At 38.2% G+C, this 115,343-nt stretch carries 119 protein-coding genes and 1 pseudogene (1 of these 120 running past the window's edge); 45 read left to right on the top strand and 75 right to left on the bottom strand.

What is annotated here, in order from left to right; genetic code table 11:
* Positions 1–38, top strand: partial view of a pyridoxamine 5'-phosphate oxidase family protein gene (locus CCAL9328_RS03105; RefSeq protein ID WP_169937573.1) — the 3' end only. It extends 370 nt beyond the left edge of the window; 38 of the gene's 408 nt are visible here — the last part of the coding sequence; its start codon lies beyond the left edge, outside the window; its stop codon occupies positions 36–38.
* 25 nt (positions 39–63) lie between these two features.
* Here CCAL9328_RS03105 and luxS read toward each other — a convergent pair whose 3' ends face one another.
* Complete coding sequence (gene luxS / locus CCAL9328_RS03100; protein ID WP_169937575.1) at positions 64–579, bottom strand: S-ribosylhomocysteine lyase; 516 nt, start codon at positions 577–579, stop codon at positions 64–66.
* 177 nt (positions 580–756) lie between these two features.
* On the opposite strand from luxS, the gene petA reads away from it, so the two are divergent.
* The 3 genes from petA to CCAL9328_RS03085 are packed head-to-tail and all read left to right on the top strand — an operon-like array spanning position 757 to position 3,563.
* A complete protein-coding gene (gene petA / locus CCAL9328_RS03095; protein ID WP_169937576.1) occupies positions 757–1,260 on the top strand; it encodes a ubiquinol-cytochrome c reductase iron-sulfur subunit in 504 nt (167 codons plus the stop codon).
* 9 nt (positions 1,261–1,269) lie between these two features.
* The gene (locus tag CCAL9328_RS03090; protein ID WP_169999964.1) at positions 1,270–2,514 is read left to right on the top strand and encodes a cytochrome b; all 1,245 of its coding nucleotides are present in this window, start codon (positions 1,270–1,272) and stop codon (positions 2,512–2,514) included.
* A gap of 2 nt (positions 2,515–2,516) precedes the next feature.
* Positions 2,517–3,563 (top strand): c-type cytochrome, encoded by a 1,047-nt coding sequence (locus CCAL9328_RS03085; protein WP_169999963.1) that lies wholly within the window; start codon positions 2,517–2,519, stop codon positions 3,561–3,563.
* Positions 3,564–3,670: 107 nt separating this feature from the next.
* Here the strand turns inward: CCAL9328_RS03085 and fldA are convergent, their stop codons facing one another.
* The 29 genes from fldA to CCAL9328_RS02940 all read right to left on the bottom strand — a co-directional run bounded on the left by fldA (position 3,671) and on the right by CCAL9328_RS02940 (position 32,483).
* Complete coding sequence (gene fldA, locus CCAL9328_RS03080) at positions 3,671–4,162, bottom strand: flavodoxin FldA (protein WP_169971918.1); 492 nt, start codon at positions 4,160–4,162, stop codon at positions 3,671–3,673.
* 179 nt (positions 4,163–4,341) lie between these two features.
* Positions 4,342–5,412 carry a PTS sugar transporter subunit IIC gene (locus CCAL9328_RS03075; RefSeq protein ID WP_169937584.1) on the bottom strand — a complete coding sequence of 357 codons (1,071 nt, stop codon included), beginning with the start codon at positions 5,410–5,412 and terminating at the stop codon, positions 4,342–4,344.
* Between the two features lie 115 nt (positions 5,413–5,527).
* The gene (locus CCAL9328_RS03070) at positions 5,528–6,250 is read right to left on the bottom strand and encodes a hypothetical protein (protein WP_169937586.1); all 723 of its coding nucleotides are present in this window, start codon (positions 6,248–6,250) and stop codon (positions 5,528–5,530) included.
* A 3-nt stretch (positions 6,251–6,253) separates the two neighbouring features.
* Complete coding sequence (locus CCAL9328_RS03065; RefSeq protein ID WP_169937588.1) at positions 6,254–6,568, bottom strand: DUF2325 domain-containing protein; 315 nt, start codon at positions 6,566–6,568, stop codon at positions 6,254–6,256.
* A gap of 136 nt (positions 6,569–6,704) precedes the next feature.
* Positions 6,705–7,394 (bottom strand): aspartate/glutamate racemase family protein, encoded by a 690-nt coding sequence (locus CCAL9328_RS03060; RefSeq protein ID WP_169971921.1) that lies wholly within the window; start codon positions 7,392–7,394, stop codon positions 6,705–6,707.
* 166 nt (positions 7,395–7,560) lie between these two features.
* A complete protein-coding gene (gene nifJ / locus CCAL9328_RS03055) occupies positions 7,561–11,127 on the bottom strand; it encodes a pyruvate:ferredoxin (flavodoxin) oxidoreductase (RefSeq protein WP_169971922.1) in 3,567 nt (1,188 codons plus the stop codon).
* Positions 11,128–11,276: 149 nt separating this feature from the next.
* Positions 11,277–11,927, bottom strand: coding sequence for an HAD family hydrolase (locus CCAL9328_RS03050; protein WP_169971923.1), 651 nt, complete (start codon positions 11,925–11,927; stop codon positions 11,277–11,279).
* Between the two features lie 55 nt (positions 11,928–11,982).
* Positions 11,983–13,002, bottom strand: a complete 1,020-nt coding sequence (locus CCAL9328_RS03045) for an OmpA family protein (protein ID WP_169971924.1) — start codon at positions 13,000–13,002, stop codon at positions 11,983–11,985.
* Positions 13,003–13,250: 248 nt separating this feature from the next.
* Positions 13,251–13,640: a 30S ribosomal protein S9 gene (rpsI, locus tag CCAL9328_RS03040; RefSeq protein ID WP_169937598.1), complete on the bottom strand. Its 390-nt coding sequence runs from the start codon at positions 13,638–13,640 to the stop codon at positions 13,251–13,253.
* A 2-nt stretch (positions 13,641–13,642) separates the two neighbouring features.
* Positions 13,643–14,068, bottom strand: a complete 426-nt coding sequence (rplM, locus tag CCAL9328_RS03035) for a 50S ribosomal protein L13 (protein WP_169937600.1) — start codon at positions 14,066–14,068, stop codon at positions 13,643–13,645.
* A gap of 76 nt (positions 14,069–14,144) precedes the next feature.
* Positions 14,145–16,934, bottom strand: coding sequence for a RecB-like helicase (locus CCAL9328_RS03030; protein ID WP_169999962.1), 2,790 nt, complete (start codon positions 16,932–16,934; stop codon positions 14,145–14,147).
* On the bottom strand, positions 16,886–19,237 hold the full coding sequence (locus tag CCAL9328_RS03025) for a RecB family exonuclease (RefSeq protein WP_169937604.1): 2,352 nt from the start codon (positions 19,235–19,237) through the stop codon (positions 16,886–16,888). Before CCAL9328_RS03025 ends, CCAL9328_RS03030 begins: the two co-directional genes overlap by 49 nt.
* Positions 19,234–19,755 (bottom strand): FixH family protein, encoded by a 522-nt coding sequence (locus CCAL9328_RS03020; RefSeq protein ID WP_169971928.1) that lies wholly within the window; start codon positions 19,753–19,755, stop codon positions 19,234–19,236. Before CCAL9328_RS03020 ends, CCAL9328_RS03025 begins: the two co-directional genes overlap by 4 nt.
* A complete protein-coding gene (locus tag CCAL9328_RS03015) occupies positions 19,712–20,257 on the bottom strand; it encodes a hypothetical protein (RefSeq protein WP_169937608.1) in 546 nt (181 codons plus the stop codon). The genes CCAL9328_RS03020 and CCAL9328_RS03015 overlap by 44 nt, the downstream gene beginning before the upstream one ends.
* Before the next feature lie 145 nt (positions 20,258–20,402).
* Positions 20,403–20,615: a DUF4006 family protein gene (locus CCAL9328_RS03010; protein WP_169971930.1), complete on the bottom strand. Its 213-nt coding sequence runs from the start codon at positions 20,613–20,615 to the stop codon at positions 20,403–20,405.
* Positions 20,615–21,481, bottom strand: a complete 867-nt coding sequence (locus CCAL9328_RS03005) for a cbb3-type cytochrome c oxidase N-terminal domain-containing protein (RefSeq protein ID WP_169937611.1) — start codon at positions 21,479–21,481, stop codon at positions 20,615–20,617. The genes CCAL9328_RS03010 and CCAL9328_RS03005 overlap by 1 nt, the downstream gene beginning before the upstream one ends.
* Before the next feature lie 12 nt (positions 21,482–21,493).
* Positions 21,494–21,691, bottom strand: coding sequence for a cytochrome c oxidase, cbb3-type, CcoQ subunit (locus CCAL9328_RS03000; protein WP_169937613.1), 198 nt, complete (start codon positions 21,689–21,691; stop codon positions 21,494–21,496).
* A gap of 13 nt (positions 21,692–21,704) precedes the next feature.
* Positions 21,705–22,370 carry a cytochrome-c oxidase, cbb3-type subunit II gene (ccoO, locus tag CCAL9328_RS02995; RefSeq protein ID WP_169971932.1) on the bottom strand — a complete coding sequence of 222 codons (666 nt, stop codon included), beginning with the start codon at positions 22,368–22,370 and terminating at the stop codon, positions 21,705–21,707.
* Entirely contained in the window at positions 22,363–23,853 is a 1,491-nt protein-coding gene (gene ccoN / locus CCAL9328_RS02990; protein WP_169937617.1) for a cytochrome-c oxidase, cbb3-type subunit I, read from the bottom strand. The genes ccoO and ccoN overlap by 8 nt, the downstream gene beginning before the upstream one ends.
* 113 nt (positions 23,854–23,966) lie before the next feature.
* Positions 23,967–24,647, bottom strand: coding sequence for a response regulator transcription factor (locus CCAL9328_RS02985; protein ID WP_169937619.1), 681 nt, complete (start codon positions 24,645–24,647; stop codon positions 23,967–23,969).
* Positions 24,640–25,869 (bottom strand): PAS domain-containing sensor histidine kinase, encoded by a 1,230-nt coding sequence (locus tag CCAL9328_RS02980; protein WP_169937621.1) that lies wholly within the window; start codon positions 25,867–25,869, stop codon positions 24,640–24,642. The genes CCAL9328_RS02985 and CCAL9328_RS02980 overlap by 8 nt, the downstream gene beginning before the upstream one ends.
* On the bottom strand, positions 25,862–26,530 hold the full coding sequence (locus CCAL9328_RS02975; protein ID WP_169937623.1) for a sulfite exporter TauE/SafE family protein: 669 nt from the start codon (positions 26,528–26,530) through the stop codon (positions 25,862–25,864). Before CCAL9328_RS02975 ends, CCAL9328_RS02980 begins: the two co-directional genes overlap by 8 nt.
* A 6-nt stretch (positions 26,531–26,536) precedes the next feature.
* A complete protein-coding gene (gene carA / locus CCAL9328_RS02970) occupies positions 26,537–27,655 on the bottom strand; it encodes a glutamine-hydrolyzing carbamoyl-phosphate synthase small subunit (protein ID WP_169937625.1) in 1,119 nt (372 codons plus the stop codon).
* A complete protein-coding gene (locus CCAL9328_RS02965; protein ID WP_169937627.1) occupies positions 27,655–28,206 on the bottom strand; it encodes a DUF507 family protein in 552 nt (183 codons plus the stop codon). The genes carA and CCAL9328_RS02965 overlap by 1 nt, the downstream gene beginning before the upstream one ends.
* Positions 28,207–28,325: 119 nt before the next feature.
* Positions 28,326–28,772, bottom strand: a complete 447-nt coding sequence (locus CCAL9328_RS02960) for an isoleucyl-tRNA synthetase (RefSeq protein WP_169999961.1) — start codon at positions 28,770–28,772, stop codon at positions 28,326–28,328.
* Positions 28,773–28,840: 68 nt separating this feature from the next.
* Positions 28,841–30,199, bottom strand: a complete 1,359-nt coding sequence (gdhA, locus tag CCAL9328_RS02955) for an NADP-specific glutamate dehydrogenase (protein WP_169937631.1) — start codon at positions 30,197–30,199, stop codon at positions 28,841–28,843.
* Between the two features lie 256 nt (positions 30,200–30,455).
* A complete protein-coding gene (locus CCAL9328_RS02950) occupies positions 30,456–30,878 on the bottom strand; it encodes a Sua5 YciO YrdC YwlC family protein (protein WP_169971935.1) in 423 nt (140 codons plus the stop codon).
* Between the two features lie 10 nt (positions 30,879–30,888).
* On the bottom strand, positions 30,889–31,518 hold the full coding sequence (locus CCAL9328_RS02945; RefSeq protein WP_349304189.1) for an FMN-dependent NADH-azoreductase: 630 nt from the start codon (positions 31,516–31,518) through the stop codon (positions 30,889–30,891).
* Between the two features lie 62 nt (positions 31,519–31,580).
* Positions 31,581–32,483, bottom strand: a complete 903-nt coding sequence (locus CCAL9328_RS02940) for a DMT family transporter (protein ID WP_169999960.1) — start codon at positions 32,481–32,483, stop codon at positions 31,581–31,583.
* Between the two features lie 283 nt (positions 32,484–32,766).
* Between CCAL9328_RS02940 and CCAL9328_RS02935 the strand changes: the two genes are divergently transcribed.
* Both CCAL9328_RS02935 and CCAL9328_RS02930 read left to right on the top strand, forming a co-directional pair.
* Complete coding sequence (locus tag CCAL9328_RS02935; protein WP_169999959.1) at positions 32,767–33,342, top strand: hypothetical protein; 576 nt, start codon at positions 32,767–32,769, stop codon at positions 33,340–33,342.
* A gap of 17 nt (positions 33,343–33,359) precedes the next feature.
* Positions 33,360–35,810 carry a molybdopterin-dependent oxidoreductase gene (locus tag CCAL9328_RS02930; protein WP_169999958.1) on the top strand — a complete coding sequence of 817 codons (2,451 nt, stop codon included), beginning with the start codon at positions 33,360–33,362 and terminating at the stop codon, positions 35,808–35,810.
* Positions 35,811–35,851: 41 nt separating this feature from the next.
* Here the strand turns inward: CCAL9328_RS02930 and CCAL9328_RS02925 are convergent, their stop codons facing one another.
* From CCAL9328_RS02925 to CCAL9328_RS02865, 13 genes are all read right to left on the bottom strand, one after another.
* Positions 35,852–36,541, bottom strand: coding sequence for a response regulator transcription factor (locus CCAL9328_RS02925; protein WP_169937641.1), 690 nt, complete (start codon positions 36,539–36,541; stop codon positions 35,852–35,854).
* Complete coding sequence (locus CCAL9328_RS02920) at positions 36,538–38,514, bottom strand: PDC sensor domain-containing protein (RefSeq protein ID WP_169999957.1); 1,977 nt, start codon at positions 38,512–38,514, stop codon at positions 36,538–36,540. Before CCAL9328_RS02920 ends, CCAL9328_RS02925 begins: the two co-directional genes overlap by 4 nt.
* Before the next feature lie 97 nt (positions 38,515–38,611).
* Positions 38,612–39,214: a LysE/ArgO family amino acid transporter gene (locus tag CCAL9328_RS02915; RefSeq protein ID WP_169937645.1), complete on the bottom strand. Its 603-nt coding sequence runs from the start codon at positions 39,212–39,214 to the stop codon at positions 38,612–38,614.
* 105 nt (positions 39,215–39,319) lie between these two features.
* Entirely contained in the window at positions 39,320–42,577 is a 3,258-nt protein-coding gene (carB, locus tag CCAL9328_RS02910; RefSeq protein ID WP_169999956.1) for a carbamoyl-phosphate synthase large subunit, read from the bottom strand.
* Entirely contained in the window at positions 42,577–43,332 is a 756-nt protein-coding gene (gene mreC / locus CCAL9328_RS02905) for a rod shape-determining protein MreC (RefSeq protein ID WP_169937649.1), read from the bottom strand. The genes carB and mreC overlap by 1 nt, the downstream gene beginning before the upstream one ends.
* A complete protein-coding gene (locus CCAL9328_RS02900; RefSeq protein WP_169937650.1) occupies positions 43,322–44,359 on the bottom strand; it encodes a rod shape-determining protein in 1,038 nt (345 codons plus the stop codon). Before CCAL9328_RS02900 ends, mreC begins: the two co-directional genes overlap by 11 nt.
* Before the next feature lie 9 nt (positions 44,360–44,368).
* Positions 44,369–45,601, bottom strand: a complete 1,233-nt coding sequence (gene clpX, locus CCAL9328_RS02895) for an ATP-dependent Clp protease ATP-binding subunit ClpX (RefSeq protein WP_169999955.1) — start codon at positions 45,599–45,601, stop codon at positions 44,369–44,371.
* On the bottom strand, positions 45,601–46,389 hold the full coding sequence (gene lpxA, locus CCAL9328_RS02890) for an acyl-ACP--UDP-N-acetylglucosamine O-acyltransferase (protein WP_169999954.1): 789 nt from the start codon (positions 46,387–46,389) through the stop codon (positions 45,601–45,603). Before lpxA ends, clpX begins: the two co-directional genes overlap by 1 nt.
* A 19-nt stretch (positions 46,390–46,408) precedes the next feature.
* Positions 46,409–46,855, bottom strand: a complete 447-nt coding sequence (gene fabZ / locus CCAL9328_RS02885; protein ID WP_169972539.1) for a 3-hydroxyacyl-ACP dehydratase FabZ — start codon at positions 46,853–46,855, stop codon at positions 46,409–46,411.
* A gap of 128 nt (positions 46,856–46,983) precedes the next feature.
* On the bottom strand, positions 46,984–48,057 hold the full coding sequence (locus CCAL9328_RS02880) for an epoxyqueuosine reductase QueH (RefSeq protein ID WP_169999953.1): 1,074 nt from the start codon (positions 48,055–48,057) through the stop codon (positions 46,984–46,986).
* Positions 48,058–48,195: 138 nt separating this feature from the next.
* The gene (locus tag CCAL9328_RS02875; protein ID WP_169972541.1) at positions 48,196–48,753 is read right to left on the bottom strand and encodes a hypothetical protein; all 558 of its coding nucleotides are present in this window, start codon (positions 48,751–48,753) and stop codon (positions 48,196–48,198) included.
* A gap of 2 nt (positions 48,754–48,755) precedes the next feature.
* Positions 48,756–51,257 (bottom strand): molybdopterin-dependent oxidoreductase, encoded by a 2,502-nt coding sequence (locus tag CCAL9328_RS02870; protein WP_169999952.1) that lies wholly within the window; start codon positions 51,255–51,257, stop codon positions 48,756–48,758.
* Between the two features lie 215 nt (positions 51,258–51,472).
* Entirely contained in the window at positions 51,473–51,838 is a 366-nt protein-coding gene (locus tag CCAL9328_RS02865) for a hypothetical protein (protein WP_169938798.1), read from the bottom strand.
* A 148-nt stretch (positions 51,839–51,986) separates the two neighbouring features.
* Between CCAL9328_RS02865 and CCAL9328_RS10965 the strand changes: the two genes are divergently transcribed.
* The 13 genes from CCAL9328_RS10965 to CCAL9328_RS02810 all read left to right on the top strand — a co-directional run bounded on the left by CCAL9328_RS10965 (position 51,987) and on the right by CCAL9328_RS02810 (position 59,389).
* Positions 51,987–52,286 (top strand): chorismate-binding protein, encoded by a 300-nt coding sequence (locus CCAL9328_RS10965; RefSeq protein WP_249317992.1) that lies wholly within the window; start codon positions 51,987–51,989, stop codon positions 52,284–52,286.
* Positions 52,287–52,302: 16 nt separating this feature from the next.
* Positions 52,303–52,428: a chorismate-binding protein gene (locus CCAL9328_RS10960; protein WP_228026654.1), complete on the top strand. Its 126-nt coding sequence runs from the start codon at positions 52,303–52,305 to the stop codon at positions 52,426–52,428.
* A 47-nt stretch (positions 52,429–52,475) separates the two neighbouring features.
* A complete protein-coding gene (locus CCAL9328_RS11260; protein WP_349304187.1) occupies positions 52,476–52,691 on the top strand; it encodes a chorismate-binding protein in 216 nt (71 codons plus the stop codon).
* Positions 52,692–52,748: 57 nt separating this feature from the next.
* Positions 52,749–52,877 (top strand): hypothetical protein, encoded by a 129-nt coding sequence (locus CCAL9328_RS11140; protein ID WP_265575158.1) that lies wholly within the window; start codon positions 52,749–52,751, stop codon positions 52,875–52,877.
* A 405-nt stretch (positions 52,878–53,282) separates the two neighbouring features.
* On the top strand, positions 53,283–53,486 hold the full coding sequence (locus tag CCAL9328_RS02850; RefSeq protein WP_169938802.1) for a tautomerase family protein: 204 nt from the start codon (positions 53,283–53,285) through the stop codon (positions 53,484–53,486).
* On the top strand, positions 53,483–53,980 hold the full coding sequence (gene bcp / locus CCAL9328_RS02845) for a thioredoxin-dependent thiol peroxidase (protein ID WP_169972543.1): 498 nt from the start codon (positions 53,483–53,485) through the stop codon (positions 53,978–53,980). Before CCAL9328_RS02850 ends, bcp begins: the two co-directional genes overlap by 4 nt.
* The gene (msrB, locus tag CCAL9328_RS02840; protein ID WP_169938806.1) at positions 53,980–54,987 is read left to right on the top strand and encodes a peptide-methionine (R)-S-oxide reductase MsrB; all 1,008 of its coding nucleotides are present in this window, start codon (positions 53,980–53,982) and stop codon (positions 54,985–54,987) included. The genes bcp and msrB overlap by 1 nt, the downstream gene beginning before the upstream one ends.
* A 111-nt stretch (positions 54,988–55,098) precedes the next feature.
* The gene (locus CCAL9328_RS02835; RefSeq protein ID WP_169938808.1) at positions 55,099–56,013 is read left to right on the top strand and encodes a branched-chain amino acid transaminase; all 915 of its coding nucleotides are present in this window, start codon (positions 55,099–55,101) and stop codon (positions 56,011–56,013) included.
* Between the two features lie 16 nt (positions 56,014–56,029).
* Positions 56,030–57,133 (top strand): prohibitin family protein, encoded by a 1,104-nt coding sequence (locus CCAL9328_RS02830; RefSeq protein WP_169999951.1) that lies wholly within the window; start codon positions 56,030–56,032, stop codon positions 57,131–57,133.
* A 9-nt stretch (positions 57,134–57,142) separates the two neighbouring features.
* Positions 57,143–57,862 carry a bifunctional phosphoribosyl-AMP cyclohydrolase/phosphoribosyl-ATP diphosphatase HisIE gene (hisIE, locus tag CCAL9328_RS02825; protein ID WP_169972545.1) on the top strand — a complete coding sequence of 240 codons (720 nt, stop codon included), beginning with the start codon at positions 57,143–57,145 and terminating at the stop codon, positions 57,860–57,862.
* The gene (locus tag CCAL9328_RS02820; protein ID WP_169938814.1) at positions 57,852–58,382 is read left to right on the top strand and encodes a DUF2393 family protein; all 531 of its coding nucleotides are present in this window, start codon (positions 57,852–57,854) and stop codon (positions 58,380–58,382) included. The genes hisIE and CCAL9328_RS02820 overlap by 11 nt, the downstream gene beginning before the upstream one ends.
* Positions 58,382–58,933: a DUF2393 family protein gene (locus tag CCAL9328_RS02815; protein ID WP_169938816.1), complete on the top strand. Its 552-nt coding sequence runs from the start codon at positions 58,382–58,384 to the stop codon at positions 58,931–58,933. The genes CCAL9328_RS02820 and CCAL9328_RS02815 overlap by 1 nt, the downstream gene beginning before the upstream one ends.
* 9 nt (positions 58,934–58,942) lie before the next feature.
* A complete protein-coding gene (locus tag CCAL9328_RS02810; protein ID WP_169938818.1) occupies positions 58,943–59,389 on the top strand; it encodes a type II secretion system protein in 447 nt (148 codons plus the stop codon).
* 3 nt (positions 59,390–59,392) lie between these two features.
* On the opposite strand, the gene CCAL9328_RS02805 is transcribed toward CCAL9328_RS02810, so the two are convergent.
* From CCAL9328_RS02805 to rpmE, 19 genes and pseudogenes are all read right to left on the bottom strand, one after another.
* Positions 59,393–60,091, bottom strand: a complete 699-nt coding sequence (locus tag CCAL9328_RS02805; protein ID WP_169999950.1) for a DUF8095 domain-containing protein — start codon at positions 60,089–60,091, stop codon at positions 59,393–59,395.
* Positions 60,092–61,429 (bottom strand): amidophosphoribosyltransferase, encoded by a 1,338-nt coding sequence (gene purF, locus CCAL9328_RS02800; RefSeq protein ID WP_169999949.1) that lies wholly within the window; start codon positions 61,427–61,429, stop codon positions 60,092–60,094.
* 9 nt (positions 61,430–61,438) lie between these two features.
* Complete coding sequence (gene dapB, locus CCAL9328_RS02795; protein ID WP_169999948.1) at positions 61,439–62,206, bottom strand: 4-hydroxy-tetrahydrodipicolinate reductase; 768 nt, start codon at positions 62,204–62,206, stop codon at positions 61,439–61,441.
* Between the two features lie 128 nt (positions 62,207–62,334).
* Positions 62,335–63,273 carry an NAD(P)/FAD-dependent oxidoreductase gene (locus CCAL9328_RS02790; RefSeq protein ID WP_169938826.1) on the bottom strand — a complete coding sequence of 313 codons (939 nt, stop codon included), beginning with the start codon at positions 63,271–63,273 and terminating at the stop codon, positions 62,335–62,337.
* 10 nt (positions 63,274–63,283) lie between these two features.
* The gene (locus tag CCAL9328_RS02785; RefSeq protein ID WP_169972551.1) at positions 63,284–63,736 is read right to left on the bottom strand and encodes a hypothetical protein; all 453 of its coding nucleotides are present in this window, start codon (positions 63,734–63,736) and stop codon (positions 63,284–63,286) included.
* A complete protein-coding gene (gene trxA / locus CCAL9328_RS02780; protein WP_169938830.1) occupies positions 63,736–64,050 on the bottom strand; it encodes a thioredoxin in 315 nt (104 codons plus the stop codon). The genes CCAL9328_RS02785 and trxA overlap by 1 nt, the downstream gene beginning before the upstream one ends.
* A 70-nt stretch (positions 64,051–64,120) precedes the next feature.
* Positions 64,121–64,477 carry a YraN family protein gene (locus CCAL9328_RS02775; protein ID WP_169938832.1) on the bottom strand — a complete coding sequence of 119 codons (357 nt, stop codon included), beginning with the start codon at positions 64,475–64,477 and terminating at the stop codon, positions 64,121–64,123.
* A 74-nt stretch (positions 64,478–64,551) separates the two neighbouring features.
* Positions 64,552–64,992, bottom strand: a pseudogene (locus tag CCAL9328_RS02770) (enolase C-terminal domain-like protein); the annotation flags it as partial.
* A 20-nt stretch (positions 64,993–65,012) separates the two neighbouring features.
* Complete coding sequence (locus CCAL9328_RS02765; protein ID WP_169999947.1) at positions 65,013–65,840, bottom strand: radical SAM protein; 828 nt, start codon at positions 65,838–65,840, stop codon at positions 65,013–65,015.
* Positions 65,840–66,550, bottom strand: a complete 711-nt coding sequence (locus CCAL9328_RS02760) for a 4Fe-4S binding protein (protein ID WP_349304186.1) — start codon at positions 66,548–66,550, stop codon at positions 65,840–65,842. The genes CCAL9328_RS02765 and CCAL9328_RS02760 overlap by 1 nt, the downstream gene beginning before the upstream one ends.
* 59 nt (positions 66,551–66,609) lie before the next feature.
* Positions 66,610–67,470, bottom strand: coding sequence for a substrate-binding domain-containing protein (locus tag CCAL9328_RS02755; RefSeq protein ID WP_169999946.1), 861 nt, complete (start codon positions 67,468–67,470; stop codon positions 66,610–66,612).
* A 61-nt stretch (positions 67,471–67,531) separates the two neighbouring features.
* Positions 67,532–67,681: a hypothetical protein gene (locus tag CCAL9328_RS02750; RefSeq protein ID WP_169999945.1), complete on the bottom strand. Its 150-nt coding sequence runs from the start codon at positions 67,679–67,681 to the stop codon at positions 67,532–67,534.
* A 135-nt stretch (positions 67,682–67,816) separates the two neighbouring features.
* Entirely contained in the window at positions 67,817–69,085 is a 1,269-nt protein-coding gene (locus tag CCAL9328_RS02745; protein WP_169972554.1) for a homoserine dehydrogenase, read from the bottom strand.
* A 19-nt stretch (positions 69,086–69,104) separates the two neighbouring features.
* Positions 69,105–70,313: an LL-diaminopimelate aminotransferase gene (locus tag CCAL9328_RS02740; RefSeq protein ID WP_169999944.1), complete on the bottom strand. Its 1,209-nt coding sequence runs from the start codon at positions 70,311–70,313 to the stop codon at positions 69,105–69,107.
* Positions 70,314–70,322: 9 nt separating this feature from the next.
* Entirely contained in the window at positions 70,323–71,114 is a 792-nt protein-coding gene (locus CCAL9328_RS02735) for a hypothetical protein (protein WP_169999943.1), read from the bottom strand.
* Positions 71,111–72,094 (bottom strand): phosphatidylglycerophosphate synthase, encoded by a 984-nt coding sequence (locus tag CCAL9328_RS02730; RefSeq protein ID WP_169972269.1) that lies wholly within the window; start codon positions 72,092–72,094, stop codon positions 71,111–71,113. Before CCAL9328_RS02730 ends, CCAL9328_RS02735 begins: the two co-directional genes overlap by 4 nt.
* Positions 72,087–72,767: a 23S rRNA (guanosine(2251)-2'-O)-methyltransferase RlmB gene (gene rlmB, locus CCAL9328_RS02725; RefSeq protein WP_169972270.1), complete on the bottom strand. Its 681-nt coding sequence runs from the start codon at positions 72,765–72,767 to the stop codon at positions 72,087–72,089. Before rlmB ends, CCAL9328_RS02730 begins: the two co-directional genes overlap by 8 nt.
* 36 nt (positions 72,768–72,803) lie before the next feature.
* Entirely contained in the window at positions 72,804–73,616 is an 813-nt protein-coding gene (gene rsmI, locus CCAL9328_RS02720) for a 16S rRNA (cytidine(1402)-2'-O)-methyltransferase (protein ID WP_169999942.1), read from the bottom strand.
* Positions 73,617–73,619: 3 nt separating this feature from the next.
* Positions 73,620–73,820: a 50S ribosomal protein L31 gene (gene rpmE, locus CCAL9328_RS02715; protein WP_169938026.1), complete on the bottom strand. Its 201-nt coding sequence runs from the start codon at positions 73,818–73,820 to the stop codon at positions 73,620–73,622.
* Positions 73,821–74,213: 393 nt separating this feature from the next.
* Here rpmE and CCAL9328_RS02710 point away from each other — a divergent pair, with 393 nt between their 5' ends.
* The 5 genes from CCAL9328_RS02710 to CCAL9328_RS02690 all read left to right on the top strand — a co-directional run bounded on the left by CCAL9328_RS02710 (position 74,214) and on the right by CCAL9328_RS02690 (position 81,804).
* Positions 74,214–75,404 (top strand): NifS family cysteine desulfurase, encoded by a 1,191-nt coding sequence (locus tag CCAL9328_RS02710; RefSeq protein ID WP_169999941.1) that lies wholly within the window; start codon positions 74,214–74,216, stop codon positions 75,402–75,404.
* Between the two features lie 51 nt (positions 75,405–75,455).
* The gene (locus CCAL9328_RS02705) at positions 75,456–76,442 is read left to right on the top strand and encodes an iron-sulfur cluster assembly scaffold protein (RefSeq protein WP_169972273.1); all 987 of its coding nucleotides are present in this window, start codon (positions 75,456–75,458) and stop codon (positions 76,440–76,442) included.
* Between the two features lie 186 nt (positions 76,443–76,628).
* Positions 76,629–79,001, top strand: coding sequence for a ribonucleoside-diphosphate reductase subunit alpha (locus CCAL9328_RS02700; RefSeq protein ID WP_169938020.1), 2,373 nt, complete (start codon positions 76,629–76,631; stop codon positions 78,999–79,001).
* Positions 78,992–80,182 carry a replication-associated recombination protein A gene (locus CCAL9328_RS02695; protein WP_502707294.1) on the top strand — a complete coding sequence of 397 codons (1,191 nt, stop codon included), beginning with the start codon at positions 78,992–78,994 and terminating at the stop codon, positions 80,180–80,182. Before CCAL9328_RS02700 ends, CCAL9328_RS02695 begins: the two co-directional genes overlap by 10 nt.
* Before the next feature lie 212 nt (positions 80,183–80,394).
* Positions 80,395–81,804 (top strand): alanine/glycine:cation symporter family protein, encoded by a 1,410-nt coding sequence (locus tag CCAL9328_RS02690; protein ID WP_169999940.1) that lies wholly within the window; start codon positions 80,395–80,397, stop codon positions 81,802–81,804.
* Positions 81,805–81,849: 45 nt separating this feature from the next.
* On the opposite strand, the gene purM is transcribed toward CCAL9328_RS02690, so the two are convergent.
* Positions 81,850–82,833 carry a phosphoribosylformylglycinamidine cyclo-ligase gene (gene purM / locus CCAL9328_RS02685; protein ID WP_169999939.1) on the bottom strand — a complete coding sequence of 328 codons (984 nt, stop codon included), beginning with the start codon at positions 82,831–82,833 and terminating at the stop codon, positions 81,850–81,852.
* Positions 82,834–82,903: 70 nt separating this feature from the next.
* Here purM and coaE point away from each other — a divergent pair, with 70 nt between their 5' ends.
* Together coaE and dapF are read left to right on the top strand one after the other, a co-directional pair.
* Positions 82,904–83,509, top strand: coding sequence for a dephospho-CoA kinase (gene coaE / locus CCAL9328_RS02680; RefSeq protein ID WP_169938013.1), 606 nt, complete (start codon positions 82,904–82,906; stop codon positions 83,507–83,509).
* A complete protein-coding gene (dapF, locus tag CCAL9328_RS02675; RefSeq protein WP_169999938.1) occupies positions 83,499–84,242 on the top strand; it encodes a diaminopimelate epimerase in 744 nt (247 codons plus the stop codon). Before coaE ends, dapF begins: the two co-directional genes overlap by 11 nt.
* Positions 84,243–84,266: 24 nt before the next feature.
* On the opposite strand, the gene rplT is transcribed toward dapF, so the two are convergent.
* The 10 genes from rplT to ccoG all read right to left on the bottom strand — a co-directional run bounded on the left by rplT (position 84,267) and on the right by ccoG (position 96,754).
* A complete protein-coding gene (gene rplT / locus CCAL9328_RS02670) occupies positions 84,267–84,623 on the bottom strand; it encodes a 50S ribosomal protein L20 (RefSeq protein WP_169938009.1) in 357 nt (118 codons plus the stop codon).
* Between the two features lie 106 nt (positions 84,624–84,729).
* On the bottom strand, positions 84,730–84,921 hold the full coding sequence (rpmI, locus tag CCAL9328_RS02665) for a 50S ribosomal protein L35 (protein ID WP_169938007.1): 192 nt from the start codon (positions 84,919–84,921) through the stop codon (positions 84,730–84,732).
* A gap of 177 nt (positions 84,922–85,098) precedes the next feature.
* Positions 85,099–86,241, bottom strand: a complete 1,143-nt coding sequence (locus CCAL9328_RS02660) for a trans-sulfuration enzyme family protein (RefSeq protein WP_169999937.1) — start codon at positions 86,239–86,241, stop codon at positions 85,099–85,101.
* A 159-nt stretch (positions 86,242–86,400) separates the two neighbouring features.
* Entirely contained in the window at positions 86,401–88,416 is a 2,016-nt protein-coding gene (locus CCAL9328_RS02655) for a TonB-dependent receptor domain-containing protein (RefSeq protein ID WP_169999936.1), read from the bottom strand.
* 255 nt (positions 88,417–88,671) lie between these two features.
* Complete coding sequence (locus CCAL9328_RS02650) at positions 88,672–88,905, bottom strand: hypothetical protein (protein ID WP_169938001.1); 234 nt, start codon at positions 88,903–88,905, stop codon at positions 88,672–88,674.
* A 93-nt stretch (positions 88,906–88,998) separates the two neighbouring features.
* Positions 88,999–90,384, bottom strand: a complete 1,386-nt coding sequence (locus CCAL9328_RS02645; protein WP_169999935.1) for an efflux transporter outer membrane subunit — start codon at positions 90,382–90,384, stop codon at positions 88,999–89,001.
* Positions 90,377–93,532 carry an efflux RND transporter permease subunit gene (locus tag CCAL9328_RS02640; protein WP_169999934.1) on the bottom strand — a complete coding sequence of 1,052 codons (3,156 nt, stop codon included), beginning with the start codon at positions 93,530–93,532 and terminating at the stop codon, positions 90,377–90,379. Before CCAL9328_RS02640 ends, CCAL9328_RS02645 begins: the two co-directional genes overlap by 8 nt.
* Complete coding sequence (locus tag CCAL9328_RS02635; RefSeq protein WP_169999933.1) at positions 93,532–94,677, bottom strand: efflux RND transporter periplasmic adaptor subunit; 1,146 nt, start codon at positions 94,675–94,677, stop codon at positions 93,532–93,534. The genes CCAL9328_RS02640 and CCAL9328_RS02635 overlap by 1 nt, the downstream gene beginning before the upstream one ends.
* A 106-nt stretch (positions 94,678–94,783) precedes the next feature.
* Entirely contained in the window at positions 94,784–95,404 is a 621-nt protein-coding gene (locus CCAL9328_RS02630) for a TetR/AcrR family transcriptional regulator (protein ID WP_169937993.1), read from the bottom strand.
* A 9-nt stretch (positions 95,405–95,413) separates the two neighbouring features.
* Entirely contained in the window at positions 95,414–96,754 is a 1,341-nt protein-coding gene (gene ccoG / locus CCAL9328_RS02625) for a cytochrome c oxidase accessory protein CcoG (protein WP_169999932.1), read from the bottom strand.
* Between the two features lie 151 nt (positions 96,755–96,905).
* Between ccoG and rpsU the strand changes: the two genes are divergently transcribed.
* From rpsU to CCAL9328_RS02590, 7 genes are all read left to right on the top strand, one after another.
* Positions 96,906–97,118 (top strand): 30S ribosomal protein S21, encoded by a 213-nt coding sequence (rpsU, locus tag CCAL9328_RS02620; protein ID WP_169937989.1) that lies wholly within the window; start codon positions 96,906–96,908, stop codon positions 97,116–97,118.
* A 105-nt stretch (positions 97,119–97,223) separates the two neighbouring features.
* Positions 97,224–97,862 carry a DNA-binding protein gene (locus CCAL9328_RS02615; protein ID WP_169937987.1) on the top strand — a complete coding sequence of 213 codons (639 nt, stop codon included), beginning with the start codon at positions 97,224–97,226 and terminating at the stop codon, positions 97,860–97,862.
* Complete coding sequence (locus CCAL9328_RS02610; RefSeq protein WP_169937985.1) at positions 97,859–98,476, top strand: UPF0323 family lipoprotein; 618 nt, start codon at positions 97,859–97,861, stop codon at positions 98,474–98,476. Before CCAL9328_RS02615 ends, CCAL9328_RS02610 begins: the two co-directional genes overlap by 4 nt.
* A gap of 1 nt (position 98,477) precedes the next feature.
* Positions 98,478–99,659 carry a glutathionylspermidine synthase family protein gene (locus tag CCAL9328_RS02605; protein ID WP_169999931.1) on the top strand — a complete coding sequence of 394 codons (1,182 nt, stop codon included), beginning with the start codon at positions 98,478–98,480 and terminating at the stop codon, positions 99,657–99,659.
* A 2-nt stretch (positions 99,660–99,661) separates the two neighbouring features.
* Positions 99,662–100,603: a D-2-hydroxyacid dehydrogenase gene (locus CCAL9328_RS02600; protein ID WP_169999930.1), complete on the top strand. Its 942-nt coding sequence runs from the start codon at positions 99,662–99,664 to the stop codon at positions 100,601–100,603.
* Positions 100,593–101,090, top strand: a complete 498-nt coding sequence (locus tag CCAL9328_RS02595; RefSeq protein ID WP_169972285.1) for a YajQ family cyclic di-GMP-binding protein — start codon at positions 100,593–100,595, stop codon at positions 101,088–101,090. Before CCAL9328_RS02600 ends, CCAL9328_RS02595 begins: the two co-directional genes overlap by 11 nt.
* A gap of 209 nt (positions 101,091–101,299) precedes the next feature.
* On the top strand, positions 101,300–102,670 hold the full coding sequence (locus CCAL9328_RS02590; protein WP_169937977.1) for a coproporphyrinogen III oxidase family protein: 1,371 nt from the start codon (positions 101,300–101,302) through the stop codon (positions 102,668–102,670).
* On the opposite strand, the gene CCAL9328_RS02585 is transcribed toward CCAL9328_RS02590, so the two are convergent.
* Positions 102,671–103,672, bottom strand: a complete 1,002-nt coding sequence (locus CCAL9328_RS02585; RefSeq protein ID WP_194239582.1) for an AI-2E family transporter — start codon at positions 103,670–103,672, stop codon at positions 102,671–102,673.
* 126 nt (positions 103,673–103,798) lie between these two features.
* Between CCAL9328_RS02585 and CCAL9328_RS02580 the strand changes: the two genes are divergently transcribed.
* The 3 genes from CCAL9328_RS02580 to CCAL9328_RS02570 are packed head-to-tail and all read left to right on the top strand — an operon-like array spanning position 103,799 to position 108,618.
* Positions 103,799–105,445 (top strand): multidrug ABC transporter permease/ATP-binding protein, encoded by a 1,647-nt coding sequence (locus CCAL9328_RS02580; RefSeq protein WP_169999929.1) that lies wholly within the window; start codon positions 103,799–103,801, stop codon positions 105,443–105,445.
* Positions 105,446–105,504: 59 nt separating this feature from the next.
* Entirely contained in the window at positions 105,505–106,221 is a 717-nt protein-coding gene (locus CCAL9328_RS02575; RefSeq protein ID WP_169937973.1) for a hypothetical protein, read from the top strand.
* A gap of 24 nt (positions 106,222–106,245) precedes the next feature.
* Positions 106,246–108,618 carry a tetratricopeptide repeat protein gene (locus CCAL9328_RS02570; protein WP_169972289.1) on the top strand — a complete coding sequence of 791 codons (2,373 nt, stop codon included), beginning with the start codon at positions 106,246–106,248 and terminating at the stop codon, positions 108,616–108,618.
* On the opposite strand, the gene miaA is transcribed toward CCAL9328_RS02570, so the two are convergent.
* Positions 108,610–109,491 carry a tRNA (adenosine(37)-N6)-dimethylallyltransferase MiaA gene (miaA, locus tag CCAL9328_RS02565; RefSeq protein ID WP_169999928.1) on the bottom strand — a complete coding sequence of 294 codons (882 nt, stop codon included), beginning with the start codon at positions 109,489–109,491 and terminating at the stop codon, positions 108,610–108,612. The two genes, CCAL9328_RS02570 and miaA, sit on opposite strands and share 9 nt — an antisense overlap.
* Positions 109,492–109,590: 99 nt before the next feature.
* Here miaA and mqnP point away from each other — a divergent pair, with 99 nt between their 5' ends.
* The 9 genes from mqnP to CCAL9328_RS02520 all read left to right on the top strand — a co-directional run bounded on the left by mqnP (position 109,591) and on the right by CCAL9328_RS02520 (position 115,229).
* On the top strand, positions 109,591–110,460 hold the full coding sequence (gene mqnP, locus CCAL9328_RS02560; RefSeq protein WP_169937968.1) for a menaquinone biosynthesis prenyltransferase MqnP: 870 nt from the start codon (positions 109,591–109,593) through the stop codon (positions 110,458–110,460).
* Positions 110,457–110,978, top strand: coding sequence for a hypothetical protein (locus CCAL9328_RS02555; protein ID WP_169937966.1), 522 nt, complete (start codon positions 110,457–110,459; stop codon positions 110,976–110,978). The genes mqnP and CCAL9328_RS02555 overlap by 4 nt, the downstream gene beginning before the upstream one ends.
* Positions 110,979–110,987: 9 nt before the next feature.
* Positions 110,988–111,494: a DUF6115 domain-containing protein gene (locus tag CCAL9328_RS02550; protein ID WP_169937964.1), complete on the top strand. Its 507-nt coding sequence runs from the start codon at positions 110,988–110,990 to the stop codon at positions 111,492–111,494.
* Between the two features lie 149 nt (positions 111,495–111,643).
* Positions 111,644–112,612 (top strand): GTP 3',8-cyclase MoaA, encoded by a 969-nt coding sequence (gene moaA / locus CCAL9328_RS02545; protein WP_169999927.1) that lies wholly within the window; start codon positions 111,644–111,646, stop codon positions 112,610–112,612.
* Positions 112,612–113,373, top strand: coding sequence for a 7-carboxy-7-deazaguanine synthase QueE (locus CCAL9328_RS02540; RefSeq protein WP_169972293.1), 762 nt, complete (start codon positions 112,612–112,614; stop codon positions 113,371–113,373). The genes moaA and CCAL9328_RS02540 overlap by 1 nt, the downstream gene beginning before the upstream one ends.
* Positions 113,373–113,954, top strand: a complete 582-nt coding sequence (locus CCAL9328_RS02535; RefSeq protein WP_169999926.1) for a 6-pyruvoyl trahydropterin synthase family protein — start codon at positions 113,373–113,375, stop codon at positions 113,952–113,954. The genes CCAL9328_RS02540 and CCAL9328_RS02535 overlap by 1 nt, the downstream gene beginning before the upstream one ends.
* Positions 113,954–114,163: a hypothetical protein gene (locus CCAL9328_RS02530; RefSeq protein WP_169937956.1), complete on the top strand. Its 210-nt coding sequence runs from the start codon at positions 113,954–113,956 to the stop codon at positions 114,161–114,163. The genes CCAL9328_RS02535 and CCAL9328_RS02530 overlap by 1 nt, the downstream gene beginning before the upstream one ends.
* A 10-nt stretch (positions 114,164–114,173) precedes the next feature.
* Positions 114,174–114,575, top strand: coding sequence for a hypothetical protein (locus CCAL9328_RS02525; protein ID WP_169937954.1), 402 nt, complete (start codon positions 114,174–114,176; stop codon positions 114,573–114,575).
* Complete coding sequence (locus CCAL9328_RS02520; RefSeq protein ID WP_169937952.1) at positions 114,576–115,229, top strand: 16S rRNA (uracil(1498)-N(3))-methyltransferase; 654 nt, start codon at positions 114,576–114,578, stop codon at positions 115,227–115,229.
* Positions 115,230–115,343 lie beyond the last annotated feature (114 nt).

Genomic DNA, 115,343 nt, shown 5'->3' with positions numbered 1-115,343 from the left:
CACTCGGCTTTGGCAAAAAGCTAATTTGGAACAAATAAATTTAACCGCGGTTGCGGCTAAATTTTAATGTTTTTTAAGCCCTTTTGCATCAAGGTTAAGCCTTATAGCTTCATTGTCGATTATCCCGATACCTGATTTTAAAATACCGTTTGCTATCTCGTGAGCCTCTTTTAACGAGTGTAGTTTATAGCTACCGCATTGATATTCGTTTAACTCCGGGATATCACTCTGGCTTAAAACATTTGTGATATCTTTCATAGAAGCTTCCCAAGCGTCAATAACCTCTTGAGAGCTTGGCGAACCGATAAGGCTCATGTAAAACCCGGTCCTACATCCCATCGGCGAGATATCTATGATCTCTACTCCGTCGCGGTTTAAGTGTTCGCGCATAAAACCTGCAAAAAGATGTTCTAAAGTGTGGATCCCACGTTCAGGGAGCATGCTTTCATTTGGCTTACAAAAACGTAAGTCAAAAACTGAAATTTCATCGCCTTTTGGTGTTTTCATCGTCTTTGCAAGACGAACTCCTGGCGCATTCATAATGGTATGATCAACGCAAAAACTATCAAGAAGTGGCATTTTTTCTCCTTATTTTAAAAAAGCATTGAGTGTATCATAAAAATTTGAATTTTTGGCTAAAATCCTTATAGTTACATTTAACATAAAATAAAAAAGTAATATCGAATTTATTATAAATTTTTAATACTTTTTCGTTATAATCCAAACAAATTTTAAACTAGCGAAGAAAGGAAATAAATGTCTGTAAAACAAGAAAGACGTGATTTTATCGGTCTTGCGTTTGGTGCGGTAGCCGCTGTTGGCGGTGCATTTTCGCTTGTTGCCGTTAAGAAAACGTGGGATCCGCTCCCAAGCGTTAAAGCGGCCGGTTTTACGACTGTCGATCTTAGCCCAATGAAAGACGGTGAGATGAGGCAGGTTGAGTGGCGTAAAAAGCCTATTTTCATACTTAAAAAAGATGCGAGTATGAGCGCAAACGATGCTCGTGATGTCGTTGTGGGAGATAGCAGATATACCGTTGTTATAGGACTTTGCACACATCTTGGATGTATCCCTGAGTATAAAATGAGCAAACAAACATTTGTTTGTGCCTGTCATAGCGGTGAATTTAATGTTGACGGCATAAACACTTTTGGACCTCCTCCGCGCCCACTTGATATACCTCCATTTAAGATAGACGGCACCAAGCTAGTTCTTGGAGAAACAAGCCCTGAGTATGAAAAACTCGTAGGCAAAGCGTAAGGAGAGAATATGGCACAAATTCATAAATCAACAGGTGTTTTAGACTGGTTTGAACAACGTCTGGCTGTTACCAAACTCATGAAGGTATTAGTTAGCGAGTATTGGATACCAAAAAACATCAACTTTCTTTGGGCGATGGGTGTTATCCTAACAACGCTTTTTGCACTTTTACTTATAACCGGCTTTTTACTATTAATGTATTACAAGCCTGATGTAAATTTAGCATTTGACAGTGTTAACTACACTATCATGCAAGAGGTTGAATACGGCTGGTTGTGGCGTCATATACACGCTGTTTCGGCTTCAGTTATCTTTCTTATCATGTATATCCACCTACTTACCGGACTTTACTACGGCTCATATAAAAAGGGCAGAGAGTTAATTTGGATAAGTGGCATGATACTATTTATCTGCTTTTCAGCAGAAGCCTTTAGCGGATACATGCTACCTTGGGGACAAATGAGCTACTGGGCAGCAACCGTTATTACACAGCTTTTCGGCGCCATTCCTGTTATCGGAGATGCTTTAGTTGAGTGGATACGTGGTGACTATGCGGTAGGCGATGCGACACTTACTAGATTTTTCATGCTACACGTTTGTTTGTTGCCTTTGGTTACGATTTTAGTATTAGTAATCCACTTTTACTCATTAAGAATTCCTCACGTAAATAACAAAACTAGCGAAGAAATTGACTTTAACATAGAAGCAGAAGTTTACCTAAAAGGTGATAAAGCTAAGTCAAAAGTTATACCTTTTTGGCCAGGATTTTTAGCTAAGGACTTTATGTATGTGGCATTTTTCATGATATTTTTTATATATCTTGTTTGTTTCCATTATGGTTTTGCTATGGATCCGATCAACTTTGAGCCCGCAAACCCGCTAAAAACTCCTCCGCACATCTATCCTGAGTGGTATTTCTTGTGGCAATACGAAATTTTACGCGGTTTCTTCTTTGATATGTTTGGCATAACAGCTTCAAACATCGGACTTATATCATTTGCATTTGCAGGTGTTGCATTTATGCTTATACCTCTACTTGATAGAAGCGATGTTGTGGCTCCTGCTCATAAAAGACCGCTTTTCTTTGTATGGTTTTGGGTGCTTGTTATAGACCTTATAGCACTTTCTATCTTAGGTAAAGTCCCAACAGGTGGAATTATGGATTGGTTAGGATTTGGCTCATCCGCACTTTTCTTATTTTTATTTATCGTTGCGCTTCCTGCGATTACGATACTTGAAAGAAAAAGGGGGTAATTATGAAAGAGCTTAAAATTTTTGCCATAGTTGTTTTTCTATCTGGCGTTTTATACTGGGGTATTGAGCCTTATGCTCACTCAAAACTTCACCCTCATACGGCTGCGGCTGAATTTGACTACTCAAAAGAGGATGAGCTTCACGCCAAGAATGTCCTAGAGGCCAAAAAAGCTGCACTACAAAGCGCGAAAGAACTTAAAGATGAAGCTAAGATAAATGCCGCACAAGCAGATGTAGACAGTGCTCAAGCTTCGCTGGACGAGTATGTTGCATTTTGGAACGAGATAAAAGCTATCGACTTTAGTAAAGGTGACGCAACAAAAGGAGCTGATACGTTTTTGGCAGCAGGTTGTACCGGTTGCCACGGTATAGAGGCTGCGGGCATGCCTTCTGCTATGGATAATGCTACTGCAAGCGCTAGCTTTGGCGTTGTTCCGCCTGATCTTAGCACGGCAGGTTTTATATATGATGATATGTTCTTGGCTGCGGTTATAAAAAACCCTACACTAGCTGTAAAACTAGGTCATAAATTTAACGACGAAAATCTGTTTCCTATGTTACCTTTCTTTGGCGCAGGTGGCGACATGAATGAAGAGCTAGCCGATATGGTTGCTTACTTAAAATCAATAGCCAACAAATATGCCCAAGAGCACAATGGCATAAGCGATGAAAAGTTATTTGAGGACGCGTGCCAGCGTTGTCACGACAACAAATACGACAACAAATACACTCTATCAAATCGTATAGATCTAGCAACTTACATGGGTTCAAATCCGCCTGATCTATCTATGATGATAAGAGCTAAAAATTCAGACAACTACCTAACAAAGCTTATCAATGATCCGCAAAAAATGCTTGCTGGAACATCTATGCCACGTGTTGGCTTAAATGAAAAAGCAACCGAGCAGATCGTAAGCTATATGGAAAAAGTAGGCGATAGTAAAAAAGATGAGCGCTCAAGTGTGGGAATTTATACGATGGTATATTTCTTGATACTTGGTATATTTGCTTGGCTTTGGAAACGTAAAGTTTGGAGCGATCTTCATTAATATTAAAGGGTCATTACGACCCTTTAAATTTTAAAATTCTTTTATACACATAGATTTTTATTATCTTGCTAAAGTATGAGGATTTTACGGCATGAAGCCGTAAAATTTTATGCAAATAGAGGTTTTATCTCATTAATCCAAGCAAGAATTCTCTCTTCGGTTTTCTCGCTTTCATTGTCCGCATCAAGTGCAAGACCGACAAATTTACCATTTCTCACGGCATCAGAGCCATCGAATGTGTATCCATCTGTACTTACTTCGCCAACAGCCTTAGCGCCTTTTTCCATGATGGCATCATAAAGTTTTGCCATACCGTTGCAATACTCATCAGAATAGCTCTCGCTATCACCCATGCCAAAAAATGCAACAGTTTTACCCTCTAAATTTAATCCACCAAAATCAAACGAATCCCAGTCGTCTTGCAAATCGCCACTACCCCATGTAGAAGTGCCTAGGATCAATTTATCATATCCGTTTAACTTCTGGGCGCTAGCATCGCAAACATTTAAAACTTCGTTGTCAAGACCCAAATTTTCACTTAAAAATTGAGCTGCCTCTTCAGTATTTCCCATACTGCTACCGTAAATTATACCTATCATTTTATTCCTTTGAAAAATTTTTATTGTTGACTTATACTACCACAAATTTGCAAATACTAATTATATATAAAATTTATAATTAGTATTTTGAGAAACAATATCTTTATCATGATAAAAATCTTGTGATTCTAACATAACTAACCTAAAAAAATATATTATTATAAAATAAATTTCAATCCTTAAGATTTTTGCCTACTTAAACTCAAGTCTTCGTCGTTAAAAAGCCCATATCTTTTAAAAATTCCTCCAAATGCTACCGCCAAAAAGGCAGGGATTATAAAAGAAATTCCAAGCAAAACAGCCCAGTCAAAGCCTGATATGCCGACTTTTGTGCCATTTGCCACATCGGCTAGCCAACCAGTATATACTCCCATCTGTCCCACAAAAGCGCATGTTCCCATTCCTGAAGCGATGGCTGCCCCGTTCATTTGAAACCCTAATATCGCAGCGATCGCACCATTTATGGCTGAAACTATAATGATAGGTATCCAAATGATAGGCTTTTTAGCGATATTGCCCATTTGTAGCATACTTGTTCCTATGCTTTGAGCGATAAAGCCGCCAAAACCGTTTGCCTTATAACTCATCACTGCAAATCCAACCATCTGTGCGCAACAACCGGCAAGTGCCGCACCTCCGGCAAGCCCTGTAAGCCCAAACCCAGCACAAATAGCAGCCGAACTAATCGGCAAGGTAAGCGCCATTCCAATCACAGCCGCCACGATAGCGCCCATTAGTACCGGATAAAGTTCGGTCGATACCATTACGGCCTTACCGACAGACATGGCCACAGCACCTATAAACGGAGCTATCCACATAGCTAACACACAACCAAAAACAACCGTAACAACTGGAGTTAGTATGATATTTATACTATTTTTTATGCTTACTATCTTACCTACTTCACAAGCCGCTAGTGCCACTACATATACGGCAAGCGGTCCACCTGCGCCACCTAGTGTGTCGCTTGCGTATCCAACCGCACACAAAGAAAACATCACAAGAGCCGGTGCATTTAATGCGTATCCGATAGCAACCGCCATCGCAGCACCTTTTGAAGCTATGGCAAAATTTGCGATTTGAGTTAAAATTTCCACTCCAGCTTGCTTGCCGATAGTAGATAATATCGTACCGATAAGAAGTGAAGCAAATAAACCCTGTGCCATTGCCGACAGTGCGTCTATAGCGTATCTACGCCCAGAGATTACCACGTCTTTTTTAAGTAAAAATTCCTTAAATTTATCTTGCATTATATACCCCCAGAGTGTAATTTCTCCGTTTTACAAGAAAGTTGGTTAAAGAAAGGTTAAATAAATCACAAAAGATTAAATTTGCTTCTTACCTTGTAAATTTTTCTCATAAAATTTAAAACAACTTATGACTTATCGTATATGGAACAAGTTTGAGCTTGCCGCTACATCTACAAGACTCGTGTCTAACCTCAACATGTTTTAAAAATTTACCATTTCTTGGAAATACTATAAACATCGCCTCAAGGTCGCTCTCGTTTAAAATGCGTGTTGCACGTAGAATTTCACTTTTTGCAGTATGAAAACTATCTTTTGAGATCTCTTTAAAACTAGGCATAACACCAAATATCTTCTTGCCCGAACACTCCGCGAAGATAACACCGTCTTTTAGATAAATTTGTTTATCGGGATGTTTTTTGCTGATCTTATCATAGACAAAGCCTGCAAACATATCATTTGCCTCAAAGCACAGTTCAAATTTACCGGAACTATACAACATCTTTATAAGCTTGGCTACATGACACACCGGCTCTTTTGCCATAAATTTCAACCTACTAAAATCCCTTTGCAAATAAGCATGTATCAGGGCATTTGAAACCAGGCAGAAATTTTTTACCTTGCAAATTTTTAAAGAATTTATCTTTAAAAGATCATCTATGTAGGCTCTAAAGATATCTTCTATCTTTAAAAATTTAGCGTATTTTAAAGGGATTTTTAGCTCATTTTTGACATTAGCATTATAAAGTGTTAAAAAGATTTTAGCCTTTTGAAATTTACTAAGCTTTGAAAAAATACTTGGAGTTATTTCTCCAATATCTAATAAATGCCCGAATTTCATCGATTATTCCGCTTTGCATCCAAATTCCTTATCTAGTCCAAAGACTTTACAATACTCGCAAAAGACGCAGCTAACACTTCTTTTGGCACAAACTATCGGGATGTTGCGCTTTTTGGCTTGAGTTTTTATGGTTTTCATCGTGTTGTGGTTTAAAAAGCTTGTTAGCATAACTACACACTCGGTATCTTGCGGGATCGGCTTGCGGTTCACACGATTTTCATTTCTTGCGTCCCAATGCTCAATCCTTTGCGCACCCAAATCCTTCAAAACAGCCTTTATCGGGGTGATTTCATCTGCTCCTATTACCAAAACCGACATATTAGACTCCTAAGATTTTATTTTTGATAGTGATTATTATAAACTATCTTTGCTAAATTCTTTCTTAGTTATGAGAGCTATTATCATTATGTCTAAATTTATAACTTATGTGGAGAAAAAGGGCGGAAATTTTTGCCTAATTAATCGCCAAATTTACCGCCTCATCTATATGTATAAATGTAGTATCAAAAAGTTTAATATCCGTGCTGTTTTGGTCAACCAAAAGCCCTATCTCAGTGCAACCAAGTATCACGCCTTTTGCACCTTGACTAGCCAAATTTGAGATGATATTTAAAAATTTATCACGCGATGTGGCTGAAATTTTACCAAAACAAAGCTCTTTAAATATAACTTCGTTTATAAATTTCATTTCATCCTCACTTGGAAGCAAAACTTCTACTCCGCCATCGCTCAACCTATCTTTATAAAACGCCTCTTTCATTGTATATATCGTGCCAAGAAGTCCTGCTTTATCCACGCCATGCTCTTTTAAGGCCTTTAACGTAGCGTCAGCTATATGAACAACAGGTATTTTAACGCTAGATTGCACTCTCTCATAAACTTTATGCATGGTGTTTGTGCAAATGAGTATGAAATCAGCACCGCCAAGCTCTAAAACCCTAGCGTGACGAGAGAGAATTTCACCCGCATCATCCCATCTATTTTCATGCTGGCACAGCTCTATCTCTTCAAAATTTACACTACTTAACAGAATTTCGGCACTATTGAGCCCGCCAAGTCTTTCATTTACTTTGCGGTTTATTTCATTGTAATAGGTTATGGTTGATTCATAACTCATACCGCCAATCAGTCCGACCTTTTTCATAAAATTTCTCCTACTTAATACAGTATCTTTTAAATAAATCTTAAAATGCTGTATTATATTTTGGACGTAAATTTAACATAAAAAGTTTAAAATATAGTAATTAAATTTTATAAGAGAGAAATTTAGCCGCCAAATGACGGCTAAATTTGAAGTTTTATTCGTTAGTTTAAGACTCTTCGCTAGTCTCGATCTCGTCGCTAAAGTCGGCTAGCGATAGACGTTTTAGCTGGCGGTAACGGCGCTTTGCATCTTCTTTATTTTTTGTTAGAAGCGCATCTGCGTGTTCTGGATTAGTTTTTTTAAGCGCGCTATATCTAACCTCATTTAACAAGAACTCTTCATAAAGTGACCAGTCAGGCTCTTTTGAGTTTAGTTTGAGCGGGTTTTTACCCTCTTTTGTTAGGCGCGGATCATAAACATATGTCGGCCAGTAACCACACTTAGTGGCTAGCTCAGCTTGGTTACCCGATAGCGACAAGCCGCCTTTTATGCCGTGAGCAATACAAGGCGAGTATGCGATAACAAGACTTGGACCATCATACGCCTCAGCTGCAAGGATAGCTTTTATTGTATTTGCTTGGCTTGCATTTGAGTTGATTTGAGCTACGAAGATATTTCCATAAGTCATCGCAATATAGCCAAGATCCTTTTTCTGCGCCGGTTTGCCTGAAGCCGTAAATTGCGCGATAGAGCCTGCGCGGCTTGATTTCGAGCTTTGACCACCTGTGTTTGAATAGACCTCAGTATCAAGTACAAGCACGTTTACATTCTCACCGCTTGCTAGCACGTGATCTAATCCGCCAAAGCCGATATCATACGCCCAACCGTCTCCACCGATGATCCATTGAGATTTTTTGGTTAGATATTTTTTAAGGCTTAAAATTTCTTTCACACCTTCACTATCTGAATTTTGCTCTAAAATCGGCACTAAAATTTTAGTTATCTCAGCCGTTTTTGCGCTATCAGCTTTAAACTCAATCCAATCATTATAAAGTGCACTAAGTGCGTTAGGCACGTTATCTTTCGTACGAAGCATGATATCTTCTATGCGGTGGCGGATAGTTTCGACAGCCACATTCATACCCATACCAAACTCGGCGTTATCCTCAAATAGCGAGTTCGCCCACGCTACACCGTGGCCATCTTTATTTTTAGTATATGGAGTTGAAGGTGCACTACCGCCATAAATCGAGCTGCATCCGGTTGCATTTGCTACTATCATATGGTCACCAAATAATCTTGTAACAAGCCCGATATATGGAGTCTCGCCACATCCAGGACACGCTCCGTGGAACTCAAGTAGAGGCTGCGCGAAGCTTGAGCCTTTCACACTCTCTTTGCTCATCAAATCATCTTTATAGGTAACTTGCTTAAATAGATAGTCGGCATTTACCTGCTCATTCTTATCCATTTCCTCTTCAAGCGGCACCATTACAAGTGACTTCTCCTTGCTTGGACAGTTTTGCGCACAAAGCTCACAACCGGTACAGTCAAGCGGGCTAACTTGGATTTTGTATTTTAGTCCTTTAACCTCTTTACCTTTTGCATCTAGGACGTGATCTTTTAGACTTTGTGGAGCATTTGCTAATTCGTTATCGTCTATGAGAAACGGTCGGATAACAGCGTGTGGGCAGACAAAGGCGCATTGGTTACATTGGATACAGTTTTCCTCTATCCATTTTGGCACCATCACACCCACACCACGCTTCTCATAAGCTGTCGTGCCAGACTCAAAGTGTCCGTCTTCGTAACCCAAAAACGCCGATACAGGCAGGCTATCACCACGCGCCGCATTGATAGGTTTAACAACCTTTTCGATAAAGTCATTACCAACGTAAGCGTCGGTATTTTTGCTCTCATCTTTTAAATTTGACCAGCTTGGATCGATTTCAACCTTCACAAGCCCGTCCGCACCAACGTCGATAGCCTTGTAGTTCATCTCGACTATCGCTTCGCCTTTTTTGATATAGGCTTTGTAGGCGTACTCTTTCATATATTTTTGCGCCTGATCAAACGGAATAATCTCGGCAAGTTTGAAGAAAGCTGACTGCATAATGGTATTCGTGCGGTTTTTAAGCCCGATGTCATGAGCCAATTTAGTTGCGTTTATGATGTAAAAATTTACCTTTTTATCGGCTAGGATTTTTTTCACTCTATTTGGTATCTTTGCAACAGTTTCTTTTGAGTCCCAGATCGAGTTTAGTAAGAATGTGCCATTCTCACGAATACCATCTATCACATCGTAAATTTCAAGATACGCTGCAACAGAACATGCCACGAAGTGTGGGTTAGATACAAGATAGGTTGAGCGGATAGGTTTTTTGCCAAATCTTAAATGGCTTCTAGTGTAGCCACCTGATTTCTTGCTGTCATAGGCAAAATACGCCTGTGCGTAAAGATCGGTTTTATCGCCGATAATTTTAATCGAGTTTTTATTCGCGCCTACTGTGCCGTCTGCGCCAAGTCCGTAGAATAGACACTCTTTAACACTATCGTCGCTTAGTGAAATTTTCTCTCCAACTTCAAGCGAAGTAAATGTAACATCATCAACGATACCCACAGTAAAGCCATTTTTAGGCTCGCTTAAATTTAAATTCTCATATATGGCGATAAGTTGTGCGGGATCAACGTCTTTTGAGCTTAGTCCGTAACGACCGCCCACGATAACAGGCTGATTTGGCTGTCCGTAAAATGCCGCTTTTATATCAAGATATAGTGGTTCGCCAAGGCTTCCTGGTTCTTTTGTCCTATCAAGTACGGCGATCTTTTTAACTGTTTTTGGCATAACGTTAAATAGATATTTTAGACTAAACGGGCGGTAGAGATGGACGTTTATCATACCGACTTTTTCACCTTTTGCGCGTAGATGATCGATGACCTCTTCAAGCGCTTGAGTAACAGAACCCATAGCGATCACAATACGCTCTGCCTCTGGGTCGCCGTAGTAGTTAAACGGCTTATAGTCGCGTCCTGTGATCTTTGAAATTTCTTTTAAATAATCCGCCACAATGTCAGGCACCGCGTCATAGAATCGATTTGCAAGCTCGCGAGTCTGGAAGTAGATGTCATCATTTTGAGCCGTTCCGCGAGTTTTTGGACTTTCTGGGTTTAGTGACTCGTCTCTAAATTTTTGCAAAGCTTCTTTATCAAGAAGTCTATCAAAGTGAGCGTAATCCATCACTTCGATCTTTTGTATCTCATGGCTTGTTCTAAAGCCATCAAAAAAGTGCAAAAACGGCACTCTACCCTTAATCGCCGCGAGGTGTGCAACACCAGCTATATCCATAACCTCTTGCACTGAGCCAGATGCAAGCATCGCAAAGCCCGTTTGGCGACAGGCATAGATATCTTGATGATCACCAAAGATCGAAAGCGCCTGTGCCGCCAATGAACGCGCACTTACATGTATAACACCAGGGAGTAGTTGTCCTGCGATCTTATACATATTTGGAATTTTTAAAAGCAAGCCTTGAGAAGCTGTGTATGTTGTAGTAAGCGCTCCAACTTGAAGTGAGCCGTGCACCGTGCCTGCCGCTCCACCCTCGCTTTGCATCTCAACCACCTTAACAGGCATACCAAAGAGATTTTTTTTGCCCGCAGCAGCCCAAGCGTCCGTATAGTCAGCCATAGGCGAACTAGGCGTGATAGGATAAATTCCGGCAACTTCCGTAAATGCGTAAGAAGCGTAAGCTGCAGCCTCGTTTCCATCCATGGTTTTCATAATTTTACTCATATATTCACCTTAATCATTAATTATCAAAATTCTAATATTATATGATTAAAATACAAAATATATAATTAATTTGGATTAAAGTTTATAAAATTTAAGTTTGTTTTGGGTTATTTTAAAAGAGATCGTGCGTATAAAAATTTATTTTTTGTCTATAAATTTGATAGAAATTTGACCGCTTCAAATGAATTTTTAAAGATATTTTGCGTCTGTTTTTCCAACTGCTCTTTATTTTGATATCCGCATAGCACGCCAAGAGGATTGATATCAGCGCCTTTAGCAGATAGCATATCCATGATCGTATCACCTATCATGAAGCTGTTTTTTCTATCTTCATCACTAGTTTTATCAAGTCTAGTCAAAGCTAAATTTATAGGTTCTGGGTCAGGCTTAGGATGAATTACATCATCTCTCCCTACTACTGTTTTTACAAATTTCATTACACCTAAATTTTCAAGTATATTTATGGAGTACTTAGTTGTTTTTGTAGTTACTATACCAAGATTAGCATTTTTGCTGGCTAGCTCTAGGGCCTCTTTTGCGAATTCCAAAAGAGTGGTTTGTTCTAAATAAATTTGCCTGTAACGATCTTTGTATATGTCTATATAATCTTGCACCGCCTTCTCGGCAACACCAAGTCTTGCAAAGATAATGTCCAGCGGATAGCCAACAAGTGCTTTTATAGCTTCATCGCTTGGAGTTGGTTTTCTTTGCGTCGTAAAAGCAGTGCGAAAGCCATCAAGTATGGCAGGAGTAGAGTCGATTAGCGTGCCGTCAAGGTCAAATAAAACAGTTTTTTTCAAATTTTGATCTTTTAAAAGAGAGATAGAGTCTTGTTTCCAAGACTCTAATATTTAGTTACTTGTTGAAAGTAGCTTCAACGCGTCTATTTTGAGCGCGACCCTCTTTTGTGCCGTTGTCAGCTATTGGTCTTAACTCACCATAACCTAGAGTTGAAATTTTATCTGCGCTTACGCCATAACCCTCAAGAGTTTTAGCAACTGCATTAGCTCTTTTTTCAGATAATTTTTGGTTGTAAGCTTCTTTTCCTACGCTATCAGTGTGACCTGCAAGAACTACTTTGTAGTCAGGGTTTTCAGCCATAAAGTCAGCCACTTTTTTGATCTCTGCTGCATAAGTTGGGCTAACAGCATAGCTATCAAAAGCAAAGTTTACGCCAAGATCGCGAAGAACGATAACTTTTTCACAACCTGTCTCGTCAACAACTACACCTGCAGGAGTGTTAGGGCATTTATCAACATCATTTAAAACGCCATCGTTGTCATCATCAAGTGAAACAGGAGCGGCAGGAGCCATAGCAGGAGCGGCAGCTACTACTGGTGCTACATTTTTAGCGTCAAGACCTATACCAAAGCCAAGTGTGTAGAATAAATTGTGATCAGCATGCTCAAATTTGATAGCATCACGAACTTCTGCTTTAAGAGCAAATACATCTGTTACTTGGTATCTTAAGCCTAATCCGTATTGACCAAAACCGCCATCTTCGTTATCAACAAATTTGCTAGATAGATCTTCGTATCCTAAGCCAACAAGACCATAAAGACCAAAGTTATCTGTAAAATCAAAAATGTCTTTTACAAGATTTGCAGTATATCTAGTAGCATGACCTGTTCTAGTAACACCTTTTACAGTTTCTTTTAGTCTATGAGTATAGTCAACTCCTAGCTCGAATTGATCAAAGAATAGACCCTCAAGGTTTCTAGCAGCTTTGATACCTACATTAACTTGATCATTTTTATAGCCCAAGTTACCTTCTGAATGAACTCCGCCAATAGTAGGAGTAACCTCGTAGTTGTATGCTGAGTTTGACGCAAAAAGCGCTGTCGCAGCAACCATAGCTAAAGCAATCTTTTTCATATAGAATTCCTTTCCTGAATAAATTTTCTCTATGTTCTAAAGATGTTATATTGTAGCAAAAAAAGCATAAATTCTATGTAAATCTAAATAAAACGCCCAAAATAGATAGTTTTAATACATATAAATTTTTGCATATTTGTAAAAGAAAAGAGTAAAAATAAAAAGAGCGGATCTCGGAGATAAATTCCGAAATCCAAAAAGAGTGACCGATTGGTATTATGTATAAACAATCGATCCGTAAACAAATATTAACGTTTTGAGAATTGCGGGCTACGTCTAGCTTTTCTACGTCCGAATTTCTTTCTCTCAACTGTTCTTGAGTCACGAGTAAGAAGTCCTTTTGGTTTTAAAAGAGCTCTAAAATCAGCATCCATTGCAGCTAGAGCACGTGAAATTCCGTGTCTTAAAGCTTCCGCTTGAGCCGAGTATCCGCCACCTAAAGTGTCGGCTTTAACATCTATTAAAGTCTCTTGTTTGGTTACAAGAAGTGGCTGAATAACTTTTAACTTGATAGCCTCATGGCCACCTAACCAAGCGTTAAGATCCATTCCGTTTACTATGATTTTTCCGCTACCAGCTTTTACCCATACCTTAGCAATCGCTGTTTTTCTTTTTCCTGTTGCATAAACTGTTGCCATTATTATTTTCCTTCTTTAGCGATTTGTGCAGTATGAGGATGTTCGCTTCCTTCATACACTTTTAATTTTTTAATCATCTCTTTGCCAAGTTTTGTCTTTGGAAGCATACCGCGAACGGCTAACTTGTAAAGCTTAACAGGGTTATTTACTAATAAATCACCAAATTTTTCGCTTTTAACGCTACCGAAATATCCTGAATGTCTGTGATATAGCTTTTGCTCAGCCTTGTTTGCACCTGTAAATTCAGCTTTTGAAGCGTTTATGATGATAACATAATCACCGCAATCAACGTTTGGAGTATAGCTTGGTTTATGTTTGCCGCGAAGTAGTGTCGCAACTTCGGTTAGTAATCTACCGAAACGTTTGCCGGTCGCATCAAGTACGATCCAGTCGCGTTTTACTTCATTTGGCTTTGTTATTTTTGTCATTTTCTTACCTTTGCCAATAAATTAAAACATGATTCTATTTAAAAATAACTTATAAATAGCTTAATTTAAGTATATTTTAAATTTCTAAAATATCGATTTTATCATTTAAAAGATAAACCAGCATGCCCCTAACAGGTTTTCTAGGATAAATTTCACTTAGGATCTGTATATATTCTTGCACTTGCGAGATATTTTTTTCTACACTAAATTTAGAACTTTTATAGTCGATAATCAAAATTTCATTGGCCTTAAAACACAGTAAATCTATCTGTTTTAGCTCATCTTTATAGCTTAATGCTTGCTCTTTTTTTAGCTCGCCGTCAAGGATAGCGCTTTTAAATTTTTCATTTTTAATTAGCATTAACGCTCTATTTTTAATATCTTTTAAGTCATCTTCGCTTAAAAATTTACTAAATTTATTTCTCATTAAAATATCGGCTTTATCTATACTATCTTCGTTAAATTTAGCACTCATTTCTAGTAAAAAGTGAAGCGCTAAACCAAAATAAATAGCATGTAAATTTTTCTCGTCATCATCTGTTTTAGCCTGCGTTTTCTCTTTTGCAACACTTAAAAGCTCTATTTTTTTCACAATCTTATCTTCGCTTGAAATTTGCTTGCTTTTTATTTTTATCTTGCCGATCTCTTGGACTGGTATATCAAGATAACAAACCTCTTTAGAATTTGAGGTGTAAGCACCAAAATAGCTTGGATTTGTGCCATTTGCACCGATTTTCTTAATAATAACAAGCGAGCTTTTCGCTCTTGTCATGGCAACATAAAGCTTATTTATCTCCTCCTCTTCCTCAAGTTCATTTGAGTAGAGTTTTATCTTGGCATACTTCTCATCAAGGTATTCGCGATTTTTAAGCTTTAGCATTATCTCATAGCCGTTTTTAACGTCGTATTCGCAGATGAAATTTCCACTCTCACTTCTACCTTTGCCGGTTTTATCGCAAAGCACTACGTGTTCAAATTCAAGCCCTTTTGACTTATGAACGGTCATTACCCGAACGCCGTTTGTACTATTTTGCGCACTTAAAGCATCTGAATTTTCAAATTCAAAGATAAAATTTATCAAATTTTTGGATTTTGCGCTTAGATGAATTAGCTTTAAAATGTCTAAATTTTGCATGTTTATGGCTGATTTTTTAGCTAGGTAGATGAGGCTTTGCTGAGCAGTTTTACTAAAATCAACCGTCAGTTTGATTAAATTTTTACCCAAAAAGCTTTCAGCACCGTAACGATAAATTTCATCACCAAAAAGGCAAAATTTGACGTAGTTTATAAAAGCAAAAACAAGAGGGGAATTTTTAAGCAACATTGCGCCTTCGTCTTTTGAGGCGATACCTTTTTGCTCTAAAGCCTCACAAATACTTCTGATATCGTCATTTTTCCAACAAAGCACCGTTATATCTTCACTCTTTGCGCCACTTTTTAAAAGCACTTCTACTTCGCTCACGCAAGTATCTTGGATCTCATCGCTTTGCACGACCTTGATATACCCGCCTTCACTACTATGTGGGATTTGCGCGGTATAGTTTTGGATCTTATCTTTAAATGTTTCATTTATAAACTCAACCAAATTTTTAGCACTGCGGTAGTTTGTGTTAAGTTTTTCCTCTTTTACCTGAGAAAAATCACTTAAAATTTTACCAAAAAGTTCTTTTTTACCACCTCTAAATCGATAAATGCTTTGTTTTACATCTCCTACGTAAAAAAAGCTTCCAAGCCCGTTTTGTCCGTATCCAGCGACGATTTCGGAGATGAGCGGGTAGATGATCTCATACTGCATAACGTTTGTGTCTTGAAATTCATCTATCAAAAGATGAGTTATGCGTTCATCAAGCCTAAAATAAAGCATGTCTTTATCGAAATTAAAATTTAAAAGCCTGTGAGTGAGCTTGGTGATGTCGGTAAACGTTAGCATATTTAGCTTTGCGTTAGCCTGCAAGAGCGCCTCTTTGTAAGCACTTAAAAAGCCGTTTAGCTCGGTAAGCTTGAAATTTTCAAGATGCGCGGCATGTCTTTTTAGGGCCTCTTTTAAACTCACAAATTTCTCGTCCATAGCCTCATCGTAAATTTTAGAGTAGACTTGATACTTTAAACTCTCTCTTGATAAAAAAGACTTTTCATATATCTCTTCGACGCTGTTTACGCTAAAGGATTTTATTGCAGTTTGACTACCTCCCCTTTTTACGGCGATCTCTTTTAGTTCAGACATTATATCAAGGGCTTCATTTTGTGCGTTAAAATCAACGAAACCGCTTGTCTTTACGCTGTCAAAATTCTCATAAAACATCTGAAGCGTTTCAAAGAAATTTGTTTGAGATTTTGATGACAGCACGATATAGATAGCTAACGAAGTTAGTAAATTTTCATTTTTAGCAACATTTTTTATAAATTGAGCTTGTGCTAAATTTGACATCTCGCTTTTGGTTTCAAAGTCAGGACTCAGTCCCAAATTTAGACTAAAACTACGAAGTATCATGCCAAAAAAGGCATCAAATGTCGTGATCTTTAAGTTGCTTTGTAAAAACTCATCACTAACAAGATCTCGGCGAGATAAAACCTCGTCTTTGCTCATCTCAAGCATATCGCAAAGAACCGATAGCTCGGCACTTTTTTCGTCTTTGTGTAAATTTAAAAATGTCGAAACGATACGTTCGCTCATCTCGCTGGCAGCTTTTTTGGTAAAGGTAAGGGCGGTTATGCTTTTAGCGCTTGCACCACTTAATAAAAGCGCGATATAGCGCACGCTAAGCGCAAATGTTTTACCGCTACCGGCACTTGCTTGAAGTGCTAAAAACGGCTCTATCATGATGTTTGCCCCAGACAAAATGTCTTGTAAGCGCAGTATGTGCAAGAAGAGCCAATATTTTGCTCAAAACTTGCCTCTTTTACAAAATACTCTTTTGCTTTATCAAGTGCCTCTTTAAGTTGTGGGATTTCAGCCGTTTTGCTTGGATCTAGCGACATTTTTTCTTTTAAGTCATAAAAATATGCCTGTGAGTTTTCACCAAGCAAAGCCTGGTAAAACGCAAGCTGAAGAGTATCTTTGGGAACCGCTCCGGTCTTATAATCTATCACACAAAACTCACTTTTTCCAAGCACATCTTTTTTATCTATACGATCTATACGACCATAAATTTTAACACCTTCATAAACTGCTCTTTTCTCGCACTCAAGCTCGCTTATCTCCCAGCCTTGCAGAGCTCTTTCTTTCTCATTTTGCTCGAAAATTTTAAATTTTTGCTCGGTGATTTTGTATTCAAGCGGATTAAGCCCTTTGTCCGAGATAAATTTCATAAACTCTTGCAGCTTAAATTCTTTAAATTCCAAGTAATACTTAAAGAGTGCGTCGTGTATGATCTTACCGTATTTACTATGACTTTTTAACTCTAAATTTTTGCCCTCGTTTAGATGTAAAATGTATTTATAGTAGTATTTTCTAGCGCAACTTAAAAATGTATCAAGCCTTGAAAACGACAGCTCGTCTGCAAAAAAGTCATGCCCGACTTGAAGTTTGATCGGCTCAAATTTAGCTATGCGTCCGAGAGGAAACAGTCCTAAATAATCATCATTTGCAAAGCTAGTATCATAAACGCAGTCAAATTCACTAAGAAATCTCGAAGCTATTTTACTCTCGTTTACAACGTAGCTAATCGCAACTTTTTTAGCGCCGCTAATTAAACTTTCATAATAAAATCTTTGCAAATTTTCACGTTCATAATAGCTTATAAGCCCTGCTTTTTCACGGACTTTTGAGCTTAAAAACATCTCATTCACGCTTCTTTTTGGCACGATGTCATCGTTAAAATCAACAATTATTACTCCGTCAAAATTAAGACCGCGACTCTCCAAAATACCAATCGCCCTAACCTCGCCTCCATGTGCTTCATCTATGCTTTTGGCCTTTAGCCTCATGAGCAAAATTTCTACCAGCTCGGCAAATTTTAACGCTTCGTCTTTTGTTAAATTTGAGATAAAAAACATCTCTTCACTTAAAATTTTATCAACATCTTTGTTTGGATAAAGCGATGAGATCTCAAAGATAATCTCGTTAAAAATTTCAAATTTAACGCTTAAAGGGTATAAATTTTTAAACTTTTCAAACAACACTTCGTTGATGTTAGAAAAATTTAAAAATGTCTCTATCTCGCCAATATCATCTCGCTCTTTTAAAAAATTCTCAGATAAATTTAAAGCCAAATTCTCCTTTACCGCCTCATTTAATGCACTTAAAACCGCATAAAACTGCGAATACTCAAACGGCAAACCCATGGCATAGCTAAGCATGTTTTTATCATCAAAAGCTCTTAAAGTCTGTGCAAAACTTTCATCTGGAAGTATCACGGCAATATTTTGTGGCAAAATCCCATCTTTCATAAACGTCGAAATTTTTTCAAAAACAAATGCAGCCTGCAAACTTTCATGCTCAAAAGCTCTTGTTAAAACAAGCTTGTTTTGTTTTGTTTTGCCAAGATTTACTATCTCTAGCGTGCTTAAATTTAGTTCAAATTTATGATATAGCTCAAATTCACTCGGCTCTTTAGCGCAGATGTTTGCTATACGCAAAATGAGCTTTTGGTTATATTTTGATGTTTGAAATCTTATCTTTAGCGTCGTGAGTTTGGAACATTTTTGTAAAATTTCCCAGTCTACTTCACTTAAAATTCCAGAAACTTCACATATGATCTCGTCATACGACTTGATAAAATCACCATTCATCTCATAAATATCACAAAAAGTGATCTCGTCATAAAGGGAGTTTTTAGCCAAAATTTCTTTATAATTTTTAGCCACCTCTTCAAGAATTTGCAAATGCTCCTCATAGCTGGCATAAATATCGCTAAATTTAATATCAGATATGGTTTTTTTCTGGCTTGCAAGCTCTTTGTAAAACGAAAAAAGATAGTCGTTGTTTTTTAAAAACGCAAAAAATTCAGTAGGTATGTTTAGTTTTTTTTGTGCCCTCTCACTCATCTTACAAGCTTCGCGCATGATAAGTAAAAGCTTCGTGCTATCAGCCTGCACTCTGTTTTTAACAAAGGTAGCACAACGCTCAAATTCATCTATCGTGTATGCTTTTGGTATGAGTGAATCTTGAAATTTTAAGTTAAAATCACGGATCTGACGAAGGCTTGTAAAGACGTAAAGCGTGTTCATTTTCCTACAAAAAATTCAAATTTATAAAACGCAGTTGTGTTTAAATCGCTAATCTTGGCCATAAGTTGCCAGCGACCTTGCACTGGGAATTTTACATCTTGAGTGCTTAAAATACCGTTATGATAAGTTGCGTTAAGATTGATATTTTGCTTGTTAGTATCCGGTCTGGTTAGCAAAAGATCGTATTTAAGCTGTGGAATTTGCGCTGTTTTTGGAGTAAGTATTATATTTAGCGGCTCGGCACGCGACATACTTTTGTTTGTATCGTTAAAACTAACGTCAAATTTGGCTTTAAATTCCTTTTGTGATGCCAGTATTTCATTGATATTGCTATTTATATTTTGATGTCTTTCAAAGTAGTAATTATCCATCTCAACGGGATAATCAAGCGATATAATAATCGTCGCCGTGCACGCTATAACGCAGCCTATGATACTTAAAACTATCGCATAAGGCCAAAATGTCTTTTTGCTTTTATCCACGTTTTGCTCTCTTTCTATAAATGATAAATACCACAACAAACGCCATCGAGCCATAAACAAGGAGGCGTATGAAATTTAGAGTAGTTTTGTTTGCATTACCTATGCTGTTTTCAAGCGTTATGTTTTGTGAAGCTGCGATACCTTCGGCTATATCGGCATATCCGTTAAGCAAAGCGGCATTAAAAATATCTTTACCGTTTTTTGAAGTCAGGATAGGAAGTATGGTGCCACGCTCGGGATACGGACTTAAAATTCTCTCCTTATCAAAAAGCTTTAAAGTCTCTTCATCGGCATAAATTTCAACCTTGTGTTCGTTTTTACCAAGTATCAAAACAGCGTAAGGGGGCTTTAAATTTAAGCTCCTAAACTCATCATAAATTCCTCTTTCGCCAAAGGTTTCATAAGCCGCCAAAAAAAGCGAAACTCCACTTTTTTGTTTGAGTTCCGTGCCGATAATTTCTATCTTTTGAACAACCATATCGCTTAAAATTTGATCATTTTTGATAACAAAATTTTGAGCAAATAAAGAAATTTGCATAAACAAAAGGGCGCATAAAACGCCCTGTAAATTTAAGATTTTCATCCTACGAAAAGATGGTTAGCAGTTAAAACCGACCATGCGCAAATCGCGCCGGCAACGATAGTTAAAACTATGATCGCCTTTTCTAATATGCCTGACATAACTACTCCTTTATAACCATATGTTTTGCGTTATCGACGCTTTTCATTTGTATCTGGCTCGGATTTTCAAGCTTATATGGCTTATTTGCAACATCTTGCTGAGCCAAGATACCAAAATAGGTCAAAACACCCACAATCGAAAGCAACAAAACAACCGCTATAAGCATACCCGTGATGCCGCTTAGCGCAAATACCGATCTATTAGTGTTTTCCATTATTTACCCCTTGAAAGCGAGAGTATGTATTCGCCGACAGCTTTTTGTTGAATTTCATTAAGCCTACTGTCGTCAAATTTAGGCATCTCGCCGATATCGCCTTTTTTGCCTTTGTTTAAAACCTCGACCACAAATTCGCTTGTTCCGTATTTAGTAAGGTCAGGGAAGACTCCATCCATGCCTTTGCCGTCATCGCCGTGACAAGCCGCACAAGAAACATAAAGCTCTTTACCTTGGGCTACTAAATTTTCATTTTTGCTGGACTTGATACCTGAAATTTCTTTAGCAACATAGGCCGCGATAGCCTTTGAATTAGCTTCGTCTCCGCCAAGACCTGCAGGCATATCTCCGCCAGGATAGCCAAGACCTTTAGAGCCTTTAACTATAGCTTCGTAAATTCCCTCTTCGCTTCCCCAAACGCTAAGATCAGCTGCCTTGCCCGAGATACCGTCGCCCGTGATACCGTGACATGCGGAGCATTGAACAAGATAAATTCCACTGCCCATATCTTTTAATGTGTTTGTATCAAGGTTTGCATGCTCTTGCTTAAATTTCTCATTTAGGGTTTTTACCTCTTGGTTGTATTCGCCGATTTGTGAATACGAATTTAACGGATACCCCGCTAAAAAATACCATATCGCCCAAACTAAAGTAAGCACAAACATAACCGCCCAGCCGATAGGAACGGGGTTTTTATACTCACCGATACCGTCCCACACATGCTCGCTAAGCTCAGCGTTTGCGTCCTTTTCCTCTCGCATTTGTTTTATGTATTTACCTGCTACAAAAACAGTTAATACAATTATCGCTAACGCACCGATGAGCGATAATAAATTTATATTATCTTCTAGATTAAACCACTCCATCTAAGTCCCCTTTTACTCTTGTTTTTTCTCTAAAACATTACTGCTAGGATCATCGTCTAAAGCTAAATTCGAGTATTTTTCATAGTTTCTTCTGCCAGTTTTTTCTGATTTATACAAATGGTAACAATACCCGTATAAAATCAACACCAAAAAAACCGTAAAGAAGAAAAAGCCGTAAGCCTGTAACTCTCTAATAGTTTGCATATCCATAGCATAAGCCTTTTTATTTTAAACTATTTAGGTAGGCTATAAGAGCAACTATTTCACGAATTTCGCCGTTTGCAAAAGCTTTTTTGATCTCTTCATCTCTCATTTGATCAACTATCATGCCAGCTTCAGCTAAAACATCTTTTTGCGTCTCTTCCCAACTACCTAGTTTTGGCATATCAGGCATATTATAAGGTGCATTAAATACCTTTTGAACAGTTAGCGCCTCTGCATAAGCAGTTTTTATATCGGCTGCTTTTTTAAACATATGCGTATATGCAGGCATTATAGAGCCTGGTACAACAGACGTTGGATCTTTCATGTGATTTTCATGCCAGTCGCTTGTTCTGTAGTTACCAACCCTCCAAAGGTCAGGACCTGTTCTTTTTGAACCCCAAAGGTGTGGACGATCATAAGCGTATTCGCCACTTATAGAATACATACCGTATCTGTCAGTTTCGCTTTTAAACGGACGAATCATTTGCGTATGACAAGTATTACAGCCATCTTGCATGTAGATATTTTTACCGGCAAGTTGTAAAACCGTATAAGGTTTTGCGGTATCTAACGGTCTTGCACGATTTGCAAAGTCAGGTAAAATTTCTACTATACCGGCATAAGCGATAACGATAAAAACACCGACTGCAAAGAAGAATGGATTTTTCTCTAACCAACTAAACATTTGACACCTCCACGTTTAAGCGTCCGCCCATCGGAGATGCGTTTTTAGGCTCTGCCGATATAGTCGGTGCCGACATTGATTTATAAATATTATAAGCAAACATGAAAAAGCCTATCAGATACAAAAGACCGCCGATGGCTCTTATCCAGTAGTATGGTATAAGCACGACAACAGTATCGATAAACGAGTAAAGAAGGTTGCCGTATTGATCAGTTGCTCTCCACATCATACCTTGAGTAATACCTGCTATCCACATTGATGCGAAATAAAGCACGATACCGGTTGTTTGTATCCAAAATTGTGCTTCCATGATAGACTTTGAGTAAATTTCACGTTTGAAAAATCTCGGCGTCATGTGATACATAGCAGCCATTATCATAAAGCCTATCCAGCCAAGTGCGCCGTCATGAACGTGCCCAGGTATCCAGTCAGTGTAGTGAGCTAGGGCATTTACAGACTTGATAGAAAGGATCGGACCTTCAAGCGTCGAGAACATGTAAAATGTCGAAGCTAGGATCATAAATTTAATTAGAGGATTTTCACGAAGTTGAACCCACTCGCCTTTCATTGTTAAAAGAATGTTTATCGCAGAACCCCAAGACGGAAGTATAAGAACGACCGAGAAGATCGAGCCCATCGTCTGCATCCAGTCAGGCACTGTTGTATAAATAAGATGGTGTCCACCCGCCCAAAGATAGATAAACATAAGTCCCCAGAAAGAAAATAGCGATAATTTATACGAAAATATCGGCTGACCGCTCTCTTTTGGCAAGAAGTAATAAATTTGAGCAATAATGGCAACAGTAAAGATAAACGCAACAGCATTGTGTCCATACCACCATTGAACTAAAGCATCGTTTGATCCGGCATACATAGAAACAGAGTGCAACCATGAGCCGTGTCCTGAAATAAGACGTGTAGGAACTTCCATGTTGTTAAACAGATAGAGCATGGCAACGCCCAAAAATGTTGCTATATAATACCAGATAGATATATAAAGCGTCTTCTCGCGGCGAATTCCTATAAGGCCAAATATACTAATCCCCCACAAAACCCAAACCAAAACAACGCCTATATCTAGCGGCCATTCAAGTTCGGCATACTCTTTTGCTGTGCTAACGCCTGCCCAAAGCGAAACGACGGCAGCGGCAATAAGTATCATGTAAAGCCAAAAATGAAGTTTACCTATAAACATCAAAAATGGCGACTCGCTCATCGAAACTTTCAAAACGCGCTGTCCGATATAATACCACGTTGAAAAAATTCCGGAAAGTAAAAAACCAAAGACTACGCCATTTGTATGAAGCGGTCTTAGTCTGCCGAAAGTCGAGTATTCTCCGGCGATATAGTTCAGATCCGGATATGCCATTTGAAACGCTATTATAACGCCAATTAACATACCCACTATACCGAAAAGTATCGTGGAAAACATGAAAAGTTTAGCTACGGTATAGTCATAGCTTAACATTTGACCTGGTCGCATTAAATGCCTCCTTGTTAATTTTATATTAATGAATAATATAATAAACGTTATTTTAAAATATTATTTATATGAAAAAACTTAAATGCTACAATTTTATTTATATTAAAGCTAAATTATAAATTTACGTCTATTTTATATCCAAGGCCAGGTATATTTTTAACAAAATCATTTCCCACTTTATCTCTTACGCGTTTAACAAATGTTCTAATCGCGGCTTCAGAAACACTCTCTCCAACCCAAACTACGTTTTTGATCTCGTCGTGTAACACAAGTGCACCAAGGCGTTTTATCAGCAACGAAATAAATGCCAACTCTTTTTTTGTAAGCGGAATTTCAACTCCGTCTTTTATCAAAACTCTCTTGGTTTTGTTAAATGTGTAACCTTTTGCAACTTCGATAATGTTTGTAGTTTCTATCTTGCTTTTTGCTACATGCTCAAGAGTGGTTAAAAACTCGTCCATATCGATAGGCTTCATGATGTATTTATCCACGCCGACATCTATAGCCTTAAGAAGTCTCTCTTTTTCACTATAAGCACTAAGCACGACTACCGGCGTATCTTTTGAAATTTCTTTTATATGCATTGCCATTTCAAGTCCATCGCTAATAGGCATAGCAATATCGGTTACAACAATGTCGGGATTATACTTTTTAAATTTTTTAAGTCCCTCGTCGCCGTTTTGTGCGGTTATAACATTGGCAAATTCGCCCGTCATAACATCTTGCATGAGCTTTCTAACTTCGTTTTCATCCTCAACTATCAAGATCATTAAATTTTCTAAAATTTTACTCATCAAATTCTCCTTGTATTGGTAATCTCACTATAAAACAGGCTCCACTTGCGGTGTTTTCCGCTGTTATCTCGCCATTTGCTCTATCTATTATAAGTTTTGACATATAAAGACCTATGCCGGTACCACTAGAGGAATGCTTAGTGGTGAAATAAGGCTCAAAGATCTTGTCCTTAACATGCTCGTCTATCCCGCCTGCATTGTCTGAAATTTTTAAAACACCAAAATTTTCTTCAAGTAAAACCTCGACCGTTATTGTCTTATCTTCAACCTTTCTTTCTATCAAAGCATCTTTTGCGTTGTTTAATAAATTTATCACAACCTGATCAAGCTGTCTTTTATGTCCGTAAATTTCAACATCGTTTATGATATTTAACTTAAGAGCTATCTCTTCTCTTTCTATCGCACCTTGGAGCATAAAGATAGAGTCATGCACCGAAGATGAGATGTGAAATTTCTTAGCTTCTTTATCTACAGCAAAAAAACCTCTAAAGTCTTCTATCGTATTTGACATATTTTTTATGATATTTTTACATCGCCTGTATGAATTTTCAAATTCTTCATCACTGTTGTTTGCGGTTTTTTTCATTTTAAACAACGCGATACTAAGTTCATTTAAAGGCTGTCGCCACTGGTGAGCTATGTTTGCTATCATCTCTCCCATGCTGGCAAATCTTGACTGGATGACTAAAAGCTTTGTTTGCTCTTCATTTTTAGCGACTTCAGACTTTATAATGTCTTGCAAATTTTCATTTAAAGCTCTTAACTCGGCAGTCTTCTTTCTTACGCGCTCTTCAAGTTCTGAATTTAAAATTTCAAGCTCGTCTTGCGTCTTTAAAAGTTGCTCATTTAACTCGATAACCTTTGTGACGTCATGCCGGATCGCTAGAAATTCCTCTATATCACCCTTTAAATTTAATATAGGGATGATAGTCGTGTTTAGATATACGACCTTACCGCTTTTAGTTAAATTTTTAGCTATGGTTTTATAGACTTTTTTATCAAGTATCGTGCTCCAAAGTCGCCTAAAACTCTCTTTTGGTACATCAGGATGACGAACGATGTTGTGATTTTTGCCGATAAGCTCTTCACGAGTGTATTCACTAATCTTGCAAAATTCATCATTTACAAAAGTAATAATACCATTTATGTCGGTTTTTGAGACGATATTGCTCTCTTCAACAGCATTTTGATACTGCTTAAACCTAGCCTTTACATTATCCATTATTTGCCATATATCCTAAAAAAGTGAGATAAATTCCATTTAAAATTACGATTATAAGTGATATTTTAAACATTATTTGCTTAAAAGTTTCATTAATGAGATTAAAAAATGTAACAAACCCCACCATAACAGGAAGTGTAGACAAACCAAAAAGTAGCATTATAAGAGCACCATTAACTACAGAAGATGATGCGATCGCCATTGCAGCAAAATAATAAACCACTCCACAAGGAAGCAAACCGTTTAAAAAACCGAGTGCGACAAAATTTAAAATTCCATGTTTTTTGCTAAGTTTAAAAGCATTTTTGGTTACGAATTTAGATATTTTATCGTTTTCTATAAATTTTAATAAATCCCCCCTTACCCAAAGCGCAACGCCTATAAAAACAAGAAAAAATCCTATCATAAAAAACAAAAATGCACGCGAAGTTCCGCTTATAACAAAGATCCCGCCAAATGCTCCAAAAACAGCACCGATGAGAACATAGGCAAAAATTCTAGCTAAGTGGTATAAAGTAGTAAAAAAGAGTGTTTGTTTTTGTGTTTTGTCTTTTAAAAAAAAGGCTTGCAAACCCAAAAAGCCACCACACATGCCTATGCAGTGGCTAAAACTGCTTAAAAAAGCAACGCTTACTATACTTACAACAGTGGCAAAATCCATCTAAATTTATAAAATTTCTATAAACTGTTTAAATATATATTTGCTTTCATTTGGTCCGCTGCTAGCCTCTGGGTGATGCTGAACGGAAAATACCGGAAAATCCTTATATCTAACACCCTCTATAGTTCCATCAAATAAATTTCTATGTGTTATATGAGCGACCTCGGCGATCTCTTCAGGAACATTATAGTTGTGGTTTTGAGTAGTTATCTCGATCGCTTTTGTTTCTAAATTTAGCACAGGATGGTTTGCTCCATGCTGTCCGAATTTTAGCTTATAGGTCGGATAACCCATGGCATTTGAAAGAAGTTGATGTCCAAGACATATCGCAAATATCGGGATTTTAGCGTCTATGATCTTTTTTATCTCGGATATTTCCGACTTTAAACTTTTTGGCTCTCCTGGACCGTTTGACAAAAACACACCATTTATTTCGCCGTTTTTAAATTTTTCTATCAGATACTCGGCTTTTACGCTATGAGGAACAACAACCACCTCAAGACCGACTTCGCAAAGCTCATTCAAGATGTTTCTTTTTACGCCAAAGTCAAGCACAGCGATCTTTTTGCCGATACTTTTTAAAGGCTTGTAAATTTTAGCGGTTTTATCCCAACTTCCAAATTTATGCTCGTATTCATCAGTTGAACCTACAACTTTTACATAGTTTGTATCCTCTATGCGTCCGCTTGCTTCAAGACGACGTTTAAGCTCTTCTTTGTCGCTAATTTGCGTTGAAATATACGCCATCAAAGCACCCTCGTCACGAAGCATTTTGGTTAAAAATCTAGTATCTACATCATAAACGCCGAATTTACCTTGCTCTTTGAAAAATTCTCCCAATGTTTTTTGCGACCTATAATTTGACGCAAATTCATTATAAGAGCGCATGATAACGCCACTTGCATAAATTTTATGGCTCTCCATATCGTCATCATTTACACCCACTATACCGATTTCAGGCATAGTAAATACGATAAACTGACCTGCATAGCTAGGATCACTCATGATCTCTTCATAGCCGGTTAAAGATGTGTTGAAAACAAGCTCGCCGGCACACTCGCCGTGAGCTCCAAACGCTTTTGCTTCAAGATATGTGCCGTTTTCGATGTAAATATAAGCTTTCATTACAGCATTCCTCTTTTTTTAAGTTCGTCTTGATAAAGGCGCTCAAAAACAATGTCATACTCCTGGGTTCCCGGGATAAGTTTATGTTTATAACTCTCTATCTTTTCAAGAACATCATCTTCTATCTTTTCGTAATTTTTCAAATACCCGTCTATCGAGCTGTAGATAACATTTTTAACGCGGTTTTCAGAGACATTATACTCAACCAAACTACTCTTCCATATCGTCTCTAAAATTTTATGAGCTACGTTGCTAAACCTATCCTCATGGGTTAGTATCACATCAAAATCAGCCGCTAACTTTTTCTTTATAAGCCAGAACATGTTTTTACGATCAACTTGCATAAGTTGCATTTCGTCTTCGTTTTTCTCTAAAAGCTCGTTAGCTCTCTCCTCTAAGGCTCTCTCTTTTACTATATCTTCATTTAAAATTTCAGTAGCCTTAGCAACTATCGGTTCTATGCCTTTGTTTAGCTTAACAAAGCCACAATTTAAAAGATCTATCGCTATTTTATGTGCGACATAAGGCACATGTGGTAGTTTCATCCGCATATTTAACCCTTTATTTTTTTATTACATTGTAGCTAAAAAAAGGTAAAAATCCGTTAAAATTTAAAGAGATAAAGTGGTCAAAATGTTAAAAATAAACCGAAATTTAAAATTTTTCTTTTTTATTTGTTTCGTTTTATCTTTACAGCGTAGTCGCCTTTGTTTTTTATAACATAAATTGTATCTTTAGTTTTATATAAAGGACGGAAATTTACAGTTTTTACACCGCTATCACTATCTTGTATAAACTCGTCATAATCAGGCTCTGCAAAAATTCTCTCCCCCACATTAAGACCTATCGCAGGAAGCCAGCTAAGGAGCGAAAAAAGTAAAACTATAACATAAAATGCACGAAAAAATTTTCTAAATTTAGAATAGAAAAACGCATAACCGACAAATAAATAAAGAGGAGCAAGCCATAAAATAGGCACATTATGTATAAAAATGACATTAAAATACTCATCAATGCCGTAATGGTCAAAGTAATTAACCTTAAGCCCGGCAAATAGAGTAAAAATCGGAGCTAAGACAAACAAAAATCCCACAAAAAAAGAATTTATAATCTTCATCTTAGCCACCTTTTTTGTTTTGATTATACTAAAAACAAGCTGATTTTAGCCATCAAAATAAAAATTTACTACACATATCCTTGATCGATCATCGCGTCGGCTACTTTTCTAAATCCCGCGATATTTGAGCCAAGCACGAGGTTGCCTGCATCGCCAAATTCCTCACTTGTAGCGTATGAAATTTCAAATATATGATTCATTATGCCGCGAAGTCTTTTATCAACCTCCTCAAAGCTCCAAGATGTCATGCCTGCATTTTGCATCATCTCAAGTCCGCTAGTACCTACGCCTCCGGCATTTGCGGCTTTAGCGGGGGCAAAGTAAAAGTCTTTTTGCGCAAGCATGAAATTTACGGCATCAAGCGTGCTTGGCATATTCGCACCCTCGGCTAAGAATTTACATCCATTCGCATAAAGGACTTTAATGTCGGCTAAATGAACTTCGTTTTGCGTAGCACAAGGAAATGCTCCGTCACAAGGCACATCCCAAACGCCGTTGCGTCCCGGTGCGTATTCGTTTACGCTTATGTATTTTGCATGCGGTCTAAATTTGGTGTATTCACTCAAGCGCTCTCTTCGAACCTCTTTTAGTTCTTTTAAAAGTGCCACATCAATACCTTCACTATCATAGATATAACCGTTTGAGTCAGATGCGGTAATAGGCAACGCACCAAATTGATATAGCTTTTCGATGGTGTAAATAGCAACGTTTCCACTTCCGCTGATAGAGCATTTTTTACCCTCTAAGCTAAGACCTGCTTTTTTAAGCATGTTATCTGTAAAGTAAACTAAGCCATATCCGGTTGCTTCAGTTCTAGCAAGACTTCCGCCCCAGTTTAGTCCTTTTCCTGTTAAAATTCCATCAAATCTTCCTGTGATTTTTTTGTATTTGCCAAAAAGATAGCCGATCTCACGTCCGCCAACACCGATATCTCCTGCAGGAACATCGGTTGTATTGCCTATATGTCTGTAAAATTCTTCCATAAACGCATGGCAAAATCTCATTATCTCATTATCGCTTTTGCCCTTTGGATCGAAGTTACTTCCGCCTTTTGCACCGCCGATATTAACGCCGGTTAGTGAATTTTTAAAAATTTGTTCAAATCCTAAAAATTTCAAAACGCCTAAATTTACACTAGGATGAAGTCTTAAACCGCCTTTATACGGACCGATGGCTGAGTTAAACTGGACACGATATCCGTTGTGAACTTGCGGTTTGCCCTTATCGTCAACATAAGTCACGCGAAAAACAACGGTTCTTTCAGGAACGGTGATCCTCTCCAAAATAGCGTGTTTTTTATATTTATCTTCTCTTGATATCAAAGGATCAAGGTTGTAAAGAACCTCGGTAGCTGCCTGGATGAACACCTCTTGACCAGGATTTAGTCGTTTAAGATCTTCTAGAATGCCATTGATGTATTCGCTCATTTTTGCTCCCTTTTGATTAATTTATAGTTGAATACTAACATGCCTATAATTTTTTTTAGTTTAAAAATACTTTCAGTTTTTTATTTTAGGCATTTGTGTTACGTATGGTAACTAAGAGCATAAGAGCTTACGCAAAAGCTGTATAAATGGGCATTACAAACATTGCATATATTTTTTAAAAATTTATATGAATTTAGAAAATTGATCGTTTAAGATATGATTTTTACAAAAATTTAAAGAAATATGAGAAGTGTATTTATCTTATGCGCTTTATATTGGTTTTTGAAATTTTATAAATTTTTGATCCTTTAGCTTGGTAAAATCGCTCATCTACAACAATATCGGCAACATTTCTAGCCCAAATTTCATCAAAATTTTCGCCATGTCTGTTCGCGCTTGTAGAGTAAAGCCAGCTGTGCATGTCAAGAAATTTAGCATGCTCACCATCTTTTACAACCCTGATCGCTTTTAAATTTGGATACAAAAATGTAGTTTTTTTAGAGCGCCTAACCATGTTTTTAAATTTATTTGGCACTCTTGTTAAGTTTTGCAAAGTGGCAAATTTGGCAGTTGCGATCAAGCATGGTTGGTCTAGTTTGCGCTCTTTTACTCGGTTTAGCTCGCGGTAATCCTTGCTTAAAAATCCTGCCGTCGTATCGGTTTGCGCTAGATATATCAAATTTGCACCCCTACTCGTAAAATTTAATAAATTTAGCTTTTAGCTCATTTATGGCATCTGCCATCATCTTATCCTTATCCACAGCGCCCACCGATGTGCCCTCAGCTCGCACGATATCAAAGCTCTCAAACCCCATAAAATCAACAAAAATGCCTTTTATGTAAATTCTAGTTAGCTCCATAGGCGAGTATTTTGGATCGTTTTGCGAGTAGATCCCACCGCTTGCTTGAAGTAGCATAACCTTACGTCCATCGTTCATTAACCCTACAGATCCGCCTGTAACGTATTGAAAGGTTTCGCCCGCCATGAAGATATTATCAATATAGTTTTTTAGCTTTGAAGTTATGTTGAAGTTATGAAGCGGAGTAACGATAACTACGCGCTTGCAGCGTTTAAACTGTGCTAAAAGTCCGGCTTGTGCGTCTGCTACCTTTTGCTCGTTTTGGCTTAATTTTTCTTCGTTTGAAATTTTTGCCCAGGCATTTAGCATATCGCCGTCAAGCGCTGGAATAAACTCATCGGCTAAATTTAAAATTTCGAGTTTATCTTCGTCAAATTTAGCCCTAAATTCAGCCAAGAAAGCATTTTGTAGCTTTTTAGAATATGAATTTTCCTCATTTAAAAACGGGTGTGCGTTTATGATTAAAGTTTTAATTTTATATCCTTTATTTTAAAGTTGTATTATAATATTTTTCTGCGACTTTATTGCTTGTCTTTTTTTGCTAATAAAAATATACAAGAGATGATCAAAACAAACCCCGTAAAGTCCAAAAACACAAACTCCGTCCCAAGCCAAAAGTATGCAAAAAGTGCCGCACTTACGGGCTCTATGCAAGCTATCAAGCTAGCCTTGCTAGCCCCTAACGACTTAACGCCTACCATGTAAAAACTAAAGGCGCAAATCGTGCCAAAAAATACAACCGAGATAAAGGCTAAATATCCGCTCACATCGCTCACACCGTTTAAATTCCACACTCTCATAAAAAACGCAAGCAACACCCCGCCTATCACCATCCCCCAGCCTAAATTTAACGTAATGGGGTATTTTTTATTAAGCCTTGTGGGCAAAAGATTATAGATACAAACACAAACCGCGCTTAAAAGACAGTAAAATAGAGCCTTTGGACTAATAACAAGCGTGGTTAAATCGCCGTGAGTTGCCAGTAAAATAACGCCCAAACTAGCTAAAATTAGAGCGATTAGCTCATTTATCTTGGGCGATCTTTTTTCTATCACACAAACAACCGCCAAAATAAGTGCTGGTGCTGAATACTGAATAACGGTCGCAACGGCGGCATTTGATAGCTCTATCGCATAAAAATAGCTGTATTGCGTCAGCATAAGACCTAAAATGGCATAGATTAACATTTGCGGAAGAAGCCTTATGTCTTTTATCGGTGCAAGCGCGCTTTTTGGCGAAGTGATAAAGTAATAAACAACAAGCGCCAAGCCTGCCAAAAGCAAGCGATACGGCACAAGCCAATCGCTACTAATGCCCTTTTGCGTAAATAAATACTGCCCGCAAACTCCGCTAAATCCCCATAAAATCCCGCCAAGAAGCGTGATAGTAATGCCAAAAAATTCATTTTTTACTAATTTTATCATTAACAACATACCTGAGTTTAAATTTAAATAAGCAGTACTGCTCCCTTTTAAGTAGCCAAAATTTAAAACTACGTTTTATTACATTAAATAGTCGTATTGTCTTAAACGCTCTTATGTCTTGTAAATTTATGTTTGAGTTCAATTTATCATCACTATTTTTATAATTATATAAGAACTACTTTAAACAAATAAAATTTAAACAAGTGCGCTTGAAAATATTATACTTTTTTTATACTTTTGTATTAAAATGATTTCTTAATTTAACAACAAAGGAGAGTAGTAAATGGATAAAAACAAGCTAAGATCAGTCGCTGCGGCATTTTTACTTTGCTGTATGCCAAATTTCATGCTAGGACTTGATATAGCAGGAGCAGATACCGAGATCTTGATAGATGACAAAGAAGCAGGCACATTATATAAAGGCACTCATGTCCAAAAAGACGGAAGCAAATACAAAGTAAGCGCATCGGTAATGAGCGGCAATGAATATATTTTGTTTTATAATGACATGGATAGGATAAAGCTTGCAAGGATCACTGGCGAATCTGTTAAAAATTTAAAAATCATATCAGAAAAAGAAGATGAGTATGGCGTCAAATGGAAAAATATAGAGCTTAGCTTCAACATAAAAGACCCAAGTGTTATCAAAAACACAAAAGATGGTTTATGGGAGGCCGAAGAGGATCTTTATCTTCGTTGTGGCAGCTGTCATGTTGCAAAAGCGATAGATGAATACACCATAAACCAATGGCCAAATGTCGTAAAAACCATGAGCGACAGAGCAGGTCTTAACAAAGACGAAACAAGACTTGTCGGCTCATACTTGCAATACAAACTGTTAGACAAATCAAACAAATAACCACGAAAGGAAGAAAAATGCAAAGACGAAATTTTCTAAAGGGAATGGCGTTAGGCGTAACAGCTGCACCAATGCTATCAAGTGCTAAAATTTTAAGCAATAGCAAAAAGGTAACAACAGCCACACACTGGGGTCCACTTGAAGCGACTATCGAAGATGGCAAGCTAACGGAAGTTGAGCCACTAAGCTTTGATTCAAATCCACCTCTAATGAACAAAGCTGTTCGCAGCAGAACATACGATGAAACTCGCGTGCTTTATCCCTATGTTAGAGAAGGATTTTTAAAAGATCGTCACAAAAGCGACACTACCATGCGTGGCAAAGATAAATTTGTGCGCGTAAGCTGGGAAAAAGTAAATCAAATCATCTACGAAGAGATCGCAAGATGCCAGAGGGATTTCGGTCCAGAAAGCATATATGCCGGAAGCTACGGCTGGTTTGGTATAGGCAACCTAAATAACCCGCAAACTCTATTAAAAAGAATGTTAAATTTAACCGGCGGCTTTGTAGATAGCAAGGGAACTTACTCTACCGGTGCAATCTCCGTCGTAACACCGATAGTAATGGGAACAAACCATTATTTTAGACACACAAGCTTGGATAATATCGCAAAACATACGCAAACTCTCGTGCTCATAGGTTGCGATCTAGTGCGCACCACACAGATAAACTGGGACGTGCCCGCGCATAAGTCTTATGATGGATTTGTAAAAATTAAAAACTCCGTAAAAGAGGGCAAACTAAAAGTCATCTCGATAAATCCTTTGCGCACAGACAGTGATAAATTTTTTGATGCTAAAAATATAAAAATCATACCAAACACAGACGTCGCGCTCATGGTTGCAATGTGTTATCATCTATATGAAACAGGTCTTTATGATAAAAATTTTATCGAGAGATATACGGTTGGATTTGATAAATTTAAAGATTATTTTACAGGCAAAAGTGATGGAGTAAAGAAGGACCCGGCTTGGGCTAGTAAGATCACAGGCATTAGTGAAAAAGAGATCAAAGAACTAACTCAAACCATGGCTAAAACAACAACCATGATCATGCCTGGCTGGTCACTACAAAGACAAGACCACGGCGAGATGGGAAACTGGGCTGTATTTACACTAACTGCCATGCTTGGACAAATAGGCAAAAACGGCGGCGGATGCGGTGCAAGCTACCACGGTGACGGTAATGTCGGCTCGACAGAGCGTGTTGGCGTTTCAATACCAGGCATAACAGTAGGCAAGCCGATGACTTATAATGCAGGAACAGGCAACGATACAAGCTCGTTTGAGCAAAGCTTCTCAAACAAAGCGATACCTGTAGCTAAAATTTCAGACATGCTACTAAATCCGGGCAAGAGCATAGATTATAATGGCACAAAGGTAGAATTTGCCGATATTAAGCTTATCTACTGGGCAGGCGGTAACCCGATGCACCATCATCAAGACCGCAACAAAATGATAAAAGCATGGCAGAAACCGGAAGTTATCATCAACCAAGACCCATACTGGACTGCCAGCTCACGCATGGCAGACATCGTTCTTCCTGCTTGCACAGAGATAGAGCGTGACGACATAAGCGTTGTTGGCTCCGAGTCCAAAACAGGTCTTATCGCACTTAAAAAAGGCATAGAGCCTGTTGGCGAGTCAAAAGCTGATTATGATATCTTTACCGATATAGCCGATAAATTCGGCAGAAAAGATCTATTTACCGAAGGTAGAGATGCTAAAGGCTGGGCAAAATACTTCTACGAGCAAGCCATGGAACAAGCTGTTGCCAAAGCTATAGAGCTACCTAAATTTGAGGCATTTTGGGAGAAGGGCTATTATGAATTTACAAAAATGGAACAAGGCGGGGACGACTATGTTGCATTTAAAGAATTTGTTGAAGACCCGATAGAAAATCAACTAGGAACTCCATCCGGCAGGATAGAAATTTTCTCCAAAAAGGTTGCATCTTACGGATATGACGACTGCGAAGGTTATGCTAAATTTTACGAACCGGTAGAATGGCTAGGAAACGCTACTAAGGATTTCCCATACCACCTAATATCGCCGCACCCAAGACACAGACTACACTCTCAACTAAACAACACCATCTTGCGTAAAGTGTATGAAGTAAACGAGCGCGAGCCTGTCTTGATAAATCCGGAAAATGCAAAAGAAAAAGGCATAGTTGACGGGGATTTGGTTCTTGTGTCGTCAAAACGCGGTAAAATTCTTTGCGGTGCAGTTGTGACGGATGATATTAGAAAAGATGTTGTATGTGTAGCAGAAGGCGCATGGTATGATCCGCAAGATCCGGGCGAGATAGGTAGCATGTGTGTTCACGGTGATGTCAATGTCTTAACTATCGACAAAGGCACATCAAAACTAGCGCAAGGCAACATATCGCATACCGCGCTTGTAAATATAGAAAAATTCACAGGCACAGCACCTAAAATCAAGGTCTTCTCAAAGCCTAAAATGTAATTTTAATGTCCGAGTCTTCTCGGACATCTTCCGCCACTAAACTACTCGCAAAGTGATAATTTATAACCGATCCCTTGAATGTTTTTAATAAGTGTTGCATAAGTTTTGTTGCGTAGTTTGTTTATATAATTTCTCATAGTGTCAAACGACGCGACCTTGCCGCTCCATGTGAAATTTTCTATCATTTCAAAGGATACCACTCGGTCTTTATTTATCGCTAGTATATGCAAGAGTCGTTGCTCTGTTTTAGTTAGTGCGATGTTTTCATCGCCGCTATAAAGAGTTCTACTTTGGATATCATAGCTAAAGCCTTGCCCTAAATTTAAGCGCTCTAGCGCCTTTATACCGTTTTTGCTAACCATTAGCATGGTGATTAATAACTGCTGTTTATCAAATGGCTTTTTTAAAAGACTGCTGTTTTGTATGGTTATTAAATTTTGTAAATTTTCATCGGTATCATAGGCTGTGATAAATATTATCGGAGTTTGCTCATCAAGTTTTCTAATGTGTTTTACCATCTTTATGCCATTCATGGAAGTCATATTTATATCGGTTATGATCAAATTTATATCATTTTGACTAAAAATCTCGAGTCCATCTTTGCCGTTTTGCGCTTTAAAAATTTGCCCCACATAAGGCTCGACAAGCTCTTTTATAACATCTCGCAGATGCAAATCATCCTCAACCAAAAGCACGTTTATATGACTAAGTTCTTTAAATATTGTATTCATTTTAGTAACTCTATCTCAAATTTTGTCGGGTTTGCGGCACTAACGAGCTTTATATCGCCACGTAGTTTTTTCTCAAATATCAACTTGCAAAGATAAAGCCCCATGCCGGTGCCTTCGCCACCTTTTGTTGTAAAAAACGGCTCAAATATCTGTTTAGCCAAATTCTTATCAATACCGCCGGCATTATCCTCTATGCCGATCGTAAATTTTTGCCGATCCTGTCTTAATGTCACCGTGATATATGGCTCAAAATCACATCGCATAGCCTTTTTAACAAGCTCGTCTTTTGCGTTTATGATGATATTCATTAAAACATGTTTAACATATGTCGGATAGCTTGTGATCTGATGTTCCTCATCATCATAAATAAAATTTAACTTTATATTTTTTACCTGAAGTTGAGGCCTACAAATATATAAAACATCGTCCATTACGTCAATCAGATCAAAACTTTTTTCACAAAAATCCTCTTTATAAAAATTCCTAAAAACATCTATCGTTTCGTTCATCAGGTCGATATTCATACGCATATTTAATATATTTTTTAAAGCTTTTTCATTAGCACTCATGCCGCTAAGTAGCTCTTGCGTGTCGCTTGCTAAAAGCAAAAGGGTATTAAGGGGTTGTTTATACTGATGAGATATCGCGCTTACCATCTCGCCAAGAGCAACCATTTTGGAATTTTGTAATAAAATTTGCTCTTGTTTTTGCTTATTTTGTTCCAAATCTATCTCATGCGTAACATCGTGAGCCATGATAAATACTCCGTCAAAAACACTGTATTTATCCAAAAGCGGTAAAAATTCGACCTTATAAAACAACTCGTCTTTTTTTAAAGTTAAGCCAAAACTTTTTTTAGGGTTATTTGTAATTTGCTCAAATATATCTTGCATGTTTTGATTTTGATAGAAGATATCCGGAAGCTCTTTTAGGTTTTTGCCGATATTTGCCTTAAATTTTAGTCCGAAAATCTTTTCAAATTCTTTATTTATAAAGGCGATATTGCCGGCGCGATCAGTTATAACAAGTCCACCGATAGGGTTTTTAGAAAAAAGATTTAACAAATGCTTGCTCTTGTAAAATTTTCGCTGTGCGATATAAATAGCAACAAATGCGTAAACCCCAAAAAGCACTAATGCCAAAAATATACCCAGATCTCGCAATGTCTTTTTATTAACCTGCTTATAAATCATCGTCTCATCCAACACGCTAACTAATATCCAGTCGCTATTTGCCAATGTATCATAGACAAAAATATATGGCTTGTTTTTTATAAAAATTTGCTCATTTCCCTCTCTTTTTTTAGATATGGTTTTTAGTGCATTTTTTACTTCGATACTATCAAAGTCTAAAATTTGACCCATTTTATCCAGTGCATTTTTGCCGTTTACCATCAAAAATGCCGAACCATTTGAAAGCGGAAAAAGCGTTGCAAGCTCTTTTTGAAAAATTTCAAAATCCAAATCAGCCGTCAAAACACCGATAAATTTACCATTTTTAAAAAGCGGCGTAGATACCGAGATAACATATATATTAAGTAGCCTATCAACATAAGGCTCGGTAAACCCAGTTGCCATATTTTTCTTTGCCGCTATAAACCAAGGGCGGTTTGAAAAGTTATATTGCGGTTCGATATTATTACTGGCGATAAATTTATACGTATCTATATAACCGGAATACACAGCCAAAAATCCTGTCGTCCTAGCTATGATATTAAGCACGCCTTTTATAGTGTCATAATCTGTCGCATACTCTTTTGTTTCTATAAATCTAGCCGTCTCTTCAAGCAGTCTCTTTTGCTGCTCTATCCTCTCGTTGATAATGGCTTTGTATTTTTGAACGGTCGTAACTTGACTAGCAACTGCTACATTGTATGTATATTTTTTATTTTCATCATAATTTGTATAGACTAAATAAAAATAACCAACGGCAAGAATAGCTAAAAAATAAAAAATTACCTGTTTAAATTTCATTATAGCATTATAGGATTTTTAAGATAAATTTACTTACTCAAACAAAGCAAAATACACAAAAGCGTTGTTTGGTTAAGATATTGACTTTATTTTAAATTTAAACACTAAAAACAAGCATGAATGCAAGTGCTAACATTATCACGCCTACTATAAATTCTAAAATTTTCCATGCCACCGCCTTTTCAAAAAATGGGGCTAAAAGTCTAGCACCGTATCCAAGCGAAAAGAAAAATACAAACGACGCACTTACGGCACCTGCTCCAAAGATGTTTGCATTGGTGCCAAATTTAGTAGAAACAGAGCCAATGAGCATAACGGTATCAAGATAAACATGCGGGTTTAGCCAAGTAAATGCGAGTGTTAAAAGAGCTGTTTTTGTAAGTGACGCAGTAGCAAAACTTTGTGGCTTTAGGGCGTGCGTCATCTTATATGCGCTATAAAAGCTTTTTATCCCGTAAACAAACAAAAATGCCCCACCACCATATCTAGCAACACTTTCTAAGTAGCTAAATTTTTGCGTCATATAGCCAAAGCCGCCAACTCCTGCTACTATCAAAATAGCGTCTGACATAGCACAAATAATACAAACTAAAAATACAAATTCTTTTTTGATGCCCTGCTTTAGCACAAAGGCATTTTGCGCTCCGATAGCAAGTATAAGTGATAAACTAGTAAGAAATCCGGATATAAAAGCATCCATAAAAAACCCTTAAAAGCGCAGTTTTACGCCAAATTTCGATGTATATAAACGCTTAAAATGAGATCAAATTTATGGTCTAAGCCATAGCCTAGACCATAAATTTGATTAATTTTTAAGATATTCTTGAAGTGATCTTACTTCGTAAGCCGAGCCGTCTTGAACGCTTTTGATCGACTTAGCGGCCGCAAGTGCCGCACGCATCGTGGTAAAATACGGTATCTTAAATCTCAAAACATTTTGGCGAATTTTTTTACCGTCATCGGCATTTGATTTGCTATCGCTTGTGTTTATCACAAGTGCGATATCGCCGTTTTTAAGCTTATCTTCGATATTTGGACGACTTTCGCTGATCTTATATACAAATTCCGCTTTTATGCCGTTTTCGTTTAAAATTTTATGCGTTCCACCGGTTGCCGTTATGTTAAATCCAAGCTTGATAAGATCTCTTGCTAGCTCACTTGCATAAGGCTTATCGGCATCGGCTAAGGTTAAAAATACAGTTCCGCTTGTAGGCAAGCAGTTGCTAGCAGCTATCTGGCTCTTAACAAAACTTCTAGCAAAATCAGGACTTATACCCATTACTTCGCCTGTTGATTTCATCTCAGGCCCAAGGATTAAGTCAGCACCCGTTAGCTTATTAAACGGAAATACCGCCTCTTTAACACAAACATGATTTTTGATATTTGGTAATAAAATTCCGTCTTCTTGTGTTAAAACACCGTAACTGTCGTAGAATTTAAGTGCTTCACGTAAATTTCCCTGCCACATAACCCTGGTTGCAACCTTTGCCATCGGTATGCCCGTAGTCTTGCTTACAAAAGGCACGGTTCTACTTGCTCTTGGGTTTACCTCGATCATATAAAGCTCATTTTCATAGATCGCAAACTGGATATTCATAAGTCCGATAACGCCTAAATTTAAAGCTATATCACGAGTTTGAGCACGGACTTTATCTATCATCTCCTTACTTAAACTCATCGCAGGCAAGATACAAGCGCTATCTCCGGAGTGGATGCCTGCCTCCTCTATGTGCTCCATTATCGCACCAATATAGACATCTTTACCGTCACTTATCGCGTCTACATCAAGCTCTGTTGCATCTTGTAAAAATTTATCAAGCAACACGGGAGAGTTGTTGCTAACCTGAACTGCCTCATTCATATACTCTTTTAGCTCCGCCTCACTATGAACTCTTCTCATCGCTCTACCGCCTAATACATAGCTTGGACGAACAAGCACGGGATACCCTATCGCAGCTGCCTTTTCGATAGCCTCTTTTTCACTTGTAGCGGTATCGTTTTTAGGCTGTTTAACACCTATCTTATCGATAAATTCGCTAAATTTCTTTCTGTCTTCGGCAACATCTATGGTTCTTGCGCTTGTGCCTATTATCTTTGCTCCAGTTATAGTCAAGCGTTTAGCAAATTTAAGAGGAGTTTGTCCTCCAAAATGAACTATAACACCGTCAGGCTTTTCGCACTCTATAACACTTCTTACATGCTCAAAATCAATCGGCTCAAAATAAAGTATATCGCTTGTATCATAGTCGGTTGAGACGGTTTCTGGGTTGCAGTTATACATTATCGTTTTTATACCAAGATCACGCAATGCATAACTTGCGTGCACACAACAATAGTCAAACTCTATGCCTTGTCCGACGCGGTTTGGACCACCGCCTATTATCATGACTTTTTTATCGCTAGTAGCAGCTTTAGCCTGCTTGCTCTGGGTGATATTTGTAGTAGAGTAAAGATAAGGCGTTAGGGCTTTAAATTCTCCCGCACAAGTATCGACTTCGTTGTATTCAAGGCTTATACCAAGCTTTTCGCGAGCGAAATAAATATCATTTTGACTAAGTTCAAGGTTGTCTTTTTCATTTATCAAATGCGCTATCATCTTATCCGAAAAACCCATAGTTTTGGCTTCTCTAAGCAAATTTGCGTCATTTAATATATCCATATCGATCTTGTCTTCAAATTTTACTATTTGATGAATTTGATCCAAAAACCAAGGATCGATCTTGCTAAATTCATGAATTTCTTCTAAGCTAAAGCCTTGTCTGTAAGCTTCGGCTATCATTAAAATTCTATTTTCATTTGCATTTCTAAGACCGTATATGAGTGCATTTTTATCTAAATTTAAAGAGTTAAATCCGCTCAAATCACGCTCCATAGAACAAAGCGCCTTTTGGATACTCTCCTTAAATGTCCTGCCTATTGCCATAACTTCGCCAACAGACTTCATTGCCGTGCCAAGATAAGGGTTAGAGCCTGGAAATTTTTCAAATGTAAAGCGAGGAATTTTAGTAACGATATAATCGATCACAGGTTCAAAGCTAGCAGGAGTTCCTGTAATGTCATTTTTTATCTCATCAAGGCTAAATCCAACCGCCAAAAGAGTAGCAACTTTTGCTATAGGATAGCCCGTAGCCTTACTAGCAAGAGCAGAAGAACGTGAAACGCGTGGGTTCATCTCTATAACGATCATTCGACCTGTTTTTGGATGTATAGCAAACTGGACATTTGAGCCACCCGTATCAACACCTATCTCGCGAAGTATAGCAAAAGAGGCATCGCGCATAACTTGATACTCTTTATCTGTTAGCGTAAGCGCAGGAGCTACCGTGATACTATCTCCGGTATGAACACCCATAGGATCGAAGTTTTCGATAGAACAAACTATAATACAGTTGTCGTTTCTATCTCTTATAACTTCCATCTCATACTCTTTCCAACCAAGTAAACTCTCTTCAATAAGAATTTCATGTATAGGAGAGGCCTCAAGTCCAAGCTGAGCAAGCTCTTTAAATTCGTCTATATTATACGCTACGCCGCTTCCTGCTCCACCAAGAGTAAACGACGCCCTTATAATGATAGGAAAGCCGATATCATTTGCCGCATCTAATGCCTCTTGAAAACTGTGAGCATAGTGGCTTTTAGGAAGATCCATGCCGATCTTTTTCATAGCTTCTTTAAAAATTTGTCTATCTTCGCCTTTTTTTATAGCCTCAGGGTTTGCGCCAAGAAATTTGACATCTCCTAGCATATTTGCCTCATAAAGCTCCATGGCAACATTAAGAGCAACTTGACCACCCATCGTAGGCAAGATAGCATCGACATTTTCTCTGTCTATGATGCGTTTTATACTCTCTTTTGTTATAGGTTCAACATAAGTCGCATCGGCAAAATCAGGATCAGTCATGATCGTAGCCGGATTTGAGTTTATTAATACAACGCGATATCCAAGCTCTTTAAGCGTTTTAGCAGCCTGTGTGCCGCTGTAGTCAAACTCACAAGCCTGACCGATAACGATCGGACCCGAACCTATAAGCAAAATCGTTTTAACATCATCTCTTCTTGGCATTATCTTTCCTTTGTAACAACATATAAATAACTTGGTATATTAATCTGAGCATAAGGCTCGACTAAAACGCTTTGGTATAAACTCTCATCAAAAATTTCAGACACTTTTCCAACAGGTACTCCGCTAAAAAATGCTCCGTCAAGACCGCTAGTAAAGACCTCATCGCCGATCTTTGGTCTTAGCCATTGAGGTATAAATTTGATCAAAATTCCATTTTTATTACCATGCGCGATACCTGGAATTTTGTCGTTGCCTATATAAACGGAAAATAGACTCTTTGGGTCGTTTTGAAGCAAGGCAAGCGGTTTGCCGTCCTTTTGTATCACAACACCTGCACTTTTTCCTTGGTATATAAGACCGTAAATTTTATTTGGATCATATCCTTCAAATTCGGTTATCCAAATTTTATTATAATCCCCGATATTAGCATAACTTAACCCCTTTACAAGACGAACTTTAGGGGCGTAAGCAGTTGCGTTTTTATCTTTTAAAATTTCATTTAGCTCGTTTGCGAAGGTGCTAAGAAGCATTGCCGATCTTTCAAGCTCGGCATTTTGCTCTCTTAGGCTTTTAATCTCGGCAACTTGCCTAAAATGTTCATTTATCTTATCTTTTAAATTTTTTGCGATATCATCATAAAAATTTATAACATAATTACTCGCTTTAACCGACAAATTTGTAAAAATTCCGCCTTTATAAACGGAAAATACAATAAGTAGTGCGATTAAAGCAAAAAGAGTAATCTTAGTCTTCATTTATTAGCTGCTGAAGCAAACTTATCTCTTCTAGTGCTTTTCCGGTTCCGTGCGCAACCGCAAGCAACGGCTCATCTGCAACAAAAACAGGAAGTTTAACGATATCAGAAAGATATTTGTCAAGTCCGCGTATAAGCGCACCACCTCCGGTCAAGACTATACCTGTTTCAACGATATCACCCGCAAGATCAGGCGGCATCATCTCAAGAACGGTTTTTAACGCATCGGCTATCTCTTTAAGAGGCTCTCTCATAGCCTCTCTTACATCTTCGCTAGTTAGCTCTACGCGGCTTAAAAGTCCGCTAACCTGGTCGCGACCTTTTACTACTACCGTTAGTTCCTTATCTAGCTGAATGGCAGAGCCGACACCGATTTTGATCTCTTCACCCGTTCTTTCTCCGATAAGCAAGTTGTATTTTTCTTTTATATAGTTTACTATACTTGTATCTATCTTATCTCCTGCAGTGCGGATAGACTTGCTTATAACTAGTCCTCCAAGAGATACTACGCCTATCTCGGTTGTTCCACCACCGATATCTACTATAAGGCTTCCTTGCGGCTCACGAACCGGTAAATTTGCTCCTATGGCTGCAGCCATAGGTTCTTCTATCAAAAATACCTCTCTAGCACCGGCACTTAGCGCACTCTCTCTGACAGCCTTTCTTTCTACTTGAGTAAGACCGTAAGGCACGGAGATGATTATGCGAGGGCGGATAAAGCTCTTTCTTTTATGCGTCTTTTCTATAAAGTAGCGTATCATTTTCTCAGTCATATCAAAGTCAGCGATAACACCGTCTCTCATCGGACGAATCGCCTCTATATCACCAGGAGTTTTACCAACCATCTCTTTTGCCGCATGTCCTACGGCTAGAATTTTTTGTTTCCCGTATTTTTCACGACGAACCGCAACTACTGAAGGTTCATTTATAATAATCCCCTTATCTTTAACAAGCACAAGGGTGTTTGCCGTACCAAGGTCGATACCCATATCGCTTGAAAAAAACCCTATCAGTTGATCTAAAAACATTTACTTCCTTTACGCGCTTTTTTTATTTTGTTTTATAAAAATCGGCTTTACACCATCTTTTACAACTTCTTTTGATATGACCACCTCATAATCTCTTAATTCAGGCAGATCATACATAACATCCGTCATTATCTCTTCCATTATACTTCTAAGTCCGCGCGCGCCGGTTTTTCTCTCGATCGCCAAAGAGGCGATTTCAGACAAGGCATCATCGTCAAATTTCAAAGCAACACCATCGATAGCAAACAGTTTTTGATACTGTTTTAGTATCGAATTTTTAGGCTCGGTTAAAATTTTAACCATATCTTCTTTTGTAATCTCATTTAATGTAGCTACCACGTGCAAACGTCCGATAAGCTCAGGGATAAGTCCAAAATGCACCAAATCATCAGGCTCAAGAAGTCCTAAAAGATCCTCTTTTTCACTTTTTGTCCGTTTTTCTTGGTTAAAACCTAAGACATTTTTACCAACGCGTCTTTCGATGATATCCAAAAGTCCGTCAAATGCACCGCCGCAAACAAATAAAATATTTGTAGTGTCGATTTGTATAAAGTCTTGGTTAGGATGTTTTCTACCGCCTTTTGGTGGGATATTTACAACACTTCCCTCAATGATCTTAAGAAGAGCTTGCTGCACACCCTCGCCTGAAACATCACGTGTTATACTTCGGTTTTCACTCATCCTGGCGATCTTGTCTATCTCATCGACAAAAACTATACCCTTTTCAGCTTTTTTAACATCGCCGTTTGCGGCTTGAAGAAGACGAGTAAGGATATTTTCGACATCTTCGCCAACGTATCCAGCCTCAGTAAGGCTTGTTGCGTCACATATCGCGATAGGAACATCAAGAAATTTCGCTAAAGTCTGCGCCATCAAAGTTTTGCCACTTCCTGTTGGTCCTACAAGTAAGATATTTGACTTTGAAATTTCAGTGTCGTCTTCTATCTCGCCTTGTTTAAAAATTCTTTTATAGTGATTATAAACACCAACGCTAAAAACCTTTTTAGCCCTATCTTGACCTACGACATAACTATCAAGGACTGATTTTAGTTCTTTTGGAGTTAAATTTTGATACTGAATTTCTTCACTTTCTTCTTTTGTGTCGATACTGGTATCGCCGTATATCATATTATAAGCAGCGCTTATACAATACTCGCATATAAACGCATTGCCGGCAATATCAGTTAGCAAACGACGTTCGTTTGACTCATTTTCGCCACAAAAATTACACTTTCTCGCCATCAATCTCTTCCTTTTGCAAGCGGAATTCCTCTTGCCGTATTTATTATAAAGTTACACATTTTTTTGACATTTTCGTCACTTGTTTTTACGATAAGCTCATTTGCTTGGTCTTTTATACTTACACCTTGGTTAAATAAAAATTTATAAGCCTTTACAAGCTCTTCAACCTGCTCTTTTGCAAAACGTCTGCGAATTCCGACTAAATTTAAACTTCTAATATAAGCACGGTTTCCTTCGGCCAAACAAAACGGAACCACATCTTGAGATAAAGCACTAGCTCCTGCTATCATGCAACTTTCGCCTATTTTGACAAATTGATGAACAGGCGTTAGCCCGCCTACAACAGCATAATCACCCATTTCCACATGTCCCGCCAGTGTTGCGTTATTTGCCAGGATAACGTTATTGCCTATCACGCAGTCGTGCGCGATATGACAATACGCCATTATAAAAGCGTTATCGCCGATACGAGTTATGCCATCGCCTTTGTGAGTTCCTGAATTTATCGTGCAAAATTCGCGTATCGTAGCATTTTTGCCAATTATCACGCCGGTATTTTCCTCATCATGATAGCTAATATCTTGCGGGATATCTCCTACGATAGCGTAACTAAAAATACGTCCGCCATCGGCTATTTTTGTGTTGCCGATTATCCTTGCACCTTGTTTTATGGTAACACCGTCGCCCAAAACAGCTTTTGAGCTAACATAAGCATAGGCTTCGATATTTACGTCTTCGCCTATTATCGCGCCATCTTCAACCACTGCTGTTTGATGAATTTTTTTCATGATACTTTTTGCCTTTAAATTACTTATCGACTATCATCGCCTTTAATTCAGCCTCTGCACAAAGCACGTCATCAACATACGCCTTGCCTTCAAGCACCCAGATATTTCCTTTATGTTTTAAAACATTTAGGCGGTATTCCAAACGATCTCCCGGTTTTACGGGATGGCGAAATTTAGCACCGTCTATACTCATGAAATAAACAACTTTATTTTCGATACCGGCTTGATGTTCGTCGCTCATGCTTTTAAACGCCAACACGCCGCCGGCTTGCGCCATGCCTTCGATTATCATAACGCCAGGGTATATCGGATGACCCGGAAAGTGTCCTTGAAATATCGGCTCACCTATCGTTACGTTTTTATAGGCAATGATATTTTTAGCAGGCTCTATCGCAGTAACTCTATCGATAAGCAAAAACGGAAATCTATGCGGAAGAATTTTTTGAATTTGAACTACATCTATCACTAAAAGACCTTTTAAGTAAAAATTTTTCATAGATTTTAGCAAATTTTTACTAATACCAAGTTTATTGCCAAGAAATTTAAAAATTTATAAAATTTCTTTTAGGTAAATTTTACGACAGATCTTTGTTTTTATTCAAGCGATAAAATTTCACGGCTGTCGTTATAAGTAACGTTTTTAGCATAAATTTCATACCTTCCTGCGTGAATTTCATCTAAGATAATGATCGGATTTTGACTAAAGTCACCGCAAATTTCACGGCGCAAACTTAACTCGTCATTGATATCTAGTGGATGTTTACAAATTTCGATTACGTTTTTATAATTTTTTTTGCTTAGTTTATTAAATCGTTTAAGACTTAAAAGCGTAACGCCATCTCGTAATTCATCGCAAATTTCAGCCGTTTCATTTAGGCTAAATTTTACATTTTCTCTTTTAAAATTTGAGTATAAAAAAAAGAAGCTTGGCAAGATGGAGTTGTTAAATTTTACATAAGCGCGAAGCAAGCGGTAGTTTAAAAAATATTTGCGCGAAAGATGAAATTTCACACCGCTACTCTCACACTCTCTTACCCTTTCGTAAAGCTTCAAACGCTCCCCTATGCTTCCTGGCAAAATTCGTCCGTTAATTTCACTCATAAGCTCTGACACCGGCAGTTTTTGAGTCTCTCTTTGCCTTGATAGTCCAAATACACAGCCACAGTAGTTTTGATGATAAAGCTTATCTTTTTTGGCTAGCTCAAACTGCTCGTTTGTTCCACCATTTTTTCTATAATCAATCGCAACCGCCGTTAGATCATATCCTCTGACAGCATTATTTAGGGCATTTTCAAGCTGTATAAAGTCCTTTTTAGGGCTCATCAAAAGTGTGGTCGTGATCGACTTTTCGCCAAGTTCAACAGCTTTTTTAGCCGAATTTCCAACACGAAATTCAAAACAATAAACGCAGCGCTTGCCCTTTTCAGGCTCATTTTCAAGCCCTTTTGTACCACTAAGCCATGCCTCGTAGTCGTATTCGCCCATGATAAGCTCTATACCCATCTGATCGCACGAGCGTTTTACATCCAAAAAACGCATCACATACTCACTATACGGATGGATGTTTGGGTCGTAAAAGTAGCCTATTAGGCGCTCATTTGAGAAATCAGCTCGCAAACGACGTAAAAAATAATGACTATCAACAGAGCAACAAATATGAACCAGCAAATTTTTCCTTTTATCTTTTGGTTAAAATTTATCAAATTTAACCATAACAATTTAATTACATTATGAAATTTTATACTATTTTGTCTTAATGAAAGGAAGTGCGCCTTGCATATAACAAAACGCACTTAAATTTGACGACTACTCTATCGGAGCTTTGCTTTGCAAAAAGCGATTTAGCGTCTCTACTTCTTGTGGGGTTAGTGCGGAGTTGCTTATCATGGTTTCGATCACGCTTGGCCATACATTTGCGCCAAATTCATCATAAGCATGTAGTGCGTGACAGCTGCCGCATCTTTCTTCAAAAAGCGCCTGTCCTGCCTTGTGAACAACATCTATGTCGGCAACTAAAGTATCTTTTTTCACAAAGCCTTTAACACTTACTTCATCCCATTCGTTGCCATAAGGGTCCTTGTGTGTTTTTATGACTTTAAAAGTTTTCATGTCACCTACATTGATATCCTGCTCCAAAACCCCTACTCTAGCGTATGCGATAGGGCTTTCACCAGGGATAAAACCGACATACTCAACCTCTACATATTCGCCGTTTTGTGAAATTTGCTTTAATTTCGCTCCAGCATGCAACTCTGCTATAACCTTGCCGCCTACCTTATCTAAAACAGGCGTCATGGAGCCGACAAATAAGTCAGCTCCACAAGCAAAACTAGCTATGATTAAAGTAGCTAAAATTTTTCTCATTCTTATGCCTTTTTGCTAAATTTAGGCTGCGAGAACACCTTAATGCTCGGTAATTCGCCTTCAAATTTTTCTATTTGAACGAGTGCCGTAGCCTGGTTACCGCATGCAAGGCTTGAAGTAGGCTCGTTTGGCACTAAGACGTTTACATTGCCATGAACGCAAATTCCGTCTTTTTCAAGCACCGGATCCCACCAGCCGCCTTCTTGAATTCTTACCACGCCTTTTTTAACAAATTCTGTGACTATCACACCCGCAAGGACGGTTCCACGATCGTTAAATACTTTAACGATATCGCCTGATTTTAATTTTCTAGCTTTAGCGTCCTCAGGATGTATCCATACGGGCTCTCTGCCTTTAACCTCTTCTAAATTTCGTAGCCATGTATTGTTTAGCTGGCTATGCAAGCGGTATTTAGGGTGTGGGCTAACTAAATTTAGAGGGTATTTGTCAGTTTTGTTACCTATCCATTCCATCGGTTCCATCCATGTAGGATGTAATGGGCAGTCGGCATAGGCGGCTTTTGCGATCTTTTTAGAAACTATCTCTATCTTGCCCGATGGAGTTCCTACGCGATTTATGATAGGGTTTTTTCTAAATTCTGCTTGTTTTACATACTCGTAGGCGTGTTGCGGTATCTTAAACTCAACATATCCCTTCGCCCAGAATTCATCAAATTCAGGCATGCCAAGGTTGCTTTCGTCGCCTTTTTTCTTTGAAGTATTATAAAAGTGCTTGATCCACTCCATTTCGGTTTTACCCTCAGTAAATGCCATTAGCTCTTTATCTCCGAATTCTTTTAAAATCCCGCTATAAATTTCATAATCAGACTTCGCCTCTCCATAAGGCTCGGCTATCTTATGCATTGCGATTATAAATTTATTTGTGTGTGACTTTGTTATGTCGTTGCGCTCTTGCTCGGTAGCAGCAGGTAGAACGATATCTGCCATTCTAGCACTTGCGGTCCAAAAGCAGTCTTGCACGATAAACGTATCAAGCTTTTCAAATGTTTTTGCCATTAAATTTGTATCTGGGTGATGATGGTATGGGTTACCGCCTGCCCAGTAAGCCATTTTCAACTCAGGGTAAGTTAGTTTTTTGCAGTTAAAGTCTATCTCTTTGCCGGGATTATTTATGCAATCTAGGATACGAGAAACAGGTATCGCGATATTGTCACGGCTCTTCCACTCTCCCTCGCTTGAAGGAACTATGCTCATAGCTCCTAGTCCCGGAAACGCCGAAGAGCCTGCCGCTTTACCGCTTGCAAGAGCTAGCGAGCTACCTACCGGAGCAGCAGGGCTTGGGCATCCTCCGTCCGAGTAATGATAGCCAAATCCATATCCACCGCCTGGAAGTCCGATCTGACCTATAAAGCAAGCAAGAACGGTTAACATCCAATGAAATTGCTCTCCATGATGAGCACGTTGAGGCCCCCAGCCGCCCATCAACATGGTTCGTTTTGAGCCAAATACTTTTGCAAGCTCTTTTATCTCTTTTTCGCTAACGCCGCAAATTTTACTCGCCCATTTTGCATCTTTGACGGTTTTGTCTTCTGCTTCGCCATTTAGGTATTTTTTAAATTCTTCCGCTCCGCTTGTATATTTTTTCAAGAAATTTTCATCAGCCTTACCAAGCTTCATCATCTCGTAACATATCGCCATCATTAAAGCAACGTCCGTTGTAGGGTTTACAGAGATATGTTGTGCATTTAGATAATCAGCAGTGTTGTTGTAAACAGGGTCTATTACAATGACTTTAACGCCGCGTTTAGCCATCTGCTCTTTAAGTTTTCTAAAGTAGATATAGCTCTCATGATCAGGCACACCCCATGCGATCTGGTTTGTATTTATTGGGTCTGCGCCCCAGATGACTACTAGCTCTGTATGTTTTAAGATAACAGGCCAAGCGGTTTGCAACGCACCGCTCTCGTCAGTGCCGCTTACGTAAGGCATAATAGCCCGTATCGCATGAGTAGAGTATGTAAGAGTTCTTGTGGTATATCCGCCTAAGATATTTAGCATCCTGCCTAGCAGCGTTTGTGGGTTATTTACGCTTCCTACGCTATACCAGCCGTAGCTTCCGCCGTATATCGCGCTTGATCCGTGCTCTTTATAAACGCGTTTGAGTTCGTTTGCCACTAGCTTATACGCCTCATCCCAGCTAACCTCAACCCACTCATCTTTTCCTCTCATGCTTTTGTCACTTTTATATCCATCTTTTAGATAGCCTTTGCGCACGCTAGGTTTTGCGATACGAGTATCATCGTAAGTTCTAGCAACTACGCCTTGAGTAAGACTTACAGGGAAAAAATCAAGCTCGCTCGCGTCCATTGCGCTTTCAAATCTACCGTTTTTACCAAAAGCTCTTAACGGTCCAAAGTGAGACGCGGTCATCCTTGCACTCTCGTCGTTCATAAGAGAATTACTTATGATGTCTATTGCACTTGAGCTGGTTGTTCCAACAGCCGTTGCGGCAGCCATACCGCTTAAAAATTCTCGTCTTTGCATTACTTCTCCTTTATTTACGAAAATTTGTATATTTTTTGATTATACACCTGTTACTATTAGAGATGCTTAAATTTTTTATATTGTTAATATTTAATTTTTATTTTTAGATATTTTTAAGTAAAGTTACTGCAATGATCATCGAGATGGTTTAAAATTTAGAATAAAACAAGCATTTTACTCTAAATTTTAGTTACGGTAGATGATATAAATTTGTATTAAAGATCGTTTATTTCGCTACTTCTTGCATTATAAACAAACCAGCTAAGAAGTAGATATAATAAGACAAACGCAAAAATCAACCCCGGATAAAAGCCACCGCTTTGTGCTAAATTCATCTTATGAAGCGAGATAAAAAGCGCTCCAAGAGCAACCAAAAAACCAACAAGTCTTAGTATAAAATTTGTAGGTTTTATGCAAATAGCCAAAAGCGCTACCGCTACGACACCAAGGGGTATGATAGCTACTTGAAAGATCCAGGCAAAAGCTATCGCGACAAATGATAGTGCCAAGAAAAATGTTCGCTTTTTCATAAGATCTTGAAAGAAGCAAACTATGCCTTTATTTTCTATGTTATAGTCCATTTTCCATCCTTTTTGCGTTATTTTAAAATTTCAAAGATAAATAAAGCGTTAAAATACCAAAATACGCCGAAATTTTAGTAAAAATACAAATTCATTTAAAGACCGTCCGTTTATAGCACTTATAAACTGTGATGCAAGTAAAAATATAGTGCGCAAACCAAAGCGCGCTACCGAGTTTGGAATTAGTTTTAAATTTGACGCTACCCTAAAACCAAAAACCTATACCTTGCAAAAATTTCCTATAAATTTTAAGACATACAAGCAAGCCTTTAATAAAGTCCAAAACCACCAGCACAACAGACATAGTTATTTGTTAAATTTATGCTTTACAACACCTATAAAAACAGAGCTTAGCTTGGAAGAAATTTATAACCACGCGGATGCAAAGCTGGTTTTATACAAAAAGACGAATTTATCTGCTTTGGCCCGGAGCCTTTTGTGCGTATAAATAAAAGGCACGACAAATGCCACACAAAAGGACGCTAAAAATAAATTTACTTAACGACAAAAAAGAGCTTAGCGAACAAATGATGATCACAGATCTCATGCGCAACAACCTTTTGGCTGTTGCTGGCGGCATAAAAGTGTAAAAATTTTACGGCTGGTTCGATAAGCGGTGTGGCTAAAATTCGCTCTTGTGAGATTATCAACGAGTGTGAGATATCACCCAGGGTTTTTATACGGACATTTTATACACTCAGATAAAAAATACACACAAAGCTTTACTTTGATACGATATGTGCGTCAAAACGGCAACGACATGGAGTTTATAAGCGGTGGAGGCATAACACTACAAAGCGATGCAAGAAAGGAGTATGATGAGCTTATCAAAAAAGTCTACTTTCCTTTTTGAAACGATAAAGATAAAAGATAAAACGGCGTGCGATCTTGCGGTCTTGATGGATTGGTTATGACAAAAGTAGTTTATGATGAACTTAGCGAGCTTGTAAGCGTTGAGTATTTTCCTTATAAAGTGCGAGAATTTGAGAAATTCTACCTTACAAATATCAACTTTTCATACGCGAAAAAAGTATCTTGATCACTTAAATATCAACAAAGCAAAAGGTAAAAAAGATAAGATCATTATGATAAAAAACGATCAGATTTTAGATACTAGTATCGCAAATATCGCTATTTTTGCTAACAACCTAGGCTGATTAACACAAAAACTGCTTGATGGTGGGTATTTACAAGAAGCAGATATCGACGCAAACATACTTTTAAAAACAAAAAGACTTGCCATCATGAATGCTATGGTTGGATTTTACGAGATAAAAAATTTCAAATAATAACTTCGCTGTTTTAAAATTTAAATAATCAGTATTTATCTATCGCTCGCAAAATAACTGCACCATACAAATTTAAATTTGTAATTTTATTAAGTTTTATAAACGAAACATTTTAAATTTTTAGCTAGAATACATAAAACTTAAAAGGAGAAAAAATGCCATTTATTAACATAAAAACAGCGGCTCCCGAGCCGACAAAAGAGCAAAAAGAGCAGATCATAAAAGAAACAACCGAGATGATGGTTAGAATTCTAGGCAAACAAAAAGAACGCGTTATGGTATTTATAGAAACTTACGATCAAGACAGCGTAGGAGTCGGCGGCAAAAGCATAGAAGAGATAAAAAAGGAGAGCAAATGAGCGAATTTAGCAAAGAAGACATAGAGCGCAAAGTAACACTGCAAAAAGGCGATGAAGCGCCAAATTTCACGCTTGAAAACGCCGATGGGGTTAGCGTAAATTTAAAAGATTTTATCGGTAAAAATGTCGTGCTTTACTTTTATCCAAAGGACAACACTCCTGGCTGCACCACCGAAGCTTGCGAATTTAGCGCACTTTTTGACGACTTTATCTCAAACGATACGGTAATAGTTGGTATAAGCCCGGATAGCGTAAAAAGCCATGTTGGATTTATATCTAAACAAAACTTAAAGCACATCTTGCTAAGTGATCCTCAAAAACAAGTCTCAAAAGAGTATGGAGTATGGCAGGTGCGTAAAAACTACGGCAAAGAGTATCTTGGCATAGTTAGAACAACTTTTGTTATCGATAAAGAAGGTAAAATTTCAAAAGTATACAAAAGCGTTAAAGCCAAAGACCATGCGGCAAAAGTCCTAGCGGATCTAGTTAAATAATGGCTAAAATTTTAACGATTATTTTGTTCTTGTGCACGCTTTTAAATGCACAGATAAAAGGAGAGGCGAAAATGAGTGAAATTTATCTTGCAGGAGGTTGTTTTTGGGGAGTTGAGGGGTATTTTAAACAACTTAAAGGAGTGGTTGAAACAAGTGTAGGTTATGCAAACGGCAACTCGGAAAACACAAGCTATGACAAACTAAAACAAACCGATCACGCCGAGACTATACTTATAAAATTTGATGAAAATCGCATAAATTTGGCTGAAATTTTAGCTCATTTTTTCCGTATCATCGACCCGTTTTCTATTAACAAACAAGGCAACGATGTTGGAAGACAGTATAGAAGCGGGATTTATTACACAAATGATATCCAAAAGGCTCTTTTGGATAAATTTATCGCCATGGAGCAAGAAAAAGCAACACAAAAGATCGCAGTTGAAATTCTGCCACTTAAAAACTACATAAAAGCCGAAGAGTATCATCAAGACTATCTTGACAAAAATCCAAACGGATACTGCCATATTGACCTAAATTTAGCGAAAAAACCGCTTTATGGCGAAGATGATTTTGTCATGCCTAGCCGTGAGGAGTTAAAGCAAAAACTTAGCCCACATCAATACGCCGTAACTCAGGAAAAGGCAACAGAGAGACCATTTAGTAGTGAGTACGATAAATTCTACGAAAAAGGAATTTATGTCGATATAGTAAGCGGTAAACCGCTATTTTCAAGCTCGGATAAATTTGACGCTGGATGTGGCTGGCCAAGCTTTTCAAAACCCATAACAACCGATGCGTTAAGCTACGAGCAAGACGAAAGCCACGGCATGCAAAGGATCGAAGTGCTATCAAGCGTAGCAAATAGCCATTTAGGACATGTTTTTAACGACGGCTTGCCTGAACTTGGAGGTCTTAGATACTGCATAAATGGAGCTAGTTTAAAATTTATCCCGCTTGAAAAGATGAAAGAGCTAGGATATGAAAAGTATATAATCTACGTTAAGTAACACAAGGGACTTAAAAGCCCCGAAATTCTTTAATCCAGCACAAAGTTTATAAAATTTAAACGTTTTTTGTGATAAAATCTCACTAAATTTACACAAAGAAAGGCAAAATCAATGGATGCTGCAGAATTTATCTGGATGGATGGAAAATTAATCAAATGGGAAGATGCCAAAGTTCACGTTTTAACCCACTCGCTACACTATGCAAATGCTGTATTTGAGGGCACAAGAGCTTATCAAACAGACAAAGGTTTGGCGATTTTTAGATTAAGAGATCATACTAAACGTTTATTAAAATCAGCAAAAATGACAGTATTAAATTGCAAATACACTCTTGAAGAGCTTGAAAATGCGCAAATAGAGCTTTTAAGAGCTAATAAATTTAAAGGCAATGTTTATCTTCGCCCACTTATCTATCTTGGATACGGCATAATGGGATTAGCCCATACAAAAGCCCCTGTAAACACCGCGATAGCTGCATGGGAATGGGGTGCATATCTTGGTGAAGAGGGCTTAAAAAAGGGTATTAGAGTTAAAATCTCAAGCTTTGCAAAATACGCTCCTAACAGTCAAATGACAAAGGCTAAGTCAAGCTCAAACTATCTAACATCACAAATGGCAAACTATGAAGCAAAAGACGCAGGATATGACGAAGCACTACTTTTAGATGAAGAAGGCTTTGTAGCCGAAGGTCCTGGCGAATGCTTTTTTATCGTTGAAAACGGCGAGTTAGTAACTCCTCCAAGCGATAATGCACTGCTTAGCATAACTCAAGATACGGTTATAAAACTAGCTTGTGATCTTGGTATAAAAGTTCGTAGAGAGCGCTTAACAAGAGATCAAGTTTATACAGCCGATGAGGCGTTTTTTACAGGAACTGCGGCTGAAGTAACTCCGATAAGCAATATCGATAACAGAATCATCGGAAGTGGCGAGCGCGGAGAAGTAACAAAAAGACTACAAGATGCGTATTTTGATGTAGTTTACGGAAAAAATGAAAAATACGCTTCATTTTTGACATATATTTAAAAATTAAAGGGACATAATGCCAGCAAACTTGAACGACTATTTTAATAAAAAAAACAACAACAGCTCGGGCGATAATGGCGGCAACGAGCCGCCTAGGATAAATTTCAAAAAACCAAAAATGCCAGATGGAATGGGTAAAATAGGCACTCTAGCTTATGTTATCATAGCTATCATAGCGGTGATCGCCATTACACAGCCTTTTGTTATCATCAACTCAGGCGAAGTAGGTATCAAATCAACCGCCGGTAAATACGAATCAAACCCTATGCAGCCGGGCTTTCACTTCTTCATGCCTTTTATCCAAAAGGTCATAGTCGTAGATACGAGAGTTAGGCTTATCAACTATACTTCAGGTGAAGATATGGGAGAAAACGCAAGACTGATAAGTGGCGGCACAACGGGTATAATTCGTAAAAATTCTATCTCTGTTCTTGATGCAAGAAACTTACCGGTTAGCATAGATATAACTGTTCAATACCGTCTAAATCCTGAAAATGCACCTCAAACTATTGCCGCTTGGGGTCTTAGCTGGGAAAACAAGATCGTAGACCCGGTTGTTCGCGACGTGGTTAGAAGTATCGCCGGTAAATACACCGCAGAAGAGCTTCCAACACGCAGAAACGAGATAGCTACACAGATAGATCAAGGTATAAGAAAGGATATTGACGCTCAGCCAAATAGACCTGTAGAGCTTTTAACAGTGCAGCTTCGCGAGATCATCTTGCCTGAAAAAGTAAAAGAGCAAATAGAGCGCGTTCAGATCGCAAAGCAAGAAGCCGAGAGAACTAAATACGAAGTAGAGCGTGCAAACCAAGAGGCCCTTAAAAAAGCCGCACTCGCAGAAGGTACGGCAAAAGCTGCTATCATAGAAGCTCAAGGTAAAGCCGATGCCGTTAAGATCGAAGCCGACGCACAAGCTTATGCAAACAAAGAGGTGGCAAAAAGTCTTGATGGTAACTTACTAAATTTAAAACAGATTGAAACTCAGGGTAAATTTAATGAAGCTCTTCGCGAAAACAAAGACGCTAAAATTTTCCTAACTCCTGGCGGAGCCGTGCCAAATATCTGGGTTGACACAAAAGACAAAGCAAGACAAAGCGCGGTTGAGACAACAAGATAAGGATAAAAAGTGCTTGAGAATTTAAACATAGACTGGCAAAAAGTAGACAACCTCCTCCCGACTATCGTCCAAGAGCAAGGCAGCAACGATGTCTTGATGCTCGCTTACATGAATGAAGAGGCATTAAATTTAAGTCTAAAAAGTGGCTTTGCTCACTACTTCTCACGCACTAAAAATCGCATCTGGAAAAAAGGTGAAGAGAGCGGAAATACCCAAAAAATCATCTCCGCTCATCTTGACTGCGATAACGACACATTGCTTTTAAAAGTCGTGCAAAATGGTGGCATAGCATGTCATACAGGGCAAAAGTCGTGCTTTTTTAACGAGATAAATTTAACAAATTTAACCTCATCGAATAAGCCTGAAAATGTAGTTAATAAGCCAACCTACAACCTAGCTGACGAACTTTATCACATTATACTAGACAGAAAGTTAAACGCCGATCCACAAAAATCCTATGTCGCGAGCTTGTTTCATAAAGGTGAAAATTCCATATTAAAAAAAATAGGCGAAGAGGCAACTGAATTTGTTATGGCTTGCAAAGATACAACGGCAAATTCTAGCGAGAAAAACAAAAACGACATGGTTTATGAGGCTGCAGACCTTTACTTTCATACCATGGTTGCGCTTAGCATACACAACATACACCCCGATCGCATCAAAACCGAACTCGCGCGTCGCTTTGGCATGAGCGGCATAGACGAGAAAAACTCGCGTAATGATAAATAACTTAAAGCACGATATACTTTTTATACTCGCAAATTCCCAAGCGGTGGATTATTTATCATACGGTTGGGTTTTTATAGCTTTTCTTTTTATTTTATTTATTGGAATATTTTTTGCTTTAAAATCATGGTGGCAGATAGGTTTTTTAATCATCTTGCTAGGTTTAATTGGCTTTTTTGTGGCGAATTTTTATGTTCACCAAGGTTTAAAAACATACCTAAGACCAACCGTCATAAGTGATGTTGCGACAAAACAACTAACATACTCAAATACGCTAATCGCTGACTTTAACATAACAAATGAGTCCAATAAAAGCTTTAAAATTTGCAAGATAGACATTGGTTTTTATATGCGTTCCAAACAAGAAGCGAGAGAGTTTTTAAATTCACTCAATCCCTTTTTTACAAAAACTATCATTTTAAAAGAGCCTTTTGTTCCAAAAGAAACAAAACAAATACAACAAACGATCAATGATTTTTCATTTATCGAATATAAAATATCTAAAAAAGCGGAGTGTTTTTAATGAGTGCCTCTTACTTTACTATCGTTCACATCATAGTTTTATGTATCATCTTGCTACTTTGTGTTTTATTTTTTATACTCTCTTTAAAAGCGGAACGAAAACTCTTTTTATCACTATGCTTTACAAACATACTAGTTTCTGTCAGCCTTAGCGTGTTTTTGATGTTGGTTTTGGATAAATATACCAAAATAGGCATACTTGAAAATGTAACAAATGAGAGAATTTTAAGAAACGAAAGCATAGTTTTTAAAGGACAAGTAAGAAATATCGGCAAATTTACGATAAGCAAATGTGTTCTTAAGATCAAACTTATCAACCAGCCACTAAGCAAAGACAACTTAAGCGGAGAAGCACTCTTTAAACCAAGCGGGATGTCGCTATTTTCATGGCTATTAAACGAGAAAAAAGACACTCATCCAAACACCGTCGAATACTCATTTGAAGTCGCCAAAGACCTAAAGAAGAAAAAAAGTGCCTCTTTTACGGTAAATATGCCCTATCCTCCGTATTTTACGCGCACAATGCATGTTACAAAGCTAAATTGCTACTAAGGAAAAGGCATGAAAAAAGGATTTACCGCCGTTGAGCTTGTATTTATCATCGTTGTTCTTGGGATCTTGTCTGCTGTTGTTTTGCCTAAGCTATTTGGCACAAGAGAAGATACTTTCGTAGCAAGAGCTGCGACAAATATTAGTACTTTTGTAAGCGATATAACACACTATTACATGGCGCAAGGCGGGTTTGAAAATGGCAAGGAAAACATATATAAGATGACAAGCGTAGCATTCCCCATACAAATAGGCACAAACAACTGCCTTGACGTAACAGACGTAACCCAGACTTCCATAACATTAAGCATATCGGAAGCGGACTTATGTGGCGATCTTTGGCGCATAGATAGCCTTGCAGAATTTAAAGAGCTCGTAAGTAAAGATATCGATGGAACCGCAAAAGAAATACCGTCCATTGACTCTAGAATTTTAATATTTGGCACACAGAAAAATTAAAATTTAAATAGCACATAAAGTAGAAAGAATTCTTGCTTGTTTTTTAATATCTTGCGATAAGAGAAATTTAAATTTTTCACTCGCGGTAAAATTTCTAGCCTCTTTTTCTTTGGCATCATCGTTAAAGTCGTAAAAAAATGAGAGATTTTTTATCTTTGCACCTCTATCTTTTAAGACGCTCATTTCTAAAATCGTAGCGAAAAATCCATCATCTCCCAAATAATAATTTGTAGCGCTGGTGATATTTATAAATTTATTTGATAAAAAATTCAAGCAAACACCTTGTTTGTCGCTTTTAAAAACAATACTTTCGATCAAGCCTGAGCTAAATTCGTAAAATTTAAATGACGATGAATTTTGCAAGGCAGCTTTGTCTTTTTCTAAATTTATATCAAGAGTTGAATTTGTGTCTAAATTTATTATCACGTTGCCTTTAGCTCTGGCTAGAAGGTAGATATGACCCAGCTTTTCCTTGCTCTGCGACTTTATATCTTTTGTGTATGCGTTGCCTATGGTAGGTATATTTTTGGTATTGTTTGGGATAAATTTTGTATCAAATGCAAGTAAAATTTCTGATTTAGCGCCGTTCTCTTTTATATAAGGCGTCCATAACGGTTCTTCTTTTTGTAAATTTATACCCTCTTTTGCGCAACCGTAAAATAGCAACAGTGCGCCCAAAAGGGCAAAATTTATAAATTTCATCTACTTAATAAAGTAGTTTCCATCAAAGCTAACAAGCGAGTAGTCACGCTCATCGCCGATACTTTTAACAAGGTCATCTATCTCTAAAAATTCAAGAGTGTCTGCGCCTATATACTTGCAAACCTCGTCGCATGTTTTGTTTGCGCTGATAAGTTCGGCAAAGCTTGGAGTATCTATGCCGTATCTTTCAGGAAATTTTAATTCCGGACAAGCTACGCGAAAGTGAATTTCTTTAGCTCCGGCATGACGAAGCAATTCGACTATTTTTTTAGATGTTGTTCCGCGAACTATGCTATCATCAACCACAACAACGCTTTTGCCTTTTAAAACCTCGCTCATTGGGTTAAGTTTGAGTTTTACCTTTAAATTTCTAAGCTCTTGCGTGGGTTCTATAAATGTTCGTCCGACGTAGTGGTTACGCACGATAGCAAGCTCAAAAGGTATGCCGCTCTCGTTTGCATATCCAAGCGCAGCAGGCACACCGCTATCTGGTACAGGAACTACAAAATCAGCTTTAATCTTATTTTGTCTAGCAAGTGCCGCGCCCATCTTTTTACGAACATCATAGACGCTTTTACCCTCTACAACGCTATCGGGACGTGCAAAATATATATACTCAAACGCGCAAATTCTTGGCTCTGGCTCAAAAAGCTGTATGCTCTCAAACTCATCTTTGCCATTTTCAAAAACTAGCATCTCACCAGGGCGCACATCTCTTATGAAAGTTGCCTCTACAAGATCAAACGCACATGTTTCGCTAGCAACGATATACCCGCCGTCTTTTAATCTCCCAAGTGAGAGTGGACGCACGCCGTATTTGTCGCGGATAGCAAAAATTTTATGACGCGACTGCACTAGCAAGCAATACGCACCAAGTATCTTGTCAAGTGCTGCGATGATGCGCTCTTGCAGGTGTGGGCTGTGGTTTCTTGCTATTAGATGAACGATGTTTTCAGTATCCATGTTTGACTGAAATATAGCACCCTCGTCTATAAGCGCTCCACGAACCTCGTCTTTATTTACAAGGTTACCGTTATGCACGACTGAAATTTGCCCCAAAGAGTAGTTTGCCGCTATCGGCTGGGAGTCGTTGCCTGAGTTTTTACCAGCTGTTGCGTAGCGGTTGTGTCCTATCGCCATATCACCCTTTAGTGTTTTTAGCGAGCTTTCGTTAAAGACTTCGGTTACTAGACCTTTGCCCTTGTGTGTTAAAATTTCACCATTATCACAAGCGCTTATACCGCTCGCCTCTTGCCCACGATGCTGCATAGAAAATAGCGCATAATACGCGGTTTTAGCTGCATCTTGTGAATTTATTACTCCGACTATCGCACACATGTTTTTCCTTTATATACCCAAGCAATCTGTTATATCGTATTGACCGTTGTTTTGAGAACTTAACCAGATAGCAGCTTTTATAGCACCTTTTGCAAATGTAGCGCGACTTGTTGCAGTATGGTTTAGCTCGATGAACTCACCGTCATTATAAAACCCTGCCGTATGACGACCGACTATATCGCCTCCTCTTAGAGCAAGGACTGCTATCTCGTCTTTTTTTCGCTCACCTATAAGACCATTTCTGCCGGTTGTCATAACCTCTTTTAAGTCCAAATCTCTAGCTTCTGCTATATGCTTAGCCAATGTTAGTGCCGTTCCGCTTGGAGCGTCCTTTTTGTGTTTATGATGCATTTCTACTATTTCAGTATCAAATTCTCTTAGAGCTTTTGAAGCGATAGCTGCTAGTTTATTTAAAACGGCAACACCTAGGCTCATGTTTGTTGCATATAGGATCGGCATAGCATTTGCCGCTTGAGCTATAAGAGTAGCGCCTTCGTCGGCAAGACCCGTTGTACCTATGACTAGCGGCTTTGGATTTGTTCTTGCATAGCTTATTAAATTTAAAGCTCCCTGTTTTATTGTAAAGTCTATAATAACGTCGCTATTTTCAAAAAGAGCTTCAAATTTATCCGTTACCAAAACATCTTTTGGTAGTTCAAAATCAAGCTCTTCAATCGTATAAGCCACACTTAGTTTAGCAACCTCGTTATTTTTTAAACAAGCGATTATCTCGCGACCCATTTTGCCGCTAGCGCCGTGAATACCGACTTTTATCATTTATATGCCTTTAAAATTTTTGCATATTATAGTAAAAAAGGTATAAAATTTCGGTTATATTATGTAGTTTGGATTAAAAATTTGTGATGTAAAAGCCCGGAAATTTATCCCGAGCTTTTCTAAAAATTTTAGTGTAGATTTTCTATATAGCTAAGTGCGCTTAAAGCAGCTACAGCGCCGTCTGCTGCCGCAACAACAACTTGTTTTGGAGCGTCTTTTCTGATATCGCCTGCAGCAAATAAGCCTGCCACGTTTGTTTGCATTTTCAAATCAACATCAACCTGGCCGCCATCAACTACGTCGCAGATGAAAGAGCCGTCTTCAAGACGTAAAATTTCATTATTTACATTTAGTCCTACGAAAGTGAAAACGCCAGGCACTTTTAAGTCACGCTCGCCATCTTGTGTATTTAAGATAAGTCCACTAAGGCCTGCTTTATCGCCGTAAGCCTCTTTGATAGTTGCATTTGTTATAAACTCTATCTTTTCGTTTTTACGTGCTTTTTCTACCGTTGTAGGGGCTGCACGAAAACCGTCTCTACGGTGAATTATATATACTTTTGAAGCTATATTTGAAAGATATATCGCCTCTTCTATCGCGGTGTCACCACCTCCTAGAACTGCAACTTCTTTATTTTTATAGAAAAATCCGTCACAAGTAGCACAAGTGCTAACTCCACGGCCAAAAAACTCATCTTCGCCTTTAAAGCCTGCGCGACGAGGAGTTGATCCTGTAGCTACGATAACGGCCTTTGCCTTTTCTATCTTATCGCCCTCAAGCAAAATATCAAAGCTTCCGTCTTCATTTTTGCGAATTCCTGTTACATTTGCCCAAGTGTGCGTAAGGCCAAAATGACTACACTGCTTCCACCATGTGCTCATAAAGTCAAATCCGCTCTCGCCAGGATTTTTTTGACCCGGGTAGTTTTCTATCTCGGAACTTCCGGTTATCTGACCGCCGGGCTCGCCCTTTTCAAACATAACAACGTTTTTTAGTCCGCCTCTTGTTGCATAAAGTCCCGCACTTAATCCTGCAGGTCCGCCTCCGATAATCGCTAAATCTAACATATTTTCTCCTTTATTCTATTTTTATTATCTGCGAATCCTGCTTATAAATTTCGCCATTTTGACGCACTATCTCGACTTTGCTTGGCACTGCCGTGATATTTAGTGTATTTATAAGCTTTAAGATGGTGTTTATATCCGAACTTACACTTTTTAAGGTTTCATTTGACTCACCGCGTTTTTGCAACATATCAACGGCTACAACGGGCAAATTTGACCTTTGCTCTTTTAAAATTTCTTCTATTTTTGACTGGTTAGAGCTAAAAACTATAAGTAGATATTTATCATCTTTGGGTATAAAAATTTCACTTTTTTCATAAAAAATAAGCTCTGAAAAATTTATAAATTTATATTTTGAAAAACGGTAATTGCTATACGCAAAGACGATGGCTATCATAGCGGCACCAAAAAAGGAACCGAAAATATAGGTTAGAGGAAGAAGACTTCCTCTATTTTTTAAAGCCATTAAAGAAGTGAATTTAGTTTGTCTGTTATGCTTTGTTTTGACTGAGCGCCTACCATTTGATCAACTAGCTCGCCGTCTTTAAAGAAAAGCATAGTAGGGATAGAGCGGATACCGTACTCAACAGCCAGGTCTTGAACCTCATCGGTATTTACTTTGCAAATTTTTGCTTTGCCGTCGAAATCTTCCGCAAGTTCCTCGATCACAGGAGCTAGCATACGACAAGGTCCACACCATGGAGCCCAAAAGTCAACAAGCGCAACGCCCTCTTTAACAACATCAAAATTTTCAGTTGTAAGTTCTATGTATTTTCCCATTTTTTCTCCTTATTTTTAATATTGGTGAATTATACATTAAATTTTATAAATACTATCTAAATAATAAATTTTATAAACTAATATTTCTTATTAGTTCAATATTTTTACCATTTATAACTATAAAATCTATTTCGTAGTCCCTATCTGCACCGTTTTTAAGTAGATAGTAATCAACCGCCTTTAAAATTTTAGAGTATTTGCTCGGTGTTAATCTATATATCGCATCATGCCCCATTTGGTTTGATTTTAGCGAGTTAGCCTTTACTTCTATGAAACAAAGTATACCCTCTTTATCAATTGCAATTATATCGATCTCACCGAATTTAGAGCGAAAATTTCGCTCTAAAATTTGAAATTTCATCTTTGAAAGATAAGCACATGCTTGATCTTCGCTGCTTTTTCCAAAAAGATATGAAACAAGCCCCAAATTTGCCTCCAAAAATTTGAAGTATTATATCAAATTTAACCAATAGTTGTTATTTGGGCATTTTGAAAGGCAAATTAACTCCACTCGTTGCCGATACCAAAAATTTCAGGTGGCGCGATGAAGCCGTTAATGGGCTGATAGTCGTGCTTGCAAAGCTCCTTGTTGTATTCGTGCAGGTTATATACATGGTGTTCGTGGATGGTGAAATTTGGCAAAGCCGTCTCAAGATGAAGCGCCGCAGCCGTTAGAAGCGGGCTAGAGCATACATGAATTTGCACTCCGACATCATAAGCGTGAGCCATATCACAAGCCTTCTTAGTCTCGGTTATGCCGCCATTTGTACCGATATCGGGCTGTATCATGGATATGGAGTGATTTTCAAAATACGCCTTGTATTGCCACCTTGTATAGATCCGCTCGCCGTGTGCGACAGGGATATTTATGTTGCTAGCGATAAATTTATTAACATCTGGCGTTGGCGTGCTCGGCTCTTCGATAAGGAAAATTTTATACTCCTCTACGGCTTTTTACCATTTTATTTTTCGCGAAGCTTGCCGCATGCATCGGCACGACACCTACCACAATGCGTCATCTGCCTTATAGTGCTGCCAATAGACTTGCGCACATGATGAATTTCTTCGCGTGATGGCGTTTGAATGTTTGCAAAAGGTGTATCATGCACAGGGATCATAGCCATGCAGTTCATGATATCAACCTGCCAATCCTTAGCCTTTTTCGCGATCCAAGGAATATGCTCCATATTAACACCTGGAATTGCCACTGTATTGATCTTAACGATCATGCCGGCTTCCTTCAATTTACGTATCCCTTCATCTTGACACTCCTGAAGTATCCTAGCACCTTCTTTAGCGTAATAGTTCCTATTTTTATAACGCACCCACGCATAAACCTTGCTGCCAATATCAGGTGTTACGGCATTGACCATTACAGTAACATGACTAACCCCTAAACGCACGATATCATCCACATGCTCAGGCAAAGCTAGACCATTTGTAGATAGGCAAAGCATAGTATTGGCAAAACGAGAGCGACATTTTTCAAAGGTTGATAAGGTCTTATCTGCATCACACATAGGATCACCCGGTCCTGCGATACCGATAACCGAGATATCTTGTCTAAATTTAAACAACCTTTCCACAAACTCTACGGCTTCGTCAGGGCTTTGCACTCTACCTGTTACGCCAGGGCGATTTTCATTAGCACAGTCATACATGCGGTTGCAAAAATTACATTGGATATTGCAATTTGGCGCCACAGGAAGATGTACACGCCCATAGTTTGCAGATGCTTTTTTGTTAAAACAAGGATGATTATCCAAAATAGTATTGGTATAAAAATTCATTAACTCTTTTTTCTCCCAAATTTAATAGCATCCACATGACAAACATTTAGGCAATCACCGCAGTTTGTGCAGTTTATCTCATCGGGTCTTGTGCCCATTTCGCACTTACGCAAACAGGCATTACAGTGATCGCAAGCATCGGTCTTGTAAACACGAAATATAGAAATTTTACGCAATAATTCCATCACTCCGCCAGTAGGGCAGACAAAACGACACCATAAATTTGCGATGATTAAAGATGCGACGATAAGGGATATGACAATAGCCGTGCGAGCCGCCCAATACCAATCAGAAAATTTAAAAGACATGATAATAGCATTAAGATACTCATCACTTGTGCGCATAGGGATCATAACGCGAGGGTTGCCCCATATAAAATACACACCAAGACTAATTAAAACAGAAATAACCATGCCGATTTGTGCATATCTTAACTTCTTGTTATTTTTCATCTTAAGCTTAAAGACGGCAAATTTACCAAGCATTTGGTTAACAAATCCACCAGGGCAAAGCCAACCGCAAAAAGCACGACCCAAGAAAATAACCAACACGGGGATAAACAACCAAAAGCCAAAAAATATAGCCGTGATCCGCCTCCAACACGTAACAACAGGGCATGACCCACAATTAACAAAAGGAACGATGAAAGGACACCTAAAAATTCCATAAAACGCCCATTGTCCAATCGCACCGATAAAAATCAGCTGCACCAAACGTCTAATCTTAGTTAGATAAAAGCTTTTTTTAGTTTTTTTTAGAAGCTACTTTGCTACACATCTTTTACACCAAACCTTTCTATAAGTTCAAGTCCTCTTGCCGAATGTATGGACGTAAACCCGTGTCGCTCAAAAATTTCTTGCCCATCTTGCGAACAAACAAATTCCGCAAAGTCCTCGGCTAACTTCTTGTCTTTTACGTACTTCATAATATTTAACGTAAAGGTAAGTGGTCCTGGCGGGATAAGCCTCTCATCAATTGGCATGTATTCGATCTTGTCCTTAAATCTATCATGCGTCGTCAAGCGCTTTTTGATGATAGACGCATCACCCTTACCGTCTACAAGATCGCACATCATATTAATAACACACGCTCCATTGGCAACCATGTTTTTCATAACCGGCTCGGCAAGACCGGATTTTTTCAAAATTCCTTTTACAGGTCCGCTACCGGGAGGCGAAGACCTTAAGGGCAATATAACCCTAACACCTGGCTCTGCTAGATCCTGTAAATCACGAATGCCGGCCGGATTTCCCTTTGGAACAACTAAAACATAGTCCGTAAAACACAACGGTCTAAAACGAAGGCTAAGTCCTGCCTTGCGCAAATTTTGAGACAACTCCAAAACACGAGCACCAAAGACCTCCGTCTTGCCTTGCAAGGCCAGTAGCGACTTTCCAAGCGCACCTGCAAAGGCGCCGGTGTATTGGATGTTATGACCTGTTCTGGCTTCATACTCTGCATTTATCTGTGCAAAAGGTTCAGATAATCCCCCGCACGACCAAACCTGCAACGAATCAGACTTAAACGGTGTGTAGCCCGCAAGCATCACTTCAGGTGTGGCAGCAGCAGCTATCGCCATAGCACCTTTTAAAAAGCTACGACGAGATGCGTTTGTTTCTTTAAATTTCATATGCCTTCTCCTTTCTTTGGTTTGTTGTTGGTTTTTTGATTTGGTATACGATATGATGAATTTAAGTGCAGTCATTTGCTTTGTAGCGTGTGTTAAATTTATTGTAGATGAAATATCTTGCAAATGAAATTTTTAAAATTTCACTCATGCTTAAATTTGCATAATTCGCACTTATGCAACTATGCCTTATAATAGTTTTTATGGGATACATATGTTTGATCCATGCAAAGGTATTTCTGCCACGCAGAACTGCAGGTGTGATTTTAACTTTTTAGCGCTTGTAGGTCACTTAAATGCTAATAAAAATAGGCGAATTTTGATAATCCACCTATTTTGGATTTAAATTTTAACCCTCTATCCTTATCATAAAAGGTTTTTCTTTAACAAATTCTTGCTTGGTTAAAATTTCAATAACTCTCTTTACATCAAGTTCAAGGCTCGTATGGGTAGTGAAAAACAGCGTTACGCCGTTTTCGTCGCCCTTTAGCTTTGGTTTTTGCAAGAAGCTATCTATAGAGAGGTTGTTCTCGCTCATGATATTTGTTATCTTGGCTAAAACACCCATTTTGTCATCGACTGTTAGTCTAAAGTAGTATTTTGTGCGGATTTCATCTTGCGCAAGTAGCTCAAGAGGAGTTAGCTCGAGTGGTATTTTGTATCCAAACATAGGAGATTTTACATCTCTTGCTATATCGATAAGATCACTTATAACAGCACTTGCCGTCGCGCTGCCGCCAGCACCAGGACCATAAAACATCGTCTCACCGACCGCGTCCCCCACAACACTTATGCCGTTCATTACGCCATCGACTTTAGCTATCATCTTATCTTTTGCTACAAGAGCAGGATGAACCCTAAGCTCAACTTTATCATCCACTTTTTTGGCGATAGCAAGGAGTTTTATAATGTATTCAAAGTCTTGAGCGAAGAAAATGTCCTCTTTTGTGATATTTTCTATACCCTCTATCAAGATGTCCTCGGGCTTTCCATAAACACCGTAGGCTATGCTTGAAAGTATGAGTAGCTTATGCGCCGCGTCAAAACCACCAACATCAAATGTCGGGTCAGCCTCGGCATATCCTAACTCTTGCGCGCTTTTAAGCGCTTGCTCAAAACTGGCTCCTCCTTGCATCATGGAGGTCAGGATATAGTTGCTAGTTCCGTTCATTATGCCTTTTACAGAGCTTATATGGTTTGCGCTAAGCCCCTCTCTTAGGGTTTTTATGATCGGTATGCCGCCTGCGACACTTGCTTCAAAGCCAAAAGGTGTGTCTTGCGCGATATTTTGTAGCTCATATCTATGATAAGCAAGAAGGGCTTTATTAGCAGTTACTACTGCTTTTTTACGTTTTAAAATTTCACTTATGATACGATAAGGATAGTCCACCCCACCCATAAGCTCTACATAAACATCGATATCGTCGCGTTTTAAAACAGCATCCATATCATCCGTTAACGGGATACCAACGTCGCGTTTTTTATTTAAATTTTTAACAACACCGATAACAGGAGTTATCTCTTTACCGCTTCTAGCGGTGATTAGTTTTTGATTTTGGATTAGGATTTTAGCGACTTGCTCGCCAACGGTTCCTATGCCTAATATTGCTACTCTCATTAAAACTCTTTAAATTTTATTATTCAAAATCTTTCAAATATCGTTTGACGTTTCTTGCTGCTTGGCGGATACGATTTTCGTTTTCGATAAGAGCAAAACGAACATAGTCATTCCCTCCCTCGCCAAAACCTATGCCAGGACTTACAGCCACTTGCGCCTTTGTTAAGAGCTGTTTTGAAAATTCAAGACTTCCAAGATGTGAAAATTTAGGCGGTAGTTTTGCCCAAATAAACATACTTGAGCTTGGCTTGTTCATCCTCCAACCGGCATTGTCAAACGCATCAAGCAAGATATCGCGACGTTTTTCATAAACTGCTCTTATCTCTTCAACGCAGCCCTGATCGCCATCAAGCGCTACTGTTGCGGCTACCTGGATAGGTGTAAACATACCATAGTCAACCCATGATTTTATCTTTTTAAGAGCGGCACAGAGGCGTTTATTGCCACACATGAAGCCGACCCTCCAGCCAGCCATATTATAGCTTTTTGAAAGAGTATAGCACTCTACCGCCACGTCTTTTGCGCCATCTACTTCAAAAATACTAGGCGCTTTATATCCGTCAAAACTTAGATCCGCATAGGCGATATCTGAAATGATATAAAATCTCTCCTTCTTAGACATCGCAACCAGGCGCTCATAAAAGCTCTTTTGCACGGTTACGGTCGTTGGGTTATGAGGGAAATTTACAACAACATACTTTGGTCTTGGAGAGCTCGAGTATATAGTGTGTTCTAAATTTTCAAAAAATTTATTTTCGTCAAGTTCAAATTTGTCATTATAATGAAGTGGCATTTTAGCAACACTTCCACCTGCAAACAAAAACGCCTGCGTATGTATCGGATAAGCAGGATCAGGAACTACGGCAACATCGCCTGGATTTACAACGGCTTGAGCAAGATGAACAAAGCCCTCTTTTGAGCCCATAACAGCGACGGCTTCTGTTTCGGGGTCAAGGTTAACATCGTATTTTCTTTTATACCAATTACATATAGCTAGACGAAGCTTATAAATTCCCGCACTCGCCGAATACCCGTGCGTTTTATCTTTTTGCGCACTCTCGCAAAGTTTATCTACGATATGTTGCGGTGTGCGACCTTCGGGGTTTCCCATCGAGAAGTCTATGATATCCTCTCCGGCTCTACGTGCCGCCATTTTTATAGCATTTACTTCAGCAAAGATATAATTTGGCAGTCTCTCTATCGTGTTAAAACGAATCTCGTCAAACATAAATTTCCCCTATTTTATAAATTTAATAACTATCTCTTTTTTGATATTACTTATATCTACGCTATCACCCAAAAGCATATAACTAGCATTACTCGGCAGGGTTATTTCGTATTTTTGCGCTATGGCATACTCTTGAAAATGCAAAATTTGAACTAAATTTTTATCATAAATTCTAATATCTGGCATCCATCTATTTGGCGCTAAAGATGTGATACTTACTGAATTTGCGCCATTTGTATTTAAAAAGAATGCCGAACTTAATCGTTCCAAAATAAGCTCGTTGTTTTCATTTATTTGCGCTATTCCGGCAGGGATGTTTAAATTTTTACCATTTAGCAAAACAAGCAAAGCACCGTCTTTTCTATCAAAACCTAAGGTCTTAAATCCGCTTAACTTTAAATTTTCATCAAGCAAAACCGGGTCTATACCATCTCGTTTTACAACCGTAACTCCGTAAGTAAGACCGTTTGAATTTGCAAATTTATTGATATTTGCTACGATACCACCCATCGAATTTATACTAAAATTTAAAGCCTTTATAAACAGTGTCGCAGAAATTTCATCCTCGGTAAAAAAGTCCAAATTTAAGCTTGAAGACGAAAATGACCTTGCATCAAAAATATTTTTCGACTTTAGTTCGTTTGTGATGGCCACCACGTTAATAGCGCCGTTTGCGTTTATGAAATTTTTAGTGGAAATTTCACTTGCTTTTTGCTCGTTTATACTTAAAGCAACTACGCTTTTAGCAACATCTGCTTCTGAAAAACAGACAAAACATAGCAAAAAAGTAAGAAATTTCACCACGTTTTACCTTTGTTTAACATGATAAATTCATCATAAGTTATAGGTTTTATCTCTCCGTTTTCAACCAAAAGCCTGACTGCCTTACCGGGAGCAAATTTACTTATTTTGTCACCTACTTTTAGCTCTAACTGACCGTTGCCACAAACTATAAGCTGTCTTTTACTTAGATCTATCGTTAAATTTTCGCTTGAGTCTCTGGATATTTTTTGGTCATTTTCAAGATTTATGACTCCTATCCAAACGCGTTGTTTTGGCACGATAACAGCTGTAGGGGCGGTGACGTTTTTGTCTTTTGGTTCAGTTATGCTTGTAGTTAATCTCTCAAGCGCAGAGCTTTGAGTGCCTACGTTTTGATCTAAATTTTGCTCTATATTTATAACGATCGTGCTTGCGTTTTGCTCGATCTTTGGTGCTAGTTTAGCTACGTTGCTCTCTACGGCTTCTTTTTCTTTTGTCAAATTTTCATCTTGCGGAAACTGTGTTTTGGTTATCGTTATATTTGCCTCTTTAATGTTTTGCTTGACCTCATTTACTATACTAGAATCAGAATAAACCGCACTTCGATTTTCATCCTCAAAAAGACTTGGCAAATTTTCTAGGTATTTATAAGCTTCAAAATAATAAACCCCGCCACCAAGAGCAAACAAAATAACAAGCCAAGCCAACCATGAAAACGAGCCTCGCGACTTTCTAGCAGAAGTGGTGTCTGAGGTATAGGCTGGAATTTTAGGGTTGATTTTTATAGAATTTACATTTTGAGGCTTGTGTTCGTTTAAAAATGCCTCATACTCTTCAAGCCACAAACTAAGCTCAAGATTATACTCGCGTTGCAAAATTTTAATATAACCTCTTGCATTTAAACGCACCAATTTTTCAAAATTTTTATCAACTATGTATTGTAAAAAAATTGGCTCAATATGCGTCTTTCTCGCAACTTCTTTTATCCCGATCTCTTTTATGCTCTCAAGTTCATTCATTTATCATCCTATCACAGATTATCGCAAAGGCGGCACTTACATTTAACGAGTCCCAATCCTCTTTTAGTTTTATGCCTATACACTCATCGCATTTTGCAACAGCTTTTTGCGGTATGCCTTCGCCCTCGCTACCCATGATAAGCGCACGTTTTTCTTTAAATTTTGCCTCATGAACATTTTTGCCGTTACTTGCGGTAGCATACAGAGTAAATCCGCGCTGCTTTAATTCATTTAACAAACTAAGTCCATCATCAACTAGCGCGATAGGTATCTCATATGCCGCTCCGCTACTTGAACGCAAAACACCTTCCATGTTAATATTTTTAGCAACAACAATAATCGCCTCGCAGCCTAACGCATAAGCCGTTCTTGCTATAGCACCGATATTGCCAACATCGCTGATACCATAAAGCACGACTACGAAATTTAACTTTTTAAGTTCGTTTATATCGGCAAATTCGTATTCATTAACACTAGCCAAAAAGCCTTGATGGTTTCCTCCGTGAGCCAAAGACTGCGCTTTTTGGTTATCAACACGAATTATTTTTTTACCGACCTTGCAGATACGTGAAAAAAGTTTTGCGTCACACTCTTTTGAGAGATATATCTCGTTGATTAACTTCGGATGTTTTTCTAAAACATGTAAAAATAGTTGTTTTCCATATATTATCATGGGCTTGATAATACCTAAAATCAAGTAAAAGAAAACTTATTTTGTAAGCTCGTTGTATATTTTCTTAACCTCTTGTCCGGTTATTTTACTTAGTAGTTTAGCTTTTGCTTTTGGAGCGATATCAAGGGCGTTTATATCGCTTATGCTTATGGTTTCAAAACTTGGATTATCGCTTTGCGAGACAACAACACACCACTCGCCGTTTAAGTTTGATCTCTCTAAAATTTCAGACATTTTTATAGCACTACTTTTAAATTTGGTTTCAAATTTTTTAGTTGCTTCTTTTATAGCAAAAATTTCTCGCTCAGGCTCAAGCTTTGCGATATCATTTACAAGAGATAAAATTCGTTTAGGACTTTCATATATAACGCATGGATAAGCTAAATTTAGGGCATTTTGTATGGCTTGAGTTCGCTCCTTACCCGTGTTTGGTAAAAAACCCAAAAACACAAATTCTTTCTCGCAAAGTCCGCTGGCAACAACACTTAAAAGTGCAGCATTTGCACCACTTAACACCTCATAGCCTATGTTGTGATTTTGCGCGTATCTTATAAGGCTAACCCCTGGATCGCTAATGCCTGGCATCCCTGCATCGCTCATATATGCGATATTTTTATCAAAAAATTCGCGAGTTAAATTTGCAAAAAACTCGCTTTCGTTGTGCGTATGAAGTGGGATAAAATTTTGTATATTGATGTGTGCGTCAAAGCGTTCATTAAGCAGTCTAACAAGAGATTTACTTACTCTTGTATCTTCACATACGACTATCTCGCAACTGCGCAAGATGCTAAGCGCACGAAGCGAGATGTCTTCTAAATTTCCTATCGGAGTAGGAACAAAGTAAAGCAAGGCTTAGTTTAAAGCGTATTTTTTCTTGAATTTCTCAACGCGGCCAGCGCTATCTACGATCTTTTCACTGCCTGTAAAAAACGGATGGCACTCACTGCAAATGTCTATTCTGATCTCACTTTTGTTTGACTTTGTCTTAAAAGTGTTACCACAAGCGCAAGTCACGGTGCATTCTACATACTCTGGATGTATCTCTTTTTTCATAATTTTTCCTTTGATTATCTTTTGTGATATTGTCTTTCTAGTTTAAGCAAGGCGTGATTATACTAAAAAAAAATTAAAAAATCAAATTTCACATAATTTCTTCTACATTAATATTATGCTATTTAAATTTTAAATTATATCGCATATAATTTTTGGGACTTTTCTTAAAAAAATAATTAATATTAGGAGTAAATTTACCTCTTTTATCCTAGTCATCTCTACGACACCGAATATATCACATATTGATAAAGAATTTCAATATAAATTTAATATCATAATTGCTGTTAAATTGAAAAAGCTAGATACAAAATTTAAACAAAAATTAATGAAATTTGCTATAATATTCCATCAAAAATAAAAAGGATAATTTCTATCCTAATTAAAGGCAAAAATTTGAGAGTTTACTTAGATAATAACGCAACTACGATGGTTGATCCCGAAGCTTTTGAGGCGATGAAACCGTTTTTTTGCGAAAAATACGGCAACCCAAATTCCTTACATAAATTTGGCTCAGAAACACACCCTGCACTTCGCAATGCACTAGATCAGCTATATGTTGGGATAAACGCAAAAGACAGCGATGATATCATCGTAACTTCATGTGCGACAGAGAGTAATAACTGGGTTATAAAAGGGATATATTTTGACAAGATAGCCAATGGTGAACGTAAAAGAGTAGTAACAACCGCGGTCGAACATCCTGCTATCCGCATGACCTGTGAGTTTTTAAAACAATTTGGTGTCCAAATCACCATCGTTGATGTAAACAAAGAAGGCATCATAACGCCTGATCAACTTCGTGAAGTTATGGGCGAAGATGTGGCTTTGGTTTCGGTAATGTATGCAAACAACGAAACTGGCATGATATTTCCTATAAAAGAATTAGCTTCGGTCGCACACGAATACGGCGCACTTTTCCACACAGACGCTGTTCAGGCGTTTGGCAAAATTCCTATAAATGTTCGTGATCTTGATGTTGATTTCATGAGTTTTTCTGCTCATAAATTTCACGGTCCAAAAGGTGTTGGCGGACTTTATATAAAAGATAGCCAAGCTCTTAGCAGTCTACTTCACGGCGGAGAACACATGGGCGGTCGCAGAAGCGGAACTCTTGATGTTGCAGGTATCGTAGGTATGGGTAAAGCACTTGAACTCGCTAATAAATTTATGAGTTTTGAAAACTCTCACGTAAAAAGATTACGCGATAAACTTGAGGATGCGCTTTTAAGCCTGCCTGATGTGAGCGTTGTCGGAAGACGTGAAAACAGAGTGCCAAACACCATCCTCGCCTCTATAAAAGGCGTAGAAGGAGAAGCTATGCTTTGGGACTTAAACCGCGCCGGCATCGCTGCGTCAACAGGCTCTGCTTGCGCTAGCGAAACACTTGAAAGCAACCCGATAATGGAAGCTATCGGAGCGGATAAAGAACTTGCTCACACTGCGCTTCGCTTATCTCTTTCACGTTTTAATACCGAAGAAGAGATAGATTATGCGATCGAGCAGATCAAAAAAGCCGTAGAAAGACTAAGAGGAATTTCAAGCACATTTGCTTACACCCCAGAAGGTCACGTAAGCGGACTATAAATTTAAATAAATTTAAAAAAAGACGCCAAGTGTGTCAAAAAAAGGAATAATATGGCAAAAGATAGTTTAATAGGCGGTTCGATCTGGGATGAATACTCTCAAGTCGTCCAAGACAGAATGAATAATCCAAAATTTATGGGCGAGATAACCGAAAATGAAGCAAAAGAGCGTGGCGCAAAACTTATCGTAGCCGACTTTGGTGCGGAAAGTTGCGGCGATGCGGTTCGTCTTTATTGGCTTGTAGATGAAGCAACAGATACTATTATAGATGCTAAATTTAAAAGCTTTGGTTGTGGCACAGCGATAGCTAGCTCTGACACAATGGCTGAACTTTGTATCGGTAAAACCGTAGATGAAGCGGTAAAAATAACAAATATAGATGTAGAAAAAGCTATGCGCGATACACCTGAAACTCCTGCCGTGCCACCTCAAAAGATGCACTGCTCGGTTATGGCATATGATGTTATCAAGGCTGCCGCGGCTAGCTACAAAGGTGTCGATCCTGATCATTTTGAAGATGAGATCATCGTTTGCGAATGCGCTAGAGTTAGTCTTGGAACGATTAAAGAAGTTATAAAACTAAACGATCTTAAAACAGTTGAAGAGATCACTCAATACACAAAGGCCGGGGCATTTTGTAAGTCATGCATAAAACCAGGCGGACACGAAAAACGTGAATACTACCTAACCGACATCTTACGCGACACAAGAGCCGAGATGGAGCAAGAGCGTCTTAAAAAGCAAGCTAACGCAAAAGCTTTAGGCGATCAATTAAATTTTGATGAACTAAGTGTTGTGGGTCAGCTAAAAGCCGTTGAGGGCATAATGGATAGCGAAATTCGCCCTATGCTTATGATGGACGGCGGGGATCTTGAGGTTATTGATATACAAAAAACACCAGAGGGTAACATAGATATTTACATCCGTTATCTTGGCGCATGTTCAGGCTGTGCTAGTGGTGCAGGTGGCACACTTTACGCTATAGAAAACGTTCTACAAGAAAAACTAAGCACAAATATTCGCGTAATGCCGATATGATATATTTCCGCTTGATTTTCAAGCGGAATTTCCTTCATACAAATGCAAATTTTTTAAAAGTAATAAAATTTTTAAATACAAATTTCACGCGCAAAGCACCATAAAAAGCGACTAAAATCGTCCTAAGCTGTTTAAAAACAAGCATAAGATAAAATCCATTTTTTAAATACACCCAAAAGAGAGAATATGAAAGTAATAAAACGCAACGGAAGAACGGAAGAGTTAGATATAAGTAAGATCAAAAAATACACGAGTGAAGCGGTGGTCGGACTTGATAACGTAAGCCTTAGCGAACTCGAAGTAGATGCAAAAATTCAGTTTAGAGATATGATAACAACTGAAGAGATCCAACAAACGCTTATAAAAACCGCCGTAGACAAGATAGATATCGACCGTCCAAACTGGACATTCGTCGCTGCTAGATTATTTTTATACGATCTATACCATAAAGTAACAGGATATAATGGATATAGCCACTTAAGGGAGTATTTTGAAAAGGGTGAAAAAGCCGGTCGTATAGTGCCCGGATTAAAAGAAAAATACGACCTTGATGATCTAAATGACTACATAAAACCGCAGCGTGATTTGCAATTTGCATATCTTGGCATAAAAACACTTTACGACAGATACTTGATAAAAGATAAGCAAGGAAAACCTATAGAGCTTCCACAGCAAATGTTTATGGCCATAGCGATGTTTCTTGCCCAAAACGAACTTGACTGCCAAGGCTGGGCTAAGAAATTTTACGACCTGATAAGTAAATTTGAGGTTATGCTAGCAACCCCTACTCTATCAAACGCAAGAACACAGCGTCACCAACTAAGCTCATGCTACATCGGCTCTACTCCCGATAATATCGAGGGAATTTTTGATAGCTATAAAGAGATGGCTCTTCTTTCTAAATTTGGCGGAGGTATCGGCTGGGACTGGAGTAAGGTTCGCGCTATGGGCGGTAGCATAGATGGGCATAAAAATGCAGCAGGAGGTATCATACCTTTCTTAAAGATAACCAACGATATAGCCGTTGCAGTCGATCAGCTAGGCACTAGAAAAGGCGCTATCGCCGTTTATATCGAGCCTTGGCACATGGATGTTAGCGACTTTTTAGACCTTCGTAAAAACTCGGGCGAAGAAAGACGCAGGGCGCATGAAATTTTCCCTGCGCTTTGGATAAATGATCTCTTTATGAAAAGAGTGCAAGAAAACGGCAAATGGACACTTTTTGACCCGGCTGATGTGAGCGATCTTTGCGAGCTTTACGGAGATGAGTTTGAGAAAAAATACCTAGAGTATGAAAACAACGAAAATATCCAAAAAAATACCATGCTAGCAAAAGATCTTTGGAAAAAGATACTAACTAGCTATTTTGAGACAGGCATGCCGTTTTTAGCGTTTAAAGACAATGCAAACAAAGCTAATCCAAACGACCACGAAGGCATAATTAGAAGCTCAAATTTATGTACTGAAATTTTTCAAAACACCGAGCCAAACTACTATAAGATCAAAATCATCTATACAGATGGCGAAGTAGAACTATTTGACGAAGAAGACGATGTTACGGTAGATAGCGGCATAACAAAAAAAGCTAAGAAACTTAGTGCGCTTGATAGCCTAAAAGGTAAAGAAATCTTTATCGTAGAAAAAGAGGCAACCGAAGGCAAAACAGCAGTTTGTAACCTAGCAAGCGTAAATTTAAGCAAGATAAATACGCCTGAAGATATATCAAGAGTAGTTCCGATAGCAGTTAGGATGCTTGATAACGTAATCGATCTAAATTTCTACCCACACAAAAAAGTAAAATACACAAATTTAAGCAGTAGATCTATAGGGCTTGGTGTAATGGGCGAAGCTCAAATGATAGCACAAAAAGGCGTAAAATGGGGAAGTTACGAGCATTTAGCACTTATAGATAGTGTAATGGAAAACATAAGCTACCACACAATATATACAAGCTCAAATTTAGCTGTTGAAAAAGGCAAGTATCCAACTTTTGAGGGCTCAAAATGGAGCAAAGGCATAATGCCTATCGATGTTGCAAACGAAAATGCAAAAGCCTTGGTAAATCGCGGAGGCTTGTTTGATGATGGAAGCTGCGACTGGGACAAGCTTCGCCAAAAAGTTAAAACCGACGGTATGCGCAACGGCTATCTAATGGCAATCGCCCCTACCTCAAGCATAAGCATACTTGTAGGCACTACACAAACTATCGAGCCTGTATATAAGAGAAAATGGTTTGAGCATAATCTAAGCGGTATGATACCAAATGTTGTGCCAAATTTAAGTCCTGATACTTGGCAGTACTACACGCCTGCTTACGAGCTTGATCAAAGAGTTCTTATAAAAGCCGGAGCTGTTCGTCAAAAGTGGATCGACCAGGGTCAAAGCCTAAATATCTTTATGAGCCTTGATAAGGCAAGTGGCGGATATTTAAGTGAAATTTACACACTCGCATGGGAGCTTGGACTAAAATCAACCTACTACCTTCGCTCAGAATCACCTGATAGCGAAAAGGTAAATAACGTAGCCGATCGCTCTGTTGAGTGTGAGGGATGTCAATAAATTCGATGTTTGCCCTTAAATTTCGCCCAAAAACCCTTGATGAGATCTGCGGTCAAGAAGATATCGTTAGGGTTTTTAAAAAATTTATAGAAAACGAAAAGATCCCCCATAGTATGTTTTACGGGCTTGCGGGATGTGGTAAAACAAGCTTTGCCAGAGCTGTTGCAAGTCTTATGAAATACGACTTTTATGAATTTGACGGCGGTAATTTAAAAATAGATGAATTTCGTAAAATTTTAAAAAACTATGAAAACGCGTTAGTTAAGCCGCTGTTTTTTATCGATGAGATTCATCGGCTAAGCAAAACACAACAAGAAGCGCTTTTGATCCCGATGGAAAATTACCGTGCTATAATTATTGGTGCAAGCACTGAAAATCCGTTCTTCACACTAAGTTCAGGCATCAGAAGTCGTTCTATGCTTTTTGAGTTTAAGCCATTAAGCTCAAAAGACTTTGACAAATTATTAAAGCGTGTGCAAGAAGAGGTGAAATTTAATATAGACAAAGAAGCAAAAGAGTATTTGTTTAAAAGCAGCGGAGGCGACGCTAGAAGCTTATTAAATTTACTCGAATTTGCGCTTAGCATAGACATAAATATAACCTTGGATAACCTAAAAACACTTAGGGCAAATGCCGTTTCAGAGGGTATCAGCGAGGATGACACACACTATCATTTAGCAAGTGCGCTCATAAAAAGCCTTAGAGGTAGCGACGAAAATGCCGCCATTTATTATCTAGCAAGGTTGATTGACGCTGGAGAGAGTGCGGATTTTATCGCTAGACGTATGGTTATACTTGCTAGCGAAGATATCGGCAACGCCAATCCAAACGCCTTAAATTTAGCTGTCAGCACCCTAAATGCCGTAAGCAAAATCGGCTATCCCGAAGCCCGCATAATCCTTGCACAATGTGCCGTTTATCTAGCGCATTCACCAAAGTCAAATTCAAGCTATGTAGCGATAAATTCGGCTCTTAGTTACGTAAAAAGCGAAGAAAAACTTCAAATACCAAAATACATAATCAACACTGCCCCCGAGGTAAAGAACTACCTTTATCCACATGATTTTGGGGGCTGGGTCGAACAAAACTACCTTACAAAACCACTTAAATTTTATAAAAGTGACGGGATCGGTTTTGAAAAAACTCTTAGCGAGTGGCTAGCTAAGATAAAACAAAGATAAATATAGCATTTTTTGTGACTTTATTTGTGATATTTTAATATAAATTTTAGCTTAAATTTATATAGAGAATGCGACAAACAGGGTATTTGAAATTTATTTTATAACAAAAAGTAAGGTTGTATTGTAATTTTATATTAAAAAATTTAATTTTTATAAAATTTTAATTTTTTTTTAAATACACTTTAAAATCTATATCATGAAAGGATGTTGTTTTGGAACTATTCACAGAACTCGTTAGCAAGGTAAATTCCTTTGTTTGGGGGCCTTATTTTTTAATAACCCTCCTATGCGGAACCGGTCTCTTTTTCACATTTAGACTAAAATTTGTTCAGATTTTTAAGTTTAAAGATGGGTGGAATCGCCTTTTTGGAAACTTCTCTTTACACGGCGAAGCAGCCGGCAAAGACGGTATGAGTTCGTTTCAGTCAGTAGCAACAGCAGTGGCCGCACAAGTTGGCACCGGCAACTTGGTTGGCGCTTCAACCGCACTTGTAATGGGCGGACCAGGTGCGATATTTTGGATGTGGTGCGCGGCGTTTTTAGGCATGGCTACAAATTTTGCCGAAATTTGTCTGGCACAAGTTTATAAAACAAAAGACGATAGCGATCACACCATAGGCGGTCCGGCATTTTACATCTCAAAAGGTATCGGCGGAAAACTTGGTAAAGTTTTAGCAGGATTTTTTGCGGTGGCTATTATTTTAGCACTTGGTTTTATGGGAAATATGGTTCAAGCTAACTCTATATCAGATGGCTTTTCGGGGGCTTTTGGTATCCCTCAATGGGCGATAGGCTTAGTTTTAGCCATAGTTTGTGCGGTAGTTTTTATAGGCGGAGTTAAGGCCATCGCAAGAGTTGCGGAAAAGGTGGTTCCTGTAATGGCTATCATATATGTTATCGTCGGTCTACTTATAGTTTGCGTAAATTTTAAAGAAATTCCATCAGTTGTAAGCATAATATTTGAAGCAGCGTTTAACCCTTCTGCCGCTTGGGGCGGCGCTATCGGTGCTAGTATCGCAACTGCCATGAGATACGGCATAGCAAGAGGTTTGTTTAGTAACGAAGCTGGTATGGGCTCAACTCCTCACGCGCATGCAGCCGCTAAAGTAAAACATCCTGTCGAGCAAGGTGTTTTAGGTATCATGTCGGTTTTTGTAGATACATTTATCGTACTTAACATCACCGTCTTTGTAGTGCTTAGCTCAAACGTCGTAGCATTTGAAAACGGTCAGCCGGTATTTAGCGGTATAACCCTTGTTCAAGAGGCATTTTCATCACATCTTCTAGGACATACTATCGGGTATTCGTTTGTTGCGGTTTGCCTATTTTTCTTCGCATTTACAACGATACTTGGTTGGTATTATTTTGCAGAGATAAACGTCAGATATCTTTTTGGCAAAAAAGGTGTTAAATTTTTGCAAGTACTAGTAGTTGCTTTTGTATTTTTAGGAAGCCTGCTAAAAATAAAACTCGTTTGGGAGCTTTCTGACCTCTTTAACGGTCTTATGGTACTGCCAAACCTTATAGCTGTTTTATTACTTAGTCCGATAGTGGTTAAACTGCTAGAGGACTATAATGCTAAAAAAGAGTATAAAGCGGAAAATTACATCAAAATAAAATAAAACTTTATCTTGCTTTGATTATTTTCAAAGCAAGATATTTTAAATTTAGATAAGCTCTACGCCGCTACCTTCTACGACTTCGCCTATCTCATAAGCGTCAGAATCCTCAAGTATAAATTTCACATTTTCAGGGCCTACTACAAGCACCATGCCTACGCCCATATTAAATGTGCGATAAAGCTCTGCTTGTTCTACAACTCCATCAAATATCGAGTAAATTTCAGGTCGCTTGATAGCGTCTACATTTATCTTTGCACCAAGTCCTACAGGGAAAACACGAGGTAAATTTTCAACCAAACCACCGCCTGTGATGTGAGCTAGAGCGTTTAGTTTATCTTTTAGTTTTAAAAATTCAGGCACATAAATTCTAGTTGGCTCCAGTAAAAGGTCGATTAAATTTTTATCTCCCAATTTATCGTCAAATTTTAACCCTTTGCTTTCAACTACTTTTCTTGCCAATGAGTAACCGTTTGAGTGAAGCCCACTTGAGCTAAGCGCTAAAAGCTTATCGCCTTTTTTTACAAATTTTGCTCTATCTATCTCGTCTATCTCAGCCATGCCAACAGCAAATCCGGCCAGGTCAAAATCACCTTTTTCATACATTGAGGGCATCTCTGCCGTTTCGCCGCCTATTAAAGCACAACTTGCCTTCTTGCAACCTTCTGCAATACCCTTAACTACGACTTCGGCTGAATTTATATCAAGCTTTGCCGTAGCGTAATAATCAAGAAAAAACAACGGCGTAGCAAAGTTGCATATCAGGTCGTTTACGCACATTGCGACTAGATCCTCACCTACTTTATCAAGGCGATTTGCATCTATGGCAAGCCTAAGCTTTGTGCCAACACCATCGGTTGCGCCTAAAATGGCAGGATTTTTATAGCCGCTTGGTAGTTTGATAGCTCCTGAAAATGAGCCGATACCACCCAAAACCAACGGAGTAAAGGTTGATTTAACATGAGGTTTTATCGCATTGACAAACTCATTTCCTGCATCAATATCAACACCAGCGTCTTTATATGTTATCATTTTCGCCCCCTTAAATTTTGGCTGATTTTAGCCAAAATTTGCTAAAATCGTAGTAAAATAAAGGTCAAAAATGCGTAAATTTAAAAAAGGCATCGTTGTAACAGGCTCGATAGGATCTGGCAAAAGCACGGTTTGCACACTACTAAAACTACACGGATATAGCGTGATAGACGCTGATGAAATAGCGCACGAAGTCTTACAAAGTTTGGCTGATGAAATTTCTATAAAATTTAAAGATGTTGTTAAAAACGGCAAAGTAGATAGAAAAAAACTGGGCGAGATCGTATTTGCAGATAAAGACAAATTATCATGGCTTGAAGAGCTCTTACATCCAAAGATACGAGATGAAATTTATGCCAAGTGTGAAATTTTAGAAGATAAAAATATTTTTTATTTCGTTGATATACCGCTTTATTTTGAGCGCAAGGGCGTTTATGAGTGTTTTGAAAAAGTAGTAGTCGTTTATGCTTCAAAAGAAGAGCTTATAAAAAGAGTAATGAAAAGAAACGAGCTTGATAGCAAAGCGGCAAAATCACGTGTAAATCTGCAAATAGACATCGAAGAAAAACGAAAAATGGCAAATTTTATTATAGACAATAGCTCAGACTTGTTAAATCTAGAGGCAAGTGTAAATAAATTCTTAAACGATCTAAAAGGTAAAGCAAATGTTGGTTAGCAAATACAATGCAAGTGGCAATGATTTTGTGATCTTTCATACGTTTTTAAAGGCAGATAGAAGCGACTTTGCTGTAAAAATTTGCGACAGACAAAACGGCATAGGAGCCGATGGACTGATAGTTATCTTGCCGTATGACGATGGTATAAGATGGGAGTTTTACAACTCTGACGGAAGTAGTGCAAATATGTGCGGCAACGGCTCAAGAGCGGCATTTTTATACGCTTATAAAAACGCTCTTATAAACAAAAGCTCCAAGCTTCTAACCGGTGCCGGGCTAATAACCGGAGATGTGGATGAAAATAGCGTTGAAGTCGAATTAACAAGCCCTAAAATCCTAAGCAAAGATAGTATAAACGAATTTGATAAAGAGTGGTTTTTTTACGATACGGGAGTGCCACATTTGGTGCATTTTACACAAAATTTGGATAAATTTGACCTAAATTTAGCAAAACATCTGCGACACAAATATAATGCAAATATAAATTTCGCCAAATTTGAAAACGGATCGCTAAAAGTAAGAACATATGAACGTGGCGTTGAAGATGAGACGCTAGCTTGCGGAACCGGTATGGCGGCATGCTTTTACGGTGCGGTTTTTAATTTACATGCAAATAAAATTTTAAGCGTATATCCTAAAAGCGGCGAGGAACTACAACTAAGACTAGAAAATGAGAAGATATATTTTAAAGGAAATGTTAAACACTGTTTTGATGTGAGTATTGAAATTTAAAAAGCCCCAAATGGGGCTTAATAATTATTTTAAAGCGTCTTTTGCAGATCTTGCAAGCGCCGCAAATGCGTCCGCGTCATTCATAGCTAGATCAGCTAAAATTTTTCTATCAAGCTCTATGTTAGCCTTTTTAAGACCGTTCATAAATCTTGAGTAGCTTATGTCGTTTAGTCTGCAAGCAGCATTTATACGAACTATCCACAGACGGCGGAAGTCACGTTTTTTCTGGCGACGATCACGATAAGCGTATACTAAACTTCTTTCAAGTTGTTCTTTAGCTTTTCTAAAATGTTTATGTCTTGCACTATAAAAACCACGTGCAAGTTTTAAAACTTTCTTATGGCGTCTTCTTCTAACTACGCCCGTTTTTACTCTTGCCATATTTATCCTTTCACAAATTGGCGTCCATTATATGGATCTTTCCCTATAAATTTTAATTTTAGGGGAGTTTGAATGACTTTTGTCAAAAACTTAAACTATGCTTGGCTTATACGCCTAGCATTCTTTTTACTGCAGGGACATTTGTGCTATCCACGTATTGTGGCTGACGAAGGTCTCTTTTGCGTCCGGCAGACTTTTTAGTCAAGATGTGGCTTCTAAAAGCAGAGCCGCGCTTGATTTTATTTTTGCCTACTTTAAAACGCTTAGCAGCACCGCGAACGGTTTTCATCTTTGGCATGCTAATCCTTACTGTGTGATTTTACGCTTTTACGTAAGATGTGGATTATATCCAAAATTTCTTTAAATAAATTAAATTTTAATACCGTAATTTTATAAAATGCAATTTGCATAGAAGTGCTTAATCGCGAAAAACAAAGCGTTTTGGGCTAAATTTAGCCCAAAACTATGAAATTTATCAAATTTTAGCTTTTGTAAAAGCCTGTTTTAAATCAGCCATCAAGTCATCTGAGTTTTCAACACCGACAGCCATACGAAGTAAATTTTGTTTGATACCGATCTTTTCTTGTAGCTCTTTTGGATAGCTATCGTGAGTCATAGAGGCTGGATGGCAAACAAGGCTCTCAACTCCGCCAAGACTTACGGCAAGGTCAAAAATTCTAAGTGATTTGACAAATTTATTGCAGTCGTATTTTGGATCTATCTCAAATGATATAAGCGCCCCTATGCCGGTAGCTTGGCCTTCTTGTGCCTCTTTTTCAAATTTAGAATACGAACCCGCATAGTGCACGGCGCTAACAGCCTCCTCTTTGCTTAAAAACTCGATTATCTTATGAGTGTTTTGCGTTTGACGATCAAACCTTACGCTTAAAGTCTTAAGCCCCTTTATAAGATAGTATGAGTCGACAGGGGATAACATCGAGCCAAAGCTATTTCTAAGCAGATCAAGCTTAGCTGCTAGTTCATCGCTATTTGTCGTAACAATACCAGCGATAACATCGGCATGCCCGCCGATGTATTTTGTAGCAGAATACACCACAACATCAACTCCAAGCTCAAGCAAATGCTGATAATACGGCGTTAAAAAGGTATTGTCTGCTATAACCATAATGCCCTTTTTATGCGCGATATTTACGATACGCTTAATATCCGTGACACGCAACAAAGGATTTGATGGAGTTTCTATAAAGATAGCTTTTACGTCGGATGAAATTTCATCCTCATTTAGCGTGTTAAAATCATCAACTAGCTCGTATTTAAGTCCTTGGTTTTTAAAAATAGTATCGGCATAACGATATGTTCCGCCATAAGTGTTGTTGTTAAGTAAAATTTTATCACCGGTTTTAAACAAACTAAAAGCAAGGGTTGTCGCTGCCATACCGGAAGCGGTGGCTAGGCAATACCTTGAGCCTTCTATCTTGGCAAAAAGCTCTTCGAATGCATTTCTGGTTGGATTTGCTCCTCGCGAATACCCATACTTTTGAAAGTCATCAAGACCATTTTGAACAAAACTGGTGGCTAAAAATATCGGCGGAACTACCGACTGATAAGGGTTGTCTTTGGCATTTATGCCTTTTACTATAAGCGTGTCTAATTTCATTTTTACTCCTTGCTCTCATCTATAAATTTGATATCGTGTGATGAATTTGCTTATTGATTTTACTTTAAATTTACAAAATATAATATAAATCACAAGGAATTATTTTGATATTAAATGTGCTATCAAGAAATAAAAGGGAGTAAATTTACCCCTTTTTAATTAAAATTTATAAGATACGCTGGCTTTTATATTTCTTCCAGGTTCCCAGTCTATGTTGCCTGGAGCTAATGGCGTAGGAGGGCAAGTTCGACCTCTTGGACAACTCATAGAGCCTGCACTTCTTTGAGAGTGCGACCAATATGTTTTATCAAAAAGATTATAAACACCGAAATTTACCTCAAGTCCTTTGTATTTTCCAGAGCTAGGCGACCAAGTGGCATATATGTCACTCACGGCATAGCCCGGTTTTTTAAATTCACTTCCGCTACCGTTTTTAGCCGTTATCCTATCAAAAGCTATAAGGTTGTAGCCTATTAAAGTATCGATGGGGGCAATGGCGTATTCTGCGTTAAAGGTGTATTTATCGCCTGCATCACTATAAGCTAGGACACCACCATATCCGGCATTTGAATTTTTATCTTTATACTCAGTTCTTGCGCGTGAGTAACTAGCCGATAAGCTTAAATTTGATATGTTATATCTTAAGGCTAGCTCTCCGCCTTTTACGACTGCGCGTCCACCATTAACTCTGTCAACTTGTATAGAGCCTGCTTTTCCCATTTCTACTATAAGATTGTCATAATCGTTATAAAAATATTTCGCTATAATGCTTAGACTTTGACTATCGCTAAGTTGAGTTTGATATCTTGTGCCAACCTCATACACGTCACCAGTTTCAGGGTCTAAGTCGCCGTTTGTCGTAAAGTTAATGCTATTTGTACTACTTATGCGTATCGCCTCTATCGGATCAGGTCCTCTAAATACCCTTGCCCAACTAGCATAAACCCCAAGACCCATGTCAAATTGATAGTCTAAATTTACAGCTGGAGACCACTCGTGCCATGAGTAGTTTGCCCTTCCTGCGATGCCCTGGGTGCCACCCATCGTATTAAGCTTATAGTTATCATATCTAATACCAGGCGTTAATGTAAATCCGCCTGTTCTAAGCTGGTCTTCTAAGAACACCGACAAGCTTGTAGCTTTGTCGTCAGGAGTGTTGGAAGTGTCGTTTTTATTATAACTTTTACTTTGATAAATTTCTGTACCGTAAACTAATGTATGTCCGATATATCCTGTCTCAAATTTTGTTTTATTTATAGCTTTTGCACCGTAAGTTTTTACTCCGGCATTTACTGATGACTTAGCTTCGTGTTTTGTATGATAAGCATTTAAGTCAAGATCGACATAGTCATTTGGGTTTAGATTGAAATTTGCCGTATATGTATCACGCCAGTATTTCGTATCCACCAGTGAACTATCATCTGTAGTTCCCCACTCGGCTCTTAGCGGAAAATCACCCTTCATCTGCATACGTTCGGCACTAAAAGTGATCTTACTATAATCAGCTATGTTATATCCGACTTTGAACAAGTAGTTTGTATTATCAGCGTTATTTCCGCCAAGTTTTTCGCCTTTACCACTCTCGCCTCTGCCATACCCCCTATGTCCTACGTAGCCCAAAAGCTCAAGTGACTCAAATGCTTTTGCATATAAAGTCAAGCTTTCTTGCCACTCTTTATTATTGCTTGCGTATCCGCTTTTTATCTTTCCTCCAAAAACCTCTCCATCTTCTAACAAGTCACTAGCGTCTGCAGTTTTAAATGCTACAGAACCGCCAAGCGCGCCTGAAGTACCGACAACAGAATTTACTCCAAGGCCAACATTAACACTTCTTATGATATCTGGATCTATGTATAAGTCAGCAGCATGATGAAATGCATTTCCTTTTTGACGAGCCCCGTCGATAGTGATATTTAAACCGCGGTCATTTATACCTCTAATATAAATTTTTTGATTAAGTGAGTTTGTTCCGCCTATATAAACGCCAGGCATATCACGCATAACATCATTTATAAGTGCAGCATTTCTAACATTTACCTTTGCCGCATCTATCTCTTGCGCACCGCCCGTGGCAGTTACTTCTACGCCACTTAAAGCAACTTCTTGTGCGCCAAAAGTAACACTTGTAAAAAGTGCAGCAACTAATGAAATTTTTAGATCTGGTCTAAATTTCATCCATAACTCCTTTAAATTAAATTTTGATTATTATTATTAATAACTTTTGGGAAGCTAATTTTACATAAACATAACTTATCTGTAAATTAAATATTTAGTAAAATAAAACAAAATTTATGAATTTATGAGAAAATAGTGTTCAAATTTAAAGCCGATAAAAACGAATTTTAAAATAAAATAGAATGGATTTGTAAATCTAGCAGATGAAATTTAAGAGGCATAAAACCAAATTTGCTTTATGCCAAGTAGTAGTTTTTAGTTAGCCGAGCACTTGCAGCGACCCTTTAAAGGTATCGCAAATACCGCAATAATCGCATAAAATACGATACCAAACACGCAAGCCATCATAGCTATCATACCCCAATCAACCAATGCGGACTCAAGCCTATATGCCTCAGCGTAATCGATCGCAAACCATAATGCAACGCCAAGTACCAAAGCAAACACGAAAAATCCCCAAGAAAATATAAAATTCCAAATTTTACACATGAAACCCTCCTTAAATTTTAATCCTGATATTAGCCAAAAATACTGAAAAATTTATTAACGAAGATCAATAATTAAAGGGCAAAAGCCCTATAATTATTTTGTTTGATTTTGCTCTACTTTAAATCCACCGCCGAAACTTTTATAAATTTCAACTACGCTGTTGTTTAAAGTCAAAGCCGCATCTACAGCAACTAGCCTAGTGCTTAAGAGATTTCTTTGAGAGTCAAGCAAGGTCAGATGATCGGCATAGCCTGTCTCGTATTGAGCGCGTGCAAGGTCGTAAATTTTACTTTGTGAGTTTAGTAAAGCCTGGGTTTCATCATATACTTCGGCTGCACTTTTGCGATTATGCAAGGCAACCCTGACTTCGCCCAATGCCGCTTTTATAGCCTGCTCGTATTTTAGAGCATTTGCACTTTGTGAAAGTTCTGCTAGTTCGACATTGTTTGCGCGTCTGCCATAGTCAAATACACTTTGGGCAAGTGAGCCGGCTAGTGACCACGTGTTGGCATTTTGAACAAAAAGCCTATCAAGCTCATCCGAGCTAAATCCAAAAATCCCGGTTAATGATAAAGTCGGAAAATAAGCCGCCTTAGCCACTCCTACAAGGGCATTTGAGCTTTTTAGGCTCTCATAAGCACTTGCGATATCGCTTCTTCTAAGAAGCACGTCAGAGCTTATATCCGCACTAATTTGCGGAGGAGTTGGCAAGGTGTCGCTTGTCGCGATGATATCTCTTAAAATTTCATCGTTACTTTTTCCAGAAAGTATAGCCAAGGCATTTGAGGCGCTAAGCATAGAATTTTGAACATTTGTCAGGTTGATTTGTGCACTTTGCATGGCAGCCACGCTTTGCAAATATATAATTTGCGTAATAGTTCCAACTTCAAGCTGTTTTTTACGATACTCCATCGTGTCTTTATAGCTTTTTAAAGTCTCTTTTAAAATATCCTCTTTCATCTTTAAAGACACAAGCGTAAAGTAATTTTGCACGACGTTTGAAGCTATAGTAAGCCTTGCGTTATCATAGTCATATCTACTTGCTTGCAAAAGTGCGTCCGATGAAGCTATAGAATTTCTTACCCTGCCCCAAAGATCAACTTCATAATTAAGCACCACACTTAGCGAGAAACTATCGTATTTAACATTATCTTGTCCGCTATATGTCTCGCCGCTTGTTCTAGCCTTACTTGCTTCGCCGTTTATGCCAAGAGTAGGGAAAAGATCGGTACGAGAGTTTTTAAGCGTTAGTGCCGCACTTTGTAAATTTATATAGGCGAGCTTTAAATCTATGTTATGTTTTAGCGACTCTTCAACGAGTAAATTTAAATTTTGGTCATTAAAATTTTGCCACCAAAGATCGTTTATATCACTGGTTTCAAACCTATACTCAAATTTCGTCTCGACCTGAGGCATTTCAGGACGAAAAGAACATCCTGCCATAAAAAGTGCTAATACCAAAACAGCTATATTACGCATTAACCTCTCCTCCATCTCGCTTGATTATTTTGTTTTTGTTCCAAAATTTAGCGTTTAAATTTTCTAGTAGATAGTAAAAGAGCGGAACGAAAAATATCGCTATCGTTGTAGCCGCTATCATACCGCCTACAACACCGGTGCCAAGACTGTGGCGAGATGCTGCACCTGCCCCGCTTGATATAACCATCGGAAAAACTCCTAGTGTAAATGCGATAGATGTCATAACTATCGGACGGAAACGTAGTCTAGCCGCACTAACGGCTGCGTCAAATATACTTTTACCGTTTTCACGCTCTTGCATAGCAAATTCCACGATAAGGATCGCATTTTTTGCCGAAAGACCGATGAGCAGCAACAAGCCTACCTCAAAATACACGTCGTTTGTTAATCCCCTGGCCCATGTAGCAAGTAACGAACCAAATACAGCAAACGGAACAGCGGTAATAACCGCAAGAGGGATCAGCCATCTTTCATACTGCGCCGCAAGTATCAAAAATACAAATATCATACCAAATATAAATGCTTGCGTGCCGGTGCCTGCTGAATTTACCTCTTGATATGCCGTGCCAGACCATGCTATTGAATATTCGTTTTCATTTAAGGTCTCTTTAACTACCTCTTGTATAGCTTTTAGCGCCTCACCTGAAGTATATCCGATGGCAGGATCACCCATAACCTTCGCTGCAGGAAAGAGATTAAACCTATCAACAAGGTCTGGCCCCATGCTTCTTGTTAGTGTGGCAACTGTTGCCAAAGATACCATCTCACCTTTTGAATTTTTAACAAATATATCACGCATATCTTCCGGAGAATTTCTAAATTTCTCTTTGGCTTGTGCATATACGCGGTATGTTTTACCGAACATATTAAAGTCGTTTATGTAGTATGAACCCATAGTCGCCGAAAGCGCGTTAAATATATCAGACTTACTTACGCCAAGCAGATAAGCCTTTTCGTCGTCTATCTTTATATCATACTGCGGATAGTTTGTCTCAAGGGTGGTTCTTACGCTTGTTAGCTCAGGACGAGCATTTGCCTTAGCAACTACCGCTAAAACATCTTTTTCTATATCATTGTAGCTCTTGCCGCTTCTGTTTTGTATAAACATCTCAAAACCACCAGTCATTGATAAGCCTGTAATAGGAGGTATGTTTACAACAAAGCTCATGCTCTCTTTTGAAGGCCAAAATACACCGTTGTATTTACCGATCAACGCATTTATACTACTTTGAGGAGTTTGCCTTAAACTCCAGTCAGTTGTTCTAACAAAAAAGATCATAGAGTTTTCACGAAGTGCGCCAGCTATCATGTCGTATCCAGCAAAACCTGTCACTAGATCGATATTTGGATCAGCCAAAAGCATTTCGCTCATTTTATTTACCTCTTTGATAGTTCTAGGCGCAGCCGAAGCTGGAGGTAAAGAAGAGATAGCCATCATATAGCCCTTATCCTCGTAAGGCACAAGGCTACTTGGCACTACTTTAAATAGCTCTATCATTGCAAATATAACAATAGCAACTACCGCAAGGCTTGGTATGACATGGCGTAAAATTTTAGCAACGCCTGCCGAAAAGACATTTGTGCTCCAGTCAAACAAATCGTTAAATTTCTTAACTATCCAAAACGGCTCACTCTCGCCGCGCTTAAGCATGATAGCCGCGAGTGCAGGAGTAAGAGTAAGCGCCACAAAGCCAGAAAGAGCGACCGAAACAACAAGAGTAAGGGCGAATTGACGCTGGATAACACCAACAAATCCCTCCATAAACGCAACCGGCACAAAAACTGCAGAAAGCACTAGCACGATAGATATAACCGGTGCAGCAACCTCATCCATGGCTTTTATAGTCGCGTCTTTAACGCTTATGTCTTTATCTTCGTGCATTATACGTTCAACGTTTTCTATAACGATAATAGCATCATCTACAACGATACCGATAGCAAGAATAAGTGCAAAAAGCGTGATAAGGTTTATAGAAAATCCCATCGCATAAAAACCGGCAAATGTTCCTATGATAGAAACCGGCACGGCAAGCATCGGTATGATGGTGGCGCGGATACTTTTTAAGAAGAAATAAATAACAATAATAACAAGAACAAGCGCCTCTATAAAGGTCTTAACAACCTCTTTTATAGAAACTTCAACAAATTTTGTAGTATCGTATGAGACTGTATGCTTAAAACCGGCAGGATAACTAACAGAGAGTTCATCTAAGCGTTTTGAAACAAGCTGCGCCGTCTCAAGTGCGTTTGCATCATTTTGTAAGAAAATAAGCATAGGCGACATTACTTGGTTATTTAAAAAGCCGTTAAACGAGTAAGATCTTGAGCCTATCTCAACATCTGCCACGTCTTTTAACTTTAACAGTGTGCCGTCAGAATTTGATCTTAGGATAATGTTTTCAAACTGCTCCGCGCTAAAGTAACGACCGTCCGCTTTTATCGTATACACATAAGGATTTTTGGCGTCTTTCATAGGCTGTTCGCCGATTTTACCCGCTGCGTATTGGCTATTTTGCGTTCTAACCGCAGTTAAAACCTCAGGAACACTTAGGTTAAATTTAGATAGCTCATCAGGCTTTAACCAAATCCTCATGGCGTAGTTTTGGTTGCCGATAACGTTAACGTCACCAACGCCCTTAACACGCTTTATCTCATCGGCGATATTTAGCAAGACGTAGTTTGATAGTTCAAGCCTGCTCATACTCGGGTCATCTGAAGTAAAGGCAACAACTTCAAGTATCGAGCTACTTCTTTCACGCACGATAACGCCGGTACTTTGGACCTCATCAGGCAGACGAGAGAGTGCTGCTTGAACGCGGTTATTAACATCTATCGTAGCTTGTTTTGAGTCATAGCCTATCTGAAAATATACATTTATACTCATTGAGCCACTTGAGCTTGAAGTGCTTTGCATATATATCATGCCCTCAACACCATTTATCTCGTCCTCAAGCAACGTTGCAACCGTGTTTGCGATAGTCTCTGCATTTGCTCCCGTATAAGTAGCACTAACGGTTACTTGCGGCGGAGTGAGTTTTGGATACTCCTCGATAGGAAGACCTTTCATCGCCATAAGTCCGCCAATAACAATGATGATCGAAACAACAGCGGCAAATATAGGGCGATTTATAAAAAATCTAGAAAACATTATTTGTTCTCCTTACCTTGAGTTTCAGGCACAACAGGTGCACCCACGCCTATCTTTTTAAAGTTGTTTGTTATTATCACGTCACCTTCGTTTATGCCGTCGCTAACATAAGCTTCAGTTACTGTTTGGTATATGATTTTGATATTTTGTTTTGCGACTTTACCGTCTTTTACTAAATAAACATACGGACTAACGGTGTCTTGAAGGATCGCTACTTGAGGTATAGTGAAGCTATTTTTTTGTATAAATCCATCCATCTGAATACGAGCAAACATGCCAGGAAGTAGTTTGCCGTCCTTGTTTTCAAATTCGGCTTTGGCTAAAACATTGCCCGTTGAAGTATCTACTGTCGCATCTATAAATTTAACCCTACCTACATAGTTTTCATTGTTTAAATTTAATACCGCTTCGGCATTTAGTTGCTCCCAGCTAGCGGAATTTAAATTTTTAATCCTATCTAGGTTATCAATATCTGAAATATAAAATCTAGCCTCTATCGGATCGATCTTGGTTAATCTAACAAGCTGCGTGCTTCCTACTGCGACATAAGTGCCTATATCTACTAAATTCTCACCGACCACACCGCTAAAAGGTGCTTTTACATTTGAATATTCAAGATTTAGCTTTGCTGTTTTTGCGTTTGCTTGTGCACTAGCCAAATTTGCAGTTGCACTCTCTAGCGCAGCGACAGCGCTATCATAGTCTTTCTGACTTGTCGCCTTTTGTTCAAAAAGTTTTTTTATCCTATCCATGTCGCTTTTTGCGTTTTTAAGCGTAGCTTGTGCTTGCAAGATATTTGCTTGTGCAACCTCATAAGCAGCCGTATATAAGTCGGGGTCTATGACAAATAAAATTTGTCCCTCTTTGACACTATCTCCCGCTTTAAAATTTTGTTTTAAAAGCGTCCCTGCTACCTTTGGTGTTATAACAACATCTTGCTCGCTTTGAATTCTTGCGGGATAGTTAAATGTCATCGGGAAATCACCCTTTTTGGCTACGACGACATCAACTTTTGCAGGGGGCTTTTGCATGGCTGATGCAGCAGCTTTGCCCTCTTCTTTTTTATTAAACGCTTTTAGTAAATCACAACCCGTAAAGGTCATCATGACGACTAAAGTAATGGCTAAAGCCCCATACCTTCTCATGAAATTTCTCCTTAAATTTTTATTATTTTATTTTGTTCGTAATTTGAATTACATTTTACTAAAGAAGCGAAATTTTACTATAAATTCGATAAACGAATGATAAATATTATTTGCAAATACCGTTAAGAAACGAATCCACGATACCTGCAACTATCTGCATTTTTTCCTCTTTTGTTTTTGGCTTCGGCTCTTCGCCAAGTATAAGCGTCCTAAAGAAAAACGGCTCACGGATCAAAGAGCAAAAACTAAACGCAACAGCTTCCGCATCACCGCATTTTAACAAAGGTGCGATATTTGGTTTTCTTAAAAAGTCCGCTATGGTTTTTATAATAACATCGGTCATGAGTTGCGCGGTTAGCTGTGCCAAATCCTTGCTTTTATATGTTTCTGCTATAACGATCCTAAAGAATTTTGTGCTCTCTGGTTTATAAAAAATTTCAAAATACACTAGTCCGAATGCATTTAAAAATTCACTCAGGTCATTGCTCTCTTTTAAGACGGTAAGCGCATCTAGTTCACACTTAAACTCGTCCATTTTTATCTTAAGTATCGCCATAAAAAGTTTTTCTTTATTTTCAAAAAATTTGTAAACGCTAGCAAGTGAGCCACCGCTTTTTGTTACTATCTGATTTAGGCTTGTATTTTCATAGCCGTTTTGTAAAAATAGCTCTTGTGCCGCCTCGATGATAGAGTCGTAGCGTTTTTGACCTTTTTTTGAGATATTCATGCCTTGCCTTTAGTTTAAATTTTGTTTTTTAGGATAGACAAAAACGGTTTCCCTATCGACGCTTATCTTCTCTTTTTCATCTACCGCATAAGCATTTATCTTAATAGTTATAGGCATATCTTTTTGGTCATTTAAATTTAAATTTTTAGATCCTAAAATCACGATAACACGCTGTTTGTGGTTTGGCTTGACCTCGATAGGCTCACTTGGGCGCACGATCTTGATATTTGTGTCATTTGTGTCAAAATAATACGTATGTTTTTTGCTATCGGTGTTTTGAAATAAAAATGTATATGAATTTTCTACATTTTTATCTTTTGTGATGTTATAAAGCTCGCTTGTTCTATTTATATTTAAGAGCATATGCTCTTTTTTGCCACTCATTAACACCAAAACTACCGAAGCAACGGAGAGTATCGCCACATAAGCGATCGTTCTAAAACGAAGATATTTGACCTTTTGATGTGTTTTTTGCGCATTTTCACTTGTCCACTCTATAAGCGAAGGAAAGTTAAATTTAGCCATCACTTTAGAGCAAGCATCGGAGCATTCAAGACAGTTGATACACTCAAGCTGCATACCTTTTCTGATATCAATATGTGTGGGGCAAATTTTCACACAAGCCTCGCAGCCTGTGCATTGTGCACCTTCTATCTGCGGTTTCTTCCATAGTCTTGTGCCCTTATCATAAATTTTACCTCCACGCTCTTCGTTATAAAGAACTTGGATGGTGTCGTTGTCAAACATTGTTGATTGTATCCTAGCATACGGGCAAACATATACGCAAAAATTCTCTTTTAAAAAGCAAACGTCAAATACAAGCCAAAGCGTGATACAGGCTAAAAAACCTACTAATACCTTATGATTTGTCCAGTCACTTAAATAAGCAAAAAAGTCTTGTGGCGGAACAAAATACCACAAAAAATTTGAGGCGATAAGCACAGATAAACATGCCCAGATTATCACACTCAAAGCTCTTTTAAAGACACTTACATCTTGCTGCTTTTGTTTATCTTTTATATTTTTATAAATTTTTAAAATTTTAGTTTGTATCAGGTCTCTATAAACAGATCTAAAGATAGTTTGAGGACAGCTCCAACCACACCAAACACGGCCTCCAAGAGTTGTTAGAAAAAATATAAAAAGAAATAAAATAATAAACAAAAACGGCATCAGATAAAGCTCTTGCATATCAAATTGCGTAAATAGCAAATGAAGCTTGCTTTTATCAAAACTAAGCAAGAAAAAATGACTATCGTTTATTTTAATAAAAGGTAGCACAAAAGCGATTGCGGTGATAATGGCAAAACCAAAATGCCTTCTTGAAGTATAGTTTTTTTCACATCCCATAGTAAAACCTTTGCAACAAATTTATAATATTTTAAAAATAATTTAGTGAAATTATATCTTTATAAGGTTAATTATATATAAAAATTTGTTTTTTTAAATTTTTTCAGATATAATCCGATTTCTAATTTTTTATTGAAAGGTGGTGAGGACGTTGCCTGGTATTAAGGTACATCCGAACGAGTCTTTTGACGAAGCTTACAGAAAGTTCAAAAAGCAAGTTGATCGTAACCTAGTTGTAACTGAAGTTAGAGCTAGACGCTTCTTTGAGCCTATGACTGAAATTCGCAAAAAGCAAAAGATTGCAGCTCGCAAGAAAATGCTTAAGCGCCTTTACATGCTTAGACGCTACGAGTCAAGACTCTAAAAACCCATTAAACCGATCCGGCGTAGCTTGGTCGGTTTAACCCTTATTTTATCCTTATTTGTTATAATTACTCATAAAAATTTTTAAGTCAATACAGGATTTTTTATGCAAAAGTTGCCTGTTAATGAAGCGGCCAATGTCTTAGGTATCACAAAAGAAGCGGTTTATAACCGTATCCGCCGTGGCTCGCTAAAGTCTGTCGAAAAAGACGGGCAAAAATTTGTCGTTTTAGATGACGCCGACATAAAAGACGAAAAACCGAGCAAAAAAAGACAAAGCCACAATGAAACAACCAATAAGCAAAACGGCGAATTTGTTAGATATTTGATCGAGCAACTAAACGAAGTTAAGGCATTAAATTTAAATCTACAAGCCGACAAAGATAGACTCTTTAAAGAAAAAGAGCAAATGCTTATCGAAAGCAAAAATGAAATTTCACAAATTTACAAAGAGCGCGACGAAAAGCTAATGGTCTTTTTAAAAGCCATGGAAAGACCGTTTTTAACGCACGTAAAAAGCGAAGAAACAGCGGTTGAAGCGGTTGTAGATGAGGAGATTAGCGAGCAAAAATGGATAAGCTTGAGTGAATTTTTACGAGAATTTTCATTTGAGCCAAAAAAGCAAAAAAAAGCTCAAAATAAGATCATAAAACACATAGGGCGCTCTAAATTTATTAAATTTAAACAAGGTGTGATTTTGATTAGAAAAGATAAAACATTAAAAGAATTGATCGGAGAAAAATGAAACATATCAAAAAAATAGCAACTTACGCGGCTATCGGCGGTTTTGGTGCGATAGTCATGGCCGGACTTGCCGGATGTACAAGCAACGAACAAGGCGACTCGCTCGAAGAGGTAGCACAAAAAACCGGAGCCTTTGTGATTATAGAAGAGACTGCAAACGGAGCGTATAAAATTTTAGAAGAGTATCCAAGCAGCGAAACTCGTGTGGTTTTAAAGCAACTTGACGGCACGGAACGTGTGTTAAGCAAAGAAGAGATGGATAAATTAATTGCCGAAGAAAATGCAAAAATAGAAGCCGGAACGTCAAATTTAACAAATCCTAACGCGCAACTAAGTAGCGGGGGAGCAAGCTTAGGCGAGACCATACTTGCTTCTGCAGCAGGCGCTATCATAGGTAGCTGGATCGGCAGCAAGCTCTTTGGTAACCAAAATTTCCAAAATCAACGCCAAACCGCTTATAAAAATCCAAGCACATACACAAGAAGTGCCGATAGCTTTAACAAAGCCAAAAGCACTGCCACAAGCGGAGCCAAAGGAAGCACTAAGAGTGGATTTTTCGGCTCAAATTCCGGCTCGAAGGCAGCTTCAAGCTCAAGTCAAAGCGTAGGCGGTTGATATGATAAATTTAAAAAAAATCAAACCCTTAAATAAAGAATTTATGGAACAAATCGGTTTTGCGTGGCATACCAATAGCGATAATTCATCCTATGTTGCAGATGAGGTAGTAGGCGTTACGAGCGATGAAGCCCGGGCGTATTACGAGGCAGCAAATGAACTTTATGATATGTTCATTGCCGCAGCACAGCACATCATCGAAAACAACCTCTTTCATGAAGTGGGAATTCCTTTTAACCTCATAGACGCGATAAAACAAAGTTGGGAAAACGACGTGCACTGGCATTTATATGGCAGGTTTGACCTAGCCGGCGGGCTTGACGGAAAACCGATAAAGCTTATAGAATTTAACGCCGATACTCCGACTGCAGTCTTTGAAACCGCGATCATCCAATGGGCTATGCTTAAATTTAATAAAATGGATGAGAATTCCCAGTTTAACGATCTTTACGCGGCACTTGTAGAAAATTTCAAACGCCTTGTAGTCCTTGGCGGAGATACGAACGACTTTAACAAATACTACGAGGGCTGGAAAATTTTATTTAGCACGATAGCCGGAAATATCGAGGATGAAAATACCACAAAACTCCTTCAAACAGCGGCAAATGAAGCTGGATTTACGACTGATTTTGCCTACGTGGACGAGGTGGAATTTAGTGATGAGAACGGGATCTTTAAAGGCGAAGAAAACTACGAATACTGGTTTAAACTTATCCCATGGGAAGATATCGCCATAAACGAAGGCGAACTTGCGTTAATACTAACAAACATCCTAAATAACCAAAAGGCCATCATCCTAAATCCAGCCTACACACTACTTTTTCAAAGCAAAGGGATACTTAAAATTTTATGGGATTTATATCCTAATCATCCGCTCTTACTCGAGGCCTCAAACGAGCCGCTAGCCGGTAAAAAATGTGTCAAAAAGCCTGTTTTTGGACGAGAAGGAGCTAATGTAAGTATCATAGAAGCAAACGGCGAAGTAAGCTTTGAAAACAAGGGCGAATACGACACAAGTCGCGTCGTTTACCAAGAATTTTACGAATTTAATAAAGATGAACGCGGGGATAATTATCAAGCGGGGGTATTTTTCGCGTATGAGGGTTGCGCTCTTGGATATCGAAAAGGCAAAGAAATCCTTGATAATTACTCCAAATTCGTAGGACATTTTATAAAGGAGTAGCCGTGAAAATCGTGTGTTTAGACGCTTTAACGCTTGGAAGTGATATAAATTTAGATGTATTTAAAAAATTTGGCGAATTTGTGCGTTATGAAACAACCGCACAAGACGACGCCATACAAAGACTAAAGGATGCCGATATCGTTATCACCAACAAAGTCTTGATAACAAAAGAGGTCATGGACGCTACAAATTTAAAGCTAATCTGCGTTAGCGCAACCGGAACAAATAATGTAGATATGCGATACGCAAAAGAGAAAAATATCCCTGTTAAAAATGTCGCAGGATACTCTACAAATAGCGTTACACAACAGACTTTCGCTTCACTTTTGGCTCTTTTAAACGAAGTCGAGTTTTATGATGGTTATGTAAAAAGCGGCGAATGGGTAAAAAGTGAAATTTTTACAAATTTAGATAGAGCTATTTGCGAACTTTCTGGCAAAAATTTCGGCATAATCGGTCTTGGAGAGATAGGCAAAAACGTAGCAAAAGTAGCCCAAGCCTTTGGAGCTAAAGTTTTTTACTACTCTACAAGCGGAGCAAACAACAACACGGAATTTGAGCGCTTAGAGCTTAAAGAGCTTCTAAAAATTTGCGATATCGTAAGCATTCATGCACCTTTAAATGAAAAAACCAAGTCGATCATCGGCAAAAAAGAGCTTGAGCTAATGAAGCCGCGAGCGATTATATGCAACTTTGGCAGAGGCGGGATAGTTGATGAGGAAGCGCTTGCAAAAGCTATCGATGATAAAAATTTAAAAGCATGTATCGATGTGCTAGAAAGTGAACCTATGAGTGCAAACCATCCGCTTTTAAATATTAAAAATAGCTCGAATTTGATCATCACTCCACACATAGCATGGGCTAGTTTAGAAGCTAGAGAAAAGCTTATAAATTTAATAGTTAAAAACATTGAAGAATTCATAAAGGACGAAAATGGCAAGTGAACATAGTTTTGACATAAGTTGTGCAGTCGATATGATGGAGGTTAAAAACGCTCTTGAAACATCAAAAAAAGAGCTTGCGGCCAGATATGATTTCAAGGGTGTAACCGCCCAAATAGAGCTAAATGAAAAGGAGAAATTTGTAAGCCTTTTAAGCTCAAGTGACAACAAGATAGACGCCTTAAAAGATATCGTTATCTCAAAGCTTATCAAACGCAACATCCCGCCTGTGGCGCTTAGTGAGAGCAAACGCGAAAGTGCTGGCGGAGGTAATATAAAGGCCATTTTAAAGCTAAACGATACTTTAGACAGCGAAAACTCCAAAAAGATCACAAAAGCCATCAAAGATGCAAAGCTAAAAGTAACAGCTAGCATCCGAGGTGAAGAGGTGCGAGTAGTAAGCAAGTCGATCGATGATCTACAAGAGTGTATACGTCTTGTAAAAGGACTAAATTTAGAACTTCCTCTGAGCTTTAAAAATTTAAAATAATCCCCACAACCAAGGCGGCAATGCAATTTTTTGTTGCCTTGGTTGTTTTAATAGCTTAATATAATTTTGTTGCGATTTAATTTCTCTTTAAATTTATAAGCTAAAATGCCGTAAAATTCACGTATCGCTCTTTTATAAAAGTTAAATTTAATTAAAATTTCGATATTCTAACAAATTATTTAAAAAATACTTACTAAAGGTAACTAATCATGATTTTTAAAAATACCGTAGAGAGTTTTGCGGTAAATTATGCACATAAATCTATACAGCGCTCTCTTTATAATGAATTTAATATAAAAATCTTAGACGAAAATCAAAAATACACAAAAACTCCAAAAGAAGGCAAAAAATACATGCTATATGCGCATGTGCCCTTTTGCCATACTTTTTGCCCATACTGCTCGTTTCACAAATACCACTACGAGCAAGAGCTAGCCAAACACTACTTTGAAAATTTACGCGAAGAGATGCGTCAGGTAAAAGCAGCCGGTTTTGACTTTAACTCCCTTTATGTAGGTGGCGGAACAACGCTTATAAATGAGCCTGAACTTGAAAAAACACTACGCCTTGCAAAAGAGCTTTTTAACATAGAGGATATATCGGCAGAAAGCGATCCAAACCACATCTCACCTGAAAGTCTTACTAGATTTGACGGACTTATCGACCGTCTAAGCGTTGGCGTTCAAAGTTTTGATGACTCTATACTAAAAAAAGTCGGCAGATATGAGAAATTCGGTAGCTCGGCTGAAGTTCAAAAAAGACTTGAAAAAGCCGTTGGTATGATACCGGTTATCAGCCTTGATCTTATCTTTAATCTACCAAATCAAACAAAAGAGCAGTTAATAAACGATATAAAAATTTCAAAAGCCATAGCACCTGAACAAATCACGCTCTACCCGTTAATGAAATCAGAACTAACTCGCGATAATATCGCTCGTTCGCTTGGTGTTTCAAACGTAGACAATGAGCGCGAATTTTACGAGATAATCGTAGATGAATTTGCCAAAGGCGGATATCGCCAAAGTAACGCATGGGCGTTTTCAAATCAAAAAAATGCCGATATGCGCGATGAATACGTCGGCTCAAATCACGAATACGTCGGCATCGGTAGCGGTGCGTTTAGCTTTTTAGAAGGAGAACTTGTTATAAACGCTTTTAACCTTCTTGACTACGGTCGCAAGGTCAAAGCGCAAAATAGCACGGTAATAGCAAAATGCGCATTTACCAAAAAAGAGCGCTTAAAGTATATATTTTTAACAGAACTTTTTGACGGATCGGTAGACATCGCAAAATACAATAAAAACAATGGCGCAAACATCCATAAAGATCTATTTGTAGAGCTAAATTTACTAAAACTCGTAAATGCCATATATGAAGAAAACGGCTGCATTAAACCGACATTTTTTGGTAAGTATATCTGTGTTGTGCTTATGCGTGATTTTTATGCCGGCATGGATAGAGTTCGTGCTTTATTTAAAGATGACGCAAAGATCAAACGAACTAAAAATTTACATGTTATGAGCGAAGATACAGGGGTTAGCTATGAGCAAGCGGTCACAAGACCAAAGGCTGCGATCTAGCTACTCAACTTTATCGCTTAATAAAACAGCTATAAATTTCGTGCTTGGGTTTGCATCAAGCGCGATTTTTAGGCTCATTGTTAAAGGAACAGCTAAAAACATCCCGCCTACTCCAAACAAAAATCCCCAAAAAAGCAAGCTAAGCAAGACCACAAGAGTGCTTATGCCAAGCCCCTTGCCTAGAAATTTAGGCTCTATAAAATTTCCTATCGCAACATTTACGCAAATATAAAGAGTAGCAACCCACAAACAGGTGCTTATATCATTTAGTAAAAGCGATACCAGTATCGCAGGAAATGCCGCTATTATCGAGCCTATCGTCGGGATAAAATTTAACACACACGCCACTATACCCCAAAGCGAAGCATAAGGAACACCAAGAAATTCAAGTCCCAACCAGATAATTATACCGGTTGCCCCGGAGGCGATCGACTTTATGGCAAGATAGCGTTTTAAATTTGATATAAAAGTATCTACGATCAAATTTGTTTGCGGATTTTTACTAGCAAAATACTCAACTTTTTGATAAAAAATTTGAGTTTCAAATAGCATGAAAGTAACAAGCAAAAAGATAAAAAACGCTTTTGATGCGATTTGGGTGCCGCTTTTTAAAAAGCCTCCAACACTTGTGAAGATACTATTTGGATCAAACCCGCTAGGCAGGACGCTATTTATCTCAAAGCCGTATTTAACGGCTAGTTTAATGTATTCATCAGTTAAAATTTTAAATTTAGCCTGAAGTTCCGGCATGTATCCTAGTAGTCCGTTTAAAGTTTTTACGACAGTGTTTGTTATAGACCCTAAAGCAAAAAATATCACACCCATAACTAGGATAAAAGCTAAAATTCGCGGCAGTTTTAACTCTTGTAGTTTTTTTATAGCAGGAGAAATAACAATGGCTATAAAAACCGCCAGTAAAAATGGAAAAACAACCGTTCCTGCAGCTTTTAAACCCGATGCTATGATGACAAAACTTGCGATGTAGATCAGTGAAGCTTTCAAGATAGTCCTTTGTCGTGGCTGTTTTGGCAAAATTATATCGTAATATTATAAAATTCGCTGTCAATATAAAATTAAAACTAAATTTATCTTTTTTGCCTAAAATTTAAAAAATTTTCTGGACGGCTTATGATAAAATCCTTAATTAAAAACAATATCCTATCTATCGTGAAAATCGTATTTCTAACGCTTATTTTTAGCGCTCTTGGCATTGGAGTTTTGTCTTTTATCAACGAACGACTACTTGGAGCGCAAAGCTTTGACGCGATAGTAGCGGTACAGTTTATATCGCTTTTATTGCTATTTTTTCTCTCTTCAGTTTATGCAAATATCACACTTACAACCTTTGGCCACGGTCTTGTTTTTGAGATAAGAAAGCGCCTTGTTAAACAGATATTAGACACTTCAAACACGCAAATAGACACCATCGGCAAAGCAAAACTCATAGCAAGTCTAAACAGCGATATAAGGACGATCTCGTTTGCATTTATGAGCGCTCCGGGACTTATCCAAGGGTCTGTTTTCATCATGGCTTCCGGAATTTATATGTTTTACATATCGCCAAAATTATTTACATTTATATTTATCTGGCTTGGTTTTGCTCTTGGCATTAGCGCATTTTTAATGAGAAAAATCCACTATCATTTTTCTATAGCAAGAAAAAATGACGACGAGCTTCAACAAAGCTACAATGACGCCGTTGAAGGACACGCCGAACTTACTCTTAATCGAAGCAGAGCCAAAATTTGCTTTAACGAACTAAATGAAATTTCAGACAAAAAACGAAAAAGCATGGTAAAGGCTGATGTGTTTCATGCAATTTCTGACAATTTTACAAACGTCATGCTTCTTGGTGCGGTTGGCATGTGTGTGCTTTTATGCGTAGGATTTGGCTGGGCGAGTTTGCAAACAGCAGTTACCGTTAGCCTTACGATACTGTTTTTGCGTGGCTCACTGATCGCAATGGTAGGCTCTATCCCAACGGCTCTTAGCGCAAAAGTTAGCATGGATAAAATTTCAAATTTAAATTTAGCTCAATACACTTCGGACAAATTTGACTTTAATGACGAGCTTGGTAAGGAGTGGAAAAAGATAGAATTTAAAAATGTCGGCTTTAGTTATCCTGATAAAAATTTCAGCCTTAAAGATGTAAATTTAAGCATAAAACGTGGTGAAACGGTATTTGTCATCGGCAAAAACGGCAGCGGAAAGAGTACCTTTTCAAACATACTTTGCGGTCTTTTAGCTCCGACGCATGGAGAAATTTTACTTGATGAAGTCGGCATAAACGATCAAAATTTACGCTCATATCAGTCAAACGTAAGTGCGATACTTTCAAATTTCTACCTCTTCTCCCAAACACTTTCAAACACGGACGAATTTGCAGATAAAAAGGAGATGGACGAGCTTTTACGCATGCTTTGCATAGATAAAAAGGTTAAAGTTATAGATGACAAGCTAAGCACTACGGCACTATCTCAAGGGCAAAGAAAACGTCTTGGGCTTTTTATAGCACTGCTTGAAAAAAGATCTTTACTCGTGCTTGATGAGTGGGCGGCCGATCAAGATCCGATATTTAAGCGGGTGTTTTACCATGAAATTTTGCCGTTTTTAAAGCAAAAAGGCATAAGTATAGTTGCCATTAGCCATGATGATGCGTATTTTGATATGGCGGATAGAATTTTACTCGTAAAAGAGGGTAAAATTAGCGAATTAACAGGCGATGAACGCGAAAAGGCAAGTAAAGACGCAGTCGAAAGACTTGAGCGGGATTAATTTTAAACGAAGTTAAAAAGAAAATTTTATAAAATATATAAATCTCAAAAAGGTCAAATATGAAATTTCATAAATTTAAAAAAGCAAAAACATTAAGTCTTGCAAATTTACTAAGTCTTTCAAATCCGGCATTGGCAAACGAACTTAAAACCTGTGAATTTAAATACATCTCATGCTTTGAAGATGAGCTACTTGGAAACGAAAATTTAATACGTTGCGAAATAGGCTCTGTAAGCTACGTTCTAGCCCTACTTTGCAAACACGTATCAAATGCGCACAAGGAGTATTTTGACGAGCTTGACGATGGACTTTTAAGCGGGGAGTGTAATGTCGGCGAAGAGGAGATAAAAGAGCTTGTTCTATGGCTAAAAGATGCCAAAAACGTCATAATAGACAGTTCGTTTTTTACAAATCCCGACGCAAAAATGATATTTGAGCTTTTAGAAATATTAAATTTAGATGTTATCTTAGCCGATACACAAGCCACAGAGTATGAAACAAACGGAAATTTAAGCGAATTAAAAGAGCTTTTAAATTTTGACGGAAGCGTTATCTATCTTTATAAAAACGATAGCAGCGACGAGATAGTAGGAACTACTACTTTTAGCATGGCAAGCAAGATAAAAGACGGCGACACGATAACTGTTAGTAGCGACGACTTTAGTTTAACTCGCAAATTTAGGCTTGATAAAAACCTAAAAGGAACAGTGGCACTAGTTGGTGTTAGTGAAGTTGTCGGATACAACTTCAAGCTTGTTAAAGTAAGTAAAATTTAAAAACAAGGCGGCTGTAACACTAAGATGAAAAAAGCTTTTTTGGTTTTATTTTTTCCTATTTTTATCTACGCTTTTAATCTTAGCCTAAACAGCGGTATCGAAAACGGCAAGCCATATAGCGTCCTTCAGCTTAGCGACGAAGAGGAATTCGAGTGCGTTGAGCAACTTTTAGCATATGACACCAAGCGTTATGTTTGCATGCTTAACGACGGTGTTTTGCCACAGATAGAAGACACTATCTTGCCTCTTATGGATATAAAATACAAAAAACAAGACGGCAAGCTCTTTGTTATCATCTTGCCAAAGGCAAACTCAAGACTACTAAACATCTCAAGCGAACTATATAACGACACTCGTGCCTTTAGTTCGAGCAGTAGCATCTCAAAACACTTTAGTATCATCATCGATCAAAGCTTAAAAGAATTTGATCCGCTAAAACCAAACGGACTAAATTTCGCTCCTGATTTTAGCGAGCTTTTGCGCCCATCCATCGGCGCGCTTGACCTTAACATGGCTCCGATAGAGGGCATGGATAGCAACGACATAGACCTTTATATAAACATAAAGCGAGCCTACGAGAGCGGCAACTATCCAGTTGTTGTAGCAGAAACTAAAATCGCCATACAAAGACACCCGCAAAGCCTTTTTGCAAGTGAATTTTTACTCTACAGACTTCGCGCGCTTGATAAAATTTTTGAAAAAGAGGATAGATTTGAGGACTCCACTCCAAATTCGCTAGTTGCCGAGGGAAGAGCATGGATGAGGAAATTTGCCGCTGACGAAAACTATCCCGAAGTTCTTTACATCATCGCTAGAGCCTACTTAAAAGACGGCATAGCAAGCGATGCTAAATACATGCTTGACACACTTATAAACGAGCATGAAAGGTCTAAATTCACAAGACTTACCATGCTTGATTATGCTGATTATCTTTATAAAAACAGCAGACAAAAAGAGGCTATAAGCTTTTATGAAAACGTCCTTTACAACACCGGCGATGTCGATATCGCAAGCAGAGCGGCACTATCTCTTGTGGACGCAAACATAGACAAAGAGAAATTTGAAGACGCAAAGAATTTCATACTTAAAATTTTAAATGCGAATGAAAAATTTTTCATGAACGATCCTGCTCGAGCGATAAATTTAGCCGGGGTTTTCGTTGATAAAAACATGCCTGACGTAGCGGCTAAAATTTACGAGATCATAGCCGACAACAGCGAACGCAATAGCCCATTTTATGAAGTTGCTTTAAAAAACATAGGCATAAATTTAGCCAAACTAAATGACGTAAATAGAGCTTATGCTTACTTAAAACGCTACGAGAGTGAATTTAAATACAACGGCGAATACTCTGCCGAAGTCACACAAGCCCTTGATGCGCTCTTTTTTGAGTTAAAAGAAAATAACTCAACCAAGCTTCACGAGCATTATAGAAGCTTGATGGACAAATACGACAGCTCTGATATCGGTAAAAAGGCGCTTGTAAGCGAAATGGCTCTAAATTTTAACGAGCGAAAATACCGCGACGTGCTTAGCTACACTCAAAAAGCCAGAGACCTCAACCTAACCGAAGCCACAAACTACCTCGACCGCGCCGCATACGAGCTTGCGAGGATTGGATTTATAAACAACGACTGTCAGATTGTGATAAATTTACTTGAAAACTACGATGTCGATAAAATTTCACTTCCTCAGTTTAAACTATACGAGTGCTACTTCCGCACAGCAAGATACAACGACGCGCTTAATCTCTCAAAATCCCACATAAAAGATGAAAACCTAGAAGACCGCGTCGAGTGGCTAGTAAATTTGAGTAAAATTTTATACCAAATGAAAGATTACGAGCAAACCGTTCAAGTTGCAAACGAAGCCTTGGGACTTGGTGCGGGAGTTGAGTACTCAGACCCCACTCCGGTGCTTTTTGATAGATTTTACTCGCTGTTAAATTTAAACCGCATAGAAGAGGCCATAGCTACGCTTAGCGCCATAGAACAGCTTAGAGGGCAAGACTTTAAAATCATCGAGGCATATAATGCAATTAGCGAATACGCCTTTGGCAAAAACAACCATGCTACGGTTACCGTCTATGCCAAAAAGGCTCTTGAGTTACAAACTAGAGTTAAGATAAATGTCTTTTCTCCAAAGCTAAATTTACTTTATGCGACTTCGCTTTTGAAGATAGATAGCATAAATGAAGCGCTTGATGAGGCAAAATACATCTTAAACATGAAGCTAGAGCCTCAAGATAGGCTTAGAGCATTAAATTTAATATCTGAAATCTACATCAAACTTAAGCGATATGATCTTGCAAGAGAGCATCTAAATGAGTGCGTTGGTTCAAATTTCAACAGCCCGTGGAAAAGCTCATGCGAAGCACAGCTTCAAATTTTAAACTAAGCCTTCAAGACGTTTTATAAGCACATCTTCAACCGCGTCAGGTTCGCCGATAAATTCTTTTTCAAACTGCGAGCGGTTAAATGTGCGTTGGCGTTTTGCAAGCTGTGTCGTGTGTATCATTATCAGCTCTTCAAGCTCCGCGACATTTGAAATTTCACCCCTAAAATACTGCGCGCACTCTTTAAGACCGATTGATTTAAGGGCTTTTTGTTCATATCCGTATGTGTCAAATAAAAATTTCGCCTCATCAAGCAAACCTTGTTTGAACATCTGATGTGTTCTTTCTTTTATACGCTCTCTTATTGCTTGGGTTGGCCATAAAATTTCATATATCTCAAGCTCTTTTATGAGCGGTTCACCCGTATTTTCCTTTAACCAAATGCTTGGAATTTCATTGCTAAATTTATAAATTTGATACCATTTTTCAAGTCTATAACTATCGTTTTGACTAAATTTCATAGCAAAATCACCATCTATCTTCTTAGCTAAACTATAAATTTCTTCATTACTTGGAATTTCGCATTTTGGCACATCGGGAGTAAGACCACTAAGCATGGCCTTTAAGTAAAAGCCGCTTCCGCCGGTGATTATCAAAAGGCAGCCATTATCTTGCGCCCACTTTAAGGCATTTTGATAAATTTTAAAAAACATTCCGACGCTAAAGTCTTCATTTACATAAATTTCATTGACCCCAAAATGCTTTACAAGCTCGAGCTCGCTCTTGCTAGGTTTGGCACTTGCAATGTCGATTTGTTTATACAAAGCAAGCGAATCAAGACTTAAGATAACTCCGTTAAATTTACGAGCGATTTGTATAGCTAGCGAACTCTTGCCGCTTGCAGTCGTGCCGATGAGGGCTAGTTGGTGAAACATTTTCCTGCCTTACGCGCTAAAATGGCTTCATTATAACAATATAAATTTAAATTTAAAGCAAAAGAGAGTAAAATGAGAAAATTTAACAATGGAAGATAAATGAAAAAATTTATAAAAATTTTACAAGATATCGGCGAACTAATCGTATTTAAGCACTCGGTTTTCGCTCTACCTTTTATATTTACGGCGATGGTTGTCGCTAGCAAACAAACAAACGACAGTGTTTGGTTTGGATTTGGGCTTTTAGTTTTAGGAATTTTATGTGCCGTAAGTGCTAGAAATTTCGCTATGGCTTACAACCGATATAAGGACGAAGATATCGACAAGCTCAACCCTCGCACAGCAAATCGCCCAAGTGTAGACGGCAGAGTAGGAAGAAGAAATTTAGAGCTTTTTATCATCGCGAATGCAGCTGTTTTTATCATCACGGCTTATTTTATAAACTCACTCGCATTTTGGCTTAGTTTTCCAATACTTGGAATTTTAGCCGGTTACTCTTTATTTAAGAGATTTAGCGAGTTAGCTCATCTTGTTTTAGGGCTTTGCCTTGGTCTTGCGCCTATCGCCGGAGCGGTTGCGGTAAGCGGCGAGATACCGCTTTGGAGCGTGCTTTTGTGTCTTGGAGTTGTGTTTTGGGTTGCAGGGTTTGACCTACTTTACTCACTTCAGGATATAGAATTTGACCAAAAAATGGGACTTTTTAGCATACCTTCGGTATATGGCGAAAAAGCCACAATGTTTATCTCGGCTATATTTCACGTCGTTGCGACACTACTTTGGCTACTTTTTGCATGGGCGGCACAGCTTGGATTTTTAGCATTTTTTGGTATCGTAGTTAGCGGCGTCATACTTTTCATGGAACATCGTATCGTAAGACGAGACTTTAGCAAGATAGATCGTGCGTTTTTCACACTAAACGGTTATCTTGGAATTTTGTTTTTTGTATTTGTTTTATTGAGTGCACTATGAGCAACATACGCATAATACCCGCTTCGCTAGACATTAAATTTGAGCTTGATGAGCTTAGCAATATAGACTTCTTGCAAGAATTTAACTCCATAATCCCAAGCGACGAAGACCCGCTTGGAGCATGGCTAAAGCGTGTAAAGTCGCGTGGCGATACAAAAGAGAGCGACCAAGTCATGCTAACGCTTTTGGTTGAGCTTCACCGCAAATTAGACGAGCTTAGTGATGTGATAAAAAACGAACAAAAGCAATACATCGACCTTGCTCAAAGCGCCAAGATAGACGGTATCGGCTTTGAACATATACGCCTAAGTGAACCGAAATTTGAGCCAAAAAGACGGTATTACGCTAGAATTTTGATGCCGATATTTCCTAAAAGAAATATCGCGATGTATCTAAATGCACTTGACAAAACTACCGCCTATATCACAAATATGCACGAAGAAGACGTTAGCGACTGGGATGCTTACGTAACATCAAGAGAGCGTGTTATGATACGAGAGCTTAGGGCAAATTCTTAAAGGAAAACAATGGATCTTTTCATCATCGGCGGCTTGGTTGTTGTCTTAGTTATCATAATAGCATTTATCCTAATAAAAGAAAATGAAGCCAATAGGCGCTTTACTCGCTACGAAAGAGCCATAGAAGGACTTATGCAAGAAAATTTTAATCTCAAAAAGCAGATTGAAAATTTACCTCTTTCTAAAGATGACGACACAAAGGACAACGAAGAGTTAAAATCAGAGCTTAGCAAAAAGCTTGAAAACGATCTAAATGAAAAAATAGTGCCGATCATAAAAGCGATAAAGAGTATAGAGCGCGTGATAGACGAGTTTGCAAGCGAACAAAAAGACAGGATGTATAACTTAGAAGAGCGCACTCGCGATATAGGCAAGATCACCCCAAGCGCGCAAAATGAAGAAGAGCAGATAGTGCGTATGTTTAACTCCGGCAAAAGTATCGAGATGATAGCAAAGGACCTAAGACTTGGAGTTGGGCGAGTAGAATTTGTGCTTAAACTACATCAACTAGCCTAAGTAGGATAAATTTTAGTCTTTGAGTCCAAGCAATGCCTCGCAAATAACGGCAAAATCAACCTTTTGTGTTTTATATTGGTTTAAAAGTTTTAGTTTATAATGATGATATTAAATTTAAAAAGCATTTTATGGCTTTATAAGGTAAAACTATGCTAGTTGATAAGTATGGCAGAACGGTTGATTATTTACGCATATCAGTAACTCAAAGATGTAACTTTCGTTGCAGATACTGCATGCCGACAACCCCGTTTAGCTGGATGCCAAAAGAGAATTTATTAACATTTGAAGAACTATTTTTATTTGTCAAAGTCGCCATTGACCAAGGTGTAACAAAGATACGTATAACAGGCGGCGAACCGCTCGTGCGTAAGGACTTAGACGTATTTATAAAAATGATAAGCGACTATAAACCAGACATCGATCTTGCGCTTACGACAAACGGCTTTATGCTACGCCACTACGCCAAAAGATTAAAAGATGTGGGGCTAAAACGCATAAACATGTCGCTTGATACACTTGATGAAAAAAAGGCGAAATTTATCGCTCAAAAGGGTATTTTACACGAAGTTTTAGCGGGATTTGAAGCGGCTCTTGACGCAGGATTAAAGGTCAAGCTAAACACTGTGGCGCTTAAAGGCATAAACGATAACGAGCTCGTGTCTTTGCTCGAGTTTGCAAAATTTAGAGGCTCTCAAATTCGCTTCATCGAATACATGGAAAACACTCACGCCAAAGATGACTTAAAAGGGCTAAAAAGTGATGAAATTTTAGCCATCATCTCAGAAAAATACAAAATCACAAAAGACGAAAAACTACCAAATTCCCCAGCCTCTATTTACAAACTAGAAGACGGCTATAAATTTGGCATCATAGACCCACACAAACACGACTTTTGCGAGAGTTGCAACCGCATACGCCTAAGCGCGGAGGGACTACTTATACCTTGTCTTTATTTTGAAGATGCGCTTAGTATCAAAGATGCCGTAAGCAAAGGCGACATCGTAGCCGCTAGTGAAATTTTAAGACAGGTTTTAGAAAACAAACCAGAGAAAAACAAATGGGCGGTCGGAACTCAAAACGAAACCTCAAGCCGCGCATTTTATCAAACGGGTGGTTGATGTCACAGAGTGGACTTAGACTTGTCGAGAGCTTTTTGAGCATTCAAGGCGAAGGGAAATTTCAAGGGCGGTTGGCGATATTTTTAAGATTTTTTGGTTGTAACCTAAACTGCGCGGGCTTTAACGTAAAAGTCAAATCACAAAAAACAGGCGAAATTTTAACCGGTTGCGATACGATAAGAGCTGTTTTTACCGGACATTTTGAAGCTAAGACATTTAGTAAAGATGAAATTTTATCCATCGTTGATAGATACTGCAAGGATCTGAAATTTAAGCCTATCATCGTCATGACAGGCGGAGAACCGCTTATACATCATAAAGATGAGAACTTTATAAATTTAACAAGTGAATTTTTGAGGCGAGAATTTGAAGTTCATTTCGAAACCAACGCAACGATAGAGATTGATTTTGATAAATTTCCAGTTTATAGAAGTTGCTACTTTGCACTTGGCATAAAACTATCAAACAGTGGTATAAGCAAAGCTAAGCGCATAAACGAAAGCGCCATAAAGTCAATATGCCAAAACGCAAAAGACAGCTTTTATAAGTTTGTTTTACATAAGCCAACAAGTGATGACTTGGAACAAATTTTGCAAGTTTTAAATATATATAAAAACGAAGTTTGGTGTATGCCCATGGGCGCTGAGCAAGATGAACTATCACGCAATGCTCTTGCGGTGGCAAATTTTGCTATTAAGCATGGGTTTAACTACTCAGAGCGCATACATATAAGAATTTGGGATAAAAAAGAGGGTGTTTAATGATAATACGAAAACTGTTTAAATTTGAAAATGCACATATTGTTAGATTTTGCAGCTCTAAACGTTGCAGAACCAGTATACACGGACATAGCTATGTAGCAGAAATTTTACTTAGCTCAAATTTCTTAGACAACGCTGGCATGGTTTATGACTTTGGACTCATGAAACAAAACATCAAAACTATAATAGACAGCTTCGATCACGCCACAACGATATACGACAAAGATGACCTAGAGTATCAAAACGACCTTAAAAAGCACTCGCAACGCTGGATAAGCATACCGGTAAATCCATCAGCAGAGCAGTTTTGTAGGGTATTTTTCGTCATCATCGATAGGCTTTTAAAAAGCACCGTCATGAGCAACGGAGAGCGCGAAGTAAAACTTCATAGTGTTATCGTGCACGAAACCGACACAGGATATGCACAGTGCTTTTATGATGACGCGTATAACGAGCGCATGGGCGATATAAGCTTAGACGATATTGTATTTTCGCCATCCATCATAGAAGAATGGGAAGATAAAGAGCTATTTGAGAAAATAAAACTAAAAAAACCGATCATAAATCCAAAGGATGTTTGATGAAATTTATGAAATTTTTAGCCTTTTGTGCACTTTTGGTGTTTGGGCTTAGTGGCTGTGAAGAAAAGAAGGTAGAATTTGCCACACAGAACGACACCGTGCCTACCGATGTGCCGATATCAGCACTTGACGCAAATGTCACTATAGACGAGACCTTGCCTCCAGAGCCTGCCATCGAAAGCAATCAAAACAACCCACAAAGTAAGTAATGAGCAGAGCATGAACGAACACTTACTAGGGCTTTATGCATACACCTTGCCGCTTCATCAAGGTTTTATGCATGTTTTACTATCACTTGTTTGCATCTATCTTTTTCTTACGCAATTTGGCATAAATAATAAAAACTATTCGCTTAGAATTCGTTACTTTTTACCCATTTATCACGCATTTTTGGCAGCGATATTTTTTACGGGGCTTGTGCTTTTAAGTGTTTTAAATTTCATCGTAAATTTGCATGTTTTAAAGATGGTTCTTGGTATTTTTGCACTCATAGCATTAAGCGCCATAGGCTACAAACGCCTTAAACGATACCAAAGAGAGGGAAATTTGGTCAAATTTAGACGATTTGCGCTTTTTAAGGGCATAGCCGATATTAGTATCTTGATCTTTGCGGGGTTTTAAATGAAATTTTTATACGATGAGCGCGCAGGATGTGAACAACTAAAGGTTGTAAATGAAACTTTTTTACATCTAAAAGCGCGAAGAAATATCAAAGGCGACAGGGTAAGCTTTAGAAATTTAAAAGACGGCAAGGATTATTTATACGAGATCATAGAGTTTGACAGAAGAAGCGCTATTTTAGAGCTTGTGTTTACAAGTAGCGTGCCTAAAGTTGTGTATGACTTTAGCATCGCTTGGGCTGTCGTAGATCCAAAAACGATAGAAAAGGCATTGCCATTTTTAAATGAGCTAGGTGTTGGCAAACTCATCTTTGTTTATACTAAATTTTCTCAAGCAAATTTTAAAATAGATTTTGAGCGTTTAGAATATATTTGCGCCCTATCTTGCGAGCAAAGCGGTAGATCAACGCTAATGGAGTTTGAAATTTATAACAGCTTGGATGAATTTTTAGATGTTTATCAAAACGTTGCAGCTATAAATTTTAACGGCAAAAGTCTAGAAAAATACTCAAACGAGCTACTACTTATAGGACCAGAAGGTGGATTTGCTCCGGAAGAGAGCTTAAAACTTCAAAACCAATACTCACTTAAAACGCAAAATATCTTAAAATCACAAACAGCCATCATCAGTATAGCAAGTAAATTTTTAGCGTAAGTTAATATTGGATTTATAAAAATTATAGCTTTTATGTTATTTTATAAATCTATATTTTACATTACATATTGTTTTAATAAAAACCTTGTACTTTGTAAGCAAATATTTATAGAA

The sequence above is a fragment of the Campylobacter sp. RM9328 genome, from assembly GCF_012978615.1.
Note: the sequence above shows the minus strand (reverse complement) of the source record. Positions and strands in the feature narration are given on the sequence as shown.

Coding starts and splice junctions, on each gene's coding strand:
- lpxA (WP_169999954.1), bottom strand. CDS start 46,389: ATGAAAAAAATTCATCAAACAGCAGTGGTTGAAGATGGCGCGATAATA.
- CCAL9328_RS02785 (WP_169972551.1), bottom strand. CDS start 63,736: ATGGCTTTAAAAAATAGAGGAAGTCTTCTTCCTCTAACCTATATTTTC.
- CCAL9328_RS02815 (WP_169938816.1), top strand. CDS start 58,382: ATGAGTGCCTCTTACTTTACTATCGTTCACATCATAGTTTTATGTATC.
- fldA (WP_169971918.1), bottom strand. CDS start 4,162: ATGATAGGTATAATTTACGGTAGCAGTATGGGAAATACTGAAGAGGCA.
- miaA (WP_169999928.1), bottom strand. CDS start 109,491: ATGTTTCACCAACTAGCCCTCATCGGCACGACTGCAAGCGGCAAGAGT.
- CCAL9328_RS02655 (WP_169999936.1), bottom strand. CDS start 88,416: ATGAAATTTAGACCAGATCTAAAAATTTCATTAGTTGCTGCACTTTTT.
- CCAL9328_RS02595 (WP_169972285.1), top strand. CDS start 100,593: ATGGCAAGTGAACATAGTTTTGACATAAGTTGTGCAGTCGATATGATG.
- CCAL9328_RS02925 (WP_169937641.1), bottom strand. CDS start 36,541: ATGAATACAATATTTAAAGAACTTAGTCATATAAACGTGCTTTTGGTT.
- CCAL9328_RS02870 (WP_169999952.1), bottom strand. CDS start 51,257: ATGCAAAGACGAGAATTTTTAAGCGGTATGGCTGCCGCAACGGCTGTT.
- CCAL9328_RS02810 (WP_169938818.1), top strand. CDS start 58,943: ATGAAAAAAGGATTTACCGCCGTTGAGCTTGTATTTATCATCGTTGTT.
- CCAL9328_RS03045 (WP_169971924.1), bottom strand. CDS start 13,002: ATGAAAAAGATTGCTTTAGCTATGGTTGCTGCGACAGCGCTTTTTGCG.
- rplM (WP_169937600.1), bottom strand. CDS start 14,068: ATGACAAAAATAACAAAGCCAAATGAAGTAAAACGCGACTGGATCGTA.
- CCAL9328_RS02570 (WP_169972289.1), top strand. CDS start 106,246: ATGAAAAAAGCTTTTTTGGTTTTATTTTTTCCTATTTTTATCTACGCT.
- CCAL9328_RS02580 (WP_169999929.1), top strand. CDS start 103,799: ATGATAAAATCCTTAATTAAAAACAATATCCTATCTATCGTGAAAATC.
- CCAL9328_RS02535 (WP_169999926.1), top strand. CDS start 113,373: ATGATAATACGAAAACTGTTTAAATTTGAAAATGCACATATTGTTAGA.
- CCAL9328_RS02960 (WP_169999961.1), bottom strand. CDS start 28,772: ATGAAGATTATAAATTCTTTTTTTGTGGGATTTTTGTTTGTCTTAGCT.
- rplT (WP_169938009.1), bottom strand. CDS start 84,623: ATGGCAAGAGTAAAAACGGGCGTAGTTAGAAGAAGACGCCATAAGAAA.
- CCAL9328_RS02975 (WP_169937623.1), bottom strand. CDS start 26,530: ATGGATTTTGCCACTGTTGTAAGTATAGTAAGCGTTGCTTTTTTAAGC.
- bcp (WP_169972543.1), top strand. CDS start 53,483: ATGAGCGAATTTAGCAAAGAAGACATAGAGCGCAAAGTAACACTGCAA.
- rpmI (WP_169938007.1), bottom strand. CDS start 84,921: ATGCCAAAGATGAAAACCGTTCGCGGTGCTGCTAAGCGTTTTAAAGTA.
- CCAL9328_RS02865 (WP_169938798.1), bottom strand. CDS start 51,838: ATGGACTATAACATAGAAAATAAAGGCATAGTTTGCTTCTTTCAAGAT.
- CCAL9328_RS03025 (WP_169937604.1), bottom strand. CDS start 19,237: ATGAACACGCTTTACGTCTTTACAAGCCTTCGTCAGATCCGTGATTTT.
- CCAL9328_RS02750 (WP_169999945.1), bottom strand. CDS start 67,681: ATGTATCCCATAAAAACTATTATAAGGCATAGTTGCATAAGTGCGAAT.
- CCAL9328_RS02635 (WP_169999933.1), bottom strand. CDS start 94,677: ATGAGAAGGTATGGGGCTTTAGCCATTACTTTAGTCGTCATGATGACC.
- CCAL9328_RS02530 (WP_169937956.1), top strand. CDS start 113,954: ATGAAATTTATGAAATTTTTAGCCTTTTGTGCACTTTTGGTGTTTGGG.
- CCAL9328_RS02575 (WP_169937973.1), top strand. CDS start 105,505: ATGAAATTTCATAAATTTAAAAAAGCAAAAACATTAAGTCTTGCAAAT.
- carA (WP_169937625.1), bottom strand. CDS start 27,655: ATGAAAGCTTATATTTACATCGAAAACGGCACATATCTTGAAGCAAAA.
- CCAL9328_RS02765 (WP_169999947.1), bottom strand. CDS start 65,840: ATGAATTTTTATACCAATACTATTTTGGATAATCATCCTTGTTTTAAC.
- CCAL9328_RS02700 (WP_169938020.1), top strand. CDS start 76,629: ATGAAAGTAATAAAACGCAACGGAAGAACGGAAGAGTTAGATATAAGT.
- rlmB (WP_169972270.1), bottom strand. CDS start 72,767: ATGATAATATATGGAAAACAACTATTTTTACATGTTTTAGAAAAACAT.
- CCAL9328_RS02935 (WP_169999959.1), top strand. CDS start 32,767: ATGGATAAAAACAAGCTAAGATCAGTCGCTGCGGCATTTTTACTTTGC.
- purF (WP_169999949.1), bottom strand. CDS start 61,429: ATGTGTGCGATAGTCGGAGTAATAAATTCACAAGATGCAGCTAAAACC.
- mreC (WP_169937649.1), bottom strand. CDS start 43,332: ATGAAGACTAAGATTACTCTTTTTGCTTTAATCGCACTACTTATTGTA.
- petA (WP_169937576.1), top strand. CDS start 757: ATGTCTGTAAAACAAGAAAGACGTGATTTTATCGGTCTTGCGTTTGGT.
- moaA (WP_169999927.1), top strand. CDS start 111,644: ATGCTAGTTGATAAGTATGGCAGAACGGTTGATTATTTACGCATATCA.
- CCAL9328_RS02520 (WP_169937952.1), top strand. CDS start 114,576: ATGAAATTTTTATACGATGAGCGCGCAGGATGTGAACAACTAAAGGTT.
- CCAL9328_RS02555 (WP_169937966.1), top strand. CDS start 110,457: ATGAGCAACATACGCATAATACCCGCTTCGCTAGACATTAAATTTGAG.
- CCAL9328_RS03000 (WP_169937613.1), bottom strand. CDS start 21,691: ATGGATATGCAAACTATTAGAGAGTTACAGGCTTACGGCTTTTTCTTC.
- CCAL9328_RS02965 (WP_169937627.1), bottom strand. CDS start 28,206: ATGCGGATGAAACTACCACATGTGCCTTATGTCGCACATAAAATAGCG.
- clpX (WP_169999955.1), bottom strand. CDS start 45,601: ATGGCGAGAAAGTGTAATTTTTGTGGCGAAAATGAGTCAAACGAACGT.
- CCAL9328_RS02610 (WP_169937985.1), top strand. CDS start 97,859: ATGAAACATATCAAAAAAATAGCAACTTACGCGGCTATCGGCGGTTTT.
- ccoN (WP_169937617.1), bottom strand. CDS start 23,853: ATGCGACCAGGTCAAATGTTAAGCTATGACTATACCGTAGCTAAACTT.
- CCAL9328_RS02660 (WP_169999937.1), bottom strand. CDS start 86,241: ATGAAATTAGACACGCTTATAGTAAAAGGCATAAATGCCAAAGACAAC.
- CCAL9328_RS02805 (WP_169999950.1), bottom strand. CDS start 60,091: ATGAAATTTATAAATTTTGCCCTTTTGGGCGCACTGTTGCTATTTTAC.
- rpmE (WP_169938026.1), bottom strand. CDS start 73,820: ATGAAAAAAGAGATACATCCAGAGTATGTAGAATGCACCGTGACTTGC.
- msrB (WP_169938806.1), top strand. CDS start 53,980: ATGGCTAAAATTTTAACGATTATTTTGTTCTTGTGCACGCTTTTAAAT.
- CCAL9328_RS03060 (WP_169971921.1), bottom strand. CDS start 7,394: ATGAAAAAGGTCGGACTGATTGGCGGTATGAGTTATGAATCAACCATA.
- CCAL9328_RS02640 (WP_169999934.1), bottom strand. CDS start 93,532: ATGTTTTCTAGATTTTTTATAAATCGCCCTATATTTGCCGCTGTTGTT.
- CCAL9328_RS02695 (WP_502707294.1), top strand. CDS start 78,992: ATGTCAATAAATTCGATGTTTGCCCTTAAATTTCGCCCAAAAACCCTT.
- ccoG (WP_169999932.1), bottom strand. CDS start 96,754: ATGGGATGTGAAAAAAACTATACTTCAAGAAGGCATTTTGGTTTTGCC.
- CCAL9328_RS02645 (WP_169999935.1), bottom strand. CDS start 90,384: ATGCGTAATATAGCTGTTTTGGTATTAGCACTTTTTATGGCAGGATGT.
- CCAL9328_RS02835 (WP_169938808.1), top strand. CDS start 55,099: ATGGATGCTGCAGAATTTATCTGGATGGATGGAAAATTAATCAAATGG.
- CCAL9328_RS02915 (WP_169937645.1), bottom strand. CDS start 39,214: ATGGATGCTTTTATATCCGGATTTCTTACTAGTTTATCACTTATACTT.
- CCAL9328_RS11140 (WP_265575158.1), top strand. CDS start 52,749: ATGACAAAAGTAGTTTATGATGAACTTAGCGAGCTTGTAAGCGTTGAG.
- trxA (WP_169938830.1), bottom strand. CDS start 64,050: ATGGGAAAATACATAGAACTTACAACTGAAAATTTTGATGTTGTTAAA.
- CCAL9328_RS03085 (WP_169999963.1), top strand. CDS start 2,517: ATGAAAGAGCTTAAAATTTTTGCCATAGTTGTTTTTCTATCTGGCGTT.
- CCAL9328_RS02830 (WP_169999951.1), top strand. CDS start 56,030: ATGCCAGCAAACTTGAACGACTATTTTAATAAAAAAAACAACAACAGC.
- CCAL9328_RS03015 (WP_169937608.1), bottom strand. CDS start 20,257: ATGCAAATTTCTTTATTTGCTCAAAATTTTGTTATCAAAAATGATCAA.
- dapF (WP_169999938.1), top strand. CDS start 83,499: ATGTTGGTTAGCAAATACAATGCAAGTGGCAATGATTTTGTGATCTTT.
- CCAL9328_RS02940 (WP_169999960.1), bottom strand. CDS start 32,483: ATGATAAAATTAGTAAAAAATGAATTTTTTGGCATTACTATCACGCTT.
- rpsI (WP_169937598.1), bottom strand. CDS start 13,640: ATGGCAACAGTTTATGCAACAGGAAAAAGAAAAACAGCGATTGCTAAG.
- gdhA (WP_169937631.1), bottom strand. CDS start 30,199: ATGAGCGAATACATCAATGGCATTCTAGAAGATCTTAAACGACTAAAT.
- purM (WP_169999939.1), bottom strand. CDS start 82,833: ATGATAACATATAAAGACGCTGGTGTTGATATTGATGCAGGAAATGAG.
- mqnP (WP_169937968.1), top strand. CDS start 109,591: ATGAAAAAATTTATAAAAATTTTACAAGATATCGGCGAACTAATCGTA.
- CCAL9328_RS02730 (WP_169972269.1), bottom strand. CDS start 72,094: ATGAATGAACTTGAGAGCATAAAAGAGATCGGGATAAAAGAAGTTGCG.
- CCAL9328_RS03005 (WP_169937611.1), bottom strand. CDS start 21,481: ATGGAGTGGTTTAATCTAGAAGATAATATAAATTTATTATCGCTCATC.
- nifJ (WP_169971922.1), bottom strand. CDS start 11,127: ATGAGTAAAATTATGAAAACCATGGATGGAAACGAGGCTGCAGCTTAC.
- coaE (WP_169938013.1), top strand. CDS start 82,904: ATGCGTAAATTTAAAAAAGGCATCGTTGTAACAGGCTCGATAGGATCT.
- CCAL9328_RS02900 (WP_169937650.1), bottom strand. CDS start 44,359: ATGTTTTTAGATCAACTGATAGGGTTTTTTTCAAGCGATATGGGTATC.
- CCAL9328_RS02930 (WP_169999958.1), top strand. CDS start 33,360: ATGCAAAGACGAAATTTTCTAAAGGGAATGGCGTTAGGCGTAACAGCT.
- CCAL9328_RS02850 (WP_169938802.1), top strand. CDS start 53,283: ATGCCATTTATTAACATAAAAACAGCGGCTCCCGAGCCGACAAAAGAG.
- CCAL9328_RS02875 (WP_169972541.1), bottom strand. CDS start 48,753: ATGAGAAAAATTTTAGCTACTTTAATCATAGCTAGTTTTGCTTGTGGA.
- CCAL9328_RS03010 (WP_169971930.1), bottom strand. CDS start 20,615: ATGGAAAACACTAATAGATCGGTATTTGCGCTAAGCGGCATCACGGGT.
- CCAL9328_RS02525 (WP_169937954.1), top strand. CDS start 114,174: ATGAACGAACACTTACTAGGGCTTTATGCATACACCTTGCCGCTTCAT.
- CCAL9328_RS02540 (WP_169972293.1), top strand. CDS start 112,612: ATGTCACAGAGTGGACTTAGACTTGTCGAGAGCTTTTTGAGCATTCAA.
- CCAL9328_RS03065 (WP_169937588.1), bottom strand. CDS start 6,568: ATGTCGGTTTTGGTAATAGGAGCAGATGAAATCACCCCGATAAAGGCT.
- CCAL9328_RS02615 (WP_169937987.1), top strand. CDS start 97,224: ATGCAAAAGTTGCCTGTTAATGAAGCGGCCAATGTCTTAGGTATCACA.
- CCAL9328_RS02740 (WP_169999944.1), bottom strand. CDS start 70,313: ATGTTTGACGAGATTCGTTTTAACACGATAGAGAGACTGCCAAATTAT.
- CCAL9328_RS02820 (WP_169938814.1), top strand. CDS start 57,852: ATGATAAATAACTTAAAGCACGATATACTTTTTATACTCGCAAATTCC.
- CCAL9328_RS02755 (WP_169999946.1), bottom strand. CDS start 67,470: ATGAAATTTAAAGAAACAAACGCATCTCGTCGTAGCTTTTTAAAAGGT.
- CCAL9328_RS02705 (WP_169972273.1), top strand. CDS start 75,456: ATGGCAAAAGATAGTTTAATAGGCGGTTCGATCTGGGATGAATACTCT.
- CCAL9328_RS02650 (WP_169938001.1), bottom strand. CDS start 88,905: ATGTGTAAAATTTGGAATTTTATATTTTCTTGGGGATTTTTCGTGTTT.
- CCAL9328_RS02590 (WP_169937977.1), top strand. CDS start 101,300: ATGATTTTTAAAAATACCGTAGAGAGTTTTGCGGTAAATTATGCACAT.
- CCAL9328_RS03090 (WP_169999964.1), top strand. CDS start 1,270: ATGGCACAAATTCATAAATCAACAGGTGTTTTAGACTGGTTTGAACAA.
- CCAL9328_RS10960 (WP_228026654.1), top strand. CDS start 52,303: ATGCCACACAAAAGGACGCTAAAAATAAATTTACTTAACGACAAAAAA.
- CCAL9328_RS02920 (WP_169999957.1), bottom strand. CDS start 38,514: ATGAAATTTAAACAGGTAATTTTTTATTTTTTAGCTATTCTTGCCGTT.
- CCAL9328_RS02745 (WP_169972554.1), bottom strand. CDS start 69,085: ATGAGAGTAGCAATATTAGGCATAGGAACCGTTGGCGAGCAAGTCGCT.
- CCAL9328_RS02630 (WP_169937993.1), bottom strand. CDS start 95,404: ATGAATATCTCAAAAAAAGGTCAAAAACGCTACGACTCTATCATCGAG.
- ccoO (WP_169971932.1), bottom strand. CDS start 22,370: ATGTTTAGTTGGTTAGAGAAAAATCCATTCTTCTTTGCAGTCGGTGTT.
- carB (WP_169999956.1), bottom strand. CDS start 42,577: ATGCCAAGAAGAGATGATGTTAAAACGATTTTGCTTATAGGTTCGGGT.
- CCAL9328_RS02985 (WP_169937619.1), bottom strand. CDS start 24,647: ATGAGTAAAATTTTAGAAAATTTAATGATCTTGATAGTTGAGGATGAA.
- dapB (WP_169999948.1), bottom strand. CDS start 62,206: ATGATAAAAGTCGGTATTCACGGCGCTAGCGGCAAAATGGGTCGCGAG.
- CCAL9328_RS02790 (WP_169938826.1), bottom strand. CDS start 63,273: ATGTTAGATTTAGCGATTATCGGAGGCGGACCTGCAGGATTAAGTGCG.
- CCAL9328_RS02605 (WP_169999931.1), top strand. CDS start 98,478: ATGATAAATTTAAAAAAAATCAAACCCTTAAATAAAGAATTTATGGAA.
- CCAL9328_RS02550 (WP_169937964.1), top strand. CDS start 110,988: ATGGATCTTTTCATCATCGGCGGCTTGGTTGTTGTCTTAGTTATCATA.
- luxS (WP_169937575.1), bottom strand. CDS start 579: ATGCCACTTCTTGATAGTTTTTGCGTTGATCATACCATTATGAATGCG.
- CCAL9328_RS03075 (WP_169937584.1), bottom strand. CDS start 5,412: ATGCAAGATAAATTTAAGGAATTTTTACTTAAAAAAGACGTGGTAATC.
- CCAL9328_RS03070 (WP_169937586.1), bottom strand. CDS start 6,250: ATGAAATTCGGGCATTTATTAGATATTGGAGAAATAACTCCAAGTATT.
- CCAL9328_RS02980 (WP_169937621.1), bottom strand. CDS start 25,869: ATGGATAATGTAAAGGCTAGGTTTAAGCAGTATCAAAATGCTGTTGAA.